Consider the following 111,524-nt stretch of genomic DNA (forward strand, 5'->3'; position numbering starts at 1 on the left):
TGTCTCTTCCATGTTATGCAACTACGCAGAGTGCTGGTATGGATCTTTATGCTGCATTGAATGACTCTGCTGTTTTAAATCCACTTGAGAGATTACTTGTTCCAACTGGAATTGTGATTGCAATACCAAACGGTTTTGAGGGGCAAATCCGCCCACGTTCTGGTCTTGCTGCAAAACATGGAATTACTGTCTTAAACTCTCCTGGCACTATAGACTCTGATTATCGAGGTGAGGTTAAAATTTGCCTGATTAATCTAAGTAATCAGTCGTATGAGATAAAAAGAGGAGATAGAATTGCACAAATCCTTATTTCTCCTGTATCTCAGGTAATTTGGGATGACAGAGAAGAATTCTGTACAGAAGAAACCGGTCGCAATGCAGGGGGCTTTGGCTCAAGTGGCAGGTAATTTGCGAAAAAGCTTGACTATGACAGTTCTTTTATACACAATTTACCATATTAATATTTTATTAAATGAGGTCGTTTATGCTAACTTTCAAAAATCATCGTGGTCAGTTCCACAAAACAAACACTGCACTTGTTGCACTTACCTCTTTGTATGCCATAGGCGCAGCAGTAGCACTTTCATCACCATATTGGGTGTCTTCAACTTCCATGCTAGCTCCACTTGCAGCTTTTGCAGCTACACCACGCTGTTGCACTGGTTAGTTTAGCAATATATTCCATCAGCAAAAACAATGAAATATCTGAGTTGAAAGCTTGGAAGATTGTTAGTTTCCGTGATACACAATCAGCATTACAAATAACAAAAGGAGAGCTTAAGTATATCGAAGAAAATAACAAAAATAAGGATAAAGACGGTAAGGATATAGATGGTGAGTATCGTGTATATTTCACTAACCAAAAAGGCGAAGAGGGCTATGTTGTTGCTACAAGCTTACTATTACCCATAAATCTAAAAGGAGAAAAAGCTGCTATCTTAGAGCCTGTCTTCAAACTCAAGAATGAGCTAATTTGTGAAGCATAATAGTGATCATATTAAAGAAGATGTTGTTTTTTGAAGTGAGAAGAGAATGCTCATAATCCTTACTCATACGTCTAAAATTGGAGAGCCAAGCAAAGGTTCTCTCAACAATCCAACGTTTGGGAATAACCTGAAATCCTGTATCAACTATTTTCTTGGTAATCGTCAATAAACATCCAGTTTCCAATAAGCAGAGGTTTTGCAATTTACCTGTGTATCCTTGATCAGCAAAAAACTTATGTAATGTTGGAGCTTTGCATTTGGCTTGAACAAAAAGATTTAGTGCACCATCACGATCCTGAATGCTTGCACTTTGTACTTCAGCAGCAATTACAAGACCTACAGTATCTACAACGATGTGGCGCTTTCTACCCTTTACTTTCTTGCCAGCATCATATCCTCTGGATCCCCTTTTTGAGTAGTTTTTACTGATTGGCTATCTATTATTCCCACTGATGGAGTTTCATTCTTACCAATTATCTCTCTTACTTTTTTAACTAGAAAATCATGAATCTCTTGCCATATTCCACTTTTTTTCAATCGCTAATTACAACTATACACTGTTTTCCATGGTGGAAAATCTTTAGGCAGTTGTCTCCATTGACATCCTGTTCTCATCATATAGCGGATTGCGTTAATAATTGTTCTAATACTATGTTTTCTTGGTCTACCGGTCTTTTTAGGTTCAAAATATAGCTCTATTATCTTCCATTCTTTGTCACTTATATCGCTTGGGTACATTTAAAATATATCTTATAACACACTTCTTAACTCCTTTCTACTTAGTTTGAAGACAGGCTCTTAGATGTTAATCTTGCTGCTATAATCCCTAATCCTTCGGTCTTTTTATGATTTTTATATGAAATATAACTCGTGTCCTGGATAGCTAAGATAGTTGAGTATTCTTTAGCTCTTTCAATATTTTTAATTATATGACTGTCTAATATCCTTCTTTCAGAAATGGCATCTTTTTGGAAAAATCTATAAGCTGCTTTACTTTGATGCCAATCTTCACAAGCTTGATTTATTGAACACTCAGGCGATTCAGCAAAACTATTAACTATTTTTAGAAGCCTTTTACTTAATCTTATATCACCAAAATTAACAATTCCAAATTCACTTTCTGCCCATTCGCCAGTTGAGGTATTTATAGTTCTTTTCATCATATATTCCATTTTTAGACCATAGATCTATTTATAATAGAAAGTTGAATTAGTAAGATAGCAGCTTTTTCTCCTTTTAGATTTATGGGTAATAGTAAGCGCTAACAAGCAGCGGGATGACGATTGTCGATAAATGTTAAGAAATTTACCAAGTAGAAAAAAAGGCAAAAGAAGCCCCATGGTTGGCTAATTACTTACATTATACTTTCAAGTATGGCGTTTTTTTATTCTAAACGTTTAATAACCGCGATTCAGCTGCTTTTAAGCCGCAACTAACCTAAATTATAAACATTAAGAAATTTACTAAACAGAAAAAAAGGCAAAAAAACCCTAGGGTAGCTAGTTATTCACTATCCATTTTTTAAATCGGCGTTTTTTGATGTTTTAAATGCTTTATAAGCGTATTTCAGCTTATGTTAGGTAAAAACCTAGAAATTTTATAAAGACATAAGGTGCACATAGTGCAAAAAATTAAATATGAGACGCCAGATACGTGAGTTTTTTTGTCATTTAACCTGTACAGAGAAGATAAATAAATAGCTTCAGTTTCATGATAAGGAGGCTGGCGAAGGGTGTCAAGTAGTTTTTTGTATTTTAACCTTAGATTTGAGAAATCTTATAGGCTTTTGTTCTCATGAAAATTATGTTCTCATGAGTAAATTAATGGTATCCTTTTTTTTCTGATCTAAAGTTTTTTATGTTCATACACTTACGTGTTCATAGTGTTTATTCGCTGCTTGAAAGCTCGGTTAAAATTGAGGAGCTGATAGGCCTTTGTTTGCGAAATAAAATGCCAGCGGTTGCAATTACTGATTCAGGCAACTTGTTTGGCTCGCTCGAATTTTCAGAATATGCAGCAAGTAGGGGAATACAGCTAATAATAGGGTGCAATATTATAGTTAAACATTCAGAACAAAATTTACCTATATTATTGCTTGCAAAAAATGAGCAAGGGTACACTAATTTAGTCACTTTGGTGAGTGAGTCTTTTAAAAAGCGCAAGAATAACAGCGATATTCCTTACGTTGATTTTGATGAGCTATTGAATTTAAGTATGGGTCTGATCGCTTTAACCGGTGGATGTTTGGCTCAACTATTGTTGGGGCAAGATAAAGAAACGGTTGAAAAACTGCTTTCAGCATTCGATGGTCATTTATATGTTGAATTGCAGCGTCATGGGCTGAATAAAGAGCTAGAGCTTGAAGAAGCTTTAATAGATTTTGCTTATCAGCGCAATGTACCACTGGTTGCAACGAACGATGTGTTTTTTCCAAATAGGTCTGATTATGAGGCTTATGACATATTAACGTGCATATCGGAGGGGAGTTATGCCCTGGAGAATAACAGAAAGAAGTTAACTACCGAGCATTACTTCAAATCTGTGGCAGAAATGGAGGAACTGTTCAGCGACATTCCCGAAGCAATTCATAACACTTTAGTGATAGCTAAGCGGTGCTCTTACATGCCAAGAAGCAGGCAGCCTATCTTGCCTAAATTTCCTTGTCGAGAAAATAAAACTGAGAATGAAGAACTGAGGGAGCAGGCAGTTGCAGGATTAGAATTCCGCATTGCGAATGAGACAGATATAGACCTTAAACAATACTACGATCGGCTGAATTACGAACTAAGCGTAATAACTTCGATGAACTACGCTGGCTACTTTTTGATAGTTTCTGATTTCATTCGTTGGAGCAAAGCAAATGGCATTCCAGTTGGTCCAGGAAGAGGCTCTGGTGCTGGATCAATTGTTGCTTGGGGCTTACAGATTACAGACCTTGACCCAATAAAGTTTGGCCTAATATTTGAAAGGTTTTTAAATCCCGATCGTGTATCAATGCCTGACTTTGATATCGATTTCTGCCAAGAGAAAAGGGACCTGGTTATTGATTATGTTCAGAAAAAGTACGGTTATGTTGCTCAAATAATCACTTTTGGAAAATTGCAAGCAAGGGCAGTATTACGTGATGTTGGTAGAGTATTGCAAATGCCTTACTCTCAAGTGGATAAAATATCTAAAATGGTTCCATTTAATCCAGTAAATCCTGTAACTTTATCACAAGCGATAGAGTTTGATCAAAACCTGCAGAAAGAACGAGATAGTGATGAGGTAATTGCAAAGCTTCTTGATATATCACTAAAGCTCGAAGGAATATATCGTCACGTTTCAACTCATGCTGCTGGAATTGTAATATGTGATCAAAAGTTGGAAAATTTTGTTCCTGTGTACTACGATCCAAATTCGGCTCTGCCAATCACTCAATACAGCATGAAATATGTAGAGAAAGCTGGGCTAATAAAATTTGATTTTCTTGGACTTGGTACGCTAACACTAATAGATCATGTATGTCGTTTAATTAATCATGATGAAAAAAAGATCGATATTTCTTCAGTTCCTTTGAATGATCAAAAAACCTATGAGATGCTCTCTAGCGGTGATTCAATTGGAGTGTTCCAGCTTGAAAGTTCGGGAATGAGAGAAGCTTTAATCAAATTAAAGCCAGATTGCATTGAAGATATTATCGCTTTAATTTCCCTTTATCGTCCAGGACCTATGGATAACATTCCAACTTATGTTGCAAGAAAGCATGGACTTGAAAAGCCAGATTATATTCATCCGTTACTTGAAGGAGTGTTAAAAGAAACATTTGGGGTAATAATCTACCAGGAGCAGGTGATGGAAATAGCCCGTATTCTTTCCGGGTATAGCTTAGCGGAAGCAGATCTGCTGAGACGTGCCATGGGTAAGAAAATTAAGGAAGAGATGGATAAACAACGTGAACTTTTCATCCAAGGGGCAACAAAGAATGGCGTTGATTATGACAGGGCAAGTTATATCTTTGACCTTGTTGCAAAATTTGCTGGTTATGGATTTAATAAATCTCACGCAGCTGCATATGCGGTTATATCTTATCAAACGGCTTACCTTAAAGCTAATTATCCATTAGAATTTTTTACAGCACTAATGAATCTAAATATTGATGATAGAGATAAACTGAATTTATTTTATCATGCAGCAAAGTTTAGTGGCGTTACCGTTCTTCCACCTGATATAAACAAGTCTCAAGCTGAATTCTCAATAGAGGGTGAGTGCATACGTTATGGTATTGCTGCCTTGAGGAATGTTGGTTTTTCTATAGCAGAAGGAATAGTGAACACACGTTCAAGCGCTTATAAGGACATATGGGAATTCATTCAAAATTCAGGTCATATAATAAATAAGAGAGCGCTAGAAAGCCTGATTAAATCCGGAGCATTCGATAGCGTGCATAAGAACAGGAAGCAGCTATATGAGTCAATGGACACACTGATTTACTTTGCAAATAAAAACAAACAGGATAGAGAATCAAGTCAAGCTGCTTTGTTTGGTAGTCTTGATGTCCTCAAACCGAAATTTGAGAATGTGGAAGATTTTGATGAAGAGGAAAAATTAGAGCATGAGTTATTTTCACTAGGATTTTATTTAACTAATCATCCACTTGAAAAATTTAGAACTCTTCTGGAAAAGTTAAATATTGGGTTTATCGGAGAAAATAGAACAGCAAAAACTGCTGGGGTAATATTAAATGCACGTATGAGAACTTCAGAGCGTGGAAGGTTTGTTATACTCACACTTTCTGATCCCCATAACGTTTCTGAAATAGCATTCTATAATAATGAAATAATAGAAGAAAAAAGAGATTTATTTTCACCAGGAACATTTGTGATAATCGATCTTGAAGCTTCGGAAAATACGACAAGATTAGCAGGCAAGGATATATCTGAGTTTACAAAAAGAATCACTTCTACAATAAAAGAATTAGTTCTCATCACTGAGTGCACGGATTCGCAAAAAGCCGCTATGGAATTAAACACAATATTGAAAGATGAAGGCAGAACCAAAATAATGCTAAAACTTCTTCTCGAAAAACATAAAGTGAGCATCTTATTACCAGGTGCATACTCAATTGCTCCTCAGGTTATTTATGAAATATCTAACTTAAGCTGGATTAGAGGCGTAGAAATTAATACAAATAACTTGCTTATATAAAAAAGCTTTATATAATGAAGTATTTAATCGGTATTAAAGGAAGATATAGTGAATCTTTATGAATTTACTTTTATAGCACAACAAGGATTGTTACAGCAAGAAGTAGAGGAGATGGTCCAAGAGCTAGCTGTTTCATTGAAAAATATTAAAGCGGATGTTATTTTCCAGAAGATCAAGAGTCTTATGGAAAGGCAAAATAGTACGCTTACAAAACAAGAGTTAGAAACGCGTGCTGAAAACATTAAAGAAGGTCTAGTTGCTTACTCTGATTTCTTGGAAGATCTTACAAAAATTTTATGGGTTGAATTGGAAGAAGATCTTTCAAATTTGAAAGAAGTGAAGTCAAAAATCGATAAAGAGTTGAAAGATGACCTAAAAGATTTAGGAATAACGCAAGATTTTATAAAATTTCTAGGAGGCAGTGAGCAAATTGCTAAAAGTGCGTTTATCCATAATGCAGTAAATGCTTTGAAGAGAAATATTTCAGAACATCTAATAAAGATTTTTCAAGATATTTTGAAAGATTTTAGAATAAACGGTCCAACTCAATCGAGCAAAGCATTGGAAATGCTTTTGGAAAACATTGAAGCATCAGGATTAATCAAGTATGAACATTGGGGTCTTTTGGATTTTGCATATCCAATAAATAAGATGAAGAGCGGTCATTATTGTATAATGTGCATAAGTTCTACTGCAAGCATTCTGGATGAATTTGTGCGTAGAATGAAACTTAATGAGAACGTTATTCGCCACTTGTCTGTGCAGGTTGATAAATTTTTTGAAGGTAAATCTTATATGATGAATAAACAAATTGAGGAGCAAAGCGCATAATGATGAAAAGACGAAATAGTTTTAATAATTCTTACGTATCTGTAAATAATAGGACTGGCTTTAGGCGTTCTAAAGTTTGCCCTCTTGCTGCGTCTAAAGATGAAGACATAGATTATAAGAATACAGATTTATTATCCAAGTTTACCTCTGACTATGGTAGGATATTACCTAGAAGATTAACAGGCGTATGTGCAAAAAAACAAAGGAAGTTACGCTTAGCGATCATAAGGGCACGTTTTTTGGCTCTTGCTCCTTACTGTACTAAAAAAGTTTAGGTAATTTATGTTGATAATTTTAAAGGAAAATATAAGGACTTTAGGTAAGCTTGGTGAAGTTGTCAAAGTTAAACCAGGTTATGCACGTAATTTTCTTTTTCCACAAAGAAAAGCGGTGAAGGCTACCAAGGAGAATTTAGCAAAACTAGAAGAACAACGTTTATTGCTGGAGGAAGAGAATACAAAAAGATTAAATGTAGCAAAAGAGCTTGCATTGTCACTACATGATAAGTTTGTGGTATTGATAAGGCAAGCTTCAGAGGATGGTAAAATTTTTGGTTCTGTAACAACACGTGAAATTGCGAAAGTTTTACTACAAGAAGGACATGCGATAGGTCACCGTAGTTTATCTTTTGGTGGAATAAGCATCAAAAACTTGGGCGAGTACCAAGTAAACATAGAGTTGCATAGTAAAGTAATAGTGCCAGTTACTATATACGTTGTGAAATCCGAAACAGATGCGCATGAATTAAGGCAAGTAAAGTTGCAAAATCAGAAGTCTGAGCAACAAGAAGGTGAAGCAGTGGAGCAAGAAGATACAAATAACAAATAGCAGTGAATAAAATATATCAACTATTCCTGTCATTCCAGTGCCTTTTTTTTCTGTCATCCCAGTGCGTGCCACTGGGATCTAGCATGTTCAAAGATAAGACGGGGGTCATTTAATGATCCCGCGCTATAGCCAAAAAGAAATGTCTTCCATTTGGGAGGAAAATAATAAATTTAATATATGGCTTAAAATAGAAAAATTAGCGTGTGAAGCTCAAGCAGAGTTAGGAGTGATTCCAAATAGTGTTGCTCAGAAGCTCTCTGGTGCTATTGAATTTGATATTGAACGTATCAACGAAATTGAATCCATTGTAAAACATGATGTTATAGCTTTTTTGACATATATTGCTGAAAAAGCGGGAGTTGATGTTCGTTATCTTCATTATGGAATGACAAGTTCTGATGTTTTGGATACATGCCTTGCGGTGCAGTTGAAAGAGTCATGTGATATTTTACTCAAGAATCTAAAAAATATACTTGCAGTATTGAAAAAAAAAGCTGAGGACTATAAAGATATTGTTTGTGTTGGGCGCAGTCATGGAATGCATGCAGAACCAACAACTCTTGGATTAAAATTTGCTAGATTTTATGCTGAATTTAAACGCAATTATCAGAGATTAATTAGCGCGCAAAAAGAGATCTCAATTTGTAAAATATCAGGTGCAGTAGGTAATTTTGCAAATGTTGATCCGTTTGTTGAAGAGTATGTAGCGAAAGAAATGGGACTCATACCTGAAACCATATCGTCTCAAGTCATTCCTCGTGATAGACATGCCATGTTCTTTTCGGTTTTGGGAGTGATTGCAAGCTCAATAGAAAATATTGCAATTGAAATTCGTCATTTGCAAAGAACTGAAATCGGCGAAATTTCTGAGCATTTTTCCATTGGGCAGAAGGGAAGCTCTGCTATGCCACACAAATGTAATCCTATTTTAAGTGAAAATCTGACGGGACTCTCACGTTTAATACGCAGTTATGTTTTTCCTGCGTTAGAAAATGTTGCATTGTGGCACGAACGTGATATATCACACTCGTCTGTGGAAAGATGCATTGCTCCTGATGCTTGTATAACAATGGATTTTGCTTTAGTGCGATTAACAGATTTGATAGATAAATTGGTAATCAATAAGGAAAACATTGAAAAGAACTTAAATTCTTCAAAAGGTTTAGTTTTCTCACAGCGTGTATTGCTTGAGTTAGTAAATAGTGGTTTGGCGAGGGAAGAGGCGTATAAAATTGTTCAGAGCAATGCAATGAAAGTGAAACAAAACAACAGTGATTTTCTGGCCGAATTGAAACAAGATAAACCTTTACTTAAGGTTATTAACTCGGAAAAACTTGAATCTTTGTTTGATTTGAAATATTATACAAAGCATGTAGGTCACATATATAGCAAGGTTTTCAATTAGGCTGAGTAGCTCAGTTGGTAGAGCAGGAGGATCATAATCTCTTGGTCGGGGGTTCAAGTCCCTCCTCAGCCACTCGAACTAAACTATGTTTAGCAAGATAGTGCTATTGGTGAAGTAGTGCGACCCAGTGTCAGCTACTTGGAATGGTTACGTTCAGTTGTATATCCACTTATAGCTAACCGAAGTAAGATTTCCCCGAGAGCTGAAAGACAAAATCAATAGCCGAATTAATATTGGGCCAAAAGCTTGGCAGCACTTTTCTTATGGCATGCTTAATGGCAAACCAGAACTTCTCAATCGGATTTAAATCCGGTGAGTATGGCGGCAAGAACAAAATTTTACACCCAACATTTTCTATCAAATTTTTCGTTCTTGCAGATTTATGAAAGCTTGCATTATCGAGAACAATAGTCTGTCCAGGTTTTAATATAGGAACAAGTATATTTTCTACATAAGCATCAAAAATCTCGCTGTTGCAGTAGCCCTCAATTACCCAGGAAGCTTTAACTTTTCCCTCATTTAGTGCTCCTATTATGCTTACCCTCTTTCTTTTAAACCCTGGTTTATCGGCAAATAACCTCTTGCCTTTTTGAGACCACCCATATTCATAAAATCTGTTGTCTTCTACTCCAGAGTCATCTATGAATATCAAGTTTTCTTTTTCTATTCCTTCTATTTTTTTTATGAACTCCTTGCGTTTCTCTTCATTCCTTTCCTGATAAAGAAAAGTTTTTTTTATATGTATAGTTTACTTTTTTAAGATAATTGTAGACTGTGTCTTTGCACATGTTGCCAAATTTTTCAATTATTTTTTCAACCGTAATATCTCGGTTTTCATCCAGAAATTTGACAAAGCCATCTAAGTATTTAATTTTATGACTATGTCCCTTTTGGTAGCCTGAAGACGGTTTTATACTTCCTGTTTCTTCTCTTCTTTTCCTCCACCAGTATATAGTTTTTCTATCAATTTTGAACATCTTGCTTACTTCTTCCATAGTCATTTTTTTCTCGTCAACCACTTTTAAAACTCGTTCCCTCAGGTCCTCACTATATGGCTTTGCCATCATTCTACCTTAATTAAAGCAGTATTATACCTTTTTACACTCCTTTGAGGAAACCTTATTTCGGTTAGCTATAACTGAGAAATTATATGCAATAGCTAAGGCATTGTCAGTGAAGGTAGAAGTTCTACTACCTGAGATAGAAGAAGGTTGTTGTGAAGGTGAGGATAGTAAGACAGAAAAAGAACTATCAAGTTTAATAAGAGAATATCAAAAGATTAAGGGCCAAGCAGCACGGGATAGATTCAATGTGTTAGCCGAATCTTTTTGCGAAGGCATGCAGGTTACCAAAGAAAAGGTTAACAAAGCAGAGAGGATCCAAGTTGCTAATAATCTACTTATATTGGGCGTTTCTATCGATGTTATCTCCCAAATAACTGGTTTATCAACTGATGAAATTGCATGACTCCAATCACAGAATAAACTAGTGAATTTTTTAAAAAGTATATAAAATTCAAGTGATTATTTTAAGTAAATAGCATGGCACTTAGACTCATTCCAGATAACCTCAATATCAAGTTTAGTAAATATAGGGATTTGACTGCATTAATTAGCATCATTTTTATCATCTTTTCAATGCTCATTGTTGTGTTACGTGGAGTGAACTTAGGCATAGACTTTGCAGGCGGAATTTTGATAGAGATAAAATCTTCAGATGAGAATCACTCTATTTTCGATGCATTAAAAGAAAATGGTTTTACAGTGCAGAGTTCAAAAGCGGGTGATAATTTAGTCATGCGTTTTAAAGATGAAGGAGATGAAGATAAAATCAAAAAGATAAAAAGCATACTAGAAGAAAAGCTGGGAAGCTCAATAAGCTATCGTAAAATAGACTATGTTGGCCCACAAATAAGCTCAACACAAATATTTGAAGGAATGTTATCCATGTTGATCGCGATTGTTGGAATATTTTTTTACGTTTGGTTTAGATTTAATTGGCAATGTGGATTCAGTGGAATAACAGCACTGATTCATGACGTGGCTTTAACTGTTGGTTTTATTAGCCTAACTGGCATTGAGTTTAATATTTCATCAGTTGCAGCTCTCCTCACTGTCATTGGTTATTCAATCAATAACTCAGTAATTATATACGATCGGATTCGAGAGTATCGCAAGAGTGGTAAAAGTGGGCGGATGAGTGAGATAGTAGATGCAAGTATCAACGCTACATTATTTCGCACTATATTAACCTCGAGTACAACCCTTCTTGCTGCTCTTCCTTTGGCATTAATCTGCACAGATGCAGTGAAAGACTTCAGCTTGATTATTTTTTTTGGTATTTTGATTGGCACTTGTTCTGCAATATTTATTTCTGCTCCTATATTAACCTACAAAGCTTTGATAAGTAGATTGTAGAAGTGTTTAGTCGCGGTATAATATCAACTTATTATCTCTTATAGTGAAATGAAAATACCTTAAAAAGCTCATTCCAAGTAGTGAATGAGACATAGAATGAGTGTTAACGCTTGCCTGTACATCATTAATCAAAAAATTTCCTATTTTAACTTGAGGTATTTGAACCACTCCAGCTTTTATTTTACCTTTCGCAGTTTCATATATTTTAAAATCCTGAACGTTTTGTAAGTTAATACCAACATGTAATGCGTCTTTTTGTGATAGAACAATATCGGTTGCTCCAGTATCAAGCAAAAACGTTATATTGCGATCATTGACTTGAGCCTGAATATAAAAGTGTCCATCGTATGATTTCGTAAATTCGATACTTCCACTATTCTGACCACTATTTTGAATTCTTCCTTTATATGGTAAAAAAGTACTGAGAAATCTGTCGCTTAGTTTGTCCCTTTGTGAATCAATAAGCATTGAAGTGGCGGCTATTATTAGTAACCAAATAACTAGATTTTTCACCGCGCTCATATTATTAAAATTCGAAGCTATTAAAATAAATTTTAAAGATTAGCGTTAAAAGTTATTATTAAAAATAAGTAAATTTCATTGTTTTAGTACAATATTTAGTATACACTTTAAGAAGATATGTTTGATTTAATTTCATGTCAGAAGCAAAAAGTTTAATTTTAGCAGCTATCCTTTCCATGTTGATCATGGTATCTTGGCGCATTATTTATGATAATTTTTTTAGTGCAAACCAAAACCAGCCATTGATTGAAAATATTGAACATATCGAATCTTTTAACGACCTTGCTCCTATAATACACCAAAATCGTTCTGAAATTATTAATTCCACTCGAGAACAGAGGGTTAGTTTAACCAATAACATGATTAAAGGATCAATTTCTTTGAAAGGTGCAAGGTTTGATGACTTAATCTTAACTAACTACCACTTAGAACCGAGTTCTTCTTCTCCACAAGTGGTGTTACTGTCACCTGCAGAATCAAAAGATGTATATTTCGCAGAATTTGGGTGGCTCGATCCGAATGAAAAGATTAAAGTTCCAGATTCTAAAACAGTCTGGCAAGCAGATAAACTCAATCAAAAAGAGGTCAATTTATTTTGGGATAATGAAAATGGCATTTTATTTAGAATGAAAATTAGCCTTGACGATAACTACATGTTTAAAGTTGAGCAAATTATTGAAAACAATACAAAAGATAACGTAGTTTTGGTTCCTTATGGTAGAATTAACCGTAAACGTGACAATATCAACGAATCTTATTGGATATCCCATGAAGGAGTACTGGGTGCATTTGATAATAAACTGGAGGAGTGGACATATAAGGATATTTCCAAAAAACATTTAATAAAAGCAAGCACGAGTGAAAAAAGTTGGTTTGGTTTTGCTGATAAATACTGGCTTACAGCCATCATACCTGAGAAATCCGATAAAATGAATGTAAGCATTAAACATACGAACGTTAATAATACTGATAAATTCCAAGTAGATTTTGTCAAACCTTACAAGAGCATACTTCCTGGCGCAAGTGTTTCTAATGTGAATTATTTTTTTGCTGGAGCAAAAAAGTTGAATTTACTGGATTCTTATAAGGATACTCTCAATATACCTTTGTTTGATAAAGCTGTAGATTTTGGTGTTCTTTATTTTATAACCAAGCCAGTGTTTTTACTGCTTGAATATTTTAACTTCGTTTTAAAAAATTTTGGCTTAGCAATATTATTGCTGACTTTAGTAATCAAACTTTTGATGCTTCCCTTATCTAATAGATCATATATTTCGATGTTCAAGGTGAAAAGCCTGCAGCCTGAATTAACTCGTATAAAAGAGTTGTATAAAAATGACAGCTTAAAGCAGCACAAAGAGACAATTGCGTTGTTCAAGAGAAACAATGTAAACCCAATGTCGAGCATTTTTCCCATGCTAATACAAATACCGGTATTTTTTGCTCTATATAAAGTATTATTTGTTACTATAGAGATGAGGCATGCTCCTTTTTTTTTATGGATTAAGGATCTTTCAGCTCCTGACCCAACGAACATCTTTACATTATTTGGGTTGTTTAATTATAACTTCCCTATTTCTATAGGCATTTTACCTATAATTTTCGGTGCCACCACGATAATTCAGCAGAAGCTAAGTGAGAAAGATCAAACCAGTAAAGATGATATTCAAGTAAATGTTATGAAGTTTTTACCTTACATTTCTGTCTTTATTTTTTCTTCTTTTCCTGCTGGCCTGGTAATATATTGGATATTTAGTAATATTATAACTCTAATTCAACAATCATTAATAAAGTTGCTTTTAACAAGAAAAGTGGGGATGAATGTCGAAAATACTAATAGTTAATTCAATTTACCACACTGAAATAGCGAACCCTTTGCTTGAAGGTGCAGTCGATAGATTAAAAGAAAGTCATGCAAGCTATGACATAATTGAAGTTCCTGGTGCATTTGAGATACCAGCTACAATTCTCTTTGCAGTCAAAAGCAAGAATGCTAATTATGACGGTTATTTAGCTCTTGGGTGCGTGATTCGCGGTGAAACTGATCATTATCAATACGTTTGTAAAGGGGTAATCGAAGGTTTAAATGAAGTTATTATGCATTATGCAATACCCCTTGGTATGGGCGTAATTACCGCTGACAGCAAAGATAAAGCACTAATTAGAGCTGACAAAGACAAAAAGAACGTTGGTGGCCATGCAGCCTCAACTGTTTTGCATATGATAGATTTACACAATAAATTAAAATAATGGAGGAAAAACCAGTAGATAAAAAGTGGCGCATAAAAAGAAGTACGGCAAGATTTCTTGCTGTACAAATTGCTTATTCAAATATTTTCGTAGGTTACAACAAAAGCACTTTTAAACTGGAAAATTGTGAGCTTAAGAACTACATAAGTAAGTTGAAAGATATATTTGAATGTGAAGAATTTGAACATCAGTTCTTAGAAAACTTGTTATATAAGGTTATAAAAAGCAGTGAAGAATATGATAAAATAATAGAGTCTTACTTACACCCAAGCTGGTCCCTTTCACGGTTAAATCTTATAAGCTTATCTATTTTGCGTGTTGCAATATGTGAGTTAGCTAATTGTGATACGCCAGTTCCAGTTGTTATCAATGAGTATACTAATATTGCATCTGATTTACTTGATAAACCAAGCGAAATTGGTTTTATTAATGGGTTATTGGATAAGGCAAAAGATGCAGTTAAATTAAATAAAAATCCTTAGCAGCTTCTCACAACTATATAAAAGTTAAGGTAATTCCCATAATGAATTTGAGTAACCGGCACTAAAAAATAAAGAGGCAGACTTAATCTACCTTTTTTATACTTAGCTGTCTAGTTTTTTGCTTTTTGTTCAGAAGCAACTTGTTCGACAACAGCTTTTTCCAAATAAGTGTTGAACACTTTAGCATCGTTTTCTTTAACGCCTATACCTAATATGTTCACTAGCTTACCGTGACCTATTGAAGTATATTTACCATTGTTGTCTTTTATTGCTTGTGACTTTATAGCTAAGAACGCGAATTCTGGATTAAGGAAGGAAGAAAGTACAGGAAATAGAAGGCTTTGTGGATTTGATGGAATAGGAAATGAGAGTAGAAAAGATATGAACCAAAAAATTAACAGGGGATCTATGGCGAGTGTGTTCAATTTCTAGTCTATTTTTTAGGTAACCAAAAACAGTCTCCTTTTTTCACGTTGGTAACAAGTTTCAAACCTCGGTCAAACAGCTTCTGAAAAAGCTCTTTTGCAATATAACCTTTGTCACCAAACAAAAGACCGATTAATTTTTCCGTCAGATTTGGCACAGGTATCCTATCATCAACATTGCCTTTTGTTAGCGTAAGTGCATGAATTTCAACATTTTCATTGATTACCATATGTAATTTGAAACCAAAAAACCAGCCGTAAGTGCTCTTGCTTAATTTTGCAATTCCAGCAAAAACTTTGTTTTTGGATATTCTTTTTGCATGACAAACTGCAATGGGAGTTGTGTCTATATATGAAATTCCAGTGTTTTCTGACTGTCCACAAAGCCAATGCAACAACATTGCTAAATGCCACAAAACCCTAGGCTTTAGAGCAACAAACCTGGTATATGAAGGTAACTTTGGAAACTCTGATTTGTAGAGCAACGTTAGGTAATGTAGATAGAAAGTTTTACACGGAGATTGTTGATATAGCAGGATTATTGTCATGATTTCGGAGTGCTCAATTTCCGTTGTTCTTGTGGGGTTTTTACCATTTGGCAGTAGTTTATCTGCAAAATTTTTCTCTATATCTCTGCAAAAATCATCGACCAAACAAAACAGTTTTGTTATATCTTCCATGGGTAACCTCATCTATTTTTTTATCACTGCTGAGTTTACCCTGTTTTCTTGCCTTTTCTATTCTCCTTTAATTCAGAATTCACGTTTATAGGTGGTGGAGTCTCAGGATAGTTTTTTGTCTTAAGCATTTTGGTATATAAAACCTTCCATTCGTCATCAGTCAGTATGACAGTGCAAGAAAGATTCGGATTTGTTCTAGCTACCAATGTGATAAAAAATATTCTCCATGCAATTATACTCATAATTGTAAGAAAGCGGATCAATCTATCTGCTGTTTGGAGCCTACATTCTTCAACTTTAAGACCGGATTTCAAAATTTTATGAAAAACCTCTATTCTCCATCTTAAGCAATACCATTGTATTTTTTCTACTGCTTCTTCAAAATTATTAATATTTATATTTGTTAACAAAATCCAGTTCATGGGCTCTTCGCCAAATGGGGGATATTTTTCTATAACATAGACAGCATTTAAATTTAAATTAGGAAGTTTTTGCGTTTTACGTCTAGCGTTGTTTTTTGATGCATTCATCACAAAGTTACTAAACTTTACTTCTAAAACTGTTGTTCTTTGAGGTTTGTTATCGCAAGCAGGAATACTCACTTGTATTTCTCCTTGGCAAGACATGCGATTCATCAAATCCCACAATCTTTCACCACCTTTTTCAGAATAAGTCGACTTCTTGTTTACTGTTCTGTTTTGATTTCCTCTTACTACAAAAAGAGATTGATTAGTGGAAGCAACTTCAAATAAATCATAAATATCTGCTTCTCTATCACAAACGGTAACTACCTTAACATCCTTTAATCCAGGATGTTTAGTAGAGTCTTTAAGTGATGCTATCCACCGTATGCTTTCTTTCTCTTCTATGGGAAGAGCAGTATTATGGCTTCTTCTTTTCAACTCCTTTAGGTCTTCAGCTAAGGGAGGTCTAGTACTAATTTTTTGATCCAATAATCCTATAGGTAGTCCTTCTGTTGTAACTGCAAACGTTGTATGCATCACTAATCCATGGGTTTTAAAATTAGTTGTTTTAGATGTTAATCTTGCTGCTATAATCCCTAATCCTTCGGTCTTTTTATGATTTTTATATGAAATATAACTCGTGTCCTGGATAGCTAAGATAGTTGAGTATTCTTTAGCTCTTTCAATATTTTTAATTATATGACTGTCTAATATCTTTCTTTCAGAAATGGCATCTTTTTGGAAAAATCTATAAGCTGCTTTACTTTGATGCCAATCTTCACAAGCTTGATTTATTGAACACTCAGGCGATTCAGCAAAACTATTAACTATTTTTAGAAGCCTTTTACTTAATCTTATATCACCAAAATTAACAATTCCAAATTCACTTTCTGCCCATTCGCCAGTTGAGGTATTTATAGTTCTTTTCATCATATATTCCATTTTTAGACCATAGATCTATTTATAATAGAAAGTTGAATTAGTAAGATAGCAGCTTTTTCTCCTTTTAGAGCCTGTCTTCAAACTAAGTAGAAAGGAGTTAAGAAGTGTGTTATAAGATATATTTTAAATGTACCCAAGCGATATAAGTGACAAAGAATGGAAGATAATAGAGCTATATTTTGAACCTAAAAAGACCGGTAGACCAAGAAAACATAGTATTAGAACAATTATTAACGCAATCCGCTATATGATGAGAACAGGATGTCAATGGAGACAACTGCCTAAAGATTTTCCACCATGGAAAACAGTGTATAGTTGTAATTAGCGATTGAAAAAAAGTGGAATATGGCAAGAGATTCATGATTTTCTAGTTAAAAAAGTAAGAGAGATAATTGGTAAGAATGAAACTCCATCAGTGGGAATAATAGATAGCCAATCAGTAAAAACTACTCAAAAAGGGGATCCAGAGGATATGATGCTGGCAAGAAAGTAAAGGGTAGAAAGCGCCACATCGTTGTAGATACTGTAGGTCTTGTAATTGCTGCTGAAGTACAAAGTGCAAGCATTCAGGATCGTGATGGTGCACTAAATCTTTTTGTTCAAGCCAAATGCAAAGCTCCAACATTACATAAGTTTTTTGCTGATCAAGGATACACAGGTAAATTGCAAAACCTCTGCTTATTGGAAACTGGATGTTTATTGACGATTACCAAGAAAATAGTTGATACAGGATTTCAGGTTATTCCCAAACGTTGGATTGTTGAGAGAACCTTTGCTTGGCTCTCCAATTTTAGACGTATGAGTAAGGATTATGAGCATTCTCCTCTCACTTCAAAAAATAACATCTTCTTTAATATGATCACTATTATGCTTCACAAATTAGCTCATTCTTGAGTTTGAAGACAGGCTCTCAGTAAACCCTAAAATATCGTTCAAAAAGTGGATCAGGATATTCTTATTTTTTTCCGTTCCAAAGATTTTTTTGAAACACAAATCATTGCGAGGATCGAGAAATTTTGAAAGAGCCATGGCAAAAATGCTTGAAAATATTAATAATTATACACTGTTATTAACAATTATTCAACCATATTTTTGAAGATAGCTAGTTTCTGTATTTATTTTAAATTGAAGAAAGCTCAAATGAAAGATCGTGTTTTTCACAGAATGCAGTCTGGTTACTATATAATTTTTTGATTTTCACTTTTTTTTTAACCTTGCAATGATATTTTCTTTGCCGATAAAAATTAATAATTTAGCGAGCTCTGGTCCTGTTTCTGTTCCTGTTAAAGCTGAACGCAACTGCATAAATAAGTCTTTTGCCTTTATATCCACTGTCTGTCGAATAGCTTTTACCCACTCTGATAATGTGTTTTCGTTACAATCGCCTTGAGGCAATGCATTAAACGCAATTTTTATAAGCTCCTTATCAAGAATCACAGGCTCTATATCAGATTTGCATATTTTCCACCACTTGGCCACCTCAGAAAACCTTTCTATATTGTTCCTTATAAAATACCAAAACTCTGAGGAGCCCACTCCAATTTGATTTAAACGTTCTTGTACAATTTCAAATGACATTTGTTGCAGCACTTTGCTATTTAGCTTGTATACTTCACTCAAGCTGAATTGTGCAGATGCTGAGCTAAATTTTTTAATATCAAATGAGTCAATTAAAGACTGTATGTCAACATGAGCTTCTATCGGATCAGATGTTCCAAGTTTTGCTAAATAGCTAGTTAGCGCCATTGGTTCAGTCTCATCTTCTCTTATGGACTTGATATCCAGCCCGCCTTTCCGTTTCGATATCTTGCTATCATCAAAATGTAGTAGAGAAAGGTGAGTAAATATAGGGATTTTCGCTTTTAATGCTTTAATCATTTGGATCTGAACTGCGGTATTAGTTACATGATCTTCCCCACGTACAACATGGGTTACATTAAAGTCAACGTCATCAATAACAGAAGGTAGCATGTATGTATAAATTCCATCTTCTCTTTTTACCACAGGATCGCTGATGTGACTTGTTGCAATATTTATTTCACCTTTAACTTCGTCATTCCATTTAACAACTTCATTTCTATCCAATCTAAACCTGAAATGTGGTCTTCGTCCTTCTTGCTCATAATGGATTTTCTCTTGCTCAGTTAGAAGCAATGCACTTCTGTTATAAACAGGAGGAAGTCCTTGTTTTAATTGCAACTTTCGTTTAATTTCTAACTCTTCTCTTGTTTCATAGCATGCATAAATATGCCCTTCTTTTATTAACTGCAAGAACACCTCGTTATAGCGCTCAAAGCGCTCTGATTGCTTAAAACTTGCATCCCAATCGATACCAATCCATTTTAGGTCTTCTATGATATTATTTATATATTTGACATCTGAACGCTGAAGGTCAGTATCATCAAAACGGAGTAGAAATTTTCCATTTTGATTACGTGTGTACATCCAACAAACCAAAGCAGTTCGTACGTTTCCTACGTGGAGATAGCCAGTTGGGCTTGGAGCGAATCTTGTTAGCATTTAAATAGCAATACTGTAAAATAATAACTTATTTACTCTAATTTATTTTAATTTTATATAAATATACGGCTAAAGCAAGTGAGATCTGCTAATACAATTGAGCAAGAGAAAAATAAGTATGGCTATAGCATTGTGGCACCTTTGATATTTGATGGATTAAGACCATATGATAAATTCAAGAAAATTCACAGCTTGACGACAAAGGCTAATGTAGCATTATATTGATATCATGACTAACTTAGAAAAGATGAGAGAAAAACTGCAAGATCAAATAAATTATCATAATGTTTTGTATCACCAAAAAAATAAGCCAGAAATAAGTGATGCTGAATATGATGGACTGAAGAAAAAGTTAGCTGAAATAGAGGCACAATTTCCAGAAATTTATGCAACACAAGATAGTGTTGGTGCTCCACCTGATGAGAGGTTTTCTAAGGTGGAACATCAAGAACCTATGCTTTCTCTTGAGAATGCCTATGATGAACAAGATGTAGAGAAATTTTTGTCTAAAATAAAGAGGTTTTTAATTGAGGACAAAATAGAGATATTATGTGAGCCAAAAATTGATGGGTTATCGTTTTCTGCAATTTATGAGGATGGGAGATTTGTTAAAGCTGCAACTCGAGGTGACGGTTTTTTAGGGGAAGATGTCACTCACAATGTTGCAACAATAAAAGGATTTCCTAAGTTTTTGCAAGGTGTGCAAGGTAGATTGGAAGTAAGAGGTGAAATATACATCAGTAACAGCGACTTTTTAAAGTTAAATGAAAACGATGAATTTGCCAATCCTCGAAATGCAGCTGCTGGTTCTCTAAAGCAATTGGATGCAAACATTACAGCAAGTAGACCACTTAGATATTTTGCTTATTCTTTGATTGGTGGAGCAGAGAAAAGTCAAAGTGAAATACTAAATAAGCTTGAGGCACTTGGTTTTTGCGTAAATGAGCATCAGTCCTTAACGAGTAGTTTGGATGGAATGCTGAAGTTCTATAACGAGGTCTATAATTGTCGCTATAACTTGGATTATGATATTGATGGAATAGTCTATAAAGTAAATGATTTGGTACTACAAAATCGTCTAGGGAATACTCACAAAGCACCGCGCTCAGCACTTGCATACAAGTTTTCTGCAGTTTATGCAAAAACAAAGTTAAATAAGATATTTATACAGGTGGGCAGAACAGGGGTTTTAACTCCAGTTGCAGATTTAGTGCCAGTCAATATTGGTGGGGTGCTAGTTAGTAGAGCAAGTCTGCATAACCAAGATGAGATAAAACGTAAAGACATAAGAGAGGGAGATATTGTAACAATCAAAAGGGCAGGAGATGTAATTCCCCAGATCATTGAAGTGAACAGAGATTCTCGTCTTCCAAATACACCTGAATTTGTGTTTCCTGGAGTATGCCCTGAATGTGGTAGTAAAGTACGTCAGGTTGAGGGAGAGGCGGCAGTAAGATGTCCTGAGGAATTTGCCTGTAAAGCTCAAATAATAGAAAAACTAAAGCATTTTGTATCGAAAGATGCATTTGACATTGTTGGCCTTGGTGATAAGCAGATAGAGTTTTTTTACGACCTTGATCTGATAAAACAAATCCATGATATTTTTACTTTAGAAGAAAAATTGGATGAATTTAATCTGGAAGGACAGTCTGGCTGGGGCGAGAAATCTATAGCTAATTTGTTAAATTCTATACAAAGCAGAAGGGTAATAACTCTAGATAGGTTTATATTTTCTTTAGGTATTAGATTTATTGGCCAAGTTGCAGCAGAATTGCTTGCAGATTATTATGTTTCTTATGATAATTGGTATAATTCGATGATTGAACTTTCATCAGATAATACTGAGCTAGTCGGTATAGACGGCATAGGAAAAAAAGGGGCTGAATCTTTGGAATCATTTTTTTCTAAGGAACATAACATCAAAATGTTAAATGATCTTACTGCTTGTCTTCAAATTCTTCCTGTGAGCTCCAACTCTAGTGACTCTGTTTTAAATAATAAAATTATAGTGTTTACTGGTAAGCTACTTGCTATGAGTAGAGGAGAGGCAAAAGTAAGAGCCAAAACTCTAGGAGCAAAGGTCAGCTCACATCTTTCTACTAAAACTGACTACCTAATTGCAGGAGAAAAACCAGGATCCAAATATAAAAAGGCAGTGGAATTAGGTGTAGAAATTTTAGATGAAGACCAGTGGCATAAAGTGATAAGTTCGGGAGTGTTCAAATGACACTTGGATTGTATATTAAATCAAAGTTGCAAGACTATAATGAGCAAGCTGTTAATTGGATTGATTGGATTACCACAAAAAAACTCCTTTCTTTCTCTCCATTTTTTCTGGGTAAGGTCATGGTGCTGGTACAGGTCCTATAGCTGACCCAAGCAACACGTCATACCGCGATTTATTCGCAGTATCTCAGCATAGATTCCGCTAACAAGTAGCGGAATGACGAATTTTTGTTTTTCAAATTATCGGTAAACCTAAGTCACTTTAGCTATAGCTATCTTCAAAAATATGGTTGAATAATTGTTAATAACAGTGTATAATTATTAATATTTTCAAGCATTTTTGCCATGGCTTTTTCGAAATTTCTAGATCCTAAATATGATTGTGTGCTGCAGCAACAAACAAAGTAATGTTTGTGAGAAGCTTTATTGAAGATGAAGGAAGGTCCTTCGAAATCGGCTTTCAGGAGCAGGTTTCAAACCACCTTAAGTGGCTCTATTTAAGAGATAGGGTCATAAGCGTTAAGGAAAAATCAGCATAAGAGCTGGAAGGTGTGGATCAGAAAGGCGAACGTAAGTGAACCACTGATGAACGTGTCGAAATTGGAAGTGAACATCGAAAGGGGGAGTGAATCGTTCTCCTCTTAAGAGCTTACAGGGAACCTGATTACTGTGTAGGCGGTGTTCGGCATAAAGGTGGCGTGAGTCTGATCTGGGCTTTGATAAGGAACTGCAGGAACCAGTCGATTTGATGAAAAGCGAGACAAGCAAGAGGCTAATCCTCAAGTTTTAGAGTAGCGATGCAAATCACTGGGGCGCGTAGTAGTGAAGAAGTGGTTGTAATGACTATGGAGCGAAGGGGTTGAGCTAGTCGACTTTAGTAAATCTTTCAACTTGAAGGAGGATGAAAATGATTGAACGAACAAAGCCTTTTGATATACCGAAATCTCTAGTATTTTCGGCTTATAAAAGAGTTAAAGAAAACAGAGGAGGGGCAGGTATTGATGATCTAACAATTGAAAAGTTTGATCAAGATTTAAGCAAGAACCTTTATAAGTTATGGAATAGGCTGTCATCTGGTAGTTATTTTCCACCTGCAGTAAAGGCTTGTGATATAATCAAGGCAGAAGGAGGGACAAGGACACTTGGAATACCTACTGTCTCCGATCGTATAGCACAGGAAGTTGTAAGAAGTGTTTTAGAACCAGAGCTTGAGAAGGTATTTGATGAAGATTCATATGGTTATAGGCCAAATAAATCGGCGTTAGATGCTATAGGACAAACTAGAAAGCGATGCTTCTACCAAAATTGGTTAATAGAGTTTGACGTCAAGGGAATGTTTGATAACATAGATCACAATCTACTGATGAAAGCAGTCAGAAAACACACTACAAACAAGTGGATTCTCTTATACATACAAAGATGGCTAAGTGCAGATATACAACTTGAAGATGGAACAAGGATAAAGCGTCTCAGCGGAGTACCGCAGGGAGGTGTAGTGAGTCCTATCTTAAGCAACCTATTTATGCACTATAGTTTTGATGTATGGATGAGGAGAGAATATCCAAGTATAAAGTGGGCAAGATATGCTGATGATGGTGTTATACATTGTGTAAGCGAGAACCAAGCACAACTAATTTTGAGTCAACTTGAACAGAGACTGAAGATTTGCAAATTGGAAATAAAACATACAAAGACCAAAATTATCTATTGTCAAGATGGAAAGCGGAAGGAGAATCATGAGAATGTATCATTCACATTCCTTGGGTATGAATTTCGAAAAAGGCTTGTACGGAATAGAAAAGATGGTAGCCTATTTGTAAGCTTTACTCCAATAGCAAGCAAAGAAAGTTTGAAGAAGATGAGAAAAGAAATTAGAGGCTGGAAATTTGCTCGTAGAACAAACTTGGAAATAGAAGATATATCACGGATATGTAATCCAATCCTGAGGGGGTGGTTTAATTATTACGGGAAGTATCATATAACTGCACTAGATAGCATAATAAGAATGTTTAATAGGAAACTCAGAAAGTGGTTTCAAGCAAAGTACAAAAAGCTGAGAGGACATAGAACCAAAGCAGCTAAGGTACTAGAGAGAACTGCAAAGAGTAAACCAAATCTGTTTGTACACCGGAAATTAAGTATAGGGTTAGGGCAATGACTAGTGGGAGCCTTATGAAGCGCGAGTTTCACGTAAGGTTCTGTGAGGGGCCAGGAAGGAAGTTTTCCTGGTCTACTCTCCTGCCCTTCAAACGAGTGTTCGGCACTGAAAAAAACAAGAATATTCTTATCCACTTTTTGAATGACATCTTAGAGCCTGTCTTCAAACTCAAGAATGAGCTAATTTGTGAAGCATAATAGTGATCATATTAAAGAAGATGTTATTTTTTGAAGTGAGAGGAGAATGCTCATAATCCTTACTCATACGTCTAAAATTGGAGAGCCAAGCAAAGGTTCTCTCAACAATCCAACGTTTGGGAATAACCTGAAATCCTGTATCAACTATTTTCTTGGTAATCGTCAATAAACATCCAGTTTCCAATAAGCAGAGGTTTTGCAATTTACCTGTGTATCCTTGATCAGCAAAAAACTTATGTAATGTTGGAGCTTTGCATTTGGCTTGAACAAAAAGATTTAGTGCACCATCAAGATCCTGAATGCTTGCACTTTGTACTTCAGCAGCAATTACAAGACCTACAGTATCTACAACGATGTGGCGCTTTCTACCCTTTACTTTCTTGCCAGCATCATATCCTCTGGATCCCCTTTTTGAGTAGTTTTTACTGATTGGCTATCTATTATTCCCACTGATGGAGTTTCATTCTTACCAATTATCTCTCTTACTTTTTTAACTAGAAAATCATGAATCTCTTGCCATATTCCACTTTTTTTCAATCGCTAATTACAACTATACACTGTTTTCCATGGTGGAAAATCTTTAGGCAGTTGTCTCCATTGACATCCTGTTCTCATCATATAGCGGATTGCGTTAATAATTGTTCTAATACTATGTTTTCTTGGTCTGCCGGTCTTTTTAGGTTCAAAATATAGCTCTATTATCTTCCATTCTTTGTCACTTATATCGCTTGGGTACATTTAAAATATATCTTATAACACACTTCTTAACTCCTTTCTACTTAGTTTGAAGACAGGCTCTAAAATCATTAATATCACCAATTGTTGCAACGAAGACAGCTGCAGAAATTGCACCAATGCCTTTAATGCTGATGAGATTATTAAATCCAGGAAGCTGTTTAGCAAAAGCTATAATTTCCTTTTCAAGTTTTTTGAGACTTTCTCGAATGACTTCCAGATTACTGCTAATCACTTCAATCTCAACCTTTTCCAAGTAACTCCAATCATGTTTACCAAGAGAGCGTTCAAGTCCCGCTTTGGTTGTCAGTACTTCCTTTTTAATCTTTATTCCGTGGTAATTAAAAAGGCCATGCGTTTTATTGATTAAAGATACCCTTGACTTTACTAACTGATCTCTTGTTTTTAGAAGAGAAGCTAATTGTTGGCATTTTCTGCTTTTAAGTTTTGCTTCAGGCAACATATCTTTACTAAGAAAAAAAGCAATAGCTCTTGCATCATGCTTATCTGTTTTGTTTACAGAACGACGAATACCTTCAAACTGCAAGGGAGCAACTATTACAACGCGCTTAACGTAAGGTGACACTTCATCATAGAAGAAACAGCTATTACCTGTTGCCTCAAAAGCTACTTCATCTGTTTCTCGAAGATCTTTAATAAAATTATCTAAATCCTGTAAGCGAAGTTTTTTAATATACTCTGGTTTTTCCTGTTCTATAGCTAACCGAAATAAGGTTTCCTCAAAGGAGTGTAAAAAGGTATAATACTGCTTTAATTAAGGTAGAATGATGGCAAAGCCATATAGTGAGGACCTGAGGGAACGAGTTTTAAAAGTGGTTGACGAGAAAAAAATGACTATGGAAGAAGTAAGCAAGATGTTCAAAATTGATAGAAAAACTATATACTGGTGGAGGAAAAGAAGAGAAGAAACAGGAAGTATAAAACCGTCTTCAGGCTACCAAAAGGGACATAGTCATAAAATTAAATACTTAGATGGCTTTGTCAAATTTCTGGATGAAAACCGAGATATTACGGTTGAAAAAATAATTGAAAAATTTGGCAACATGTGCAAAGGCACAGTCTACAATTATCTTAAAAAAGTAAACTATACATATAAAAAAAACTTTTCTTTATCAGGAAAGGAATGAAGAGAAACGCAAGGAGTTCATAAAAAAAATAGAAGGAATAGAAAAAGAAAACTTGATATTCATAACGTGAATTCTGGATTAAAGGAGAATAGAAAAGGCAAGAAAACAGGGTAAACTCAGCAGTGATAAAAAAATAGATGAGGTTACCCATGGAAGATATAACAAAACTGTTTTGTTTGGTCGATGATTTTTGCAGAGATATAGAGAAAAATTTTGCAGATAAACTACTGCCAAATGGTAAAAACCCCACAAGAACAACGGAAATTGAGCACTCCGAAATCATGACAATAATCCTGCTATATCAACAATCTCCGTGTAAAACTTTCTATCTACATTACCTAACGTTGCTCTACAAATCAGAGTTTCCAAAGTTACCTTCATATACCAGGTTTGTTGCTCTAAAGCCTAGGGTTTTGTGGCATTTAGCAATGTTGTTGCATTGGCTTTGTGGACAGTCAGAAAACACTGGAATTTCATATATAGACACAACTCCCATTGCAGTTTGTCATGCAAAAAGAATATCCAAAAACAAAGTTTTTGCTGGAATTGCAAAATTAAGCAAGAGCACTTACGGCTGGTTTTTTGGTTTCAAATTACATATGGTAATCAATGAAAATGTTGAAATTCATGCACTTACGCTAACAAAAGGCAATGTTGATGATAGGATACCTGTGCCAAATCTGACGGAAAAATTAATCGGTCTTTTGTTTGGTGACAAAGGTTATATTGCAAAAGAGCTTTTTCAGAAGCTGTTTGACCGAGGTTTGAAACTTGTTACCAAGGTGAAAAAAGGTATGAAAAATACATTGATTTCGTTAAATGAGAAGATTTTACTGAGAAAAAGGTCTATCATTGAGACTGTTTTTGGTTACCTAAAAAATAGACTAGAAATTGAACACACTCGCCATAGATCCCCTGTTAATTTTTTGGTTCATATCTTTTCTACTCTCATTTCCTATTCCATCAAATCCACAAAGCCTTCTATTTCCTATACTTTCTTCCTTCCTTAATCCAGAATTCGCGTTTGTACTTGTTTCTATCATTTTGATCCTAAATTATTTAGCTTACTCACTTTTTACATTTGTGGGTAAAAGTGAGCAGGTGAATATGTTGGAAGATAAAGCAAATGACAGCCAAAAGACTCTATTAATGACTTTGTTTTGGGAGTTTTATGGAATGTAGCATTATCCATAACTATGGTTGTATTACGCTGCAATTGTGGTTCGCTCTAACCATACATTAAATACATCTTTATTACACCCTCCTGTGAAGGTCATTGGTGCAATAAACTTCTTTTCAATCCATCCACCTATTATACTCACTCTTTCCCGCTTTTTTCCTGGAACATCAGCATATATTTTTTCTCCTCTTGGAGCTCATGCATATCCTCGGTATAGTCTATGATCAACTCCTGCTTCATCTATATATAAAATGCTACAGTGGTCTATTTTTGAGACTTTATCGATAAATTGCTGCCTATCTTCTTGATTGCGCTCTTGATAGAATGTGACTTTTTTTAAGGTTATTTTTAGCTGTTTTAACCTATACCAAATTGCACTTATTCCAAAGCCATTTTATACCTTTTTATCCCTTCTGAGGTAACCTTTTTTCAGTTAGCTATAGGTATAAAATAATGGAGTATGTCTCTCCATCATTCAACAGCAATCACAGTATGTTTTTACAAATTTGAAAATTAGTGTTAAATAAAAATATAAATGCAAAAGGAAAAGAAATGATTGAACTTAAAGGCCAAGAAATTTGTGCAGGCGGAAATAAGAAAAATTTGATTATTTTTTTACATGGTTGGGGCTCAAGTGGCGATAATTTCATTTACCTTGCTAAAGTTATGAGCAAGTTTTTACCCGAGTCATATTTTGTAGCACCCAATGCTCCGTTTGAAAGAGAAATAGGTGATGGTTATCAGTGGTTCAGCTTGGAAGATCGTAGTGAGGAAGCGCTATATAATGGAGTAAAAAATGCTACATCAATTGTAAATCATTTCATTGATACAAAATTAAAGGAGCTTAATTTAAAAGATGCGCAACTTTCTTTGGTTGGATTTTCTCAAGGAGCAATGCTTGCAATACATACAGCTCTCACCCGCTCTCAATCATGTGCATCAGTTGTTGCATACTCTGGTAGGTTTCTTTCACCTTCAAAAACTGCACCAGAGATCAAGTCAAAACCTAACATATGTGTTATCCATGGTGATGCTGACGACGTGGTACCTTTTTCGTCTCTCGACTTAGCGGTTAAAGCTCTGAAAGAAAATGGGGTAAATGTTGAAGGGCACCCAATTCATGGATTAGGGCATATTATTAATGAAGAGGGGATAAAATTAGGAGTAGAATTTATCAAGAAGAATTTTAAAAATTAATTTTCATGCACTTGTTTTGCTTTGGTTATGGATATGTGGCTAAATTTTTATCGAAAAAACTGCTGAACTTAGGTTGGAAAGTCAGTGGCACATCAAGAAGTAAAAATATACAAAATGTAATCCTCTTTAATTATGAGAAAGTTAGTCAAGATCTGCTTAAAAGCGCAACGCACGTTTTAATTTCTATTCCTCCAGATGGTGATGATGTTATGGAGAGATATGGTGATTGCCTGCAAAATGTTAAATGGTTTGGTTATTTGTCTGCAACTAGCGTTTATGGTGATTACTCTGGTAATTGGGTGAATGAGGAATCTGAAACAAAACCTATAGAAATCAGAGGAGAAAAGCGCCTTAGATCTGAAAAGAAGTGGCTGAATAGCAAACTGCCTGTACATATTTTTCGTTTAGCTGGAATATACGGTCCTGGTAGGAACGTGTTAATTGACTTGCAGCTTGGCAAAGCAAAAAATGTGAAAAAAGAAGGGCATTTTTTTTCTCGTATTTACGTTGAAGATATATCGAACATTCTATTTTCTTCCATGCGAAACATAAAACCTGGTGAAGTATACAATTGTGCAGATGATTTACCCACTACACAATCTGAAGTGATAATGTATGCAGCCAAACTTCTCAATGTTAGTCCTCCAGAGCCAATTGAGGTTTCTTCCTTACCAGATTATGCACAGAGTTTTTATTTAGGGTCAAAAAAAGTAAGTAATGTTAAAATTAAAAAAGATCTTAATGTCTCTCTAATTTATCCTAACTATAAGGTGGGATTAGAGAGTTTGCACGTAAAAAAACTGAAATCACATTAGAATGAAGTAGATAGACCTATTGTTTAGTTGTATCCGTTCAGCAAAGTGGCAAAATAGGTAGGCGAGATAAACCAAAAAGATAATCATCAAGAAAAAAGTAAGTTTACAACAAATGGTGTCATTCCAGTGCTTGACACTGGAATCCAGCCTTTCCATAATCATCAAAACATTGTACTTTAACGTAAAACAGCTATTTTTATGCTCACCAACTTAATAAAATTCCTGGATCCCAGTGTCTGGGCACTGGGATGAAAAAGGAGAGCAGTGTCAAGCACTGATCACTTTTGCTTCAATATTTGCACATTAGCCATACCTTGAATCAATACGTTTAGTTCTGTAATTGTGTCCGCTCAGACTAATGTTCTCTAGGTGAGATCGTGGAGTATTCGTTGCAGTATTTGGCTGTTCAATTACGCTAGTTGGTATAATACTTCTATTTCTTTCAAAATTTCCATCTCGTATAGCTTCCAGAACGCTTTTTCCTCCTAAAAGGGAATGTTCAAAAAAGTGTGTCAAACCGAAAAAAAAGTAATAAATTGATATAAAAAAATGGAGGTTTGACAATGAGTCAGAAAGTAGTAAACAGAACTAACGGATTGGTAGATTATAAAGAGTTGGAAACAAATATCCTGTCGTCTATACGAGAAGGAAGACCGTTGACAGGAAGGGAGGGAGCATTAACACCATTTATAAAAAAGCTGCTGGAGGCAAGTTTGGAAGGTGAAATAGAAAACCACTTATTAGCTGAAAGTGAAGAGAATAATCGAAGAAATGGGAGAAATGGAAAGACTTTACGGACAAGTGCCGGTTCATTTGAACTTTTGACGCCAAGGGATAGAGAAGGAAGTTTTGAGCCGCAAATAGTCAAAAAAAGGCAAACAAGCTTACATCCAGAGCTTGAAACGAAGATTTTGAGCACATTTGCCAGTGGTATGAGCTATAGAGATATAGCGTCACACGTTGAGGAAATTTATGATCACAAAATATCGGCGGCAGAGATATAAAGTATTACCGACAAATTACTGCCTATAATCAATGAATGGCGTAGTCGTCCACTGCAATCAGTATACCCGATAGTATTTATGGATGGGATGTTCTTTAAGGTCAAAGAGAATGGACATTGCGTAAGTAAATGTATGTACAATATATTGGGCATAGACCAAAATGGCAGAAAAGAAGTCCTGGGCTTTTATTTGGCTGAAAGTGAAGGAGCTAACTTTTGGTTGGGAGTGCTAAATGACCTCAAAGAAAGAGGAGTAGAAGATATTCTGATTGCATGTGTAGATGGGCTAAAAAGCTTTCCTGCAGCTATAAATAGTGCGTTTCCTAAAGCAGAAGTACAGCTATGTATAGTGCATCAGATAAGAAATTCACTAAAATATGTATCCAGCAAAGATGTGAAAGTTTTCATGAATGATTTGAAAAAAATATATCGTGCTACAAGTAAAGAAATTGCTGAAAATTACTTACTTGAGCTGGAAGAAAAATGGGGAGAAAAGTATCCTTTAGTTATAAAATCGTGGCAGAACAATTGGGAAAATTTATCTGGTTATTTCAAGTATTCTAGCCCAGTTAGAAGGCTAATTTACACCACAAATCCAATTGAGGGGCTGCACAGACAGATCAGAAAATTCACTAAAACCAAGGGCTCATTTACCAGCACAAATGCCTTGTATAAACAGGTATATTGTGCTATAAAGAAGGTAGAGCAAAAATGGACTATGGCTCTGCCTAATTGGGCTTTAACTATGTCTCAACTTGATATTTTCTTTCCAGATAGATTGAAAATTGAGTTGAACTAAAAATGCGGTTTGACACACTTTTTTGAACATTCCCGAGGTCTGCTGCCAATAAAGCCTAAACTTACCAAATACATTTCTGTAGATTCAGATCTACTTGACTTTGGTTTAAAATATTTTACTGTTTTAAACATTTTTTTTAGCTCGTGACAAAAATCTTTATCAGATTCTCCTTGGAAAATTTTTACTACAAACGTGCCACCATGACTCAAGAAATGCTTTGCAAAATTGAGCGCTGCCTCACATGAAAGCATAATTCTGATATGATCCAACGATTTTAAACCACAAGATTCGGGCGCCATGTCAGATAAAATTACATCAAATTTTTGATCCTTGAATTTTTCTCTTAAAGTTTCAAGCCCATTGATAATATCACATTGTATAAACTCTACTCCATTAATTGCGTTCATTGGTTTCATGTCAAGAGCAACTACATTTGCACCTTTCTGAGACGCGACTTGTGACCATCCACCAGGAGAAGCACCAAGATCAATAATTTTTTGCCCTTCTTGGAATAATTTAAATTTATTATCCATTTCTACCAGCTTATATGCTGAGCGTGACCTATAACCATCCTTGCTAGTTTTTCGCACATACTGATCATTCAAATGACGATGTAGCCACCTTGTTGAAGATAGTTTTCTGCCTCTAGCCGTCTTTACTCTAGTTTTTATTGCTAATACCCTACTTATTATTAATTATATCTTTGAGCTCTTTTTCAACTACTTCTTTTACCAGTGCATGTAGATATTTATTCAGCCATTCTGAGAGCTGAGGTTTTAAAAGAGATGTAACTAATTCTTCAACAGTAAGATTCGCTCTTTTTTGTTGTTTATGCTGCAATTCGTTTTGCATTTTTCCAAGCAGCGCTTTGATCTCTTCCATATTCTCTTTTAAAACTAGATGATCATTATTTTGCGCTTGTAAGCCGCTATTACTCGCTTTGTTATTACTCATTTGGATATTATCGTACAAATAAATATCTTTTTTTTCTTCTGAATTGTAGCTATGGCCATTAAATTGGTTATTGTTGCAAGCCATTTCCTCACTTTGGTCATCATTATCAATGTCCTCTTCTTTACCATTTTCTTTTTTGCCATCTTCTTCCATGTCTTCTGGATACTCTTCCTCAAGGTATAGCACATCATCATTTTCATCCTTTATTTCTGCTTTATCGTTACTTGCGTTTTTACCCGATATAGCTTTTTTTATATCTTCTAGAATATCTTTTACAGATTGATTGTCTTGTTCATCATGCATAGTGCTAATACCATTAAATTTAGAGATTTATACTATTTATTATAAAAAGCAAATTATAAACACTAATCACATAATTGCTTTTTGCTTCAACTAAGTCTGAACGTGCTTTAAATAATGCATCTTCAGTGTCCAAAAGGTCAGATGTACTCTTTAAACTTAAGTTTACCTCTTGCTCAACTCCTTCAAATGCTAAAGCTGCTGCTTTTTCCGCTTCTTGACTTGCTTTAATAATGGCTTTTGCTGTTAGCACATTATTCCAAGCATTTACAACTGCTTGTTCTATATTTTTTACCGTTTCATAATAATCGTAGGTAGATTTTTTTGCATCCATTTTAGCTCTACTGACACCAAAAGCATTCGCTCCTTTTTTAAAGATTGGAACATCAAGAGTAAAAACTATATGAACATTTTCTAATAGCTTGTCTAATTTTACACCATCCTTCCCAAAATTTTTGCTTGCGCTTAGATTTAAAGAAGGAAGCCACTTGGAGCTTTCAGCGATCACTTCCATTCCGGCTGCTCTTTTTTGATAAACTGCTGATTTTAGAGATAAATTATTGGTTTTTGCTAATTGTAAACATTCATTTAGCTCTGGGACAGAAGGTAGTTTATCATTAGCTTCAGAAAGGTCATCAGCATCTTCGCCAATCAAATGATAATAAGCAATATTTGCCAACTTTAATTTACCTTCAGCATCAACTCTTTCGGATATAGAAGACGAAAATTTTGCTTTTGCTAACGAAACTTCAGCATTGGTTACCTCTCCAAGGGAAAAGCGTTTTTTCATAGCTGACAAATGTTCCAAAGAAACGCGTTCTTTATGTTCTCTGAGCTTTAATATTTCTGTCTTTTGTAAAACACCAACATATGCTTTCACAGCATTAAGTGCAACCTCTTGTTTTAATTGCTGAAATCGCATTTTTTCTGCTTTGAGAAGATGACTTGATCGACTGAATGTGGCAAAGGTGCCGCCTCCATCTATTATCCTTTGGCTTAATATCAGGCGTTTTCCAGATAAATTAGATTGACTATAAGGATAAAGATTAAAACTACTATCGAAATTGTATTGCAAATTAATGTCAGGTAAAAACTCAGCTAACCCAGAAGACTTAAGCTGTTTTTCTGCGCTTTTATATTGGTAAAATTGAGACTTTATTTTTGAGCTATTTTTGATCGCTTTGCTTATAACTTCTCCCACATCGGTTGCATAGCAACTTATAGTACCAAAAATGATCGCAAGTGTAATAATCAATCGAAACATTCTACTTCCTGTGCATATTGGTTGCGCAGCTCAATTACTAACATAAATTACTTTAATAATCAATAACTAATATTGTTGACACTATTGAGAAATTAAGTATATAGTAGCTTACTATTGTTTAGTTAAATTACAATGAAAACTTTTTTCTTAAAAGAGAAACAAATCGACAAAAAATGGTTTGTCATAGATGCAGAAGGATTAGTGGTAGGAAGGCTTGCAGCATTTGTAGCGACGCTATTGCGTGGAAAGCATAAACCTGAGTATACACCTCATATGGATTGTGGCGATAATGTAATTATTATCAACGCAGAAAAGGTGCATTTTACCGGGAAGAAGCTTAAAGATAAAATTTACTATAAGCATACAGGGTATTCTGGTGGTTTGAAGAAAACTACTCCAGATAATATTTTAAATGGCAAATTTCCTGAGCGTGTAATAAAAATGGCAGTGAAAAGGATGCTTGATGATGGCCCTATGGCGCGTAGACGCTTTGAAAATTTGTATGTTTATTCTGGTTCAGAGCATAAGCATCAAGGGCAGCAACCTGAAAAGATAGATTTTGCCTCTTTGAATCGTAAAAATAAAAAGTAATGGAGTAAAAATGAAGAGTTCTACAATAAATAATAATGATTGGTCAGAAAAGACAATTAAATCAGCAGTTGATTCGCTTGGTCGTTTATATGCTACAGGCCGAAGAAAAGAATCTGCAGCAAGAGTATGGATAAAGCCGGGAAGTGGAAAATTTAGTGTTAACAAAAAAGGCGATCTAATTTCTTATTTTAAAAGAGAGTCAGTGTGCCAAATAGTGAAAATGCCATTTGTAGCAACTTCTACGTTAGACAAATATGATGTATTTGCAACTGTAAAAGGTGGAGGGCTATCTGGTCAAGCAGGTGCTCTAGCTCATGGAATAAGCAGAGCTTTAAGTAGTGTAAGCCAAGATTTGCATTCTATATTACGTAATGGTGAGTTCTTAACTAGAGATTCGCGTGTTGTTGAACGTAAGAAATATGGTCAACATAAAGCTCGGAAAAAGTGTCAATTTTCTAAGAGATAGTTATTTCATAGTGGTGTTTTTTTGTAAGTATTATACAAATATTTGCAAAAGTGTATGATATCCTCTATTTTTGTGATGAATTTAGTTGACTATCGGTGTCAACATAATATGCTATTTGTGTGATTTTTTCAATATTAAGGTAATTTATGAGTAAAGAAGATATAATAAAAAAATTAAAGGAAGATTGTTCTGGTCAGAATATAGATATAACAAAATCTGATTTGAGCAAGATTCATGATGCGTTTATTAAAATAATAAAGGATGAGCTGCATGGGAAAGGTGAAATACGTTTGCATGGAATAGGAACATTTTCTACTGCTATAAGTCAGGAGAAACAATGTCGTAACCCCCAAAATGGTGAGATCATGACTGTTCCTGAAAAGACAAGGGTAAAATTTAAAGCAAGCCAAACTCTTTTAAGTATTTTAAATGAGAAGGAAAAAGCAGCAGTTAGTTAGACATTATCATTTTCATTGTTTTTACTACGCTGTGTAAGCCATAAAATACAGCTTCGCTAATTAAATAGTGGCCTATGTTGAGAGCTGAGATGTGAGGTATTCTTGTCATCTTCTTAGCGTGTTTATAAGTTATGCCATGTCCTGCGTGGCATTCTATTCCTAATTTATTGACGTACTCTGCAGCATTAGTAATTAACTGTAACTTTTTCTCTGATGGATTATCACAGCAATCCCCTGTGTGAATTTCTATTATGTCAGGTTTTATCTCTAGCTTCTCAAGATATTTTAGTTGATTAGTATTTGGATCGATAAACAGTGAGACTTTTATGCTAGAGCTATGCATTTCCTCTATTATATTAGAAAGTTTACTGTGCATATTCACGATATCCAGGCCACCTTCGGTTGTTAATTCTTCTCTTTTTTCTGGTACTATACTAATCGAATAGGGTTTTACCTTTTTTGCTATTTCAAGCATTTCTTCCGTGGCTGCAATTTCAAGATTTAGCTCAGTGCTAATGCTTTTTTTTAGGTTAAATACATCTTCATCTCTAATATGCCTTCTATCTTCTCGTAAGTGTACAGTAATAAAGTCTGCTCCAGCGTCAATGGCTATTTCTGCTGCTTTCAATGGATCTGGGTAGGAAGTTCCGCGTGCGTTGCGGAGGGTTGCAACGTGATCAATATTAACACCTAGTTTCACAATCTACCTCAAAAATTATTTATGGATTATACATGTTATTAGGTCTTTTGCATAGTCATTGTTTGATTAGCAATACCATAGCCGAGAGAAGGGGCTGGCGAAATTTGTCAAGATGGCCTAGCATCACGCGCTGGAATGACATTTGGGAGTATGTTATCCGTTTGTCACTTCTAAATGATAAGAGCCTCAATGAATTTATTAGTTTATTACATGTCTCTTTTCATGTATAAATCTATAGAAAGTTTTATACGGAAGTTGTTTTATGAGCAAAATTATAGAAATCAGAGCGCCAAAAACTCTTGGTGGTGAGTCAGTTACGGAAGGTATAGTAAAAATAAAGAAAAATATTGGAGAAGCAGTAAAAGTAGATGACTTGATCTTTGAAATTGAGACTGACAAAACAGCACTCGAATTAACTGCAGAAGCTTCAGGGCAAATAACTGAATTTCTTGTAAAGGAAGATGATGTGATAAGTCCTGATCAATTGTTAGCGAAGCTTTCTGTGGGAGAAGTAAAAGAGGAAGCGAGAAAAGAAGATAAAAGCGAAAGTTCTGCTAAAAAAGATGCTCCATCAGCTCGCAAAATTATGGAAGAAAATGCAATTAATGCAGAAAGTGTCAAAGGAACTGGCATGGGAGATAGAATAACAAAAGCAGATGTGATAGGCCATATAAACAAAGCAGAACAGCCTGCAATAAAACAATATGAATTGCCAAAAAGTGTAGTAAGTGGAGAGCAAAGAGAGGAACGAGTAAAAATGAGCAAAATAAGACAAGTAATTGCTGCTCGTTTGAAGGCATCGCAAAATACTGCTGCAATACTGACCACATTCAATGAAATTGACATGAAAAATGTCATGGATCTAAGAGCAAAATATAAGGACACTTTTGAAAAAAAATATGGAATAAAACTTGGTTTGATGTCGTCTTTTATAAAGGCAGCGGTGCAAGCACTGAAAGAGATCCCTGAAATTAACGCTGAAATCTCAGGCGATGAGATCATATATAAACATTACTATGACATAGGTGTTGCTGTTGGCACCGATAAAGGTCTTGTTGTACCAGTTGTTCGGAATGCTGATCAGATGTCATTCGCCGAAATTGAGTTGACTTTAGTTGCTCTTGGCAAAAAAGCTCGCGAAGGTAAATTACAAGTATCAGAAATGGAAGGTGCAACATTTACCATCTCAAACGGTGGAGTATACGGCTCGCTCCTTTCCACTCCGATAATAAATCCTCCACAATCTGGAATACTTGGAATGCATTCAATACAAAATAGACCAGTTGCCGTGGGCAATTCAATTGAGATCAGACCTATGATGTACATTGCCCTCTCTTACGACCACAGAATAGTTGATGGCAAAGGAGCAGTAACTTTCCTTGTTAAAATAAAAAATTATATAGAAGATCCAAATAGGTTAGTTTTGGAAGTGTGATTCAAGTGAGTGATTATTAATCTAGTATTGCTAAAAGCCTAAATATCATCTAGCTCTGCCAGCAGTTTAGCAACTTTAGAATGATCAGGGCCATAATGCTTCTCAAAAATAGGTAAAGCCCGTTCAAGCAACTCCCTTTTTTTCTCGTGGTCATCTAAAGCACCATAAGCAATACCTAATTCTATAGCTAACCGAAGTAAGATTTCCCCGAGAGCTGAAAGACAAAATCAATAGCCGAATTAATATTGGGCCAAAAGCTTGGCAGCACTTTTCTTATGGCATGCTTAATGGCAAACCAGAACTTCTCAATCGGATTTAAATCCGGTGAGTATGGCGGCAAGAACAAAATTTTACACCCAACATTTTCTATCAAATTTTTCGTTCTTGCAGATTTATGAAAGCTTGCATTATCGAGAACAATAGTCTGTCCAGGTTTTAATATAGGAACAAGTATATTTTCTACATAAGCATCAAAAATCTCGCTGTTGCAGTAGCCCTCAATTACCCAGGAAGCTTTAACTTTTCCCTCATTTAGTGCTCCTATTATGCTTACCCTCTTTCTTTTAAACCCTGGTTTATCGGCAAATAACCTCTTGCCTTTTTGAGACCACCCATATTCATAAAATCTGTTGTCTTCTACTCCAGAGTCATCTATGAATATCAAGTTTTCTTTTTCTATTCCTTCTATTTTTTTTATGAACTCCTTGCGTTTCTCTTCATTCCTTTCCTGATAAAGAAAAGTTTTTTTTATATGTATAGTTTACTTTTTTAAGATAATTGTAGACTGTGTCTTTGCACATGTTGCCAAATTTTTCAATTATTTTTTCAACCGTAATATCTCGGTTTTCATCCAGAAATTTGACAAAGCCATCTATAGCTAACCGAAATAAGGTTTCCTCAAAGGAGTGTAAAAAGGTATAATACTGCTTTAATTAAGGTAGAATGATGGCAAGCCATATAGTGAGGACCTGAGGGAACGAGTTTTAAAAGTGGTTGACGAGAAAAAAATGACTATGGAAGAAGTAAGCAAGATGTTCAAAATTGATAGAAAAACTATATACTGGTGGAGGAAAAGAAGAGAAGAAACAGGAAGTATAAAACCGTCTTCAGGCTACCAAAAGGGACATAGTCATAAAATTAAATACTTAGATGGCTTTGTCAAATTTCTGGATGAAAACCGAGATATTACGGTTGAAAAAATAATTGAAAAATTTGGCAACATGTGCAAAGACACAGTCTACAATTATCTTAAAAAAGTAAACTATACATATAAAAAAAACTTTTCTTTATCAGGAAAGGAATGAAGAGAAACGCAAGGAGTTCATAAAAAAAATAGAAGGAATAGAAAAAGAAAACTTGATATTCATAGATGACTCTGGAGTAGAAGACAACAGATTTTATGAATATGGGTGGTCTCAAAAAGGCAAGAGGTTATTTGCCGATAAACCAGGGTTTAAAAGAAAGAGGGTAAGCATAATAGGAGCACTAAATGAGGGAAAAGTTAAAGCTTCCTGGGTAATTGAGGGCTACTGCAACAGCGAGATTTTTGATGCTTATGTAGAAAATATACTTGTTCCTATATTAAAACCTGGACAGACTATTGTTCTCGATAATGCAAGCTTTCATAAATCTGCAAGAACGAAAAATTTGATAGAAAATGTTGGGTGTAAAATTTTGTTCTTGCCGCCATACTCACCGGATTTAAATCCGATTGAGAAGTTCTGGTTTGCCATTAAGCATGCCATAAGAAAAGTGCTGCCAAGCTTTTGGCCCAATATTAATTCGGCTATTGATTTTGTCTTTCAGCTCTCGGGGAAATCTTACTTCGGTTAGCTATAGCGTTGTTTTTTGATGCATTCATCACAAAGTTACTAAACTTTACTTCTAAAACTGTTGTTCTTTGAGGTTTGTTATCGCAAGCAGGAATACTCACTTGTATTTCTCCTTGGCAAGACATGCGATTCATCAAATCCCACAATCTTTCACCACCTTTTTCAGAATAAGTCGACTTCTTGTTTACTGTTCTGTTTTGATTTCCTCTTACTACAAAAAGAGATTGATTAGTGGAAGCAACTTCAAATAAATCATAAATATCTGCTTCTCTATCACAAACGGTAACTACCTTAACATCCTTTAATCCAGGATGTTTAGTAGAGTCTTTAAGTGATGCTATCCACCGTATGCTTTCTTTCTCTTCTATGGGAAGAGCAGTATTATGGCTTCTTCTTTTCAACTCCTTTAGAGCCTGTCTTCAAACTCAAGAATGAGCTAATTTGTGAAGCATAATAGTGATCATATTAAAGAAGATGTTGTTTTTTGAAGTGAGAGGAGAATGCTAATAATCCTTAGAGCCTGTCTTCAAACTAAGTAGAAAGGAGTTAAGAAGTGTGTTATAAGATATATTTTAAATGTACCCAAGCGATATAAGTGACAAAGAATGGAAGATAATAGAGCTATATTTTGAACCTAAAAAGACCGGTAGACCAAGAAAACATAGTATTAGAACAATTATTAACGCAATCCGCTATATGATGAGAACAGGATGTCAATGGAGACAACTGCCTAAAGATTTTCCACCATGGAAAACAGTGTATAGTTGTAATTAGCGATTGAAAAAAAGTGGAATATGGCAAGAGATTCATGATTTTCTAGTTAAAAAAGTAAGAGAGATAATTGGTAAGAATGAAACTCCATCAGTGGGAATAATAGATAGCCAATCAGTAAAAACTACTCAAAAAGGGGATCCAGAGGATATGATGCTGGCAAGAAAGTAAAGGGTAGAAAGCGCCACATCGTTGTAGATACTGTAGGTCTTGTAATTGCTGCTGAAGTACAAAGTGCAAGCATTCAGGATCTTGATGGTGCACTAAATCTTTTTGTTCAAGCCAAATGCAAAGCTCCAACATTACATAAGTTTTTTGCTGATCAAGGATACACAGGTAAATTGCAAAACCTCTGCTTATTGGAAACTGGATGTTTATTGACGATTACCAAGAAAATAGTTGATACAGGATTTCAGGTTATTCCCAAACGTTGGATTGTTGAGAGAACCTTTGCTTGGCTCTCCAATTTTAGACGTATGAGTAAGGATTATGAGCATTCTCCTCTCACTTCAAAAAATAACATCTTCTTTAATATGATCACTATTATGCTTCACAAATTAGCTCATTCTTGAGTTTGAAGACAGGCTCTAAGAGATTTTGATAATATTTAACCCACTCGCTTTTCTATTTTCCATATCGCGATGAGCTTGAATTATTTCATCAAATTTATATTTTTTATTGATCCGTACAGTTAAAAGTTTTTTTCTTATCATCTCGAAGATTTCCATTGTGGTAAGCACTAATGTGAATCTATCATGCTTATAATGGTATATTGAGGTTCCAGTTGCAAATAACGAACGTGAACTAAGTAAAGAAAAACTAATAGGAGCGTTACCTGATATCTGCCCATAGGAAACGTGTATGCCGAACCTGCCTAAAGATTCAAAAGAAAGCTTGCTTGTAGCGTAACCTATAGGGTCATACACTGCACCTACTCCTCTGTTTTGCGTAATCTCCATAACTTTAGAAACGAAGTCTTTATCATTGTAGTTTATTGCGTATGTGCAGCCACTTTGTAAAGCTATCTTCATTTTTTCATCAGAGCTTACAGAACCTATCACTACACCTTTTTTATCCTTTGCCCATTGGCATATTATTTGTCCTAAACCACCATTAGCCCCATGAACTAGCACGAAAGCACCAGGCCTAACTTTATAAGATTGATTAACTAAATAGTGAGCTGTCATACCTTTAAACAGCACTGCAGCAGCAACTTCGTCAGATATGTCATCTGGAATTTTTATCAGATATTTCTGGTGTATAATGCGCTTTTCACAACATGCCCCTGGAGGAGCTGTGCAATATCCAACTCTGTCTCCAACTTTGAATCCATCACTGATTTTTTTACCAAGTTTTTCAATAACCCCAACTGCTTCCACTCCAAGCACCGATGGTAAATTTTTAATTTTGCGTGTACCTTTTCTGTGCTCTAAATCATAACGATTTAAGCCGATAGTTGTATGACGTATTAAGACTTCCTCGCCTTTTGGCTCACCTATATTCTTATCTACAAATTCTAATACTTCTGGTCCCCCAGTTTTTTTTATTTGTATAGCTCTAACCATGATGAATGTGAGATAAAAACTTTAATTATGTTATCTAACAATTAATATTTTGCAAAGTTATTGTTTTCACAATCAATAGACTTCTTGCATTACCTCCTGTCATTCCAGCGCGTGACGCTGGAATCCAGATTTTTTTATATAATCAAGTCATAAGATGGCAAAAAGTCAACCTTATCTGTATGAGCTATACATTTTTTCTGGATCCCAGTGTCAGCTACTCGGATGACACCCTATTGATTACTTGAAATGACATGGTTTGCAAACCATACGCGTCAAGTTAAGGGAAAGTAGCATAAGGAAAAAGAAAAGTGGTAAAGATTATTTTAGATATTAAGTAATAAAGCTAGTAATTTATAGACTCTTCTAAAAGAATTATCTTATTTTAGATCAAAATTTCCCAAAAAATAAATGTAACAAACAAGATACCCACTTTAAATGGTGCTATATTGGGCCTTAACTTGACGCGTATGGTTTGCAAACATTCTGTTACTTAAGCTTAAAAAACGTGTATGATAGCGTTATTTCACTTAAATCTTTTGTATTACTATCAAGCATTATCTCAGGATCTATATAGAAAGATACGGGCATAGCTGCTTTTTGTTTTGGTAGCAACATTTGTTCTTCAAAACAAAAGCATGCAACTTTATTAAAATACTTACCTGCTTTGAAAGGCGTAACGTTATATACTGCCATACCAAATGAAGGATGATCAGATAGATTTTTTGCGTAATAAAATGCTAAACTTTGTTCTCCTATGTTTACGTCAACGTAGTTAGTTTCTGATTTAAATTCCCAAGGTAGATCGGACATTATATCAGCATTGAAGTGGACCCTGATTTTTTGGCCAGTTGCACTTATTGTTGCATTAGTTACTTTTCTTGTTGTGCCACCATATCCGGTAGCTTTACAAAAAATACTGTATAGTGGCACAGATGCATATGTAAGACATATCATCGACACAACTAAAGATACTAAAAAGAAAACTATAGAATTCTTGTTATTCTTCCTTAAAAAGGAGAACATTTAGTCCCTGTTATTAAGTAACCTGAGTAGATTGAGAAATATGTTAATAAAGTTAAAATAAAGATCAGTTGCACCCAGTATTGCCAATTTAGTAGTAGCGACTTCTGATCCGTCGTTATATTTATAATAAACGTCCTTGATTCTTTGAGCATCATACGCAGTCATTAAGGTAAAGACTATTACTGATATGAACGATATTGCAAAGTAGAGAGGACTACTTCCAAGGAATAAATTTACTATGGATGCTATAATTATCCCCAAGACTCCCATAATCAAGAAAGAGCCCATACTTGTAAGATCTCTTTTTGTGGTATTACCATATAAAGCCATAGAGCCAAACATAATTGATGTAATGAAAAACGCTCTTGCTATATTTTCTGCAGTATAAACTATAAAAATATAAGATAAGGAAAGCCCCATTAACACTGAGAACGAGGAAAATATAGTAACGGCAGACTGAGCACTTAGGTGTTGAATTCTATACCGCATATAGATCACCAATGCAGCTGGAGAGAATATTATCACAAGCGACAGAACAGGATTAGAATGAATTACCTGAAAAAGACCAGAAAATACCGTTAGAAACGCAACAAGCCCTGTAACGCCTAAAGCTAAAGCCATGTAGTTATATACTTTAGTTAGGTAACTTCTGAGTCCAGCGCTATAATAAACGCCCTGAGAGCGGATATCCTGTTCATTTCTCATGTAAGACATAAATATAACTCCTTTTGTCCATTATTTAACGCATTATAATATAAAACCACATTTTTATCAAGTATTTTTATTATAAACAGCTATGCGCTGGCATTTGTTTTAATATAAATAGAATATAGGCCTATTGCTGCTGCATTTGAAACATTTAAACTGTTAATTGCATTTGACATTGGTATTTTTAAAAGATAATCACAATTTTCTTTAACTAACCTCCGCATTCCTTTCTCTTCAGAACCAAAAATAATTACTCTTTTTTTCTCAAAGCTCTTTATTTCATCTATATTTTCTTTAGCATTGCAATTAAACCCGTAACACCAGTAGCCGACCTTTTTTAAATACTGCATAGTTTTTACTATATTTGTAACGTACATTAGCGGAACAATATCCAATGCTCCACTTGCTGCTTTTGCAATAGATGCATTTTCGCCAGGTGAATGATTATGTGGTAAAACCAATGCGTTGACATTAAAACAAGCTGAAGTTCTTAAAATTGATCCAATATTGTGCGTGTCAGTGACTTGATCTAAAATGACTATAGTAGAGCTGTCGTTTGAGCTTTCAGCTACTTCTTCGATGCTTAAGTTATAAAGAATAGGGGCAACATTTAAAGCAATTCCTTGATGGTTAGCACCTTTAGATAAAACGTCATTAAGTATTTTGTTTTCTACTAATCGAACTTTAATGCCCTTACTATTTACACATTGCCTAATTTCTTTTTCATGTTCTCTATAGAAATTTTCTGTTACTAACAGTTCTATACACCGCCTATTTTTATTCTTCAGTGCTGACATGCAGGTGTGCTTTCCATACAGCCAAAAATTCTCATTAGTTTTTGACGATTTCATCGTATTATCGAAAATCGGGTTTTTATAGAATAAGCAACATTTTACTATGTTTGGATATTGTTGTAAAATTATACAATTCGATTAATGCGTTTATGTCAGACGATGAGTTGGATTGGCAAAAAAATGTTAAGCCAATAGAATGTGGAAAAGTTACTTTGAAAGTTGATCATAAAGTAAATATAAAGTCTATGGTTGATAAAGGTACCTCCGACTTACAAAGGAATTTTCTTAATACCAATAATGGTAACTCATCATTTTGTCTTGACCAAAACACAAAATTAAAAGTTGATAGGGGTAAATATTTTATAAGCGATAAGCTCGATTTGCACGGCTATAGTATAGAGGATGCTTACTGTAAATTGATAGATTTTATTATCAAAAATTATCGAGCAGGAAATAGATGTTTATTGGTAATTACGGGATACGGCAGTGCAACAAATAAAACAGACACTATAAAGAATAACTTAAATAAGTGGTTAAATGATACTAAAATCCAGCATATGGTTCTATACTACCAGCAAGCTACGAAAAAACATGGTGGTAAAGGGGCTTTTTATGTTTTATTAAAAAGGCTTAGGCCCTATTAGCTGCTTAAGTTTCCTTTTAAGCCTTAATTTTTCTTATATAGCCATATAAAAACCAGTGTTCGGCAGCGCGTTACGCACAATTGTACAAACATTGTAGCCGTTATTCAAGTAGCCCGCAGAAACGAAAAAACTTGCTTGACAAACTCCGCCAGCCCCCTTATCATGCTTACTATTACCCACAAGTATAGAATGAATGAGCAAGTCTCCATCCTTCTGCTAAATCAAAGAGACGTTTCCATCCCTTCCACAAAGCTATAGGGCCTGGTTCTAAGTCATTTTTGCGAGCTAAAAACCCTCCTAACTTGGCCACCCACCTCACAATTTCTCTTATAGGTGGTGGAGTCTCAGGATAGTTTTTTGTCTTAAGCATTTTGGTATATAAAACCTTCCATTCGTCATCAGTCAGTATGACAGTGCAAGAAAGATTCGGATTTGTTCTAGCTACCAATGTGATAAAAAATATTCTCCATGCAATTATACTCATAATTGTAAGAAAGCGGATCAATCTATCTGCTGTTTGGAGCCTACATTCTTCAACTTTAAGACCGGATTTCAAAATTTTATGAAAAACCTCTATTCTCCATCTTAAGCAATACCATTGTATTTTTTCTACTGCTTCTTCAAAATTATTAATATTTATATTTGTTAACAAAATCCAGTTCATGGGCTCTTCGCCAAATGGGGGATATTTTTCTATAACATAGACAGCATTTAAATTTAAATTAGGAAGTTTTTGCGTTTTACGTCTAGCGTTGTTTTTTGATGCATTCATCACAAAGTTACTAAACTTTACTTCTAAAACTGTTGTTCTTTGAGGTTTGTTATCGCAAGCAGGAATACTCACTTGTATTTCTCCTTGGCAAGACATGCGATTCATCAAATCCCACAATCTTTCACCACCTTTTTCAGAATAAGTCGACTTCTTGTTTACTGTTCTGTTTTGATTTCCTCTTACTACAAAAAGAGATTGATTAGTGGAAGCAACTTCAAATAAATCATAAATATCTGCTTCTCTATCACAAACGGTAACTACCTTAACATCCTTTAATCCAGGATGTTTAGTAGAGTCTTTAAGTGATGCTATCCACCGTATGCTTTCTTTCTCTTCTATGGGAAGAGCAGTATTATGGCTTCTTCTTTTCAACTCCTTTAGGTCTTCAGCTAAGGGAGGTCTAGTACTAATTTTTTGATCCAATAATCCTATAGGTAGTCCTTCTGTTGTAACTGCAAACGTTGTATGCATCACTAATCCATGGGTTTTAAAATTAGTTGTTTTAGATGTTAATCTTGCTGCTATAATCCCTAATCCTTCGGTCTTTTTATGATTTTTATATGAAATATAACTCGTGTCCTGGATAGCTAAGATAGTTGAGTATTCTTTAGCTCTTTCAATATTTTTAATTATATGACTGTCTAATATCTTTCTTTCAGAAATGGCATCTTTTTGGAAAAATCTATAAGCTGCTTTACTTTGATGCCAATCTTCACAAGCTTGATTTATTGAACACTCAGGCGATTCAGCAAAACTATTAACTATTTTTAGAAGCCTTTTACTTAATCTTATATCACCAAAATTAACAATTCCAAATTCACTTTCTGCCCATTCGCCAGTTGAGGTATTTATAACGCGAATTCTGGATTAAGGGAGGAAGAAAGTATAGGAAATAGAAGGCTTTATGGATTTGATGGAATAGGAAATGAGAGTAGAAAAGATATGAACCAAAAAATTAACAGGGGATCTATGGCGAGTGTGTTCAATTTCTAGTCTATTTTTTAGAGCCTGTCTTCAAACTCAAGAATGAGCTAATTTGTGAAGCATAATAGTGATCATATTAAAGAAGATGTTATTTTTTGAAGTGAGAGGAGAATGCTCATAATCCTTACTCATACGTCTAAAATTGGAGAGCCAAGCAAAGGTTCTCTCAACAATCCAACGTTTGGGAATAACCTGAAATCCTGTATCAACTATTTTCTTGGTAATCGTCAATAAACATCCAGTTTCCAATAAGCAGAGGTTTTGCAATTTACCTGTGTATCCTTGATCAGCAAAAAACTTATGTAATGTTGGAGCTTTGCATTTGGCTTGAACAAAAAGATTTAGTGCACCATCAAGATCCTGAATGCTTGCACTTTGTACTTCAGCAGCAATTACAAGACCTACAGTATCTACAACGATGTGGCGCTTTCTACCCTTTACTTTCTTGCCAGCATCATATCCTCTGGATCCCCTTTTTGAGTAGTTTTTACTGATTGGCTATCTATTATTCCCACTGATGGAGTTTCATTCTTACCAATTATCTCTCTTACTTTTTTAACTAGAAAATCATGAATCTCTTGCCATATTCCACTTTTTTTCAATCGCTAATTACAACTATACACTGTTTTCCATGGTGGAAAATCTTTAGGCAGTTGTCTCCATTGACATCCTGTTCTCATCATATAGCGGATTGCGTTAATAATTGTTCTAATACTATGTTTTCTTGGTCTACCGGTCTTTTTAGGTTCAAAATATAGCTCTATTATCTTCCATTCTTTGTCACTTATATCGCTTGGGTACATTTAAAATATATCTTATAACACACTTCTTAACTCCTTTCTACTTAGTTTGAAGACAGGCTCTAAGAAAATTTCTGTATAATAATTCTAGAACAGTATTTGAGAGGTTATTATGGTGGCAATTTTAAATGTAACAAAAGGCAAGAATAAAGTTATTACATCTGGGTTAGCTGGAGCTTTATCAGCTTTAATATTTTTAACAGCAATTCACATTGCCGCAAAGATAGCCATTATCATTTCTGCTGCTGTGGTTACTTACTTATTACTTTCGCTGATTCATAAAATAAGAACTAAAAAAGAACAGCCTGATGAAATTACTGGTGTTTCAGAAGATAAAGTTTCAGAAGATTAAAGGGTATAGCAGTGTTGATGAAGGAAAAGATAAAGAAATATCTGCAAAAGAACCAGAAAGAACTGAAGCTGAGCTAGAAGAAGAATTAAAAAATAAAAGAGCACAAGAAGAAATAAAAATGGATTACCTAAACATATGGACCTTGACGATAACTCACTTGCTGGGGCTGATGATACAAGTCAGACTAAATACGCAACGAACTATATGGATTTAATGCGATCCCCTCCTATGCATATGAATGGATGTTACCAAGAAATCAAAGAACCTACCAAGGCTCCGAGGACTTTTTTCAGTGATAACTCAATGAGAATGCCAGAGCGGCTAACTATGGAAGATATTGTTAACCAACGTGGTTAGAGTTTATATCAAACTCTCCATCTCATATTGAGAATCAGATGCAATGCCATACACTCTATTTGGCGGAGCAATTTTGTTCTCTATACCAAAAACTATACCTTCAATTATTGCTGTGAGTACTTTTTCAAGGTTACAGTCTGCTCCAGGAACACGGTGCTCTAGGCGGCATCTTTTGGAATCGTTGCCAAAATAGGGAATTCTTATCGCAGCAGTTCTGTTATTTACTCCCCAACTAATTGTAGTTGGAGTATGAATATCCGGGTACTGAAATCTTAAATATGAATCATCATTTGGAGCAAAGAACAACATATGTTTTTTCATCATTGCACATAATCCACCAATACTATGAATCAAATAATCACTATACTTTTGCTCATTGATATAAAATAAGTTATCGTTATTTGAATTCACTAAATTAACATGCACATTTAATGCACTGCCTGCTCTATCCAAATAGGGCTTTGCTTTAAAAGAAACATTCCCGCCTAGTTTTTGTACTGTTTCAGTAAGTAATTGTTTCGCTAACTCAAAATGCTTAATTAAATTGTCGGAGTTCGTATAACAACCACTTTTTATCTCATATTGATGTGTAGAATTCTCCTTCTCGCAAGAAAATTCAAGAGATGCTATTTTATTTTTGATGCTACTCAGAAATAAATATTCTTTTTCTATTCCTTCAATGTAAAACTCTAGTTCAATACCGAATACAGCATGACAACTCAAATTACTTAATATAATCATAAATTTGCTTCAGTAAATCTATATTAGGTTAGCTATATTTATATGAATACTTTACTTATTTGCCAGTAAATTTAACATCTTATTTATACATAATGTATTACTATTTTTAATAGCATGCTTCTAATCCTCGATACAAGCGACATTTACAAATTTTTCATTTTTTTGAAATAAAAATGATCAATTTTAGTGTTTTTATACCCTTTACAACCCATCAAAAAATCACCATAATTTTTAGTATGTATTAAGTAGTATTAGCTTTTCATTTTGCAGTAAGCTATTGATTATCTTATATTTTTCTAATTGTTGCTTTTTTCTTGGTGTGGTATATGAACTTAACTAGCCCTAAGGTTTCTACTATGTTTTTTGATCAGATTATTACAGTAAAGGATCACAATGTTACTTGGGAAAAAATCCAAAATTGTCTTTATAATCTTTATGGAGAAGCAACATATAACAGCTGGCTGAGTTCGCTAAAATTTGTCAGTAGCAGAAATGGGGAAGTTCTTTTATCCGTGTCAACAAGGTTTATAAAAGAGTGGATTACAGTTCATTACATGAAAAAAATATTATCATTATGGCAAAGCGAAGATAAAAGCATACGTTCTATTGATATTCAAGTAATTGAGGAAAGGAATTCAAATTTTAATGTTATACTAAAAAACAGAGAGGAAAGTAATCATAATCTTGGTTCGCCGCTGGATCCAAGGTTCACCTTTGATAATTTTGTAGTGGGAAAGCCAAATGAATTAGCATTTACGGCGGCAAAGCGTGTGGCAGAATCTATAGATCCAATATTAGGCAGCAATCCTTTGTTTCTATATGGTGGAGTGGGACTTGGTAAAACACATCTAATGCATGCTATAGCTTGGCACATAGTCAATTCCCCATCAGAAAAAAGAAAAGTAGTATATTTATCAGCAGAGAAATTCATGTACCAATATATTACAGCGCTGCGAAGCAAAGATATTATGTTATTTAAAGAGCAATTTAGATCAGTAGATGTATTGATGGTAGATGATGTGCAATTTATCAGTGGTAAAGATAGTACACAAGAAGAATTTTTTCACACTTTCAATGCATTGATAGACCAAAATAAGCAATTGGTTATATCAGCTGATAGGTCTCCTAGTGATCTTGATGGAGTAGAAGAAAGAATAAGATCACGACTCGGTTGGGGGTTGGTGGCAGATATTAATAAAACAACTTTTGAATTAAGGCTTGGTATATTGCAGGCAAAAGTGGAGCAGATGAATATGTATGTTCCGAAAGATGTCCTAGAGTTTTTAGCAAGGAACATAAAATCTAATATAAGAGAATTAGAAGGAGCATTAAATAAGGTTACCCATACCTCATTAATTGGAAGAAGTATGACGGTAGAATCAGCTAGTGAAACCCTAATCGATCTTCTTAGGTCAAATCATAGGTCAATCACAATAGAAGAAATACAAAAAAAAGTAGCTGAATTTTTCAATATAAAGGTTGCAGATATGCAATCCAATAGAAGGCTTCGCAGTCTTGCAAGGCCAAGACAAATAGCTATGTATTTTGCCAAAAAATTTACGCAAAAAAGCCTACCAGATATTGGGAGAAACTTTGGTGGCAGAGACCATGCTACCGTTATACATGCAGTAAAACAAGTAGAAAATTTTATAAAGACCGACTCAAAATTTGCTGATGAAATCAATCGATTAAAAAAAATGTTTAAGTAGCGTTGTTAAAATAGCTAATAACAAGTCCTAAAATGAATCGACTATGGTTTTAATCCGTTTAAGTTTAAAATCTTCTGTTAGCTTCGCAGAATACATTTCCTTATTGTGTTGATTATAGAAGGTAAATTTGTGATCATCTAAGTTTAGTATTGCAAAGCCAAAACCGAAAAAGTTTCTAACCTCGTGTGCTAAGTAGTTTCTACCATTTGAATAGTCAAATTCTACATTTTGATAAACAGGCTCTTGATCTTGAGCGTGTAATAATGCACCACCGTTTCCAACTATAATCTGGTCTGGAACATTATCCATTAATAAAATCTGGGCTGTATGAATGTGGCCAGAAACTATGGTAGTGACATTGCTTGGAAATTTATCTCCAAAAGCTTCAATTTGTGTAAGATTACTATGGCTTTTTAATGTCAAAAATTCTTTTTTTGGAGATCTCCAAAGCGGTTTATGAGTTAAAAACCACGTGGGCTTATCTTGTATCAATTTATCAAATTGCCTTTCAAAAGCATCAATTGTGCTTTGGGTTGTAAAAATATCCTCACCGGATGAAGAGTCGAAGATAAAAAATTTCATCGGTCCAGCATCTAAGGACCAACTAGAAACGAAGTTTCCACATTTTTCAGACGAAAAGGGGTATGAATCTAGATACCTGAACCATCCTTCATAAGCTCTATTACAACTCTCATGGTTTCCACGAACAAAAAGGAAAGGGGATTGTAATGAAATATCCTTTGCAGGCTCAAACCAATCAGCGTACCAAGCTTTTTTATTATATCCATAAATATCGCCACACTTTTTTGTATTTCTACATTTTGTTTGTCTATAATGATAATCACCAACATGGATAATTAAATCTGGTTTATGAAGGGCGATTGAATCTAAATTTTTTTTTAAAGGCCAGCTATCTACCGAATTACATTCCTGCTGAAATAACATATTTATTCTACAACCCGTGTCACCAATAAAAGCAATTTTATTAACCTTTTCTGGTAATATAGGAACTCGTAGATCCTCAATACTAATGTTTTTGGCACTTGTTTGTACTGTCAGTTCACAAACTGTTTCGTTATGATCACCATTGTTAATTGAGCTGCGATTCAGCATTTCTATTTCCTCGCCATCGACATAAACAATGGGACACATGTCATTGTCTGTAATTGCACGTATGCTTAATTTATTTTCTGGAATAACTTGAGACCATGTGTATAATATTTGTGCATGGACAGAATGAAAGCTGGTTATAAGAGATAGAGCTAAAAAAATAAAGATATTAGCTACATTCATTTGTATAAAAACCTAAGTTAAAAATTAGTAGTAAGGTTGTCTTAAATGATTAAAATTTATAATCACAAAATTCATAATCAAATCATACAAGTAATTTCTAAATTATTCTAGTATCAGATTGACACTCTAGATGAAAAATTCTAAAATGATTAAATAATTTAAAATAATTATATAAGAACTAGAATATAGTGCGGCCGTGGTGGAATTGGTAGACACGCAGCGTTGAGGTCGCTGTGGCTCATAAGGCCTTGGAAGTTCAAGTCTTCTCGGCCGCACCAGTTTTTTCATAGCTGCTTAATATGGGTAAAAATGTTTATAGGAAATCAGAGTAGCAATAAGGTAGAAAGAGCTATCAGCGAAATCAGGCGCGGCCGGCCAATTGTAATATATGATAAAAGTAATTACCTATTGTTTGCTGCTGCTGAGGCTTTAGAAAGAGATTTATTTAATCAATACAAGCTTATATCAAGTAATGTATATGTTACTTTAACTTCAAGTAAGGTAAAATACATATCTCAGAATAAAGAACATAACAGCAAACGTCTGTTGGTGAATAATTTTGATGAACTGCTCCATTTAATAAACTGTTCAAAGGAAGATCGCATAAGAGAGTTGCAATGCTCAAAGACAATAGATGAATGTGCTATTGCCTTGCTTAAGTTCTCAGAATTATTGCCATACGCGTTAGTGGCTGATATGACTTTTGAGAATAACCATGAAATGCGAAATTGGTGCGAGAAAAATGACGTTATTGCACTGGACACGTCATTCATAAATAATTTTCAAGAAAATCAGGATGTATATGAAGTGTGCAAAACATCATTATTTTTAAAACAGACTCAAGAAGTAAATATCATATCTTATAGAACAGAAAGTGGTGGAAGAGAACATCATGCAATTATCATTGGCAATCCAGATAAAGATGGCGAACCATTAGTAAGAATTCATTCTTCGTGCTATACGGGTGACTTGTTAGATAGCTTATCATGCGATTGCAGAAGTCAGTTACATCAAGCAATTCAAATGATAGCTGACTCTGGAAGTGGTATTATATTGTATTTGATGCAAGATGGAAGAGGCATTGGTTTAACTAATAAGTTAAGAGCGTACAGTGTGCAAAGAGGACATAATCTTGATACTGTTGATGCAAACAGAATATTAGGTTTTGAAGATGATGAAAGGAGTTTTGCTGTTGCAGCTAAAATGCTTAAGAAATTGAACATTAACAAAATCCAATTACTTACAAACAATGATAGGAAATTGTCAGAATTGGAAAGTAGTGGTATAGGAGTTACAAAGTGTCTACCACTTATTGTGGAACGTAATAAATATAACGATTCATATATGGAGACAAAGTTTGGTAAACTAGGCCATAGATTAAGAGTTTTTTAGCTTTTTTGTTGTAACTACTTTGTTAATTTGCTATGTTTATTAACATAAGTTAAGATTTTTAGGAATACTAAAATGCTAAGGTTTTTTAAGCGAGGAAAAAATACTGAATCCTTAGATAAGGATATAGATTGGAATTCAAACCGCTACAGCACAGTTATTGCTCAAAGGAATATTCTACTTTTATTTGCATTAATATTATTAGCAACGATCTCTATCAGCATATTAGTCATATTTAAAATTAGCACAAGCAGCACTATTGAGCCATTTGTTATAGAAATTGACAAGAAATCAGGAATAGTGCAATTGGTTGATCCTGTCACAGTAAAACAATATTCTGCAAATGAAGCGCTAAACGATTATTTTATTTCAGAGTATATAAAAGCAAGGGAGGTTTTTGATCCATATCATTATAATTATAACTATTATACAAAGGTGAGGTTGTTTTCCTCACCTAATGTGTATAATGAATTTAGAAATTATGTAGGATCACAGAATATGGATGATCTTTTTAATTTGTACTCAGATACCAAAAGTGAATTTAAAATTCGCTCAATTCAAAAATTGGGTAACGATGCTCTTCAGGTGAGGTTTTTTGTGGAATTTATACGGAAAGATGGAAGTTCCACAAGAAAAAATAAGATAGTTATTATGTCATATAGATATGCATCGCTTGAAATGGATGATCAGCAAAGATATATTAACCCATTAGGATTTCAAGTTATTTCATATAGAGTAGATGATGAATATGTATAGGATATTATTAGTTTTAGCTTTACTTGTAAGTGGCAATTTAAACGCATCCATTAATTATAATGAGCCTATTTCTGTAGATAGTAGAATAAAGACTTTTGTGTATAGCCCTAATGAAGTATTTACGGTGGTTTTTAGTCAGGGTTACTATTCTTATATTGAATTTGCGGAAGGAGAAAAAGTTAAAAATATCGCTGTTGGTGATGCATCAAGTTGGAAAATTAATCCTTATGACAATAAATTGCTTATCATGCCATTTGAAGTTAGTAGTCGCACTAACATGATTATTACAACAACTAAAAAAAGAAATTACATTTTTGATTTAATCTCAAGGCCAAACTACGATAAATACCCAGATACTGATGCTAAGAAAGTGGGTCACGATTATTCTGCTGAAAAGGATATATCTTACGTAGTACGTTTTTATTATCCTCAAGAAGAAGGTGAATTTGATGTTGATTTAGATGAGGTTTCTTTACCTACTCAGATGCAATATACTACAGACAAGCCAGAAAAAATAATACAAGAAAATGATACGAAGTACAATTATACATATATTGATGAAGGTGGTAATGCGGATATAGTTCCGATTGAGCTATTTGATGATGGTTATTTAACCTATTTAAAATTTAGAAATAATAATAAAATACCTCAGATTTTTGTAGAAGAGGAGGATAAACCTTGTAAAAGGCTGTTATTTGATGATTATGTTATAATAAAAGGAGTACATAAAAAGCTATTTATGCGTTATGAAGATGGTGAAGTTGAAATTATAAATAGGTCACTTTAGCTGTGGTATATGCAATATGAATAAAGAAAGGCGTAACAATTCAGAAGATGAATCAGAAATAGAGAACAAGGTAGTAACAGTTGGCTCTAATCAAGGTCATAGGGCATTGATGGTCATTATTTTAGTGCTTCTGGTTGGTGGAGTGTATTATCTCTATTTTAGTCCTTCTCATAAAGAGGGTTCAGAAGTTATTAAAAAAGAGGAAACAAAGCAAAATGTTCAAGAATTGAAGGGAAAGTTGGAACAAGTTCCAGATAATGTAATGGTTCCTGAAAGAATAATAACTGATCCCTTACCACCCTTACCTCCTCTTCCTACACCACCAATCATACCAGAAATAAAACAAATTAGAAAAGAAGAAGAGAAACCAAAAGAAACTCCTGTGTCAAATATACCTATTTTGCCAAAGCAAAATTTTCCTTCTAGTAATGTTATGGGCAATTTACCTACCTCGTTTCCTACAATAGGGGGTGGCGGTTATCCTAGAGACAGACGTAGTGCACAAATGTTAACAATTTCAGGTGATGGTGGAGAGAATAAGGCTGCTGATGCTATTTTATCTGACACTTCAGCACAATCGAGCAAAGCTACCAGAGTAGGAAAGCTTGGTTTAATGGTTACTCAAGGTAAAATTATTGATGCTGTTCTTGAAACTGCAATAAACTCTGATCTGCAAGGAATGCTGCGTGCTATGGTGAGTAGAGATGTTTATGCAGAAACTGGTGATACAGTTTTAATACCTAAAGGCTCAAGATTGATAGGCAGTTATTCATTTGACTCGAATGTCGCAAGAGCTCGTGTAAATATAAACTGGAGTAGGGTCATTCTTCCTCATGGAATAGATATTGCTATCTCATCACTTAGTACTGACGAGCTTGGTAGAGCAGGGATAGCAGGAATAGTTGATAATAAAATAGTAAGTGCATTATTCTCTTCAGTGGCACTTGCTGGTGTTTCAATTGGTTCAGCTGTTGTAGGACAAAAGGCCTCTAATCTTATCGATGCGCTAACTGCCATGGATGCAGTGAAGTCTATTACTGCAACTGAAATAGATATTTCTTCTCTCAAAGGGGCTATTGTTGAGAGATTGGAGGATGCTATAAAAACTGAAGTTGGGAAGGTAGGAGACGAAAAATGGAAATTGGGTCTTAGGGCTATTGAAAAAATTCGGAATGCTAAAAGTGATCAGGATTTACTGAGAATAATAAAGGAAGAAATAGTAAGTGTGATAAAAAGTTCTGGAGCTAGTGGAGTTGATGCAATTACTAGTGACAATATCGGTATAACTTTAGACGATGTACGTCAACTGTTGAGGCAAACTCAGAAAAGAAGCAAATCTGTTTATGATGAAGCAATCGGGAAGTCAATCAATGATTTTTCTAAAGACATGCGAGATATAGTGGGCAGATATACAGATAAAAAACCAACTATTTATGTCGATCAAGGCACCGCATTGAAAGTATTTGTTAACCAAGATATAGTATTTCCTTCACAGGCAATATTAAATCAATGAAATGAATTATGCTGCACTTGATACATATTTGGAGCCATTACAAGGCATATTTCAAGAAGAAGGCGTAAATGAAGTATCAATAAATAAGCCAAAGGAAGTATGGATTGAAAATCGCGGTGAAATAAGGTGTGAAAAATTAGAAGTATTCGATCTTAACCATTTGAAATCTCTTGGCAGACTGATTGCTCAAGCTACAGAACAAAAACTTAGCGAAGAAGCACCGTTACTTTCGGCAACATTACCAAATGGTTATCGTATACAGATAGTATTTCCACCAGCATGTGAACCTGATAAAGTAGTCATGTCGATTCGTAAGCCTTCTAGCATGCAATTAGCACTCGATGATTACGAAAAAATGGGGGCTTTTTCTGAAACTGTTACAGAAGCAGCTGATAATCCAGTTGACCGTCATTTGGATTTACTGTTAAGGCAAAAAAAAATAAAAGAGTTTTTAGAATACGCTGTAATAAATAAGAAAAATATTATAATTAGCGGTGGAACTTCCACTGGTAAGACTACTTTTACTAATGCTACTTTGCGTGCTATTCCAGATGAGGAAAGAATTATTACTGTTGAGGATGCAAGGGAAATCGTTTTGAACGATCATCCAAATAGAGTGCATCTGATTGCCTCCAAAGGAGGGCAGGGCAGAGCAAAAGTAACCACTCAAGATTTGATAGAGGCGTGCTTACGTTTAAGGCCAGACAGAATAATAGTTGGTGAGCTCCGTGGAGCGGAAGCTTTTAGTTTTCTTAGGGCGATAAATACTGGTCACCCTGGATCAATATCAACCCTTCATGCGGATAGTCCAACAATGGCCCTTGAGCAAATAAAATTGATGGTTATGCAGGCAAATCTTGGCATTCCTCCAGACCAAATTATACCATACATTAGAAATGTGATTGATATTGTTATTCAGCTAAAAAGAACCGGGGGGGGTAAAAGAAGCATTTCTGAGATATTATTTACTAGATCTGCAAGCGAAAATGCTTAAATTTATACATAAGTTAAAAAAGAGTAGTTTATGAGTAATGGAAATCACCTACGTAATATTCTCATAGGAGGTGTAGTAGCTTTTAGCGTACTTGAGTTTTGCTTCTATCTATCTGGTATATTGTTCTTTCTATTAGTTGACGGTCCGGATGCTGTGGATTTTAAGGCAATTAATCCTAGTTTGACGCCTTTCCCTCAAGCTCTTTGGCCAACGATTTTTGATCATATACAATATTGTTGGCACCACCCAGAGTTATATAGCCTTGAGCTCAAATTTAAATTAATTCTATCTTCTACAATGCCTATTGTTGTTTTAATGATTATCTTATGGAATTTAAGAGAAAGGATAATTGAGTGGCGACCATTTAAAAAGAAAGAATCACTTCATGGAGACTCGCAGTGGGCATCAGAGAAAGACATACGAAAAGCAGGATTAAGAAGCAAAAGGGGATTATTGCTTGGTAAAGATAAAAGAGGATACTTTATTGCTGATGGGTTTCAGCATGCATTGTTATTTGCACCTACAGGTTCTGGTAAGGGTGTTGGCTTTGTAATTCCTAATTTATTATTTTGGACTGACTCGGTAATTGTACACGACATAAAATTAGAAAACTATGAAATAACAAGTGGTTGGCGAGAACGACAAGGACAGGAAGTATACGTATGGAATCCAGCGCAGCCAGATGGAATAAGTCACTGTTACAATCCATTACAATGGATTAGTAAAAAACCTGGGCAGATGGTTGACGATGTGCAGAAAATAGCTAACCTAATCATGCCTGAACAAGACTTTTGGCAAAATGAAGCAAGAAGCTTATTTGTTGGAGTGGTATTATACTTACTTGCTGCACCAGAGAAAGTTAAATCTTTTGGTGAAGTTGTGCGTACGATGCGTAGTGATGACGTAGTTTATAATCTTGCTGTTGCTCTTGATACAATGGGTAAAATAATACACCCTGTAGCATATATGAATATTGCAGCTTTTTTACAAAAAGCTGATAAAGAAAGGTCGGGTGTTGTATCAACTATGAACTCATCGCTTGAATTATGGGCAAACCCATTGATTGATACTGCAACTGCGTCAAGTGATTTTAATATTTTAGATTTTAAAAAGAAGAAAACTACAGTTTATGTTGGTTTAACTCCTGACAATTTGACTAGGCTCAGGCCTTTAATGCAAGTTTTTTACCAACAGGCAACTGAGTTTTTATGTAGAAAATTGCCATCGGATGACGAGCCTTATGGCGTATTGTTTTTAATGGATGAGTTTCCTACACTTGGAAAAATGGAGCAATTTCAAACAGGTATTGCATATTTTCGTGGTTATCGAGTTAGGTTATTCTTAATTGTTCAAGATACTGAGCAGCTCAAAGGAATATACGAAGAAGCAGGAATGAACTCCTTTTTGTCAAACTCGACTTACAGAATAACTTTTGCAGCCAATAATATTGAAACAGCTAATTTAATATCGCAACTTATAGGAAACAAAACTGTACAACAAGAATCGTTGAATAAGCCTAAATTTTTAGATTTAAATCCTGCTTCAAGGTCATTACATATCTCTGAAACACAGAGAGCATTGCTATTGCCTCAAGAAGTTATTATGTTGCCACGCGACGATCAGATAATTTTAATAGAGTCGACTTACCCAATTAAATCAAAGAAAATTTTGTACTATAGTGATAGCACCTTCACAAAAAGACTGCTCAAGCAAACTCGTGTGCCTACACAAGAACCATATGACCCAAACAAAGTTCTTTCTGCTGCTGCGAGCAAAGATAAGGTTAATAACGAGGGGAATAATGCTCTTGAGGGGCCTAATTCAGTTGATTATCCTGCTGAAGCTAAAACAGAGGATGCAGTGTATGATGAATCAGATGAATTTGCAGACGAAGATATTGATGATGAAGATATTGACGATAAGTTTGAAGATGATGATGACGGGTTTGATGATGAGAGGAGCGATGATGGGTTTGATGACGAAGAAGAGGAGGATGAATTTGAAGATGAGGATATTGACGATAAATTAAAAAATGATCAAAAATAAAGGTTAACTTTGCCTATTTTTAGCTCAGAAAAGTGCAAGTTATGCAAATCATTAGGTTTTTCATATTAAGCCATTTTTAATTAATTAGTATTAGATTAGCTATTTTAACTAGGGGAGTAGTAATGATTAGTAAAAAAACATTAGCGGTTACAGCGCTTGCTTTGCTGTTGTCACAACAATCTTTTGCAAGTGAAACAGAAGGGTTTTACTTTGGCAGTGGGTATTACGGTCAATATTTAAATTACATGGGTGAGTTGAAAGCAAAAATTGGAGATACTGCTGCTACAGCTGCCAATCGGGTATCTGTAAATGACAGGAGTGCTCAGAACACAGAAGGTCAGTCACTAAGTAAGTATAAAGGAGATTATAATCCACCTTTTGCTGCAAATGTAGCATTGGGTTATAAAGGGGAATTGAATGGCAATAGCTACAGAGCTGAATTGGAAGGAATGTATTCTTCTGTAAAAGTGGATAATATTGGTTTAACAAGCGGCCAGATGACAATATCCTACACAAGGGATGAAGCTAACCCAGAAGAGAGCTATGGAGCAATAGTCAATCATGACCAAATTGAGAACATATCTGTAATGGCAAATGTTTATCATCATTGGAAAAGTGACCGTTTCTCTTTTTCTCCTTATGTTGGGGTTGGAGTCGGTGCAACAAGAATGACAATGTTTGAAAAATCGTCAATAAGACCTGCAGGTCAATTAAAAGCTGGCTTTGATTATCGCATAAACGAAGATGTAAATATGCATATTGGATATAGAGGTTTTGGTGCTATTGGTAGCAGTGAGTTCAAATTAGAAACCTTAAAGTGGGATCCCAATTTTGATAATGGCGCAGGTAAGCCAAAAGGTAGAATGGCTAAACAAACAGTTGCTAGTCCAGTATCTACTACCATACAGAACAGCTTTTTTCATACACACGGCATAGAGGCTGGCCTTACTTTCCACTTTGCCAGCAAAGCCTAAATATATTGCCCTTTTAAAAAATGCATGGCTAACCAAAACCGTTCCTGTCATCCTATGGCTTGACCATAGGATCTAGTTAAATATAGATCCCAGTGTCACGCACTGGGATGACGAGGTAGAGGGTACTGGGATGACATAGGATAATATGGGATGAAGGAGATAATACAAGAAAACATTAGCTATGTTTTTTGCATAACAATGCACCTCTTCATTCCCGCTAAATCATGTACATATTCCTGAAAAGCTAATTCGTATGAGGGGATTATTTTGTCAATATCATTTTGATCTTCACCTATCTCCAATATCGCAAACCCATTTTTTTTAAGACACCTCCTTAATATTGAAAAAATACTCAAGTAACAGCTCAGACCATCAATACCACCATCAAGAGCAATTCTTGGCTCTTTTTGCACTTCGGCTTGCAAGTCTTTCAATTTGCTTCTTTTAATATATGGAGGGTTGCTAATTATCAGATCAAATAAATCGCTGCATTCTGTCCACGAACTTGGAAATATTTTAGCTCTGCTGAGAAGATCATGTTTCTTTGTATTCTGATAGGCAACTTTGTATGCTTCCAAGCTTTTTTCAAAACCGATACCAACGGCATATTCATAATCACTAAGTACGGATATCAATAAACAACCTGTGCCTGTACCAAAATCTGCAATTTTTAGTCTCTGCTTTTTATTTGGGTAATATTTTAACACCGTTGAGATTAGTGTTTCACTATCTGGTCTTGGATCCAAAACATGCTGGTTAACTATAAAATTTTTACTCCAGAATTCACGATTACCTATTATTTGCGATATTGGATATCTTTCCGCTCTTTTTTTTGTTAATTTCCAAAATAAAAGTTCTTTCTCCATCGGCACTTGATCAGCATGGTTCATAATTATGAATGATCTTTCCACTCCAAGTACGTGCTGCATGATGATTTCACAATCTAAATGTGGTGATTCAACTTTATGTGACGATAATAACTCCGATCCTTCTTGAATTAAAGTGCTGATTGTTTTCATTATTCTAAAAATGTGTTCCTTTCAGCCATAAACGATGAGTATATATAGCTAACTTAAATAAGGCTTACCTTCTCTGTCATCCTATGGCTTGACCATAAGATCTAGTTAAAAAAAATTCTAGATTCCAGTGTCAGCTACTTGCATGACACCATTTGCTATGCGGATTACCTTAGCCTAGAATAACTGCATCAGATCCCAGCGTCAAGCACTGGGATGACACCCTACTTAACCGTCATACCGCCGCAGCGCTAACAAGTAGCGGGATGACGATTGTCAAGGTGTCATCCGAGTAGCTTGACTACTTGGATCCAGAAAACTTAACTTTAAATAAGTGGCTGCGTAATAAAGACTAGATTCCAGCGTCACGCGCTGGAATGAAACCATTTTCGGTCTCTTAAATTGCTTTAGCTACAAACATTAAGAAATTTACCAAACGAAAAAAAAGGCAAAAGAAGCCCCGTAGTGCGAGTTTTGACTCTATATTACTGTAAGTGGCGCTGTAATAATGTGCTAACGCTTAAAATAAGTGCGATTTGGCTGAGTGTAGAAAAAACAAAAAAGACATGCAGCCGCTATAATTTTATGTAATCCGCTAATAAATACCCTGAGTTTTTTACTGAATTTTGTCATTGAGCCTGCAGGTCAAAAACAATGAGTCATAAATACCCTTAGCACTACAATAAGGGGCCTGGCAGAGTTTGTCAAGTAAGTTTTTTCTTTTCTATTCCCAATAAAAGTTTGTATGCAATAACACAGAAACATATGCTGCTATTCCTTCATTTCTTCCAATAGAACCTAATTTTTCTGCAGTGGTTGCTTTGATATTTACAAATTCATCATCAATTTCTAATGCTTTTGATATGAATTTCTTCATTTCTACTTTGTAAGGCGATATTTTAGGCTCCTCACAAACTATAGTAATATCTAAATTAGACACGCTGTACCCTTTTTCCTTTGCTTTTTTAGCAGCAAAGTCAAGAAAGTGAGATGAATTGCAATCTTTCCATTCAGAGGAACTAGGAGGAAAGTGCTCTCCTATGTCGCCACATCCCAGTGCTCCGAGTATTGCATCAACGATTGCATGTATTGCAACATCACCATCAGAGTGCGCTTCTATTGCCATGTTGTGTTCAATTTTCACACCACAAATTTTTATAAAGCTCTCAGCACCATTTTGAACTTTAATGAACTTATGTATATCATAACCAGTTCCGACACGAAATTTTGGCTCTTCAAAGAGAAGCTTTGCCATATTGATATCCTCTTTTGTGGTTAACTTAAAATTGCTTTTCTCACCTTTAATAATCGCAACATGTTTTTTGTGCTCTACCATTAGTGATGAATCGTCAGTAAATTCTTTGTCTGATTGATGGCACGATAATAATTCTTTGAAATTAAAAATTTGAGGAGTTTGTATGGCTCTGAGTTTTCCTCTTGAAATCGTAGATTCAACGAAATTATTACCCACCAATGACATAGTGTCTTCGACTTCTATTGCTGGTACTACTCCTGTATATTGATCATTAATCATGGACTGAGCCAAGTTATCTATCAGAACATCTGACACAAAAGGCCTACAAGCATCGTGTATAACTACAAAATCTGGATTAACTTTTTGTAAGCTTTTAAGCCCTAGTTTAACTGAATTTTGCCTGTTTTCTCCTCCGTATACAGGGCTTAGTAATTTAGTGTCTGTAATTAGTGATATAGCTTTCTCATAGAAATTTTCATGGTCTCTATTAATTGCTATTCTTATGTAATCTATATATTGGTTAGCCAGAAATCTTTTAATTGCATGAAATAAAACAGATTTACCTGCAAGTTTTGTATACTGCTTAGGAATTGTGTTACTGCATCTACTGCCTACTCCTGCTGCAACTATTAATGCTGCTATTTTGTATTTCTTAAGTCTGTTAGTGTGCATATTTATCATTTTCAGCGTAAGTGTATAGTAACAAGTTATTTACAGTTTGAAAAAAGAGTGTATCATCTTAATAAGATATAATACGATGCTAGAATGCACATTACTAAGTGCAATAAAGAAAATGAGATACACCTTATATTCTTTCATGGAATAGGGGATAACTATAAAAGTGCTCACAATTATGTACAAGGTTTAAATGGATCAAATAATAACCATGCACATAAATATCCAAGCGCATTTCAGAACTACATAACTTATGCTGCAGTTAGCTTTTTGTTCCTCGTGGCATCTGTATCAGCACCCATTGCAATATTACTACTTATAAGCCCCATAACAGCTGGAGTAGTTGGTTTAGCAAGCTTAGCTGCTCTAACTTGCATTTTTTTATCCGTAATGCTTATTATTATTCCCTTTATAAATAGAGATCAAAGTTTGCTTAAGCCCTCGATAGAAGAAATCAATGAATTAATGGACAAGGGTGTGAGGCCTGAAAACATTATACTTTTTGGCCATTCCTTTGGAGGAGCAGTTGCATCGGCAGTTTTGAAGCACTTTGCAGACAAAAACGTTAAACTTGGAGGTGTTATTTTTACTAGCACTTTCAGCTCTTTTCATACAGCAATAGGGCATTTTCCGATCCCTCAAGCAAAAATTTTAAGTATGTTGCCCTCATCCATTTTTAAAAAATTGCTAAAGGCTTTAGATCTAGATTTTGATTTAGTGAACGATATACGAAAGTTGCGAGATGAGGGAAAATTGAATATGCCAGTAATAGTTATTAATAGCAAAGGAGATCACTTAATACCACAACCTGCACAATTGGCGCACGCAATAGAAAATGATAAATTGATATGTGAAAAATTGATCAAGACTGTTAATTCGAAAAGGTATGAAGATGATCCACATAACGGAGTTTTATCTAGTTGGGAATTGGGTGAAAATTTGATTGACCTAATACTTAATAAAATTGATAAAACAATGAATAGATAGTATTTACAATAAACTGTATATTTTTCAGTAAATTGACTATGCTAAACGCATGCAAAAACGTCATATAACTATTTGTTTTATACTGCTTTTTATAATAGGGATGTTGTTCCTGATGCGTCCTATGGTTTTTCCATGTTTAATGTCTATTGTTATTGCATATTTGTTTAATCCGCTAGTAGTCAAGTTTGAAAAGTATAGAATACCGCGTTCATGTTCTGTAATTTTTATAATACTTGTTTTATTAATAGCTTTTATACTAGTTATAACATTTGTTTTACCTATTATATATGTTCAAATTACTTCAATATTAAATTTCTTAGTGAGTAAAGTGCCTTCATTAAAACTTAAAGTAATCCCCTCTGTATTAGAATTTCTTAATATAAAAATCGAGGATAGCTTATTTGATCACTTATCTAAAAATCTAGCAGAAAATTACAGCGACTATGTATCTTATTTCATAAATGCTCTTGATATTGCTAGTAACTTTATAATCCAAGTGTTAAGTTCAAGCTTTAGCTTGATTCACACGGTATCATTAATGGTGATTACTCCTGTAGTGTTTTTCTATATATTACGTGATTGGCCTTTAATTATAGAAAAAGCTAATAAATTAATTCCTGTTTCTTATAGAGAAAAAGTTGCAAATTATTTTTCCAAAGTGGATTTCATCATATCTAATTATCTAAAGGGGCAGGTAAATGTATGTATTGTCATGATGGTCTTTTACTCTGTGAGCCTGAGCATAATCGGATTGAAACACTCTATTGTTATTGGAATTTTATCAGGAATATTAACGTTCATACCTTACGTAGGACCATTATTATATACCATTATTGGGTTTTTGAGCGCTATTACTCAATTTAGTGAATGGTTTGAAAGTGCTGCCGTTTTGCTATTATTTGGTGTTGGACAATTAATAGATTCAAACATATTAGTTCCTTTATTAATAGGAAAAAAAGTGCATATACATCCAACTGTAATTATTCTGGGAATTACTATATGCGCTTCATATTTTGGATTTACAGGTATATTACTTTTTATTCCAATAATAGCAATGTTCAATGTATCAGTAGAATATGCAATCAATAAATATTTTAAAAGTGAGCTTTATAAAAACGGCTAACAGACCTTTTGCATAATCAATTTATGGTAAGGGGAGAAATGAGCCCAGAATACCTGAGATATTTGAGGAGCATAAGTAAATTTCTGCGCAAAAATTACTACCAGAAAGAGGTTACGTAAGAGGTTTAATGTGCAATTAAATTTATTTAACAACAATCAAGCTGATTATAGTCGGCAAAATTACATCATCTTAGATGAAAATAAGCACATATATAATTCAGTAATTGATGATTTATCTTGGAAATGTCTGATTCTTTTTGGACCTAAAAGCTCCGGTAAAACTCATCTTGCTCATATTTGGCAATCAATAAACGATGCAATTTTTATCAATGTGAATAACTTCGTAAGCGAGATTAGATATAGCGATGCTTTTATTTTAGAAGACGTACAAAACATTAAAGATGAAGCAATGTTATTACATTGTTACAACTACATGAAAGAAAGTGACAAGAGGCTGCTAATCACTTCTTCAATTTCACCAAAAAAACTTAACTTCAAACTAAGAGATTTAAGTTCTCGAATATTATCAACTATCAGCGTAAAAATTTTGCCTGCAAGCGAAGAATTATTAAGAATCATGCTAATAAAACGATTTTCAGATAAACAGTTAAAAATTGATTTAAAAGTGATTAATTATATTTTAGCAAGAATAGAACGTTCTTTCTATAGCATTGATAAAATTATAGAGAAGATAGATAATGAATCTATAGGGTCAAATGTGACCGTTCCTTTTATTAGCACTTTATTTAAAAAAGATGCCATTTGATTTCTTCTTTTGTAAAGTACTCATTGTATATATTAAAAATTTATTAACACCCATAACACTAACGTAATTGAAATCTCTATCTGTCTATGTTAGAATTATAATAAATGTTATGTTATAATAAATATGGATAGATACAGCTAAGAAGTATTCTATATTTATAGTAGAGCTCACTTTATAAGGTGTTTTTTATAGATTTGACGTTATAATTTAACTATGATAAGAGTAAGATTAAATTTAAAAAAAAGGTTAAAGCAAAGGTTTATGATGTTCACTCTATTGGTAAATGCCTTATTTGTCTCATATTTTCTCATAAGACACATAGGAAACACTTCCAATCAAATTATAGCCAAAGAAATAAATATAGGAGCTGATAATGAAAAATAAACAGTCGCAAAATAAAAAAGAAAGTCTTTACATAACATATTACATAGATGCTTTGGCTTCAGAGAGGTCCGCTACACAAAATACTCTGGAAAGTTATCGTTCGGATTTACACCAGTTTGAAGAATTTTTATTAGAAAGCGGCACTACCTTGGTTGGCGTAAACAAAACCAATATTAAAGATTATGTGAAATATCTATGTACACAAAAAAAATATAAAAGTAGCTCTATATCAAGAAAAATATCCGCTATGAAAAATTTCTATAAGTGTCTATTTAATGACGGAATAATAGATTTTAATCCAGCACCGGCTAATGATGCTGAATTAAAGAATCCAAAAGTTTCTCGTCCTTTGCCTAAGTATTTAAGTGTCGAAGAAATATTTTTGCTAATGGACGCAGTGAGAAAATCAGCAAGCGAATCGAATAAAGAGATAAGCAGTAAAAGGCTATGTGCGATTTTAGATATCCTTTACTCTTCTGGAATGCGTGTTTCTGAACTAATTGATATGAAGTTATGTGAAGTGTCACATTTAGTAAACAGTAATAACAAAGAATGCTATATAATAATAAAAGGAAAAAGTGGTAGAGAGAGGCAAATTCTTTTGAATGAACAAGCATTGCAGAGCCTTAGAAATTATTTATCAGTTCGTGATAATCTGATCCCTAACGAAAAGAAATCCGATTGGCTATTCCCAGGTGATAAACCTAATAAACCAATTACAAGGCAGAGGGTCGGTCAATTAATGAAGGAGTTAGCAAGAAAATGCAATATTGATGAAAATAAGATCTCTCCACACGTGATTAGGCATTCTTTTGCTACCCATCTACTGGATAGCGGAGCAAATATTGTGTTGATACAGAAAGTTCTTGGCCATACTAACCTTTCTACAACACAAATATATACTCATATTGCTAACGAAAAGTTAAAGGACAAATTAGCTGATTCGCATCCTATTACTCAGATGATCAATAATTAAACTTATTGTTTTTAATTTGTAGTAAAGTTAAATTCAAATAAGTTTATGTGAGTTTGTGATTTCAAGTTTATTGTTTAATTTCTTCCTTATATTATGGGAAGTATTCTATACTTTAATTGCTCTCCCTGTAATTTTCTTTCCTGAGTATGTAATAACCATTTTCCTCGTCTGTTCGGTTAGAGTTGTATTATTCATGCTGCGTTTATTATGTGGCATTAAATATGAAGTGAGGGGAATGGAAAACATTCCTAAGCAACCTTTTATCATTGCATCTAAACACCAATCTCCATTTGAAACATTTATTTTTATACTACTATTTAGAAAAGCGGTTTTTATTTTAAAACGTGAATTGAAATGGATTCCATTCATTGGTTTACATCTTATAGCGCTGAAAATGATTTTTATTAACCGTTCAGATGGTATCAGTTCTATACGCCATATAATTAAACTAGCAAAAATGCGTATAAAAGAAAATAGAAACATAATAATATTTCCTGAAGGTACAAGAACGACTATAAACCAAAATATAAAATATCAACCAGGTATTGCTGCTTTATATAGCGTATTATCTGTTCCTGTGTTACCGGTTGCTTTAAACACTGGTTTGTTTTGGCCAAAAAGCATACTTTCTCTGAGAAAGAATCCTGGAAAGGCAATAATAGAAATATTGCCCCCAATATATCCTGGGTTAAACAAAAATGAATTCTTGCAAAGTTTAGAAAAAATTATTGAAGAGAGAAGCAGTAGATTAACCATAGAAAAAACTGATATTGCAAATTAACAAAAAAACTTTATAATTAAAAAAAAGTACAGTATTTTAGGTATTAATATATGGCAAATCATAAGAGTGCTAAAAAAATGATAAAGGTAATAGCAAAGCGCACTTTAATAAATAAGATGCGGAAAAGTAAAACTCGCACCGCTATTAGAAAATTGGTTGATATAATCAAGTCTGGCGACAAAGAAAATGTTGTTCTGGCATTTCGGAATGCTGAATCTAATTTACACAAGTGTGTGAATAAAGGTGTTATTCATAGGAATACTGCTGCGCGTAAAATAAGTCGCTTAAATGCAAAAGTAAAAGCATTGATGACCGCTTAATACGGTTAATGTAAAGTTAACTGTATTAATATATACTCTTCAGTTTGTATATTCTGTATAAAATTTAAGTAGCTTAAGTGATGGATAAAAAAGTGCTATTAGAACTAAGTAATGGATTAAAAATTGAGCTACCCATATTAAGTGGAACAATAGGTCCTGACGTGTTAAATATCAAGGATTTATATAAGACGACAGGATTATTCACTTATGATCCGGGGTTTGTTTCCACAGCTTCATGTTCTTCTTCGATTACATTTATTGATGGAGATGAAGGAGTTCTTAAATATAGGGGATATGATATAGCTGATTTGGCAGAGAATAATAGTTTTACTGCTGTGATTTATTTATTACTCTATGGTGAACTACCCAGTTCAGAGCAACACAAAAAATTTCTTCTCAAAATACAAGAATCATCCAAAGTATCAGAGCAAGTTACAAATGTAATCAAAGCATTTCCAAAAACTGCTCACCCTATGTCGATTTTAGTTGCATGTTTTGCAAATTTGTCAGCATCTTACCATGAAACACATGGCAACAATGTCAATGGTGAAGATTTAGATTTTGGAATTTCTGCAATAGCACAAGTTCCTGCAATTGTTGCAATGATTTATAGGCATATCAACAATCAGGAATTCATAAATGCTAACAATGAATTAAGTTACAGTGAAAATTTCTTAAAGATGATATTTGGCGATGCTGTTGATAATGATAAAAGCGCCCTTTTTGCAAAAGCTCTGGATAAAATATTTACTCTCCATGCTGATCATGAACAGAATGCTTCTACGGCGGCTGTCAGATTGGTGGGATCGGCTGGCTCTAATCTGTTTGCAAGCCTCTCTGCAGGAGTTGCTACACTTTGGGGACCAGCACATGGTGGAGCTAATGAAGCAGTTATAAATATGCTAAAAGAGATAGAGCAAAGTGAAGATATAGATAAATTCATCGAAAAAGCTAAAGATGATAAAGATCCATTTAAATTGATGGGATTTGGACATCGTGTTTATAAAAATTATGATCCGCGCGCGCGGATATTGAAAGACGCTTGTCATGAGGTTCTAAGTAAACTAGAACAAAATAATGAATTGCTCAAAATTGCAAAAAAACTTGAAGAAATAGCTTTAAAGGATGAATATTTTATCGTGCGTAAGTTATATCCAAATGTTGATTTTTACTCAGGTATAATAATGAATGCTATCGATATTCCCTCAAATATGTTCACGCCTATTTTTGCACTTGCAAGAACCACTGGTTGGGTTACTCAGTGGTATGAAATGATAAATGATAAAGAAACTAAGGTCTGTAGACCAAGGCAACTCTATTTTGGTAAATAAATTTATTTTCACTTCATTCACAATTTTTCTTTGAGCAATTTAACTTCTAAGAGCCTGTCTTCAAACTAAGTAGAAAGGAGTTAAGAAGTGTGTTATAAGATATATTTTAAATGTACCCAAGCGATATAAGTGACAAAGAATGGAAGATGATAGAGCTATATTTTGAACCTAAAAAGACCGGCAGACCAAGAAAACATAGTATTATAGCTAACCGAAATAAGGTTTCCTCAAAGGAGTGTAAAAAGGTATAATACTGCTTTAATTAAGGTAGAATGATGGCAAGCCATATAGTGAGGACCTGAGGGAACGAGTTTTAAAAGTGGTTGACGAGAAAAAAATGACTATGGAAGAAGTAAGCAAGATGTTCAAAATTGATAGAAAAACTATATACTGGTGGAGGAAAAGAAGAGAAGAAACAGGAAGTATAAAACCGTCTTCAGGCTACCAAAAGGGACATAGTCATAAAATTAAATACTTAGATGGCTTTGTCAAATTTCTGGATGAAAACCGAGATATTACGGTTGAAAAAATAATTGAAAAATTTGGCAACATGTGCAAAGACACAGTCTACAATTATCTTAAAAAAGTAAACTATACATATAAAAAAAACTTTTCTTTATCAGGAAAGGAATGAAGAGAAACGCAAGGAGTTCATAAAAAAAATAGAAGGAATAGAAAAAGAAAACTTGATATTCATAGATGACTCTGGAGTAGAAGACAACAGATTTTATGAATATGGGTGGTCTCAAAAAGGCAAGAGGTTATTTGCCGATAAACCAGGGTTTAAAAGAAAGAAGGTAAGCATAATAGGAGCACTAAATGAGGGAAAAGTTAAAGCTTCCTGGGTAATTGAGGGCTACTGCAACAGCGAGATTTTTGATGCTTATGTAGAAAATATACTTGTTCCTATATTAAAACCTGGACAGACTATTGTTCTCGATAATGCAAGCTTTCATAAATCTGCAAGAACGAAAAATTTGATAGAAAATGTTGGGTGTAAAATTTTGTTCTTGCCGCCATACTCACCGGATTTAAATCCGATTGAGAAGTTCTGGTTTGCCATTAAGCATGCCATAAGAAAAGTGCTGCCAAGCTTTTGGCCCAATATTAATTCGGCTATTGATTTTGTCTTTCAGCTCTCGAGGAAATCTTACTTCGGTTAGCTATAGAATGGTTGACCGTAGTTTTACTGGAGGGAATGTTCAAAAAAGTGTGTCAAACCGCATTTTTAGTTCAACTCAATTTTCAATCTATCTGGAAAGAAAATATCAAGTTGAGACATAGTTAAAGCCCAATTAGGCAGAGCCATAGTCCATTTTTGCTCTACCTTCTTTATAGCACAATATACCTGTTTATACAAGGCATTTGTGCTGGTAAATGAGCCCTTGGTTTTAGTGAATTTTCTGATCTGTCTGTGCAGCCCCTCAATTGGATTTGTGGTGTAAATTAGCCTTCTAACTGGGCTAGAATACTTGAAATAACCAGATAAATTTTCCCAATTGTTCTGCCACGATTTTATAACTAAAGGATACTTTTCTCCCCATTTTTCTTCCAGCTCAAGTAAGTAATTTTCAGCAATTTCTTTACTTGTAGCACGATATATTTTTTTCAAATCATTCATGAAAACTTTCACATCTTTGCTGGATACATATTTTAGTGAATTTCTTATCTGATGCACTATACATAGCTGTACTTCTGCTTTAGGAAACGCACTATTTATAGCTGCAGGAAAGCTTTTTAGCCCATCTACACATGCAATCAGAATATCTTCTACTCCTCTTTCTTTGAGGTCATTTAGCACTCCCAACCAAAAGTTAGCTCCTTCACTTTCAGCCAAATAAAAGCCCAGGACTTCTTTTCTGCCATTTTGGTCTATGCCCAATATATTGTACATACATTTACTTACGCAATGTCCATTCTCTTTGACCTTAAAGAACATCCCATCCATAAATACTATCGGGTATACTGATTGCAGTGGACGACTACGCCATTCATTGATTATAGGCAGTAATTTGTCGGTAATACTTTATATCTCTGCCGCCGATATTTTGTGATCATAAATTTCCTCAACGTGTGACGCTATATCTCTATAGCTCATACCACTGGCAAATGTGCTCAAAATCTTCGTTTCAAGCTCTGGATGTAAGCTTGTTTGCCTTTTTTTGACTATTTGCGGCTCAAAACTTCCTTCTCTATCCCTTGGCGTCAAAAGTTCAAATGAACCGGCACTTGTCCGTAAAGTCTTTCCATTTCTCCCATTTCTTCGATTATTCTCTTCACTTTCAGCTAATAAGTGGTTTTCTATTTCACCTTCCAAACTTGCCTCCAGCAGCTTTTTTATAAATGGTGTTAATGCTCCCTCCCTTCCTGTCAACGGTCTTCCTTCTCGTATAGACGACAGGATATTTGTTTCCAACTCTTTATAATCTACCAATCCGTTAGTTCTGTTTACTACTTTCTGACTCATTGTCAAACCTCCATTTTTTTATATCAATTTATTACTTTTTTTTCGGTTTGACACACTTTTTTGAACATTCCCTTTAAATGCTGTCTATGTTATAGAAAAATATCCCCCATTTGGCGAAGAGCCCATGAACTGGATTTTGTTAACAAATATAAATATTAATAATTTTGAAGAAGCAGTAGAAAAAATACAATGGTATTGCTTAAGATGGAGAATAGAGGTTTTTCATAAAATTTTGAAATCCGGTCTTAAAGTTGAAGAATGTAGGCTCCAAACAGCAGATAGATTGATCCGCTTTCTTACAATTATGAGTATAATTGCATGGAGAATATTTTTTATCACATTGGTAGCTAGAACAAATCCGAATCTTTCTTGCACTGTCATACTGACTGATGACGAATGGAAGGTTTTATATACCAAAATGCTTAAGACAAAAAACTATCCTGAGACTCCACCACCTATAAACGTGAATTCTGAATTAAAGGAGAATAGAAAAGGCAAGAAAACAGGGTAAACTCAGCAGTGATAAAAAAATAGATGAGGTTACCCATGGAAGATATAACAAAACTGTTTTGTTTGGTCGATGATTTTTGCAGAGATATAGAGAAAAATTTTGCAGATAAACTACTGCCAAATGGTAAAAACCCCACAAGAACAACGGAAATTGAGCACTCCGAAATCATGACAATAATCCTGCTATATCAACAATCTCCGTGTAAAACTTTCTATCTACATTACCTAACGTTGCTCTACAAATCAGAGTTTCCAAAGTTACCTTCATATACCAGGTTTGTTGCTCTAAAGCCTAGGGTTTTGTGGCATTTAGCAATGTTGTTGCATTGGCTTTGTGGACAGTCAGAAAACACTGGAATTTCATATATAGACACAACTCCCATTGCAGTTTGTCATGCAAAAAGAATATCCAAAAACAAAGTTTTTGCTGGAATTGCAAAATTAAGCAAGAGCACTTACGGCTGGTTTTTTGGTTTCAAATTACATATGGTAATCAATGAAAATGTTGAAATTCATGCACTTACGCTAACAAAAGGCAATGTTGATGATAGGATACCTGTGCCAAATCTGACGGAAAAATTAATCGGCCTTTTGTTTGGTGACAAAGGTTATATTGCAAAAGAGCTTTTTCAGAAGCTGTTTGACCGAGGTTTGAAACTTGTTACCAAGGTGAAAAAAGGTATGAAAAATACATTGATTTCGTTAAATGAGAAGATTTTACTGAGAAAAAGGTCTATCATTGAGACTGTTTTTGGTTACCTAAAAAATAGACTAGAAATTGAACACACTCGCCATAGATCCCCTGTTAATTTTTTGGTTCATATCTTTTCTACTCTCATTTCCTACTCCATCAAATCCACAAAGCCTTCTATTTCCTATACTTTCTTCCTTCCTTAATCCAGAATTCGCGTTAGTAAGGTTCTGCGAGAGGCTGGCGGGGAAGGTCCGCTGGTCTACTCTCCTAATCGGGAATCAAGTAGAAGAAGAAAATAAAAAAGATATAGATAGTGGACAGACAAAAGAATATAAAACTGAAGAATATGGAAATCCAGCTCATAACGATGCATTAGAGCTTAGAAAAAGCGATGAAGATGATAAAAGAGAAGTGCAAAAAGAAACCGCTAAGCTAGATGACAACACAGAAGAAAGTCAATCTACACAAACGAGTGAACCTGGTGTATTTTCATCTATTGCATCTATTTTTAGAAGTTTTATATCATGGATATGGGACACAGAAGAAGAAAGTGAATCTATCGAATTATCACAGAGTTCATTGTATTCTGATCCATTAAGTGACGAAAGTCATTATTCACAGTCAGATACTAATGATATACTATAACTTTTTTTTATAGGTAGTTTAACCCTTGCGTGTAACCCAAAAAACACGCAAGGGAAAATTGTATTGCATTGGTGCTGTAATAAACAACTTCATTTGCACCAACTGCAAGTATAATGACAAAATTACGATTGTACTTTAACTCTAACAATTAACAATAATAAATGTATATTGAAATACAACAATAATTACGTTAGTTTAAAAGGAATAGTTTGATTAAAGGATAATTGTGCAAAAAAGTGAGAAACTGACTAAAGATAAAAAACTAGCTTCTGATATTCTAAAAGAGGTTGCAGATACCAATAACAATGATAGCGATAAAGTAACTTTGTTTGACATTAAAACAGCTTTGCATGAGCGCGGTTTTGGTATTTTAATAATCATCTTCTCCTTGCCGCTATCGGTGCCTATACCGGTTCCACCTGGTTATACAACTATTCTTTCTATACCTTTAATCTTATTCTCACTGCAGCTTCTATTTGGATTTGATTCTCCTTGGATGCCCAATTGGCTAGAAAGAAGGTCTTTTCAGCGTTCAACACTAGCTCTTGTGGTAGAAAAAACTTCCCCTGTATTAGAAAAAATAGAAAAATTCATGAAGCCAAGAATGTCTTTCATTTTCTATGGGCCTGGTGAGAAGATTTTGGCTTTTATGATGTTGCTTTGTGCAATAATAATAGCTCTTCCATTACCTTTTACTCACTTCCTTCCTGCAATTGGCACAACTCTTATTTCACTTGGTATTATGAGTAAAGACGGGTTTCTATCCATATTGGGAGTTTTAGTGTCATTGTGTGCGTTGTTGCTTACTCTTGTTGTAATAGTCAAAGGACCACAACTTATAACCGGAGCACTTTCTCTTCTTAAAAGCTTTACAACACTTTAACAAAAGAATGAAGTACTAGCGCGAAATGAGTAATGCATATTGAAATAAAACAATAATTGTGTTAAGAATTATTTTTATCAAGGGTTTTTCGTGTCAAAAAATGATAAGTTGACTAAAAGTGATAAACTAGCTTCTGATATTCTAAAAGAGGTTGCAGATACCAATAACAATGATAGCGATAAAGTAACTTTGTTTGACATTAAAACAGCTTTGCATGAGCGCGGTTTTGGTATTTTAATAATCATCTTCTCCTTGCCACTATCGGTGCCTATACCGGTTCCACCTGGTTATACAACTATTCTTTCTATACCTTTAATCTTATTCTCACTGCAGCTTCTATTTGGATTTGATTCTCCTTGGATGCCCAGTTGGCTAGAAAGAAGATCTTTTCAGCGTTCAACACTAGCTCTTGTGGTGGAGAAAACTTCTCCAGCATTAAGAAAAATAGAAAAATTCATGAAGCCAAGAATGTCTTTTATTTTCTATGGTCCTGGCGAAAAAATTTTAGCTTTTGTAATGTTGCTTTGTGCATTATCAATAGCTCTTCCATTACCTCTTACCAACTTTATTCCTGCAATTGGTACGACTCTTATTTCACTTGGTATTATGAGTAAAGATGGGTTTCTATCCATATTGGGAGTTTTAATATCATTGTGTGGACTATTGCTTACTCTTGTTGTAGTAGTCAAAGGGCCACAACTTATCATTGGGGCATTTTCTTTTCTCAAAAGCTTCGTATATGGTTAGGCTTTACAACACCTTAACAAAAAAAAAGGAACTTTTTACACCAATCGATAAAGATCATGTGAAAATGTATGTTTGCGGACCAACAGTATATGACACAGCACATATAGGCAATGCACGGTCTGTTGTTGTGTATGATGTGTTATTTCAGCTACTTAAGTTTTGTTATGGCAAAGTTACCTATGTGCGTAACATAACCGACATTGATGATAAGATAATCAATGCAGCAAGTGAGAAAAATAGCAACATAGAAAGTATAACCACATATTACATTAAAGCTTTTCATGATGATATGGAAAGCATAAATTGTAAAGAGCCAACACACGAACCAAAAGCAACGGAAAACGTAGATTATATTATAGAATTAATTGAACATTTACTGCAATCAGGCCACGCTTACGAGTCTGACAAACACGTGTATTTTAATATAGAATCTTACCATGAATATGGTGCTTTATCAGGAAAAAAAACTGATGAATTGGTTCCAGGTAGCAGAGTTGAAGTTAATGAAAATAAAAAGCACCCTGGAGATTTTGTACTGTGGAAGCCTGCAAGTGATATTGACTACAAACTTTCAAGTTATTGGAATAGCCCATGGGGAGAGGGCAGGCCTGGATGGCATATAGAATGCTCAGCAATGTCATATGCTTATCTTGGCAAAGATTTTGATATTCATGGTGGCGGCATAGATTTACAATTTCCTCACCATGAAAATGAAATTGCACAGAGTAAGTCTGCATTTGCTGGATCAATGTTTGCAAAATACTGGATACATAACGGCTTTCTTACAGTAAGTGAAGAAAAAATGAGCAAGTCCTTATTTAATATAGTCAAAGTAAGAGATTTGCTAGATAGTGGAATAAAGGGTGAAGTAATACGCTATGCACTGCTCAAAACTCACTACAGAAAACCACTTGATTGGACAGAAAACGTTATTTCTGATGCACAGGAAACCTTAAATAAATTTTATCGGTTATTACGTGGCTTAGATACAACGAATATTGATGAAAGTAACGCAGAGATTTCTAAAGATTTTATAGACGCTTTAAAAAACGACTTAAACATTCCTGAAGCTCTAGCTATATTACATGAAATGGCTGCAAAAATCAACAAAATGAGTAATGAAAGTGAAAAGCTTAAATTAACTGAGAGTTTTGTTAAAAGTGCCAGATTTATTGGTCTTCTTGAGTCAAGTTATCAAGAGTGGTTTACTGCTGGTGTGAGTCATCAAGAAATAGAAAGGTTGATAGACTTAAGAAAAATTGCAAAAAAAAATAAAAATTACGATACTGCAGACAAAATAAGGGATCAGTTGAAACAAAAGGGGATTACAATTTCTGACAATGAAGATGGTACAACAACTTGGTAAACTTATATGGAAGATTACTTTCTGCTGTTTAAAGACAGCCTATTATCATCGTTAATCTTGCCTATACACCAAGGCTTTATGTTTGAAGCTATGCTGTACTTTAGATCACATCACAATCTACTACTGATGTTGTTTTTTGGAGTACTAGGATCAAGCCTTGGTGGAATAGTTAACTGGTACTTAGGTAGAATAACAATCTTAATGCGAGAATTATACCACAAGCTAGAAAACAAACGTACAACGCCAAAAGCCACAAAAAACTTGTTAATCTTTGCGACTTTATTACTTTCGTGGGTGCCAGCACTTGGAAGTGTGATTCAAATTTTATCAGGTTATTTTAAGTTAAACCTTTATATCCTTGCCCCTTTAATCATTCTATCTAATTTCTTCTATTTGTTATATCTAATACTTACTTTTGGAGTATAACAGCTATAGTATTACAGCTATTAAAGCCCACTTCTGTCATTCTATGCCCTGATAACGTGAATTCTGGATTAAAGGAGAATAGAAAAGGCAAGAAAACAGGGTAAACTCAGCAGTGATAAAAAAATAGATGAGGTTACCCATGGAAGATATAACAAAACTGTTTTGTTTGGTCGATGATTTTTGCAGAGATATAGAGAAAAATTTTGCAGATAAACTACTGCCAAATGGTAAAAACCCCACAAGAACAACGGAAATTGAGCACTCCGAAATCATGACAATAATCCTGCTATATCAACAATCTCCGTGTAAAACTTTCTATCTACATTACCTAACGTTGCTCTACAAATCAGAGTTTCCAAAGTTACCTTCATATACCAGGTTTGTTGCTCTAAAGCCTAGGGTTTTGTGGCATTTAGCAATGTTGTTGCATTGGCTTTGTGGACAGTCAGAAAACACTGGAATTTCATATATAGACACAACTCCCATTGCAGTTTGTCATGCAAAAAGAATATCCAAAAACAAAGTTTTTGCTGGAATTGCAAAATTAAGCAAGAGCACTTACGGCTGGTTTTTTGGTTTCAAATTACATATGGTAATCAATGAAAATGTTGAAATTCATGCACTTACGCTAACAAAAGGCAATGTTGATGATAGGATACCTGTGCCAAATCTGACGGAAAAATTAATCGGTCTTTTGTTTGGTGACAAAGGTTATATTGCAAAAGAGCTTTTTCAGAAGCTGTTTGACCGAGGTTTGAAACTTGTTACCAAGGTGAAAAAAGGTATGAAAAATACATTGATTTCGCTAAATGAGAAGATTTTACTGAGAAAAAGGTCTATCATTGAGACTGTTTTTGGTTACCTAAAAAATAGACTAGAAATTGAACACACTCGCCATAGATCCCCTGTTAATTTTTTGGTTCATATCTTTTCTACTCTCATTTCCTATTCCATCAAATCCACAAAGCCTTCTATTTCCTATACTTTCTTCCTTCCTTAATCCAGAATTCGCGTTCATAGATGTTTCCTACAGTTGTACGAACATTGCAATATGGTACATAGTAAACGATGTCACTATATAACGTTCGTTTTTTTGTGTCAAGCACTTTTTTTTATCTGCTTCAATTAGTAAGGGATTTCAATATTAATTCTGCACTACTTGCAGTTTTTGTAATGGGTCTGCCAATGACGATATAATCAGCTCCTAAATTTATTGCTTCTCTTGGTGTTGCTGTTCTTTTTTGGTCGTCATGACCTGGATCTATACGAATTCCTGGAGTAATAATTTTCAAGTCTTCACCGCATTCTTGGCGCACTTCTTGAGCTTCCAATGCAGAACAGACTATTCCATGGAGTCCAATCTTTTTTGCAAGCTTTGCAAGCAAAATTACCTGTGATTTTACCTCTCTTGCTACTCCAAGCTCGTTTAAATCCTCATTGCTCATACTAGTTAGCATTGTTACTCCAATCAGCTTTATTTTTGTGCCTTGCACCACACTTAGCGCTTCTTCAAGCATTTTTGTTCCACCGCTAATGTGCAGAGTTAACATTTCAATGCTCAGAACTTTTATTACTTCAACTGTTTTAGCTACAGTGTTTGGAATGTCATGCAATTTCAGATCTAAAAAAATTGGTACATTGCATTTTGCAACTTCTTGCACTCCAGAGAGACCATGAGCAGCAAAAAATTCTAATCCCAGCTTTACCATGCCAACTTTACCACGCAGAGTATTAGCTAGAGAAATAGCCTTATTTAAGTCTTGTGTATCCAGTGCGCATATTATTGGGTTCATTATCTTGCATGATTTATTTTATAATAAGACTCATTGTTGTGTTTTGCAAATACTTTCACTCTGATTGAACTGACTACGTTCATAAGATTCTGTCAATAGTGAATTTGGCAATTTGATCAGAGTGGATGAGCGACTTACATATCCAAGATCCTCCAGTGAAAGATCAAACGTTTCCTCTGATGGTGATTCACATCTAGAATCTTCACCTGGCGTGAATTGCATAATTTCCTTCAATATAAACTTTATTTTTTGAGTCTCCTGTAATATTATTTTTCTACTATGATCTCCGATCGCTTCATTAGCGTTTACCAATTTTTCTACCTCGTCTACCACAGGTTCTAACATTTCCAGTAAATAACCCTTTTTCTCTTCTGCATTTCTCAGAGCCTGTCTTCAAACTAAGTAGAAAGGAGTTAAGAAGTGTGTTATAAGATATATTTTAAATGTACCCAAGCGATATAAGTGACAAAGAATGGAAGATAATAGAGCTATATTTTGAACCTAAAAAGACCGGTAGACCAAGAAAACATAGTATTAGAACAATTATTAACGCAATCCGCTATATGATGAGAACAGGATGTCAATGGAGACAACTGCCTAAAGATTTTCCACCATGGAAAACAGTGTATAGTTGTAATTAGCGATTGAAAAAAAGTGGAATATGGCAAGAGATTCATGATTTTCTAGTTAAAAAAGTAAGAGAGATAATTGGTAAGAATGAAACTCCATCAGTGGGAATAATAGATAGCCAATCAGTAAAAACTACTCAAAAAGGGGATCCAGAGGATATGATGCTGGCAAGAAAGTAAAGGGTAGAAAGCGCCACATCGTTGTAGATACTGTAGGTCTTGTAATTGCTGCTGAAGTACAAAGTGCAAGCATTCAGGATCTTGATGGTGCACTAAATCTTTTTGTTCAAGCCAAATGCAAAGCTCCAACATTACATAAGTTTTTTGCTGATCAAGGATACACAGGTAAATTGCAAAACCGCTGCTTATTGGAAACTGGATGTTTATTGACGATTACCAAGAAAATAGTTGATACAGGATTTCAGGTTATTCCCAAACGTTGGATTGTTGAGAGAACCTTTGCTTGGCTCTCCAATTTTAGACGTATGAGTAAGGATTATGAGCATTCTCCTCTCACTTCAAAAAACAACATCTTCTTTAATATGATCACTATTATGCTTCACAAATTAGCTCATTCTTGAGTTTGAAGACAGGCTCTCAATGATAGACCTTTTTCTCAGTAAAATCTTCTCATTTAGCGAAATCAATGTATTTTTCATACCTTTTTTCACCTTGGTAACAAGTTTCAAACCTCGGTCAAACAGCTTCTGAAAAAGCTCTTTTGCAATATAACCTTTGTCACCAAACAAAAGACCGATTAATTTTTCCGTCAGATTTGGCACAGGTATCCTATCATCAACATTGCCTTTTGTTAGCGTAAGTGCATGAATTTCAACATTTTCATTGATTACCATATGTAATTTGAAACCAAAAAACCAGCCGTAAGTGCTCTTGCTTAATTTTGCAATTCCAGCAAAAACTTTGTTTTTGGATATTCTTTTTGCATGACAAACTGCAATGGGAGTTGTGTCTATATATGAAATTCCAGTGTTTTCTGACTGTCCACAAAGCCAATGCAACAACATTGCTAAATGCCACAAAACCCTAGGCTTTAGAGCAACAAACCTGGTATATGAAGGTAACTTTGGAAACTCTGATTTGTAGAGCAACGTTAGGTAATGTAGATAGAAAGTTTTACACGGAGATTGTTGATATAGCAGGATTATTGTCATGATTTCGGAGTGCTCAATTTCCGTTGTTCTTGTGGGGTTTTTACCATTTGGCAGTAGTTTATCTGCAAAATTTTTCTCTATATCTCTGCAAAAATCATCGACCAAACAAAACAGTTTTGTTATATCTTCCATGGGTAACCTCATCTATTTTTTTATCACTGCTGAGTTTACCCTGTTTTCTTGCCTTTTCTATTCTCCTTTAATCCGGAATTCACGTTGTAAGCGAAGTTTTTTAATATACTCTGGTTTTTCCTGTTCTAAATAACAAACAGTAAAACTATTAGTATGTAAATCAACACCTATATAACGCGTAAAATTTTCCTCTTATTGAATACTCTAACATATCAGAGTACCGGTTGGTCCATTCTCCTATACGCGGTCACTAAATTTTATAGGCCGCACGATGGTTTTCGGTGGCAGGGGCGATTAATCTCCTTTACGAGGTCTTTTTCCTATACTGCAAAAAGCAGAAAGGGCCTCACAAAAATTTTCAATCTGCCACCTATCCACTCTGAGAAGGTATTATCTTCTCATGCTTCCAACCAAGCAATAACTATTCATACCTCCTCCTTCTTCTGGTGTGAGAAAACGCCCCCTTTTATCCTTCATCCAACTTGACATCATTGTGAAAAGGGCATTGAAAACGTAGCCATTATCACCAAAGTATTTGAACCTTCTGGCCAAGTCATCATTTATCTCATTTCTGATTAACTTTTCTAGCTCAACATCATTGGGCAAATTCACTACAAACACTAGTTCATTTAAAAAGCCTCTTATTTCTTCATCGCTTACTTCCTTACCTCCAGCACTCATCCTTTGCTTTAAGTATTGAGCAATATTATTACGTAAGTCTCTAAGCTTATATTTTGCACTATCGCCTATATTCAGAAACTCATCCTGTGTTTCTATTTTTTCGACTGTAATTCCCTTGCTTGCTAGACTTTCATAGTCAAAATTAACATTTATAACAATAAAAAAATCCTTTATTTTATCCTTGAATTCTTCATTACCTTGAATTTCTAAAAAGGCAGCAAAATGTTTTACTAAGTTAAGTTCACCACTTTTTGTCAATAAGTCGCCTACACAGATCTTCTTGCTGTCGTCTTGTTTATGTTTAACTTGTATAAGCATACATACTGTTGTCCCATTTTGCTCATACCGGAAAACAATATCGTCAAAACCTGCAGCCGCACTCATTTTCGTGGCTAAGCGGAAAAAGTACTTTCTATTCACTGCACGTCTAAAAAACAGCATTAGCCACAATTTTTGATAGTCAATACCATGAATAAAGTTTTTCGCCCCTCCAGTAGGATAAGTTTCAGGCATACTCAACATCACATAATTTTACAAATAGTACCCACAAATGGTAAAAAACATATATGTCATAATATACATACACCGTAGCGTAGATTTAATACGAGATGTGCTGTTATGTAAATAAAAAAATGTGACTAATTACTTAATCTCTCACTCAAAATTAAATTCACTACATCAGGGCTGGCTTTTCCCTTGGTAAGTTTCATTACTTCGCCGACAAAGAATCCGTATAATCTTGTTTTACCGCTTTTGTATTCTTGAACTTTATCTTGGTTGCTATTGATGATTTTGTCGATTATTTCTGATATTTGACCTCTATCGGTTATTTGTTTTAGGTCCTGCTCTTCTATGATGAGAGATGCCGGTTTGCCAGTTTCAAACATAATATCAAAAACTTGCTTGCCGAGCTTAGCAGAGATCGTTCCATCAACGATAAAATCCAAGAGTTCGGACAAGGCATTTACTTTGATTGGGGAGCTTACAATATCAATGCTTGCTTTATTTAAACGACCGAAAAGCTCTACAGTTAACCAGGTAACTGCGAGCTTTGAATCATGTTTTTTTATCAATTCCTCAAAGTAATCAGCAATCGCCTTATCGGAAGTAATGACGTTTGCATCGTATTCATTGATACCTAATTCCTCAATGTATCGCAGCTTTTTTTGATCTGGCAACTCGGGCAAAGATGATTGAATTAAATCAATTTTCTCCTGGCTTACCTCAACAGGTAATAAATCAGGCTCAGGGAAGTATCTATAGTCGCTTGCATCCTCTTTGTTTCGCATCACTTTTGTTTTTCCCAAAGCGACATCAAACAATAAGGTATCTTGACTTATTTCTTCTCCACTTTCTAAAATTTCAATTTGCCTTTGTATTTCATAGTCTATAGCTTGCACAATATAACGTATCGAGTTCAGATTTTTTATTTCACAACGAGTGCCAAGTGTGCTACTGCCTTTTAGGCGGACAGAAACATTTGCATCACAACGAAGTGATCCCTTTTCCATATCACCATCACATGAACCAATGTAACGCAAAATCTGCCTCAATTTTTTCATGCATTCTGCAGCTTCTGCAGATGACCTAAGATCTGGCTCTGAAACAATTTCCATTAAAGCAACTCCTGCACGATTTAAATCCACATAAGTTTTGCTTTCCTCATGAACGCTCTTTCCTGCGTCTTGCTCTAAATGAATTCTCGCGATTCTTATTTCCTTTTCATTGTCATTGATAAATACTCTACCATTTTTAACTATTGGCTCAAAAAACTGAGTTATCTGGTAACCTTGCGGTAAATCAGGATAAAAATAATTTTTCCGATCAAAGTAAGAACACTTATTAATTTCTGCAGAAAGTGCAAGACCGGTGCGTATTGCTTGCTCTATGCAGTAATAATTTAGTATTGGCAGCGTACCTGGCATTGCCGCATCAACTAGAGAAACTTGAGTGTTATGCTCAGCACCAAACTCCGTTGATGAGCTAGAAAATAGCTTCGTATTAGAAGAAACTTGAGCGTGCACCTCAAGCCCAATTACCGCTTCCCAATCCTCTTTCGTCATGTATTTTATTTAAATGATAATCTTAATATTCTGCAAAATTAACACAAAAAGTCAAAACAAAACCCACATTTTTATTTTTTGTCTTAACTTTTTAACCTATAGTAATTAAAATATGACCTTACCCAGAAAAAGTGAAGAGAAAGAAAAGGCGTTTTTTTATAATAAAAATGTTTTTTCAAAAGGAGTAGTAATGACAAAAAGAAGAGAATATACAGTTGAGTTTTAATTAGAAGCTGTGTATTAAACAGCGTAGACATTCTGCTATTAATTATTGCATTCCTGAGCAATTTGATTCATTATTCTTTTTGTAAAAAATTTTCTTGACTTTCTCTCTACTTTTTCTGGGTAAGGTCACTTTAAAGGAAGTCTAATAGATGCTACATAGAAATCCAGATGAGTTTCTAAAGTCTATTCCAAAAGATAAGCGCATAATGTGCCTTGACATGGGAGAAAAGCAAATAGGCATAGCATTTAGCGATAAAACACAGCTTATAGCCACAGCTCATAGTGTATATTATAGGAAAAATATGAGCAAAGATTTAGGTTATCTGCATAGAATATTCAAAGAAAATGAAGCTGGATCAATGGTAATAGGACTACCATTAAAAATGGACGAGCAAGAAACTAAATGGTGTAAAACCATAACCCAATTCGCAAATAAAATAATAAAAAAATATAAAGTACATATATACTTACAAGACGAAAGCTTCTCAACATCTATCGCAACTCATACACTAAAAATCACTGGAATATCAATCACAAAATCAAAAAAAATAGATGATAAAATCTCCGCATGTATTATTTTGCAACGAACGTTAGACAAGATAAATACAATCAAATAGTTTTTTCAGATCTGGAAATCTTCAAACTGAATCTCATATAAAAGTTACTCAACAAAACAAGAACCTTTCGTATAAGCATGACAAATTGCTACAGCAAGAGCATCAGCAGCATGGTGACATTTTATACTCAAATTTTTAACTATTTGCTTCACCATAAATATAATCTGATCCTTATCAGCATGGCCATTTCCGGTAATGCTTTTTTTTACATAGTTTGCATCATATTCATTCATAGTTAGCTTTGTTATTTTTAACGCTAAAATTACAACCCCTCTTGCATATCCTAAAGTTAGTGAAGATTTAGGATTTTTATTAACAAAAATTTTTTCTACTGCAGCTTCATTCGGAGAATATTGAAATATTACTTTCTTTAATTGTTCAAAAATTATATGTAAGCGTTCACCTGTACCCAATTTACCATCAGTTGATATGGTACCGCCGCCCAAAAATTCAATATTATTTTTCTCGTTCAGGCTGATAATGGCCCAACCAGTCTTGCTTATCCCTGGATCTAGACCTATTATTTTAACCACTTAATAAACGCTTAACCAATAGACAAACAAAAATAAAAACATCCAGACTACATCTACAAAGTGCCAATACCAGGAGGCAAACTCAAAGCACAAATGGTCCTGAGGTGTAAACTGGCCTTTCCGCGCTCTAAATAAACACACTGATAAAAATATTATTCCTATTATAACGTGTGCGCAGTGAAAACCGGTAATCATATAAAAATTGGATGTATAAATAAGCTTTTCTCCTGTTTCTTGTAGAGAAAAACTCGCTTCATGATACTCTATTGCTTGCACTATTATAAAAAAAACCCCAAGCAATATAGTTATGGACAGCATTTTAATCATGCTCTTTTTATCATTTTCAAGTAAAGAGTGATTTGCCCAAGTAATTGTTGTACCAGAAAGCAATAATATTAATGTATTCATGAATGGTAGTGACCACGGATCAGGTGGCAAAATTCCCTCAGGGGGCCATTCAACTTTTTTTGCAGGAGAAAACGCCTCAAATAAAAAAACTGGATCAAGCCAGGCTTTAAAGAATGAACAAAAGAACACTATAAAAAATACGACCTCCGAGAGAATAAATAAGTACATTGCAAATTTGAGTCCATGTTTTACAATGGTAGTGTGACATTTGTCATAAATGGCCTCCCTTATTACATCTCTCCACCAATAGAACAGCACCCCTGATACTGCGGAGATTCCCAGAACTAAACAAAACATTCCGAAAATTTGTTTATGAAGCGCGCCAACTAATCCAAGTGCAAGAATAAGAATTGCTGCTGATATAGCAATTGGCCAAGGACTTGGGTCCACTAAATGAAAATCATGTTCTTTACTTTTCATAGCATTTTAAAAAATACTTACTAAGGATACAAATTAGCTTAAAATTGTCAATATTCCTTAAAATCTTGATTGAATTGTGAAAAATTATATGCACCATTCAAAAAATCTAACATGAATTGGGCGCTTATTCTAAATAACTTAAGCATCCTGCTCTTTTCATTTTCTCTTGCCCTGCTGCAATATTCATCAACAATATTTTCCAAAATAATGCATCCAGATTCTATAAAACTACCGCTATAACAATCAAACCAATCCTTATATCTATTATTTTTCTTGAATCTATTTTTCATACTATCAACGATAGTCTTGTATATAAACATATAAGAATACAAAACTGTTATGGCTTCATAAACGCGAATTCTGGATTAAGGAAGGAAGAAAGTATAGGAAATAGAAGGCTTTGTGGATTTGATGGAATAGAAAATGAGAGTAGAAAAGATATGAACCAAAAAATTAACAGGGGATCTATGGCGAGTGTGTTCAATTTCTAGTCTATTTTTTAGGTAAACAAAAACAGTCTCAATGATAGACCTTTTTCTCAGTAAAATCTTCTCATTTAAGAGCCTGTCTTCAAACTCAAGAATGAGCTAATTTGTGAAGCATAATAGTGATCATATTAAAGAAGATGTTATTTTTTGAAGTGAGAGGAGAATGCTCATAATCCTTACTCATACGTCTAAAATTGGAGAGCCAAGCAAAGGTTCTCTCAACAATCCAACGTTTGGGAATAACCTGAAATCCTGTATCAACTATTTTCTTGGTAATCGTCAATAAACATCCAGTTTCCAATAAGCAGCGGTTTTGCAATTTACCTGTGTATCCTTGATCAGCAAAAAACTTATGTAATGTTGGAGCTTTGCATTTGGCTTGAACAAAAAGATTTAGTGCACCATCAAGATCCTGAATGCTTGCACTTTGTACTTCAGCAGCAATTACAAGACCTACAGTATCTACAACGATGTGGCGCTTTCTACCCTTTACTTTCTTGCCAGCATCATATCCTCTGGATCCCCTTTTTGAGTAGTTTTTACTGATTGGCTATCTATTATTCCCACTGATGGAGTTTCATTCTTACCAATTATCTCTCTTACTTTTTTAACTAGAAAATCATGAATCTCTTGCCATATTCCACTTTTTTTCAATCGCTAATTACAACTATACACTGTTTTCCATGGTGGAAAATCTTTAGGCAGTTGTCTCCATTGACATCCTGTTCTCATCATATAGCGGATTGCGTTAATAATTGTTCTAATACTATGTTTTCTTGGTCTACCGGTCTTTTTAGGTTCAAAATATAGCTCTATTATCTTCCATTCTTTGTCACTTATATCGCTTGGGTACATTTAAAATATATCTTATAACACACTTCTTAACTCCTTTCTACTTAGTTTGAAGACAGGCTCTTATAACACACTTCTTAACTCCTTTCTACTTAGTTTGAAGACAGGCTCTGAGAATCTAAAGTCAAGTAATATCTTTATCATAGCATAGAAAATTTATGTTCGTAAGCAAAAAATTTTGGCGTAAAATTGCCGTAATTGTGCTAACTTAGAGCTTAAAACTTAAGAAATATTTATGTTAAAAGAAAAATACAGCTTTCAAGAAATCGAGAAGAAATACAACATATTATGGGAAGGCAGTAAAGTTTATAAGTGGAACGGTGAAAAGGATAACACTTTCACTATAGACACGCCTCCACCGACAATATCGGGAAAACTGCATATCGGCCATATATTTAGCTATTGCCATACAGACTTTATTGCAAGGTTTCAGCGCATGCTGGGAAAAGATGTGTTTTATCCAATTGGGTTTGATGATAACGGGCTTCCTACCGAAAGATTGGTTGAGCAGACCTATAAAACCCGTGCAAAAGAAGTTGGCAGAGAAAAATTTATAGAGATGTGCCATGAAGTTATTGAAAAATCAAAGCAAGAATTCAAGGAATTATTTAAATCAGTTGGCATTAGTTATGACTGGAGTTTGGAATATCATACAATCAGCAAGGAAACTGTGACGCTTTCACAAATGTCATTCATTGATCTATATAATAAGGGATATGCGTATAGAAAAATGCAGCCCATCCTTTGGGATCCGGTTGATAAAACCGCAATTGCGCAAGCAGAAATAGAAGATAAAGTTTTTGAGTCATCCTTAAACACGATAGTTTTCTCTACTGAAGAAAATGAGCAGATCAATATTGCAACTACGCGACCTGAGTTACTTCCCGCATGCGTTGCAGTTTTTTGTCATCCAGAGGATGCGCGCTACACCCATCTGATTGGCAAAACAGCCGTGGTGCCGATCACAGAGACAAAAGTTCCAATAATAGCTGATGATAAGGTTAAAATAGATAAAGGCACTGGGCTTGTTATGTGTTGTACATTCGGTGATGAACTCGACATATATTGGCAGCAAAAGCATAATCTACCGATGAAAATTATCATCGATCAGGATGGGAGGATGAATCTGCAAGGTATTCACTCCAGTGCCATTCCAACATACAATAAGGAAATAGAAGAATGGATCCCAGTGTCAGCTACTCGGATGACAGGAGAAAAGGCTACTCAGATGACAAAAGAAGACGTCATTTCACCACACCCAGGCGTCATTCCAGCGCGTGACGCTGGAATCTACAATGAAATCAATGGATTGAAAGTTACAGCAGCAAGAAAGAGGATGATTGAAATCTTGAGTGGAAAAGGACTTTTGATAGAAAGCACTAGCATTTTTCATTCTGTCAAATGCGCAGAAAGGTCTGGTGCATCACTTGAGATATTGCCTACTTATCAATGGTTTATCAAGACCTTAGAGCAAAAAGCTCAAGTATTAGATAAAGTAAAAGAATGTAATTGGCATCCAAGCAATATGCGTAAACGCATGGAAGTGTGGATAGAAGGGCTAAATTGGGACTGGTGCATTTCAAGGCAGCGCTATTTTGGTGTGCCATTTCCAGCGTGGTATTCCAAACGTAAGGGAGAAGAAGGTAAAATTATTCTAGCTGAGATAAAGGACCTACCTATAGATCCACTCAAAGATTTGCCAAAAGGGTATAGCAAAGAAGAGGTTATCCCAGATCAAGATGTAATGGATACCTGGGCCACAAGTTCAATTACTCCTCAACTAAGTGCACTGGCAGTAAACAGTGAGTTTAGCTTACCAAATCATCGCTATAATACAATATTTCCTGCAGATCTGCGCAGCCAGAGCCATGAGATAATAAGAACTTGGGCTTTTTATACGATTTTGAAAGCACATTATCATGCAGATTCTTTACCTTGGAAAAACATTATGATCAGCGGTTGGTGTTTAGCCGATGATAAGAAAAAGATGAGTAAATCAAAAGGTAACATCATCACTCCTCATGTAATACTTGAAACTTATGGAGCTGATGTAGTACGCTATTGGGCAGCGAACTCAAGGCTTGGAGTTGATACAGTCTACTCTGAAAATATATTTAAAATTGGCAAGCGCCTAGTTACAAAACTTTGGAACGCTAGCAAGTTTGTTTCCATGTTCATGGAAAAGCATCAAGTGATGAGCATAAATTCTGCTCACGAGACAATAGATAAGTGGATATTGTCTAAGTTATACAAAGTTATAGAAAGAGCAACGAATAACCTATTACAGTTTGAATACTGCGAAGCTTTGGGCGTAATAGAGGAATTTTTTTGGAAGGATTTTTGTGATAACTACTTGGAATTAGTAAAAAAACGCGCGTACGGAAGCAGTGAAGCAACCTTAAGTGCAAAACAAAGCTTGGCGTATGTGTTAAATGTTATTTTGCGGTTATTTGCACCTTTTTTGCCTTACATTACAGAAGAGATATACCACCAGTTGTATAGTTATAATTCTGTACACAATCAAAGTAATTGGCCGAGCAAAGAAGAGCTTATCTACGATAAATATTCAGAGGAAATGGGAGACAATTGCGTGCAGATATTAAACATTATCAGAAAGATAAAAGCAGATAATAATGTATCAGTTAAGCATTTGATAAAGAAATTAGTGATAAAAGCAGATCTACGAGAGGACAAATTGAATCAATCCGCGCAGAATGACCTACAAGCAGTTTGCAATGCGGAAATGATAGAGTGGATGCAGTCTGAGCTTGAAACTGAAGACGGGAAATACATAGTGAATATAGACTTATACTGATTTTTATAGCTTTACTTCCTTTGATATCCATGCTATCTATTATAATCATTATTAGTTGTGAGGATGAGGGATTTGTATAGTAAAACCAATCCATATCTTATAGCTGGTGCTTTTGCTACTTTGGTATTGCTTGCATCTGGGACACTTGCTGTTGCTCCTTATGTTGCATTCTTATCTACAATTGCAGCCTTTAATGTAGCTCTTCCTGTTGCCTTGAGTCTATCTATACTATCTACTTTGATACTCGCACTTTCATGCAAGATGATTAGTAATAATAAGAAAATAGAGGTTGAGAAAAATAAATTTGCTGAAAAAGAGCAAGAGTTAGAAAGCGTAAAACAACAATTTAAGAGTAAGGTACAAGAGTTAGAAAATAAAATAGCTTTAGGAAAAGAAGCTGCAAGCAAAGAAGTGGAGGAATTGAATAATCAACTAAATAGATTAACTCGAGAAAAGCAGGGTTTAGACGAGAGAGTAAAAGAATTAAATAAGAAAGTAAGTCAGCTAGAATGTGAAAAGAAAAATTCTCTTCATTATACTAAAGAGTTACGTGATGAAAATGCAAGATTGAATGAAAGAGTAGGTTCTTTAATGGAGGAGTTATCTCAACCTCAAAAAGAAGTAGATTCCTTAGAAAGGCAGTTACATGAATTAAAATATGAAGGAACTTTAGCTCTTTTATTAGAAGAAAGAATAACAGAATTGGAAACATGTTTAGAAAAGAAAAGGAAAAAAGTAGGAGAATTAGTAGTGCAGTTAAGAAAAGAAAAAGGCGAAACTTCTTCTCTACAAACTGAATTAAAGAGTGCAAAGGAAAAGGAAGAAGAAATACTATCGACAAAAAAGTTAAGTGAACTAACAAAAAAAATGCACCAACTAGCTGTAGATTTAGAACAAAAAGAAAAACTATGCAAGGAATTAGAAGAGGAAAAAACTAAAGATCTTAATAAGATCGGAGAGTTAAATAAACTTTTGGATCAAGAAAGAAAAGAAAATGAAAAATTGCGCGATAATAACAGTAAGTTGAAAAGTAGCGAAAAAGATTTTGATGACGAATGCAGTAAATTAAGAAAACGTAATTCTGATTTGGAAAGAGAAGTTAAACGTCTGCAAGCAGTAATTGGGCAGGAAGACAAGCCAAGTCATTCCATTTCTTCAGATGTAAGCAGTGAACATTCATCAGAATTTGAAGGAACAGGTGAAAATAAGCTCGCTAATGGACTAACTTTCCCGAAACCACTTTCTCCTCGCACATCCACACCAAGAAGATATACTAGAAAATCTCTATCTCCTAAAAAGGAAGATGAGGATGAGAATAAAGAAAATTCAGAGCAACTAAATCACGAAAATCCTAATACAAGTACCGGCAGCCCTAATTTATCGCTTTTTAGAGATGCAACAAATAATTCCTATCACACCTTAACGATGTAAGTGCAGGGACCTCCACAGATAAGAGAATTTTAATAAATATATACAAGACTGCTGAAGTTTTGTTCATGAGGGGAGGGGAGTAATGAGCAATTTGTTTAACAAAGCTAACACATTTTATTTTGTAGCTAGTTCCTTAGCTACTCTTAACGTGAATTCCGGATTAAAGGAGAATAGAAAAGGCAAGAAAACAGGGTAAACTCAGCAGTGATAAAAAAATAGATGAGGTTACCCATGGAAGATATAACAAAACTGTTTTGTTTGGTCGATGATTTTTGCAGAGATATAGAGAAAAATTTTGCAGATAAACTACTGCCAAATGGTAAAAACCCCACAAGAACAACGGAAATTGAGCACTCCGAAATCATGACAATAATCCTGCTATATCAACAATCTCCGTGTAAAACTTTCTATCTACATTACCTAACGTTGCTCTACAAATCAGAGTTTCCAAAGTTACCTTCATATACCAGGTTTGTTGCTCTAAAGCCTAGGGTTTTGTGGCATTTAGCAATGTTGTTGCATTGGCTTTGTGGACAGTCAGAAAACACTGGAATTTCATATATAGACACAACTCCCATTGCAGTTTGTCATGCAAAAAGAATATCCAAAAACAAAGTTTTTGCTGGAATTGCAAAATTAAGCAAGAGCACTTACGGCTGGTTTTTTGGTTTCAAATTACATATGGTAATCAATGAAAATGTTGAAATTCATGCACTTACGCTAACAAAAGGCAATGTTGATGATAGGATACCTGTGCCAAATCTGACGGAAAAATTAATCGGTCTTTTGTTTGGTGACAAAGGTTATATTGCAAAAGAGCTTTTTCAGAAGCTGTTTGACCGAGGTTTGAAACTTGTTACCAAGGTGAAAAAAGGTATGAAAAATACATTGATTTCGTTAAATGAGAAGATTTTACTGAGAAAAAGGTCTATCATTGAGACTGTTTTTGGTTACCTAAAAAATAGACTAGAAATTGAACACACTCGCCATAGATCCCCTGTTAATTTTTTGGTTCATATCTTTTCTACTCTCATTTCCTATTCCATCAAATCCACAAAGCCTTCTATTTCCTATACTTTCTTCCTTCCTTAATCCAGAATTCGCGTTTTTCGTAATTTTTCATCATTAGAGCCTGTCTTCAAACTCAAGAATGAGCTAATTTGTGAAGCATAATAGTGATCATATTAAAGAAGATGTTGTTTTTTGAAGTGAGAGGAGAATGCTCATAATCCTTACTCATACGTCTAAAATTGGAGAGCCAAGCAAAGGTTCTCTCAACAATCCAACGTTTGGGAATAACCTGAAATCCTGTATCAACTATTTTCTTGGTAATCGTCAATAAACATCCAGTTTCCAATAAGCAGAGGTTTTGCAATTTACCTGTGTATCCTTGATCAGCAAAAAACTTATGTAATGTTGGAGCTTTGCATTTGGCTTGAACAAAAAGATTTAGTGCACCATCAAGATCCTGAATGCTTGCACTTTGTACTTCAGCAGCAATTACAAGACCTACAGTATCTACAACGATGTGGCGCTTTCTACCCTTTACTTTCTTGCCAGCATCATATCCTCTGGATCCCCTTTTTGAGTAGTTTTTACTGATTGGCTATCTATTATTCCCACTGATGGAGTTTCATTCTTACCAATTATCTCTCTTACTTTTTTAACTAGAAAATCATGAATCTCTTGCCATATTCCACTTTTTTTCAATCGCTAATTACAACTATACACTGTTTTCCATGGTGGAAAATCTTTAGGCAGTTGTCTCCATTGACATCCTGTTCTCATCATATAGCGGATTGCGTTAATAATTGTTCTAATACTATGTTTTCTTGGTCTACCGGTCTTTTTAGGTTCAAAATATAGCTCTATTATCTTCCATTCTTTGTCACTTATATCGCTTGGGTACATTTAAAATATATCTTATAACACACTTCTTAACTCCTTTCTACTTAGTTTGAAGACAGGCTCTTAGGTGTTCTTTTTTTTATATTATACTATATAAATAAGTACGTCATGCCGTGCAAACTGTATGAACGTTGTCATCCCAGCTCCTACTTGTGTCATCCCAGTGCGTGACACTGGGATCTCATTTCGTGATTTCATAATATAAATTATACCAATTTGGGTTTTTTCTTGCAACTAAATCGACTTTCCATTCTCTTTTCCAACTTTTTAAAAGTTTTTCTCTATTAAGAGCCGAATCTACATCTTGAAATTCCTCGAAATAAACTAATTTATGCACATTATATTTCGATGTAAACAGGGAATAACCTTGTTCTTATGCTCCCAAATTCGTTTAATTAAATTCAACGTAACACCTATATATAGAGCCTTATTGTGTCTACTTGCAAGTATATAAATATAATAGTTTTTCATAAAATTTAGATCCCAGTGTCACGCACTGGGATGACATCAGCGGTTAATATTTTATATACATTTTATAACTAAACTAGACATTCGTACAGTTGTGTGCGGTATGACGTCGTTACTTATAGCTATACACACAAAAATCATATAGAATTGTAAACACAGTTCTTTTATTCTGATGCTTTTCAATTCTATAGCTCTGGTTGTTTCTCTATTACTATTTTTCTACATTATTGTAAAAAAACTGAGCGAAAAGAAAGCAAACCTTGAGGGTAATTTATGTAAATTAGAGCAAGAACTTCAAGAGACAAAACAAAGTTTGCTTACGAAGAATGAAGAAATAGTTGATTTAAGGGTCAAAAGAGCAGAACTTGAAGTAACTCTGCAAAAAGAACGTGAGGAAAAGAAAAAGGAAATAGAATTACTAACAAAAGCAGAGGAGAGATTAACAAACACTTTTAAAGCGCTCTCTCTTGATGCCTTGCAAGTGAACAATAACAATTTTCTGAACTTAGCAAAGGAAGTAATTGATAGTAAATTAAAAGAAACAGAAAGCGATTTCAAAAAAAGACAAGCAACGATTAACGAAGTTGTAACTCCGATAAAAGAAAAATTAGAAAAATTCGATAACGAAATACGTGAGCTAGAAAAGGAGAGGGTAGGGGCCTATGAAGGTTTAAAGGAGCAAATTGGAGCGCTGATGAACCAAACTTCTAGCCTTGCTAATGCCTTGAGAAAGCCCCACATCAGAGGAAAGTGGGGTGAAATGCAGTTAAAGAGAGTGGTAGAAATGGCGGGAATGATTGAGTATTGCGATTTTTTTACTCAGCCGTCAGTGGTTGATAAAAACGAGGATAATTTATTGCGTCCTGATTTAATAATCAAAATGCCATCTGGAAAGCAAATAATAATAGATGCTAAAGTGCCGCTTGATTCTTACATGGATGCTATATCACAAAATGATTTGCAAATACAAAAGGAGAAATTAAAGAATCATTCCCTGGCAATAAAAAAACACATAAATGACTTGGGTAAAAAAGAGTATTGGAATCAATTTGAAAATACGCCAGAACTTGTGGTGCTTTTCTTAACAGGGGAGGGGGTTTTTAGCGCAGCACTGGAATATGAGCCTGCTTTGATAGAGATTGGAGTGGAAAAAAAAGTGATCATTGCAACACCGATCACTCTAATTGCGTTGCTGAGAGCAATAGCATATGGATGGAAGCAAGAGATGATAGCTGAAAATGCAAAGAAAATCAGTGAACTAGGTCATATTTTGTATGAGCGCATTTGCACAATGGGCGAAAACTTTGATAATTTGCGCAGGAGCTTAAAAAGTGCTGTCGATCATTATAATAAAACTGCTGGTTCGCTTGAAGCAAGGGTGTTTCCTGCTGCCCGAGAATTCAATAAGCTTGGTATACATGCAAAAAATAAAAGTTTAAGTGCTGCAAAGGAATTAGAGTCCTTACCGCGCAGTTTACATACTGGGGAATTGAAAGTAGATTAGACTTCTTATATAACCATTCAAGAGCCAGACCATAGGCGTTTTAGATCTAGCTTTAGCATTTGTGATTAACACAAGCAAGATTCACGTTTTTTTAATATTTATATATAGCTTATCTGCTTGCTGCCGCTTTTTCTTTTATTAACATATTAAGGAAAAAATTGACTTTTTGTCTAAAATAATATAAAATAATAGTTGGTGAGGTAAAAATGTTAGTATCAAAAGAGCGTAAGGAATATTTACTAGAAAAGTTTAAATATGCTGCCAAAGAATTTGGCAAATCTGGTACAAAGTCCAATCATAAAACAGTACCAAAAGAACAGCAACTCTCTATTGATTTAGGTAACAAAAAAGTTTTTGGTATTATAAACAGAATTTTACACTGGATAGAAAGTAAATTTACATATTTTTTTCTACGCTATAATTTATTTCCAGAAGTTGGAGTTAAAGAAAGAAAAATCCCTGGAACTAATACAAAGGTTAAGTATTTTACTCCAGATGATCAAATAGAACATACTAAAATTACTTATAAAGGAAAATTATACATAGGCTTAATGCCAGAAATAGAAGGTAATAAGTTAAAAGGCTTTAAAGGCAAATTATATGATACAACTGATAAAATTAGTAAGGGAGAAAAAGGTTGTGTAGCTTATGTGATCACGCTTGATGGAAAGCTAGTCACTCATGAACATATTAATGTTAATAAAAGCGAATGGGCTTATCGTCATTCAACTCTTGCAGGTGGTAGGCCAGTTTTATGTTCTGGTTTAATAAAAGTGGTAAATGGTAAAATAACTTATATAGACAATAATAGTGGGCATTGTAAACCAGAATCAGCAAATTTATACAATGCAGTGAAAAAGTTATAGTTAACCAAAGTAAGATTTCCCCGAGAGCTGAAAGACAAAATCAATAGCCGAATTAATATTGGGCCAAAAGCTTGGCAGCACTTTTCTTATGGCATGCTTAATGGCAAACCAGAACTTCTCAATCGGATTTAAATCCGGTGAGTATGGCGGCAAGAACAAAATTTTACACCCAACATTTTCTATCAAATTTTTCGTTCTTGCAGATTTATGAAAGCTTGCATTATCGAGAACAATAGTCTGTCCAGGTTTTAATATAGGAACAAGTATATTTTCTACATAAGCATCAAAAATCTCGCTGTTGCAGTAGCCCTCAATTACCCAGGAAGCTTTAACTTTTCCCTCATTTAGTGCTCCTATTATGCTTACCCTCTTTCTTTTAAACCCTGGTTTATCGGCAAATAACCTCTTGCCTTTTTGAGACCACCCATATTCATAAAATCTGTTGTCTTCTACTCCAGAGTCATCTATGAATATCAAGTTTTCTTTTTCTATTCCTTCTATTTTTTTTATGAACTCCTTGCGTTTCTCTTCATTCCTTTCCTGATAAAGAAAAGTTTTTTTTATATGTATAGTTTACTTTTCTAAGAGCCTGTCTTCAAACTCAAGAATGAGCTAATTTGTGAAGCATAATAGTGATCATATTAAAGAAGATGTTATTTTTTGAAGTGAGAGGAGAATGCTCATAATCCTTACTCATACGTCTAAAATTGGAGAGCCAAGCAAAGGTTCTCTCAACAATCCAACGTTTGGGAATAACCTGAAATCCTGTATCAACTATTTTCTTGGTAATCGTCAATAAACATCCAGTTTCCAATAAGCAGAGGTTTTGCAATTTACCTGTGTATCCTTGATCAGCAAAAAACTTATGTAATGTTGGAGCTTTGCATTTGGCTTGAACAAAAAGATTTAGTGCACCATCAAGATCCTGAATGCTTGCACTTTGTACTTCAGCAGCAATTACAAGACCTACAGTATCTACAACGATGTGGCGCTTTCTACCCTTTACTTTCTTGCCAGCATCATATCCTCTGGATCCCCTTTTTGAGTAGTTTTTACTGATTGGCTATCTATTATTCCCACTGATGGAGTTTCATTCTTACCAATTATCTCTCTTACTTTTTTAACTAGAAAATCATGAATCTCTTGCCATATTCCACTTTTTTTCAATCGCTAATTACAACTATACACTGTTTTCCATGGTGGAAAATCTTTAGGCAGTTGTCTCCATTGACATCCTGTTCTCATCATATAGCGGATTGCGTTAATAATTGTTCTAATACTATGTTTTCTTGGTCTACCGGTCTTTTTAGGTTCAAAATATAGCTCTATTATCTTCCATTCTTTGTCACTTATATCGCTTGGGTACATTTAAAATATATCTTATAACACACTTCTTAACTCCTTTCTACTTAGTTTGAAGACAGGCTCTAAGATAATTGTAGACTGTGTCTTTGCACATGTTGCCAAATTTTTCAATTATTTTTTCAACCGTAATATCTCGGTTTTCATCCAGAAATTTGACAAAGCCATCTAAGTATTTAATTTTATGACTATGTCCCTTTTGGTAGCCTGAAGACGGTTTTATACTTCCTGTTTCTTCTCTTCTTTTCCTCCACCAGTATATAGTTTTTCTATCAATTTTGAACATCTTGCTTACTTCTTCCATAGTCATTTTTTTCTCGTCAACCACTTTAAAACTCGTTCCCTCAGGTCCTCACTATATGGCTTTGCCATCATTCTACCTTAATTAAAGCAGTATTATACCTTTTTACACTCCTTTGAGGAAACCTTATTTCGGTTAGCTATATAATTGCACATCTCATCTGAAGGACAAAGAAATTGATGAGCTTCTTAAATATACATATGACGAAAAAGATAGAGCCACTATAGAAAAATTAATGCCCAATAAACATACAGTTTTTATGAGTACAGACCAGGCTGATAAGTTTATAAAGGACGCTTTACAAATTGAAATTGATAGCGTTGAACAATTAGGTATCCGTTTAGTGGAGCGTTAAAACAGATAAACAAAGCTAGTCAAGCTACTTTGATGACAGAAATTTAATGATCCAGGATATACTCCTTTGTTAAGGGAGATTGAGCATCTTCGAATATTTCTTGAGTGCTTCCAGACTCAACAATTCTGCCATTATGAAAGAAAATTACACTATCAGATAACTTTTTAGCTTGCTTCATTGAATGAGTTACCATAATTATAGTAAACCTTAATTTCAGCTCTTGTATAAGATTTTCGATTGCATTGGTTGCCATTGGATCAAGAGCGGAGCACGGTTCATCCATTAATAAAATAGTTGGCTTCACTGCAATTGCGCGAGCGATGCATAGCCTCTGTTGTTGGCCACCGGATAAATCGAGTGCACTATCTTGCAATCTGTCTTTTAATTCTTCCCATAAGCCAACTTTAGTTAAACTATTTTCCACCCTCTCATTCAATTTTTGCTTATCCTTCACCATACCATGCAGTTTTGGCCCATAAGCAACATTGTCATATATTGATTTTGGAAAAGGATTTGGCTTTTGAAATACCATGCCAACTTTTGCTCTGAGTAGCACAACATCCATATCGCGTGAATATATATCACCCAGCCCATCGATATCTAATTCACCAACAGTTTTGCATCCAGGTACATAGTCATTCATACGATTAAAACAACGCAAAAATGTTGATTTACCGCACCCGGATGGTCCGATAAAAGTAGTAACTTTTCTTTTATAAATATTCAAATTTATATCGAATAAAACTTGCTTAGAGCCATAACAGAGATTTAAATCTTTAACAGAGGCACGTGTATTGCTCATATCACATCCTGCATTGAATAGAGCCCCGGAATTTCTCTTTTATTTTCATATAGCCATACTGCTGCTTGAACAGCTCCTCTAGCAAATGTTGTGCGATCAATTGCTTTGTGGTTTAGTTCTATCCGTTCATCAGAATTAACAAACATCACGCTGTGATCTCCTATTACTCCACCTCCACGAGATACTGCAAAACCTATTCCCCCCTTTTTTCTTATGTTTGAACCACTATGTAAATATTGATTGGACTGAAAATCCACTTTTGAAGCGTTAGCAATTGTTTTGCCAAGTTCTATAGCTGTTCCAGATGGTGAATCCTTTTTTAAGTTATGATGCATTTCCCAAATCTCAACGTCATATTCATTACCTAAAAGCTCAGCAGCTTTTTTTACCAATTTCAGCAACACATTAACCCCAACACTCATATTTGCTGACCATAATATTGGAACTTCAGCAGCATACTCTTTTAAATCGACACCTTCTATTCCAGTTGTGCCACTAACTAGAGGTATTTTAAATTTTACAGCTGCTTTAAGGCAGTCTAACATACATTCTTTAGTTGTAAAATCTATTACAACGTCAGATGACTCAAATATGCCACTAATAGAACTTGTAACTTCAATTCCTAGATTGGAACCGCAGCCTATAATTGGTCCAATATCTAAGCCTATGTACTTACCGCCTGAACGGGCAACAGCACCTGCTATTTCCACTTCGGCATTTGTAATTAATTCATTGAGTATTTTCTTGCCCATTCTGCCTAAGCAGCCTATTACTCCAACTCTGATTTTCATAAAGCTTTTTGTGTTATATTAGGCCTTTTTTTAAGCTCTGTCACTTCTGATCTATATTCTATAGCTGACCCAAGCAACACGTCATGCCGTTGCGGATAGATTCCGCTAACTAGTAACGTGAATTCTGGATTAAAGGAGAATAGAAAAGGCAAGAAAACAGGGTAAACTCAGCAGTGATAAAAAAATAGATGAGGTTACCCATGGAAGATATAACAAAACTGTTTTGTTTGGTCGATGATTTTTGCAGAGATATAGAGAAAAATTTTGCAGATAAACTACTGCCAAATGGTAAAAACCCCACAAGAACAACGGAAATTGAGCACTCCGAAATCATGACAATAATCCTGCTATATCAACAATCTCCGTGTAAAACTTTCTATCTACATTACCTAACGTTGCTCTACAAATCAGAGTTTCCAAAGTTACCTTCATATACCAGGTTTGTTGCTCTAAAGCCTAGGGTTTTGTGGCATTTAGCAATGTTGTTGCATTGGCTTTGTGGACAGTCAGAAAACACTGGAATTTCATATATAGACACAACTCCCATTGCAGTTTGTCATGCAAAAAGAATATCCAAAAACAAAGTTTTTGCTGGAATTGCAAAATTAAGCAAGAGCACTTACGGCTGGTTTTTTGGTTTCAAATTACATATGGTAATCAATGAAAATGTTGAAATTCATGCACTTACGCTAACAAAAGGCAATGTTGATGATAGGATACCTGTGCCAAATCTGACGGAAAAATTAATCGGCCTTTTGTTTGGTGACAAAGGTTATATTGCAAAAGAGCTTTTTCAGAAGCTGTTTGACCGAGGTTTGAAACTTGTTACCAACGTGAAAAAAGGAGACTGTTTTTGGTTACCTAAAAAATAGACTAGAAATTGAACACACTCGCCATAGATCCCCTGTTAATTTTTTGGTTCATATCTTTTCTACTCTCATTTCCTATTCCATCAAATCCACAAAGCCTTCTATTTCCTGTACTTTCTTCCTTCCTTAATCCAGAATTCGCGTTTTAACTGCTTTATTCCTTGAAATTTAGCATTGCAAGTTGACCATAGTTGACGATCTACACCCGCTGTGTTTTTTCCTCGGTTTTCAGTTACTCTCTTAACAGCCAAAGCTTTTCCGCTAAAAGAGCGTGTGAGAAGATGTTGTAAAGCTTTTACCTTACCCCATCTTCCTTCTTGGACAGCCTTAACAATACGTCTTTGTAGCCTCACAATAACTTTCTGGCATTTCTTCCATGGCAATTGCTTCCATGCTTTCGGTAGATGCACTTACAGGTTTACTTGTAATCATCTGCTTTCCTACCTTAAGTGGTTAACAAAGTTTCTTGTCACGAGGGACCAAATGGAAGTCTGCTCGTTTTCACGCGAATTAATGTTACAAATTCTATCCATTTCGTTACAAAATGGCATTCGCTTTCTCCATTCTCCTTTACCTGCACTTCCATCAGCATTCCTTGCGGTTTGCTTGCCATGTAGGCGAAAATACAGGCTTACCCTGTTCCTTCTGTCATACAACAGTGGGTTAGGTGACTTCTCTATACCGGTGGAGTTATTATTTGCGTACATCTAGAAATGAAAAATGTAACTTATCCACATTACCTTTTTGGTTAGAGCTTATCAGCATCTTTAGCTCTTTCATAATTACGATACTTTGAAGTTTCACTTACGTTCACCATACCACTAGCCTAGCTCTCCAACCACATGATGCTTGTAGTTTATGCTCCTCTCACGATTGAGCATCTTCTTTTTCAAGAGGAGGTTCATTGTCCGCATCGCTTGGCACCAACCGGTTGCCCGATTCGCACTAATGAGTAGACTCAGATGGCAAAACATCTGGTTTAATAAGTTTTAGAATCCTTTCAGTTTCTTTCTGGAGGAATTCCTCTCCTTTTAAACAATATGACCGAAGACTTTCAGGTCGCACCATTTCTGCTATATATCTATTTCCGTGAGAATCCTTGTAGAGAACATCAACAATACTTTGTTTATCAGAAGCAATCTCAGGATCCATAATAGTGCTAAGAAACTCAACTTCTTGTATTGCATTTATCTCAGTAAACCCTAAAATATCGTTCAAAAAGTGGATCAGGATATTCTTATTTTTTTCCGTTCCAAAGATTTTTTTGAAACACAAATCATTGCGAGGATCGAGAAATTTTGAAAGAGCCATGGCAAAAATGCTTGAAAATATTAATAATTATACACTGTTATTAACAATTATTCAACCATATTTTTGAAGATAGCTAGTTTCTGTATTTATTTTAAATTGAAGAAAGCTCAAATGAAAGATCGTGTTTTTCACAGAATGCAGTCTGGTTACACCTTATCTTTGTTAGCTATAGCAAGTAATTGTATTTGTAATATGACAAATCACCTGCTGAAAAATCATTTTATGATCTAAATCAGTTTTTTTACAGGTAACTTCTAAGCTTATCAATTCTTCCAAAATCTTTTCAAGTTCTGAAAGTTGCAAACTTTTCAAATGAGATTTAAAGCTCTGCAATTGTTTAAAAAACAATGGAGGGCTTAGCTGATCAATCGCAGCCTGCTCACTCATTCCACCTTGCACTGACAGCAAAACGTTTTCAAGGCGTAGGAAATAATTTGATATAATGCGAATTAGTGCTATCGGTGAAAAATTTTCTTGCGATATCAATGCATCAGAAATTCTAATGAAGCGCGACATATCTTTACTTGCTATGGCAGAGCATAGATCATCAAGTGTAGCATAGTCGTTGCCGGAAGTTGAAAAGCATAATTCTATATCAGTAAGTTTTAGGTCTTTTCTCTCCCCTAAGTACAAAACTAACTTCTCAAGTTCTGAACATATAGGCAGCTTGCTATGATTAAAGTAAGATTGCAAATGGTAGATTATTTCATTTGTACATTTTATATCATTTTGTTTTAAGTAACTTGATATAATGTCATAAAGATTGCTGTTGCTGTCCTTATAGCAAGCAATCACACCAAAAATTTTTGAACTCTCCATATAACTTTTAGTCGCAGAATTATATGGAAGATCACTTGCTACCATCATTACATAGTGGCCACTTGCGTTATAATCCAATACGTTTTTTAACTCTTTGGATATACCTCCACTCACATTTATCAGCTTAATTAATTTTTTGCTGGTAAACATCGAAATGTTTGCCAATTCAGAAAACAGTAAACCGGGTGACTTATTCACTATTGCAAAATCCATCACCTGAACTGAATACTCATCCAAATTGGCAATTATTTCTTGTACATAAAAACCAACCCTACTGTTATCACTTCCATGAATTAACACACCACTTAAAGCATCAGGTTTCTCTAGGAATTTTTTAACTTTGGATGGTATGACCCTCATGCCATCTATATGATATCATTCTCATTTGATTGTACATGAGTATCCAAAGACTCTGAGTTTTCTTGCACAATATTGTGCACATCATCTGCCGTACTCTGCACATTATCCGACTCTTCTGTTTTTCCTGTAATATAATTATAAAATTTTTTCACAGGTTGAGATATATATTTGGAAAAAAATCCTTCTTCGCTCATATTGCTTACTCCATAAAATTAACAGCTTATCATTACCACATAAACAATAATATAGCAAAGACTGTTTTGTGCTAAGATGGTGATGTTTTATAATGAGTATATTACAAAATTATTAACATTCGAGACTAAAATCAAGCCAACCTGCTTAATACTAACCTTATAAAATAAGCGATAATTAAATATACGGCTGCAACAAGTATAATTGCAGGTCCAGTTAACAAATCAAAACTTGCAGATAACATCAGACCTGATATCCCAGAAATCACAGAAAAAACTGTTGCAATAATAATCATCTGCATTGGAGTTTTCGAAATGAGCCTTGCAGATGCTGCTGGTATTAGCAAAAATGCAGCAATGAGTAATATTCCTATTAATTGGGCAGCAATTGCTATAAATATAGCAAGAGTGATTAAAAATTCTAGTCTAACAAAATTAATATTAATCTTCTCAACTACTGCTAAATCTTGATTAATTGAAATCATTAACCAATAACGCCATCTAAATATTAATATCAAAGTAACTATTACAGAGATTAAAAAAATCAATATTATATCACTTTGATCGAGCGTTAATATATCACCAAACAGTGAGCTAATAATACTATTATTGCCCGATGGAAGAAAAGACATAAGTATTAAACTCGATGATAAAACTACATTGGTAACAATGTTCAATATCGTATCAGCAGAATATAATCTGTTAAAATTAAGAGAAAGTAGTATAGCAAATGTAATTGCAATGAGTATTATGCTAAGCGATGGGCTAATCTTAAAGATTAAAGCAAGTGCAACACCAAGCAACGAAGAATGGGACAAACTATCACCAAGATAAGATAACCTTTGCCATATCATAAACGATCCTAAAGCGCCTGTTACTAGGCTAATTACGACTACTGCAACTAGACTATTGATGAAAAAGTCCTGGGTAAACATTTCAAGCATGCTATATGGCTATTAGATAACTGACAACAAATCTATCTTCGGATATTAAAACGTTATGGGTTCTGCATGCTGCACCGGTTGTCATAAATTCAAAATTTAAACCTTTTTGTTCCATAAGATAGGACTTCACTGAAGAACTTGGTATATTGCGTGTTTTACCAGTACCTATTATCAAAATTTCTATTTCCTCTGTTAAAAAAGATTTAAAATGTTCCTTGCTATTTATATCACTTTCTTTCAATTTAATCACCTTTTCAGGAAAAACTATAATTGAGCCGCAATATTCTCTATTATTCACCAAAAATTTTCCTTCCCTGTAACCATTTATAAGATTTTTATTCTCGGAAATTAAGGAAGTTATATCCATAAAGTCAAACTATTAATTGAGTGTCACATACCCACCATTCTGGTTGCTTTTCTCTGATATTAACTGCAGCAGCTTTTGCATTTTCCTCACTATCGAATATTCCAAAGCATGATACACCACTGCCTGACATGCGAGAAAGTATAGAGCCTTCTTGTGACTCAAGTGTTGATATCACATCCTGAATTTCAGGTACAAGACTTACTGCTATCTCTTGAAGATCGTTTCTCGTCTCTTTAAGAAACTTCAACAAATCCTTTTCAGCGTCATCGCTCCATTTAATTGGCTCAGAAAATTCTCCTTCATGTTTGGAAAATACCTCTAGTGTGCTCAAAAACTTTTTTTTCGGCTTCACCAGTACTACATTTGTGGGTAGAGAGAATTTTTTTATGGGATACAACTCTTCACCAATACCTCTAACAAAAACTGGCTTGCTATCTATACTCGCAGGAACATCAGCACCAACGCTTAAAGCTATTTCATTTAAAATCGTCCTATCAATCTTCCACAGCTTCCCTAGCGTACGTACCACAGCTCCAGCATCTGAGGAGCCACTGCCCAAACCCGCAGCAATTGGTATATTTTTCACAACCTTTACAGTGACTTTAGTTCGCGCAGGAGCATATCTAAGCAATAGATTAACTGCTCTCATTACGGTGTTGTACCTGTTATTAATTCTAAGTTCGGAATTTACAAATTCAACTGTAGAGTTATCGTATCTAGAATACTTCTCACCTACTTTTATTTCCAAAAAATTAGAAAGATTAGCAAAGACAAATAAACCTTCAATCAAGTGATATCCTGTTTCCTTCTTATTTACAACATGCAAAAAAAGATTGATTTTTGCAGGCGCCTTTACACAAAAACTTTTCATTATATATCTTCACTAAGATTATTTTTACATTATATGTATAATGCTATTTTAGTCAACTTCTATAAGGTTTTCGCACTTCTGATGAGAAAAAATGCCATAAATCCTAATTTCTCTGTATGGGTAAATGCGTCCGCTGGTACAGGCAAAACAAAAATCTTAATAGACAGAGTATTGAGACTTTTATTAGAAAACAAAAGAAATATTCTCTGCTTAACGTTCACCAATGCTGCAGCAAACGAGATGGAGAATCGTATTCACAGCATACTCAGTAAGTGGGCAATATGCTCAGAGAGTGTGTTGATAGCAGATTTAGAACAATTAGATTTCTTTCCGATGTACCCCTATTTGTCATCCCAGTGCTCGACCAGAGAAAATAAAGATTATTTAACAAAAGCAAGAAGGCTTTTCTCTGAATTGGAAAATCTTGGTCTAACTATACAAACCATACACGCTTTCTGTTACAAATTAATTTCCAACTTTCCCATAGAAGCTGGCATCGCTCCAAATTGTACACTGAGTGAATGTAAAGAATTACATTCTATCGTATTTGATAAAGCGCTCCATAATGAGGCTGTGCAAGATAGTATAAACTTCATTGCAACTGAAATTGATGAAAATAAACTACGCGATTTGCTTTATACTTTATGTATAAAAAGATCGATATCAGAAAATGATTCAGAATATGTCAAAGATAAACTCAGTGCTCCAGATGAGATTCATGACTTACAGAGTGAAACGACTGAGCACATAAAAAGATTAGCCGAGATATTAAGTGAAGGCAGTAAAAGAGATCAGAGTTATAGTGCAATGCTCTATGATTGGTGTGACAGCACAAAGCCATCTGTCATCCCAACATCACTCCCCGTCATCCAAGTAGCTGACACTGGGATCCAGAAGAAAAGAAGTGTAGATTCCAGCGTCACGCGCTGGAATGACACTAAAGTAGAAAACCTAGTCAAGGTCTTTTTAAAATCGGAATCAAACGAAAAAAAGAGCATATCATCCATTGCAACAAAAAGTACTTTGGAAAAATTTAGAGATGCAGAGCAAATAATAGAGAGCGTTCAGAATGTAGTGTTTACTCATATAAAAGACATGAACTCTTATCAAATATTCAAGAGAACCAGTAGCTTACTTGGTATATTTAAAGTATATGTTGATCTATACAGTAGCGAAAAATCAAAAAACGCACTGCTTGACTACAATGATATAATTGGCTTAGCAACAAATCTTCTCAGCAATCCAAACTACAAAGATTGGATATTGTTTAACTTGGATCAAAAAATAGATCACATCCTTGTTGACGAGGCACAAGACAATAGCATCAGCCAGTGGAAAATTATAACAAATCTCTGCGATGAATTTTTTGCCGGTAATAATGAAAAGCGAACCTTATTTGTAGTTGGTGACGTAAAACAATCCATATACAGATTTCAAGGAGCAAATCCCTATCTATTCAACTACATGCAACAATACTTTCATACGAAAACTGGTGGCAGAGATTGGATATCATGCCAACTTGAAAAGTCATTTCGTTCAACTCCAGAAGTTTTAATGCTTGTAGATAGAATATTTAACAACTTCCGCGCAGAAATATCTTTTGTTGATAATGAAATAAAACATGTTCCACATAGAGAAAATGATCAAGGATATATTGAAATTTGGCCAGCGTTACCAAAGTGTAAAGAGAAAGAACAGCGAGCTTTACAAATTCCTCTGACATGCAGGGAAGATTATATAATAACAGACCGATTACTTGCTCAAACAATAGCCAACAGAATTCACAATTGGTTAAACGAAGGGCGGATTTTAGTCGCTAAAGATCGCCATATAGAGCCAAGGGACATTGTGATTCTGGTACGGCAACGAAACGTGTTAGTTGATTACATAATAAGCGAACTTAAAAAAGCAAACGTGCCAGTTGTAGGCCGAGATTATTTTAGAATTATGGACTATATAGCCGTGCAGGACTTAATAGCTTTGGCCGAATTTTTACTCCTCCAGGCAAATGATCTAGCTCTTGCAAATGCTTTAAAATCACCGTTATTCAATTTTACCGAGGATGATTTATTTAACATTGCATATGACCGTAAAGAGCATTCACTATGGGAAAGAATTCAGGATTATTCTGTGGTTATCTATAGTGAATTAAACTATCTCATTAACTTATCTCGCATAGAGTCTCCTCTTGCACTATTTACACATATATTGCGTACAGGTAAGAAGAAATTTGCTGCAAGGCTAGGTCTTGAGTGCTTCGAGGTTCTAGACGAATTTATGAACCTTGTGTTGCAATTTGAAAACCCATCTCTTCAAGCATTTGTTCAGTGGATCAAGGAGAATAACCCGGAGATTAAGAATGATATGCAATCAGAACGCAATGCTGTGCGAATAATGACAATTCACAAATCAAAAGGTCTGCAAGCTCCCATAGTATTTTTGGTTGATACAAACACAGTGCCAAGAAACAGTGAAAGCATTATCTTTGATGGAACAGAAGTGCCATTTTGGTGTGGAAAAAACAACAACGCTTATTGTGATCAAGTAAAAAGAGAGAAAAAACTAGAGGATTATAATGAATATTTGCGTTTATTATACGTAGCACTCACACGTGCTGAAGATGAGTTATACATCTTAAGTAAAGAGCCAGTGCAAAAGGGCTCTTGGTATGATCTAATCACAAGATATGGAGAACCATATGAAAAGAAACAACCATACTTACAGCCAATATTTAAAGAAAAAGTTGAAGTGCTATGTGTGAATGCAAACTACCCTTACATTTATAAAAAACGTGATTATTTTGACGTTCCAGTCATTTCCCTTCCGCCAAACCTATCAATGTCATTCCAGTGCTTGACACTGGAATCCAGTAAAAAAGAAGGAGAACCAGTATCAGCTACTTGGATGACAGATGGTTATGCAAGAGGCCTGATCATTCACAGCATATTGCAGTATATGCCCAAGATAGAAAAAGAAAGGAGAAAAAACTGGATCAGAAAATATCTTGACAATATAAACACCAGTGAAGATAAGGATGAAATTTACAGTAAAATATTGGCCTTTAATGAAAAATATGGCTATTTGTTTGACTTAGAAGGCAAATCAGAGATTACACTGAGTGGAATAATCGATGGCGAACCAGTATTAGTACGACTAGATAGGCTATGCATAACGCAAGATAAAGCGATCATAATTGACTACAAATCACACCGTAACGTTTCTGTTTCCTTATTAAATGAAATAAAAAAGCAAATGCTGACCTATAAAACCTTAGTACAAGAAATATATCCAAACAAGCAAGTAGAGTGTGTGGTTATTTGGGTGGAAGATTTAACCATTCAATCTGACCTTTAACGAAACTTGATTACAAGAGTGCAATAAAAAGGATTTCAAAATCTACAAGCTTTCACAACAACCTATTTTCCTTGAAACTAAAATAGCTACTGAATGTAATAATAATGTGGTCTATTAATTCTATTCCTATACTTTGGCAAGCTTCTGCTAGTTGTCTAGTGAGAGATATATCGCTATTTGAAGGTTGTGTATCTCCGCTTGGATGATTGTGAGATATTACAATGGATGTTGAACCAATCAAAAGTGCGCGCTTGATGATCTCTCTGACATAAAGAGGAGTTTGATCTACTGTACCAACGTTTTGCAGGTCTTCCGCTATTAACGCGAATTCTGGATTAAGGAAGGAAGAAAGTATAGGAAATAGAAGGCTTTGTGGATTTGATGGAATAGGAAATGAGAGTAGAAAAGATATGAACCAAAAAATTAACAGGGGATCTATGGCGAGTGTGTTCAATTTCTAGTCTATTTTTTAGGTAACCAAAAACAGTCTCAATGATAGACCTTTTTCTCAGAGCCTGTCTTCAAACTCAAGAATGAGCTAATTTGTGAAGCATAATAGTGATCATATTAAAGAAGATGTTGTTTTTTGAAGTGAGAGGAGAATGCTCATAATCCTTACTCATACGTCTAAAATTGGAGAGCCAAGCAAAGGTTCTCTCAACAATCCAACGTTTGGGAATAACCTGAAATCCTGTATCAACTATTTTCTTGGTAATCGTCAATAAACATCCAGTTTCCAATAAGCAGAGGTTTTGCAATTTACCTGTGTATCCTTGATCAGCAAAAAACTTATGTAATGTTGGAGCTTTGCATTTGGCTTGAACAAAAAGATTTAGTGCACCATCAAGATCCTGAATGCTTGCACTTTGTACTTCAGCAGCAATTACAAGACCTACAGTATCTACAACGATGTGGCGCTTTCTACCCTTTACTTTCTTGCCAGCATCATATCCTCTGGATCCCCTTTTTGAGTAGTTTTTACTGATTGGCTATCTATTATTCCCACTGATGGAGTTTCATTCTTACCAATTATCTCTCTTACTTTTTTAACTAGAAAATCATGAATCTCTTGCCATATTCCACTTTTTTTCAATCGCTAATTACAACTATACACTGTTTTCCATGGTGGAAAATCTTTAGGCAGTTGTCTCCATTGACATCCTGTTCTCATCACATAGCGAATTGCGTTAATAATTGTTCTAATACTATGTTTTCTTGGTCTGCCGGTCTTTTTAGGTTCAAAATATAGCTCTATTATCTTCCATTCTTTGTCACTTATATCGCTTGGGTACATTTAAAATATATCTTATAACACACTTCTTAACTCCTTTCTACTTAGTTTGAAGACAGGCTCTAAGGAATCCAGTTTTTATGCAATCTCATCAAGAACGTTGTGTTTTAACGTAAGGTTGGCTACTTTTACACTCACTAACTTAGCTAGATCCCAGTGTCTGGGCACTGGGATGACGAGAAAGGAGCACTGGAATGACACCTTCCTGCCCAGTTCATGTTAGCTATAAATACTAAGAAATTTACCAAACGAAAAAAAAGGCAAAAGAAGCCCCGTGGTTATTATCCGCTTTAAAATATTGGCGTTTTTTATGTTTTAAACGCTTGACAAGCGAAATTCAGCTGCTTTTAATTGCAACTAACCTACGCTGCAAATGTTTAAGAAATTTACTAAGCAGAAAAAAAGACAAAGAATCCCCGAGTTAGCTAGTCTTTATGCTATCTCTGTCGAGTATTGGCATTTTTTGATGTCTTGTAACGCTTTATAAGCGCGTTCAGCTTATTTAGATAAAAACCTAGATGTAGATGAAGTTTTGTAAAGACATACAGTATCTATATACTGCAAAAAATTAAACATAAGACGCCGATACATTAAGTAATCCTTACCTTTTAATCTGCAGATTGGCGAAAGCAAATACAATAGCTTCACTGTCATGATAAGGGGGCTGGCAAAGCTTGTCAAGGAATTTTTATGCAAGAGATCTATTGAAATGCCCCTGTAAAATTATACTATTAATTAGTGCACTGTAAATTTAAAATTATAGATATGTTAAGCAGATTGGTAATTTTGCTATTAGTTTTTATACTTCCTT

The 111,524-nt window shown here is 34.7% G+C and carries 130 protein-coding genes, 2 tRNA genes and 16 pseudogenes (2 of these 148 only partly in view); 75 read left to right on the forward strand and 73 right to left on the reverse strand.

All coding sequences use genetic code 11. From position 1 onward, the window contains the following. Together dut and ACFELZ_RS03690 are read left to right on the forward strand one after the other, a co-directional pair. Positions 1 to 407 carry the 3' portion of a dUTP diphosphatase gene (gene dut / locus ACFELZ_RS03685; RefSeq protein ID WP_264688252.1) on the forward strand. 55 nt of this gene lie to the left of the window's left edge, so only the last 407 of its 462 coding nucleotides appear in the window; its start codon lies beyond the left edge, outside the window; its stop codon occupies positions 405 to 407. A gap of 228 nt (positions 408 to 635) precedes the next feature. After that, a complete protein-coding gene (locus ACFELZ_RS03690) occupies positions 636 to 986 on the forward strand; it encodes a hypothetical protein (RefSeq protein WP_375316533.1) in 351 nt (116 codons plus the stop codon). On the opposite strand, the gene ACFELZ_RS03695 is transcribed toward ACFELZ_RS03690, so the two are convergent. From ACFELZ_RS03695 to ACFELZ_RS03710, 4 genes and pseudogenes are all read right to left on the reverse strand, one after another. Further along, on the reverse strand, positions 958 to 1,416 hold the full coding sequence (locus tag ACFELZ_RS03695; RefSeq protein WP_375316651.1) for a transposase: 459 nt from the start codon (positions 1,414 to 1,416) through the stop codon (positions 958 to 960). The two genes, ACFELZ_RS03690 and ACFELZ_RS03695, sit on opposite strands and share 29 nt — an antisense overlap. After that, a complete protein-coding gene (locus tag ACFELZ_RS03700) occupies positions 1,359 to 1,523 on the reverse strand; it encodes a hypothetical protein (protein WP_375315781.1) in 165 nt (54 codons plus the stop codon). Before ACFELZ_RS03700 ends, ACFELZ_RS03695 begins: the two co-directional genes overlap by 58 nt. A gap of 3 nt (positions 1,524 to 1,526) precedes the next feature. Further along, positions 1,527 to 1,724, reverse strand: a complete 198-nt coding sequence (locus ACFELZ_RS03705; RefSeq protein ID WP_375315805.1) for a transposase — start codon at positions 1,722 to 1,724, stop codon at positions 1,527 to 1,529. 56 nt (positions 1,725 to 1,780) lie between these two features. Beyond that, a pseudogene (locus ACFELZ_RS03710) lies at positions 1,781 to 2,149 on the reverse strand (transposase DNA-binding-containing protein); the annotation flags it as partial. A 694-nt stretch (positions 2,150 to 2,843) separates the two neighbouring features. On the opposite strand from ACFELZ_RS03710, the gene dnaE reads away from it, so the two are divergent. The 6 genes from dnaE to ACFELZ_RS03740 all read left to right on the forward strand — a co-directional run bounded on the left by dnaE (position 2,844) and on the right by ACFELZ_RS03740 (position 9,309). Then, positions 2,844 to 6,173, forward strand: a complete 3,330-nt coding sequence (dnaE, locus tag ACFELZ_RS03715; protein WP_375316534.1) for a DNA polymerase III subunit alpha — start codon at positions 2,844 to 2,846, stop codon at positions 6,171 to 6,173. 48 nt (positions 6,174 to 6,221) lie between these two features. Next, positions 6,222 to 7,004: a 30S ribosomal protein S6 gene (gene rpsF / locus ACFELZ_RS03720; RefSeq protein ID WP_375316535.1), complete on the forward strand. Its 783-nt coding sequence runs from the start codon at positions 6,222 to 6,224 to the stop codon at positions 7,002 to 7,004. Next, complete coding sequence (gene rpsR / locus ACFELZ_RS03725) at positions 7,004 to 7,279, forward strand: 30S ribosomal protein S18 (RefSeq protein WP_375316536.1); 276 nt, start codon at positions 7,004 to 7,006, stop codon at positions 7,277 to 7,279. Before rpsF ends, rpsR begins: the two co-directional genes overlap by 1 nt. Before the next feature lie 7 nt (positions 7,280 to 7,286). Beyond that, on the forward strand, positions 7,287 to 7,832 hold the full coding sequence (rplI, locus tag ACFELZ_RS03730; RefSeq protein WP_375316537.1) for a 50S ribosomal protein L9: 546 nt from the start codon (positions 7,287 to 7,289) through the stop codon (positions 7,830 to 7,832). A 112-nt stretch (positions 7,833 to 7,944) separates the two neighbouring features. Further along, entirely contained in the window at positions 7,945 to 9,237 is a 1,293-nt protein-coding gene (gene purB, locus ACFELZ_RS03735) for an adenylosuccinate lyase (RefSeq protein WP_375316538.1), read from the forward strand. Beyond that, positions 9,237 to 9,309 (forward strand) — tRNA-Met (locus ACFELZ_RS03740). The genes purB and ACFELZ_RS03740 overlap by 1 nt, the downstream gene beginning before the upstream one ends. Positions 9,310 to 9,412: 103 nt before the next feature. On the opposite strand, the gene ACFELZ_RS03745 is transcribed toward ACFELZ_RS03740, so the two are convergent. Both ACFELZ_RS03745 and ACFELZ_RS03750 read right to left on the reverse strand, forming a co-directional pair. Continuing rightward, positions 9,413 to 9,982: an IS630 family transposase gene (locus ACFELZ_RS03745; RefSeq protein WP_375316618.1), complete on the reverse strand. Its 570-nt coding sequence runs from the start codon at positions 9,980 to 9,982 to the stop codon at positions 9,413 to 9,415. Beyond that, positions 9,942 to 10,304 (reverse strand): helix-turn-helix domain-containing protein, encoded by a 363-nt coding sequence (locus ACFELZ_RS03750; protein WP_375315839.1) that lies wholly within the window; start codon positions 10,302 to 10,304, stop codon positions 9,942 to 9,944. The genes ACFELZ_RS03745 and ACFELZ_RS03750 overlap by 41 nt, the downstream gene beginning before the upstream one ends. A 106-nt stretch (positions 10,305 to 10,410) precedes the next feature. Here ACFELZ_RS03750 and ACFELZ_RS03755 point away from each other — a divergent pair, with 106 nt between their 5' ends. Both ACFELZ_RS03755 and secF read left to right on the forward strand, forming a co-directional pair. Then, a complete protein-coding gene (locus ACFELZ_RS03755; protein ID WP_375316539.1) occupies positions 10,411 to 10,704 on the forward strand; it encodes a hypothetical protein in 294 nt (97 codons plus the stop codon). 74 nt (positions 10,705 to 10,778) lie between these two features. Continuing rightward, positions 10,779 to 11,654 (forward strand): protein translocase subunit SecF, encoded by an 876-nt coding sequence (secF, locus tag ACFELZ_RS03760; protein ID WP_375316540.1) that lies wholly within the window; start codon positions 10,779 to 10,781, stop codon positions 11,652 to 11,654. 6 nt (positions 11,655 to 11,660) lie between these two features. Here the strand turns inward: secF and ACFELZ_RS03765 are convergent, their stop codons facing one another. Next, a complete protein-coding gene (locus ACFELZ_RS03765) occupies positions 11,661 to 12,176 on the reverse strand; it encodes a TIGR02281 family clan AA aspartic protease (RefSeq protein ID WP_375316541.1) in 516 nt (171 codons plus the stop codon). Between the two features lie 134 nt (positions 12,177 to 12,310). Here ACFELZ_RS03765 and yidC point away from each other — a divergent pair, with 134 nt between their 5' ends. From yidC to nusB, 3 genes are read left to right on the forward strand one after another with little or no spacing between them, the layout of a single operon-like run. Beyond that, positions 12,311 to 14,020 (forward strand): membrane protein insertase YidC, encoded by a 1,710-nt coding sequence (gene yidC, locus ACFELZ_RS03770; RefSeq protein WP_375316542.1) that lies wholly within the window; start codon positions 12,311 to 12,313, stop codon positions 14,018 to 14,020. Beyond that, entirely contained in the window at positions 13,998 to 14,426 is a 429-nt protein-coding gene (locus ACFELZ_RS03775; RefSeq protein ID WP_375316543.1) for a 6,7-dimethyl-8-ribityllumazine synthase, read from the forward strand. The genes yidC and ACFELZ_RS03775 overlap by 23 nt, the downstream gene beginning before the upstream one ends. Next, positions 14,426 to 14,908 (forward strand): transcription antitermination factor NusB, encoded by a 483-nt coding sequence (gene nusB, locus ACFELZ_RS03780; RefSeq protein WP_264688254.1) that lies wholly within the window; start codon positions 14,426 to 14,428, stop codon positions 14,906 to 14,908. Before ACFELZ_RS03775 ends, nusB begins: the two co-directional genes overlap by 1 nt. 306 nt (positions 14,909 to 15,214) lie before the next feature. Here nusB and ACFELZ_RS03785 read toward each other — a convergent pair. Beyond that, a pseudogene (locus ACFELZ_RS03785) lies at positions 15,215 to 16,013 on the reverse strand (IS982 family transposase). Between the two features lie 86 nt (positions 16,014 to 16,099). Beyond that, positions 16,100 to 17,410 (reverse strand): annotated as a pseudogene (locus ACFELZ_RS03790) (IS4 family transposase); the annotation flags it as partial. A gap of 136 nt (positions 17,411 to 17,546) precedes the next feature. On the opposite strand from ACFELZ_RS03790, the gene ACFELZ_RS03795 reads away from it, so the two are divergent. The 3 genes from ACFELZ_RS03795 to ACFELZ_RS03805 are packed head-to-tail and all read left to right on the forward strand — an operon-like array spanning position 17,547 to position 18,313. Further along, positions 17,547 to 17,744 carry a transposase gene (locus ACFELZ_RS03795; RefSeq protein WP_375315805.1) on the forward strand — a complete coding sequence of 66 codons (198 nt, stop codon included), beginning with the start codon at positions 17,547 to 17,549 and terminating at the stop codon, positions 17,742 to 17,744. 3 nt (positions 17,745 to 17,747) lie between these two features. Then, entirely contained in the window at positions 17,748 to 17,912 is a 165-nt protein-coding gene (locus tag ACFELZ_RS03800; RefSeq protein WP_375315781.1) for a hypothetical protein, read from the forward strand. Between the two features lie 17 nt (positions 17,913 to 17,929). Beyond that, the gene (locus ACFELZ_RS03805; protein WP_375316619.1) at positions 17,930 to 18,313 is read left to right on the forward strand and encodes a transposase; all 384 of its coding nucleotides are present in this window, start codon (positions 17,930 to 17,932) and stop codon (positions 18,311 to 18,313) included. A 15-nt stretch (positions 18,314 to 18,328) separates the two neighbouring features. Here ACFELZ_RS03805 and ACFELZ_RS03810 read toward each other — a convergent pair. Further along, positions 18,329 to 18,448: pseudogene (locus ACFELZ_RS03810) on the reverse strand (PD-(D/E)XK nuclease family transposase); the annotation flags it as partial. Between the two features lie 168 nt (positions 18,449 to 18,616). Further along, a complete protein-coding gene (gene gltX / locus ACFELZ_RS03815; RefSeq protein WP_375316544.1) occupies positions 18,617 to 19,939 on the reverse strand; it encodes a glutamate--tRNA ligase in 1,323 nt (440 codons plus the stop codon). Positions 19,940 to 20,168: 229 nt separating this feature from the next. On the opposite strand from gltX, the gene ligA reads away from it, so the two are divergent. The 3 genes and pseudogenes from ligA to ACFELZ_RS03830 form a co-directional block, all read left to right on the forward strand. After that, entirely contained in the window at positions 20,169 to 22,166 is a 1,998-nt protein-coding gene (gene ligA / locus ACFELZ_RS03820; protein ID WP_375316545.1) for an NAD-dependent DNA ligase LigA, read from the forward strand. 906 nt (positions 22,167 to 23,072) lie between these two features. Next, positions 23,073 to 24,323 carry a group II intron reverse transcriptase/maturase gene (gene ltrA, locus ACFELZ_RS03825; RefSeq protein WP_375316546.1) on the forward strand — a complete coding sequence of 417 codons (1,251 nt, stop codon included), beginning with the start codon at positions 23,073 to 23,075 and terminating at the stop codon, positions 24,321 to 24,323. 80 nt (positions 24,324 to 24,403) lie between these two features. Then, positions 24,404 to 24,475: pseudogene (locus tag ACFELZ_RS03830) on the forward strand (PD-(D/E)XK nuclease family transposase); the annotation flags it as partial. Between the two features lie 16 nt (positions 24,476 to 24,491). On the opposite strand, the gene ACFELZ_RS03835 reads toward ACFELZ_RS03830, so the two are convergent. The 4 genes and pseudogenes from ACFELZ_RS03835 to ACFELZ_RS03850 form a co-directional block, all read right to left on the reverse strand. Beyond that, positions 24,492 to 24,950 carry a transposase gene (locus tag ACFELZ_RS03835; RefSeq protein ID WP_375316627.1) on the reverse strand — a complete coding sequence of 153 codons (459 nt, stop codon included), beginning with the start codon at positions 24,948 to 24,950 and terminating at the stop codon, positions 24,492 to 24,494. Continuing rightward, the gene (locus tag ACFELZ_RS03840; RefSeq protein ID WP_375315781.1) at positions 24,893 to 25,057 is read right to left on the reverse strand and encodes a hypothetical protein; all 165 of its coding nucleotides are present in this window, start codon (positions 25,055 to 25,057) and stop codon (positions 24,893 to 24,895) included. Before ACFELZ_RS03840 ends, ACFELZ_RS03835 begins: the two co-directional genes overlap by 58 nt. Positions 25,058 to 25,060: 3 nt before the next feature. Continuing rightward, positions 25,061 to 25,258, reverse strand: coding sequence for a transposase (locus tag ACFELZ_RS03845; protein WP_375315805.1), 198 nt, complete (start codon positions 25,256 to 25,258; stop codon positions 25,061 to 25,063). Between the two features lie 61 nt (positions 25,259 to 25,319). Then, positions 25,320 to 25,973: pseudogene (locus ACFELZ_RS03850) on the reverse strand (IS110 family transposase); the annotation flags it as partial. Between the two features lie 67 nt (positions 25,974 to 26,040). On the opposite strand from ACFELZ_RS03850, the gene ACFELZ_RS03855 reads away from it, so the two are divergent. Both ACFELZ_RS03855 and ACFELZ_RS03860 read left to right on the forward strand, forming a co-directional pair. Then, the gene (locus ACFELZ_RS03855) at positions 26,041 to 26,403 is read left to right on the forward strand and encodes a helix-turn-helix domain-containing protein (protein ID WP_375315796.1); all 363 of its coding nucleotides are present in this window, start codon (positions 26,041 to 26,043) and stop codon (positions 26,401 to 26,403) included. 149 nt (positions 26,404 to 26,552) lie between these two features. Beyond that, positions 26,553 to 27,413 (forward strand): IS982 family transposase, encoded by an 861-nt coding sequence (locus ACFELZ_RS03860; RefSeq protein ID WP_375315786.1) that lies wholly within the window; start codon positions 26,553 to 26,555, stop codon positions 27,411 to 27,413. 65 nt (positions 27,414 to 27,478) lie between these two features. Here ACFELZ_RS03860 and ACFELZ_RS03865 read toward each other — a convergent pair whose 3' ends face one another. Beyond that, positions 27,479 to 27,595 carry a transposase gene (locus ACFELZ_RS03865; protein WP_375316648.1) on the reverse strand — a complete coding sequence of 39 codons (117 nt, stop codon included), beginning with the start codon at positions 27,593 to 27,595 and terminating at the stop codon, positions 27,479 to 27,481. A gap of 540 nt (positions 27,596 to 28,135) precedes the next feature. Between ACFELZ_RS03865 and ACFELZ_RS03870 the strand changes: the two genes are divergently transcribed. The 3 genes and pseudogenes from ACFELZ_RS03870 (at position 28,136) to ACFELZ_RS03880 (ending at position 31,397) form a co-directional block, all read left to right on the forward strand. Further along, positions 28,136 to 28,780, forward strand: coding sequence for an alpha/beta hydrolase (locus tag ACFELZ_RS03870; protein WP_375316652.1), 645 nt, complete (start codon positions 28,136 to 28,138; stop codon positions 28,778 to 28,780). 5 nt (positions 28,781 to 28,785) lie between these two features. Next, positions 28,786 to 29,595 (forward strand): SDR family oxidoreductase, encoded by an 810-nt coding sequence (locus tag ACFELZ_RS03875; protein WP_375316547.1) that lies wholly within the window; start codon positions 28,786 to 28,788, stop codon positions 29,593 to 29,595. A gap of 563 nt (positions 29,596 to 30,158) precedes the next feature. Further along, positions 30,159 to 31,397, forward strand: a pseudogene (locus ACFELZ_RS03880) (IS256 family transposase). On the opposite strand, the gene ACFELZ_RS03885 reads toward ACFELZ_RS03880, so the two are convergent. From ACFELZ_RS03885 to ACFELZ_RS03895, 3 genes are all read right to left on the reverse strand, one after another. Beyond that, complete coding sequence (locus tag ACFELZ_RS03885; RefSeq protein WP_375316548.1) at positions 31,394 to 32,002, reverse strand: RlmE family RNA methyltransferase; 609 nt, start codon at positions 32,000 to 32,002, stop codon at positions 31,394 to 31,396. The pseudogene ACFELZ_RS03880 and the gene ACFELZ_RS03885 overlap by 4 nt on opposite strands. A gap of 76 nt (positions 32,003 to 32,078) precedes the next feature. Beyond that, entirely contained in the window at positions 32,079 to 32,654 is a 576-nt protein-coding gene (locus ACFELZ_RS03890) for a PopZ family protein (protein WP_375316549.1), read from the reverse strand. 19 nt (positions 32,655 to 32,673) lie between these two features. Continuing rightward, on the reverse strand, positions 32,674 to 33,915 hold the full coding sequence (locus ACFELZ_RS03895; protein ID WP_375316550.1) for a TolC family protein: 1,242 nt from the start codon (positions 33,913 to 33,915) through the stop codon (positions 32,674 to 32,676). Positions 33,916 to 34,047: 132 nt separating this feature from the next. On the opposite strand from ACFELZ_RS03895, the gene rplM reads away from it, so the two are divergent. From rplM to ACFELZ_RS03910, 3 genes are all read left to right on the forward strand, one after another. Continuing rightward, positions 34,048 to 34,506: a 50S ribosomal protein L13 gene (gene rplM / locus ACFELZ_RS03900; RefSeq protein WP_253309391.1), complete on the forward strand. Its 459-nt coding sequence runs from the start codon at positions 34,048 to 34,050 to the stop codon at positions 34,504 to 34,506. 10 nt (positions 34,507 to 34,516) lie between these two features. Beyond that, the gene (rpsI, locus tag ACFELZ_RS03905) at positions 34,517 to 34,972 is read left to right on the forward strand and encodes a 30S ribosomal protein S9 (RefSeq protein WP_264732271.1); all 456 of its coding nucleotides are present in this window, start codon (positions 34,517 to 34,519) and stop codon (positions 34,970 to 34,972) included. A 146-nt stretch (positions 34,973 to 35,118) separates the two neighbouring features. Continuing rightward, positions 35,119 to 35,430, forward strand: coding sequence for an HU family DNA-binding protein (locus ACFELZ_RS03910; RefSeq protein ID WP_375316551.1), 312 nt, complete (start codon positions 35,119 to 35,121; stop codon positions 35,428 to 35,430). Here ACFELZ_RS03910 and ACFELZ_RS03915 read toward each other — a convergent pair. Then, entirely contained in the window at positions 35,423 to 36,130 is a 708-nt protein-coding gene (locus tag ACFELZ_RS03915) for a pyridoxine 5'-phosphate synthase (RefSeq protein WP_375316552.1), read from the reverse strand. The genes ACFELZ_RS03910 and ACFELZ_RS03915 overlap by 8 nt on opposite strands. Before the next feature lie 262 nt (positions 36,131 to 36,392). On the opposite strand from ACFELZ_RS03915, the gene odhB reads away from it, so the two are divergent. Beyond that, positions 36,393 to 37,565 carry a 2-oxoglutarate dehydrogenase complex dihydrolipoyllysine-residue succinyltransferase gene (gene odhB / locus ACFELZ_RS03920; RefSeq protein WP_375316553.1) on the forward strand — a complete coding sequence of 391 codons (1,173 nt, stop codon included), beginning with the start codon at positions 36,393 to 36,395 and terminating at the stop codon, positions 37,563 to 37,565. Between the two features lie 38 nt (positions 37,566 to 37,603). Here odhB and ACFELZ_RS03925 read toward each other — a convergent pair whose 3' ends face one another. Both ACFELZ_RS03925 and ACFELZ_RS03930 read right to left on the reverse strand, forming a co-directional pair. Beyond that, positions 37,604 to 37,768 carry a tetratricopeptide repeat protein gene (locus ACFELZ_RS03925; protein WP_375316653.1) on the reverse strand — a complete coding sequence of 55 codons (165 nt, stop codon included), beginning with the start codon at positions 37,766 to 37,768 and terminating at the stop codon, positions 37,604 to 37,606. Beyond that, positions 37,753 to 38,322 carry an IS630 family transposase gene (locus ACFELZ_RS03930; protein ID WP_375316618.1) on the reverse strand — a complete coding sequence of 190 codons (570 nt, stop codon included), beginning with the start codon at positions 38,320 to 38,322 and terminating at the stop codon, positions 37,753 to 37,755. Before ACFELZ_RS03930 ends, ACFELZ_RS03925 begins: the two co-directional genes overlap by 16 nt. 232 nt (positions 38,323 to 38,554) lie before the next feature. On the opposite strand from ACFELZ_RS03930, the gene ACFELZ_RS03935 reads away from it, so the two are divergent. After that, positions 38,555 to 38,869 carry an IS630 transposase-related protein gene (locus ACFELZ_RS03935; RefSeq protein ID WP_375316331.1) on the forward strand — a complete coding sequence of 105 codons (315 nt, stop codon included), beginning with the start codon at positions 38,555 to 38,557 and terminating at the stop codon, positions 38,867 to 38,869. A 19-nt stretch (positions 38,870 to 38,888) separates the two neighbouring features. Beyond that, positions 38,889 to 39,398 carry an IS630 family transposase gene (locus ACFELZ_RS03940; RefSeq protein ID WP_375316654.1) on the forward strand — a complete coding sequence of 170 codons (510 nt, stop codon included), beginning with the start codon at positions 38,889 to 38,891 and terminating at the stop codon, positions 39,396 to 39,398. Positions 39,399 to 39,405: 7 nt separating this feature from the next. Here ACFELZ_RS03940 and ACFELZ_RS03945 read toward each other — a convergent pair. After that, positions 39,406 to 39,813: pseudogene (locus ACFELZ_RS03945) on the reverse strand (IS4 family transposase); the annotation flags it as partial. 160 nt (positions 39,814 to 39,973) lie between these two features. Between ACFELZ_RS03945 and ACFELZ_RS03950 the strand changes: the two are divergent. Genes ACFELZ_RS03950 through ACFELZ_RS03960 form a run of 3 tightly spaced genes read left to right on the forward strand, consistent with a single transcriptional unit; the run spans position 39,974 to position 40,740 of the window. Further along, positions 39,974 to 40,171, forward strand: coding sequence for a transposase (locus ACFELZ_RS03950; protein ID WP_375315805.1), 198 nt, complete (start codon positions 39,974 to 39,976; stop codon positions 40,169 to 40,171). Positions 40,172 to 40,174: 3 nt separating this feature from the next. Beyond that, entirely contained in the window at positions 40,175 to 40,339 is a 165-nt protein-coding gene (locus ACFELZ_RS03955; protein WP_375315781.1) for a hypothetical protein, read from the forward strand. Positions 40,340 to 40,356: 17 nt separating this feature from the next. Continuing rightward, on the forward strand, positions 40,357 to 40,740 hold the full coding sequence (locus ACFELZ_RS03960; protein ID WP_375316621.1) for a transposase: 384 nt from the start codon (positions 40,357 to 40,359) through the stop codon (positions 40,738 to 40,740). Between the two features lie 15 nt (positions 40,741 to 40,755). Here the strand turns inward: ACFELZ_RS03960 and ACFELZ_RS03965 are convergent, their stop codons facing one another. The 4 genes from ACFELZ_RS03965 to rlmB all read right to left on the reverse strand — a co-directional run bounded on the left by ACFELZ_RS03965 (position 40,756) and on the right by rlmB (position 44,315). Next, complete coding sequence (locus ACFELZ_RS03965) at positions 40,756 to 41,733, reverse strand: quinone oxidoreductase family protein (RefSeq protein ID WP_375316412.1); 978 nt, start codon at positions 41,731 to 41,733, stop codon at positions 40,756 to 40,758. Between the two features lie 486 nt (positions 41,734 to 42,219). Next, positions 42,220 to 42,756 carry a cytochrome c oxidase assembly protein gene (locus ACFELZ_RS03970; protein WP_375316411.1) on the reverse strand — a complete coding sequence of 179 codons (537 nt, stop codon included), beginning with the start codon at positions 42,754 to 42,756 and terminating at the stop codon, positions 42,220 to 42,222. Next, positions 42,757 to 43,470 (reverse strand): Bax inhibitor-1/YccA family protein, encoded by a 714-nt coding sequence (locus tag ACFELZ_RS03975; protein ID WP_375316410.1) that lies wholly within the window; start codon positions 43,468 to 43,470, stop codon positions 42,757 to 42,759. Between the two features lie 80 nt (positions 43,471 to 43,550). Further along, complete coding sequence (rlmB, locus tag ACFELZ_RS03980; protein ID WP_375316409.1) at positions 43,551 to 44,315, reverse strand: 23S rRNA (guanosine(2251)-2'-O)-methyltransferase RlmB; 765 nt, start codon at positions 44,313 to 44,315, stop codon at positions 43,551 to 43,553. Positions 44,316 to 44,407: 92 nt separating this feature from the next. On the opposite strand from rlmB, the gene ACFELZ_RS03985 reads away from it, so the two are divergent. Continuing rightward, positions 44,408 to 44,902, forward strand: coding sequence for a Smr/MutS family protein (locus tag ACFELZ_RS03985; RefSeq protein ID WP_375316630.1), 495 nt, complete (start codon positions 44,408 to 44,410; stop codon positions 44,900 to 44,902). A 172-nt stretch (positions 44,903 to 45,074) separates the two neighbouring features. Here ACFELZ_RS03985 and ACFELZ_RS03990 read toward each other — a convergent pair whose 3' ends face one another. The 5 genes and pseudogenes from ACFELZ_RS03990 to ACFELZ_RS04010 all read right to left on the reverse strand — a co-directional run bounded on the left by ACFELZ_RS03990 (position 45,075) and on the right by ACFELZ_RS04010 (position 47,461). After that, positions 45,075 to 46,535 carry an IS4 family transposase gene (locus ACFELZ_RS03990; RefSeq protein ID WP_375316629.1) on the reverse strand — a complete coding sequence of 487 codons (1,461 nt, stop codon included), beginning with the start codon at positions 46,533 to 46,535 and terminating at the stop codon, positions 45,075 to 45,077. A 6-nt stretch (positions 46,536 to 46,541) separates the two neighbouring features. Next, positions 46,542 to 46,682: pseudogene (locus ACFELZ_RS03995) on the reverse strand (IS982 family transposase); the annotation flags it as partial. Between the two features lie 12 nt (positions 46,683 to 46,694). Next, positions 46,695 to 47,153, reverse strand: a complete 459-nt coding sequence (locus ACFELZ_RS04000) for a transposase (protein ID WP_375316627.1) — start codon at positions 47,151 to 47,153, stop codon at positions 46,695 to 46,697. Continuing rightward, entirely contained in the window at positions 47,096 to 47,260 is a 165-nt protein-coding gene (locus ACFELZ_RS04005) for a hypothetical protein (protein ID WP_375315781.1), read from the reverse strand. Before ACFELZ_RS04005 ends, ACFELZ_RS04000 begins: the two co-directional genes overlap by 58 nt. Before the next feature lie 3 nt (positions 47,261 to 47,263). Then, the gene (locus tag ACFELZ_RS04010) at positions 47,264 to 47,461 is read right to left on the reverse strand and encodes a transposase (RefSeq protein WP_375315805.1); all 198 of its coding nucleotides are present in this window, start codon (positions 47,459 to 47,461) and stop codon (positions 47,264 to 47,266) included. A 109-nt stretch (positions 47,462 to 47,570) separates the two neighbouring features. Between ACFELZ_RS04010 and ACFELZ_RS04015 the strand changes: the two genes are divergently transcribed. Then, on the forward strand, positions 47,571 to 47,810 hold the full coding sequence (locus tag ACFELZ_RS04015) for a hypothetical protein (RefSeq protein ID WP_375316554.1): 240 nt from the start codon (positions 47,571 to 47,573) through the stop codon (positions 47,808 to 47,810). Further along, complete coding sequence (locus tag ACFELZ_RS04020) at positions 47,779 to 48,024, forward strand: hypothetical protein (RefSeq protein WP_375316555.1); 246 nt, start codon at positions 47,779 to 47,781, stop codon at positions 48,022 to 48,024. The genes ACFELZ_RS04015 and ACFELZ_RS04020 overlap by 32 nt, the downstream gene beginning before the upstream one ends. A 146-nt stretch (positions 48,025 to 48,170) precedes the next feature. Here the strand turns inward: ACFELZ_RS04020 and ACFELZ_RS04025 are convergent, their stop codons facing one another. Next, complete coding sequence (locus ACFELZ_RS04025) at positions 48,171 to 48,908, reverse strand: glutamine synthetase (protein WP_375316556.1); 738 nt, start codon at positions 48,906 to 48,908, stop codon at positions 48,171 to 48,173. 326 nt (positions 48,909 to 49,234) lie between these two features. Here ACFELZ_RS04025 and dnaA point away from each other — a divergent pair, with 326 nt between their 5' ends. Continuing rightward, complete coding sequence (gene dnaA, locus ACFELZ_RS04030) at positions 49,235 to 50,617, forward strand: chromosomal replication initiator protein DnaA (protein ID WP_375316655.1); 1,383 nt, start codon at positions 49,235 to 49,237, stop codon at positions 50,615 to 50,617. A 27-nt stretch (positions 50,618 to 50,644) separates the two neighbouring features. Here the strand turns inward: dnaA and ACFELZ_RS04035 are convergent, their stop codons facing one another. After that, positions 50,645 to 51,910: a metallophosphoesterase family protein gene (locus ACFELZ_RS04035; protein WP_375316557.1), complete on the reverse strand. Its 1,266-nt coding sequence runs from the start codon at positions 51,908 to 51,910 to the stop codon at positions 50,645 to 50,647. Positions 51,911 to 52,100: 190 nt separating this feature from the next. On the opposite strand from ACFELZ_RS04035, the gene ACFELZ_RS04040 reads away from it, so the two are divergent. From ACFELZ_RS04040 to ACFELZ_RS04075, 8 genes are all read left to right on the forward strand, one after another. Next, positions 52,101 to 52,188: transfer RNA gene (locus tag ACFELZ_RS04040), tRNA-Leu, on the forward strand. A gap of 31 nt (positions 52,189 to 52,219) precedes the next feature. Beyond that, positions 52,220 to 53,302, forward strand: a complete 1,083-nt coding sequence (locus tag ACFELZ_RS04045; RefSeq protein ID WP_375316558.1) for a GTP cyclohydrolase II — start codon at positions 52,220 to 52,222, stop codon at positions 53,300 to 53,302. A gap of 72 nt (positions 53,303 to 53,374) precedes the next feature. Beyond that, entirely contained in the window at positions 53,375 to 54,055 is a 681-nt protein-coding gene (locus ACFELZ_RS04050) for a virB8 family protein (protein ID WP_375316559.1), read from the forward strand. Next, a complete protein-coding gene (gene virB9 / locus ACFELZ_RS04055; RefSeq protein ID WP_250295789.1) occupies positions 54,042 to 54,842 on the forward strand; it encodes a P-type conjugative transfer protein VirB9 in 801 nt (266 codons plus the stop codon). Before ACFELZ_RS04050 ends, virB9 begins: the two co-directional genes overlap by 14 nt. Before the next feature lie 16 nt (positions 54,843 to 54,858). Further along, on the forward strand, positions 54,859 to 56,355 hold the full coding sequence (locus ACFELZ_RS04060) for a TrbI/VirB10 family protein (protein WP_375316560.1): 1,497 nt from the start codon (positions 54,859 to 54,861) through the stop codon (positions 56,353 to 56,355). Between the two features lies 1 nt (position 56,356). After that, positions 56,357 to 57,349 carry a P-type DNA transfer ATPase VirB11 gene (gene virB11, locus ACFELZ_RS04065; RefSeq protein WP_375316561.1) on the forward strand — a complete coding sequence of 331 codons (993 nt, stop codon included), beginning with the start codon at positions 56,357 to 56,359 and terminating at the stop codon, positions 57,347 to 57,349. Positions 57,350 to 57,379: 30 nt separating this feature from the next. Further along, the gene (locus ACFELZ_RS04070; protein ID WP_375316562.1) at positions 57,380 to 59,395 is read left to right on the forward strand and encodes a type IV secretory system conjugative DNA transfer family protein; all 2,016 of its coding nucleotides are present in this window, start codon (positions 57,380 to 57,382) and stop codon (positions 59,393 to 59,395) included. Between the two features lie 122 nt (positions 59,396 to 59,517). Next, a complete protein-coding gene (locus ACFELZ_RS04075) occupies positions 59,518 to 60,369 on the forward strand; it encodes a P44/Msp2 family outer membrane protein (protein ID WP_375316563.1) in 852 nt (283 codons plus the stop codon). A 179-nt stretch (positions 60,370 to 60,548) separates the two neighbouring features. On the opposite strand, the gene prmC is transcribed toward ACFELZ_RS04075, so the two are convergent. Both prmC and ispD read right to left on the reverse strand, forming a co-directional pair. Then, the gene (gene prmC / locus ACFELZ_RS04080; RefSeq protein ID WP_375316564.1) at positions 60,549 to 61,388 is read right to left on the reverse strand and encodes a peptide chain release factor N(5)-glutamine methyltransferase; all 840 of its coding nucleotides are present in this window, start codon (positions 61,386 to 61,388) and stop codon (positions 60,549 to 60,551) included. Positions 61,389 to 62,109: 721 nt separating this feature from the next. After that, positions 62,110 to 63,321, reverse strand: a complete 1,212-nt coding sequence (gene ispD, locus ACFELZ_RS04085) for a 2-C-methyl-D-erythritol 4-phosphate cytidylyltransferase (RefSeq protein WP_264328838.1) — start codon at positions 63,319 to 63,321, stop codon at positions 62,110 to 62,112. A gap of 273 nt (positions 63,322 to 63,594) precedes the next feature. Here ispD and ACFELZ_RS04090 point away from each other — a divergent pair, with 273 nt between their 5' ends. The 10 genes from ACFELZ_RS04090 to ACFELZ_RS04135 all read left to right on the forward strand — a co-directional run bounded on the left by ACFELZ_RS04090 (position 63,595) and on the right by ACFELZ_RS04135 (position 71,145). Beyond that, positions 63,595 to 64,302, forward strand: a complete 708-nt coding sequence (locus tag ACFELZ_RS04090) for an alpha/beta hydrolase (RefSeq protein WP_375316565.1) — start codon at positions 63,595 to 63,597, stop codon at positions 64,300 to 64,302. A gap of 49 nt (positions 64,303 to 64,351) precedes the next feature. Beyond that, positions 64,352 to 65,425, forward strand: coding sequence for an AI-2E family transporter (locus ACFELZ_RS04095; RefSeq protein WP_375316566.1), 1,074 nt, complete (start codon positions 64,352 to 64,354; stop codon positions 65,423 to 65,425). 129 nt (positions 65,426 to 65,554) lie between these two features. Beyond that, positions 65,555 to 66,190, forward strand: coding sequence for a DnaA ATPase domain-containing protein (locus ACFELZ_RS04100; protein WP_265032815.1), 636 nt, complete (start codon positions 65,555 to 65,557; stop codon positions 66,188 to 66,190). A 373-nt stretch (positions 66,191 to 66,563) separates the two neighbouring features. Further along, positions 66,564 to 67,550 carry a tyrosine recombinase gene (locus ACFELZ_RS04105; protein ID WP_375316567.1) on the forward strand — a complete coding sequence of 329 codons (987 nt, stop codon included), beginning with the start codon at positions 66,564 to 66,566 and terminating at the stop codon, positions 67,548 to 67,550. A gap of 55 nt (positions 67,551 to 67,605) precedes the next feature. Beyond that, positions 67,606 to 68,331: a lysophospholipid acyltransferase family protein gene (locus ACFELZ_RS04110; protein ID WP_375316568.1), complete on the forward strand. Its 726-nt coding sequence runs from the start codon at positions 67,606 to 67,608 to the stop codon at positions 68,329 to 68,331. 50 nt (positions 68,332 to 68,381) lie between these two features. Beyond that, on the forward strand, positions 68,382 to 68,651 hold the full coding sequence (rpsT, locus tag ACFELZ_RS04115; RefSeq protein ID WP_006279236.1) for a 30S ribosomal protein S20: 270 nt from the start codon (positions 68,382 to 68,384) through the stop codon (positions 68,649 to 68,651). An 80-nt stretch (positions 68,652 to 68,731) separates the two neighbouring features. Next, positions 68,732 to 69,982, forward strand: a complete 1,251-nt coding sequence (locus ACFELZ_RS04120) for a citrate synthase (RefSeq protein WP_375316569.1) — start codon at positions 68,732 to 68,734, stop codon at positions 69,980 to 69,982. Positions 69,983 to 70,092: 110 nt separating this feature from the next. Further along, positions 70,093 to 70,233 (forward strand): hypothetical protein, encoded by a 141-nt coding sequence (locus tag ACFELZ_RS04125; protein ID WP_375316570.1) that lies wholly within the window; start codon positions 70,093 to 70,095, stop codon positions 70,231 to 70,233. Positions 70,234 to 70,301: 68 nt separating this feature from the next. Further along, complete coding sequence (locus ACFELZ_RS04130; protein WP_375316331.1) at positions 70,302 to 70,616, forward strand: IS630 transposase-related protein; 315 nt, start codon at positions 70,302 to 70,304, stop codon at positions 70,614 to 70,616. 19 nt (positions 70,617 to 70,635) lie between these two features. Then, positions 70,636 to 71,145 carry an IS630 family transposase gene (locus tag ACFELZ_RS04135; RefSeq protein WP_375316656.1) on the forward strand — a complete coding sequence of 170 codons (510 nt, stop codon included), beginning with the start codon at positions 70,636 to 70,638 and terminating at the stop codon, positions 71,143 to 71,145. A 65-nt stretch (positions 71,146 to 71,210) separates the two neighbouring features. Here ACFELZ_RS04135 and ACFELZ_RS04140 read toward each other — a convergent pair. Further along, positions 71,211 to 72,449, reverse strand: a pseudogene (locus ACFELZ_RS04140) (IS256 family transposase). 73 nt (positions 72,450 to 72,522) lie between these two features. Between ACFELZ_RS04140 and ACFELZ_RS04145 the strand changes: the two are divergent. From ACFELZ_RS04145 to ACFELZ_RS04180, 8 genes and pseudogenes are all read left to right on the forward strand, one after another. Beyond that, positions 72,523 to 72,909: pseudogene (locus tag ACFELZ_RS04145) on the forward strand (IS4 family transposase); the annotation flags it as partial. 86 nt (positions 72,910 to 72,995) lie between these two features. Beyond that, positions 72,996 to 73,856 (forward strand): IS982 family transposase, encoded by an 861-nt coding sequence (locus tag ACFELZ_RS04150; RefSeq protein WP_375315786.1) that lies wholly within the window; start codon positions 72,996 to 72,998, stop codon positions 73,854 to 73,856. Positions 73,857 to 74,064: 208 nt separating this feature from the next. Next, a complete protein-coding gene (locus ACFELZ_RS04155; protein ID WP_375316571.1) occupies positions 74,065 to 74,298 on the forward strand; it encodes a hypothetical protein in 234 nt (77 codons plus the stop codon). Between the two features lie 226 nt (positions 74,299 to 74,524). Further along, positions 74,525 to 75,181 carry an exopolysaccharide biosynthesis protein gene (locus ACFELZ_RS04160; protein ID WP_375316572.1) on the forward strand — a complete coding sequence of 219 codons (657 nt, stop codon included), beginning with the start codon at positions 74,525 to 74,527 and terminating at the stop codon, positions 75,179 to 75,181. Positions 75,182 to 75,271: 90 nt separating this feature from the next. Next, positions 75,272 to 75,928 carry an exopolysaccharide biosynthesis protein gene (locus tag ACFELZ_RS04165; protein ID WP_375316573.1) on the forward strand — a complete coding sequence of 219 codons (657 nt, stop codon included), beginning with the start codon at positions 75,272 to 75,274 and terminating at the stop codon, positions 75,926 to 75,928. Further along, entirely contained in the window at positions 75,921 to 77,294 is a 1,374-nt protein-coding gene (gene cysS / locus ACFELZ_RS04170; protein ID WP_375316574.1) for a cysteine--tRNA ligase, read from the forward strand. The genes ACFELZ_RS04165 and cysS overlap by 8 nt, the downstream gene beginning before the upstream one ends. Positions 77,295 to 77,300: 6 nt before the next feature. After that, on the forward strand, positions 77,301 to 77,720 hold the full coding sequence (locus ACFELZ_RS04175) for a DedA family protein (protein ID WP_375316575.1): 420 nt from the start codon (positions 77,301 to 77,303) through the stop codon (positions 77,718 to 77,720). Between the two features lie 139 nt (positions 77,721 to 77,859). Further along, complete coding sequence (locus ACFELZ_RS04180; RefSeq protein ID WP_375315786.1) at positions 77,860 to 78,720, forward strand: IS982 family transposase; 861 nt, start codon at positions 77,860 to 77,862, stop codon at positions 78,718 to 78,720. A gap of 121 nt (positions 78,721 to 78,841) precedes the next feature. On the opposite strand, the gene pyrF is transcribed toward ACFELZ_RS04180, so the two are convergent. Beyond that, complete coding sequence (pyrF, locus tag ACFELZ_RS04185; protein ID WP_375316576.1) at positions 78,842 to 79,513, reverse strand: orotidine-5'-phosphate decarboxylase; 672 nt, start codon at positions 79,511 to 79,513, stop codon at positions 78,842 to 78,844. 30 nt (positions 79,514 to 79,543) lie between these two features. Next, positions 79,544 to 79,846 carry a hypothetical protein gene (locus tag ACFELZ_RS04190; RefSeq protein ID WP_375316577.1) on the reverse strand — a complete coding sequence of 101 codons (303 nt, stop codon included), beginning with the start codon at positions 79,844 to 79,846 and terminating at the stop codon, positions 79,544 to 79,546. Positions 79,847 to 79,956: 110 nt separating this feature from the next. Between ACFELZ_RS04190 and ACFELZ_RS04195 the strand changes: the two genes are divergently transcribed. Genes ACFELZ_RS04195 through ACFELZ_RS04205 form a run of 3 tightly spaced genes read left to right on the forward strand, consistent with a single transcriptional unit; the run spans position 79,957 to position 80,723 of the window. Next, the gene (locus ACFELZ_RS04195) at positions 79,957 to 80,154 is read left to right on the forward strand and encodes a transposase (protein WP_375315805.1); all 198 of its coding nucleotides are present in this window, start codon (positions 79,957 to 79,959) and stop codon (positions 80,152 to 80,154) included. A gap of 3 nt (positions 80,155 to 80,157) precedes the next feature. Continuing rightward, entirely contained in the window at positions 80,158 to 80,322 is a 165-nt protein-coding gene (locus ACFELZ_RS04200) for a hypothetical protein (protein WP_375315781.1), read from the forward strand. Between the two features lie 17 nt (positions 80,323 to 80,339). Further along, a complete protein-coding gene (locus tag ACFELZ_RS04205; protein ID WP_375316657.1) occupies positions 80,340 to 80,723 on the forward strand; it encodes a transposase in 384 nt (127 codons plus the stop codon). Here ACFELZ_RS04205 and ACFELZ_RS04210 read toward each other — a convergent pair. The 3 genes from ACFELZ_RS04210 to gatB form a co-directional block, all read right to left on the reverse strand. Continuing rightward, on the reverse strand, positions 80,709 to 81,446 hold the full coding sequence (locus ACFELZ_RS04210) for an IS982 family transposase (RefSeq protein ID WP_375316578.1): 738 nt from the start codon (positions 81,444 to 81,446) through the stop codon (positions 80,709 to 80,711). The two genes, ACFELZ_RS04205 and ACFELZ_RS04210, sit on opposite strands and share 15 nt — an antisense overlap. A gap of 390 nt (positions 81,447 to 81,836) precedes the next feature. Continuing rightward, a complete protein-coding gene (locus ACFELZ_RS04215) occupies positions 81,837 to 82,649 on the reverse strand; it encodes a hypothetical protein (RefSeq protein WP_375316579.1) in 813 nt (270 codons plus the stop codon). Positions 82,650 to 82,765: 116 nt separating this feature from the next. Further along, the gene (gene gatB / locus ACFELZ_RS04220) at positions 82,766 to 84,190 is read right to left on the reverse strand and encodes an Asp-tRNA(Asn)/Glu-tRNA(Gln) amidotransferase subunit GatB (RefSeq protein WP_375316580.1); all 1,425 of its coding nucleotides are present in this window, start codon (positions 84,188 to 84,190) and stop codon (positions 82,766 to 82,768) included. A gap of 374 nt (positions 84,191 to 84,564) precedes the next feature. Here gatB and ruvX point away from each other — a divergent pair, with 374 nt between their 5' ends. Beyond that, positions 84,565 to 85,032: a Holliday junction resolvase RuvX gene (gene ruvX / locus ACFELZ_RS04225; RefSeq protein ID WP_375316581.1), complete on the forward strand. Its 468-nt coding sequence runs from the start codon at positions 84,565 to 84,567 to the stop codon at positions 85,030 to 85,032. Positions 85,033 to 85,076: 44 nt separating this feature from the next. On the opposite strand, the gene ruvC is transcribed toward ruvX, so the two are convergent. The 7 genes and pseudogenes from ruvC to ACFELZ_RS04260 all read right to left on the reverse strand — a co-directional run bounded on the left by ruvC (position 85,077) and on the right by ACFELZ_RS04260 (position 87,736). After that, complete coding sequence (gene ruvC, locus ACFELZ_RS04230; protein WP_253309367.1) at positions 85,077 to 85,565, reverse strand: crossover junction endodeoxyribonuclease RuvC; 489 nt, start codon at positions 85,563 to 85,565, stop codon at positions 85,077 to 85,079. Beyond that, positions 85,566 to 86,393: a cytochrome c oxidase subunit 3 gene (locus ACFELZ_RS04235; protein WP_341822789.1), complete on the reverse strand. Its 828-nt coding sequence runs from the start codon at positions 86,391 to 86,393 to the stop codon at positions 85,566 to 85,568. A 47-nt stretch (positions 86,394 to 86,440) separates the two neighbouring features. Further along, a complete protein-coding gene (locus ACFELZ_RS04240) occupies positions 86,441 to 86,683 on the reverse strand; it encodes a hypothetical protein (RefSeq protein WP_375316582.1) in 243 nt (80 codons plus the stop codon). Positions 86,684 to 86,758: 75 nt separating this feature from the next. After that, positions 86,759 to 86,953, reverse strand: a pseudogene (locus ACFELZ_RS04245) (transposase); the annotation flags it as partial. 16 nt (positions 86,954 to 86,969) lie between these two features. Beyond that, positions 86,970 to 87,428 (reverse strand): transposase, encoded by a 459-nt coding sequence (locus tag ACFELZ_RS04250; protein WP_375316633.1) that lies wholly within the window; start codon positions 87,426 to 87,428, stop codon positions 86,970 to 86,972. Beyond that, on the reverse strand, positions 87,371 to 87,535 hold the full coding sequence (locus ACFELZ_RS04255) for a hypothetical protein (RefSeq protein ID WP_375315781.1): 165 nt from the start codon (positions 87,533 to 87,535) through the stop codon (positions 87,371 to 87,373). Before ACFELZ_RS04255 ends, ACFELZ_RS04250 begins: the two co-directional genes overlap by 58 nt. A 3-nt stretch (positions 87,536 to 87,538) precedes the next feature. After that, a complete protein-coding gene (locus ACFELZ_RS04260) occupies positions 87,539 to 87,736 on the reverse strand; it encodes a transposase (RefSeq protein ID WP_375315805.1) in 198 nt (65 codons plus the stop codon). A gap of 232 nt (positions 87,737 to 87,968) precedes the next feature. On the opposite strand from ACFELZ_RS04260, the gene ACFELZ_RS04265 reads away from it, so the two are divergent. The 3 genes from ACFELZ_RS04265 (at position 87,969) to ACFELZ_RS04275 (ending at position 93,071) form a co-directional block, all read left to right on the forward strand. Further along, positions 87,969 to 90,548, forward strand: coding sequence for a valine--tRNA ligase (locus tag ACFELZ_RS04265; protein ID WP_375316583.1), 2,580 nt, complete (start codon positions 87,969 to 87,971; stop codon positions 90,546 to 90,548). A gap of 72 nt (positions 90,549 to 90,620) precedes the next feature. Beyond that, positions 90,621 to 91,979, forward strand: coding sequence for a hypothetical protein (locus ACFELZ_RS04270; RefSeq protein WP_375316584.1), 1,359 nt, complete (start codon positions 90,621 to 90,623; stop codon positions 91,977 to 91,979). 231 nt (positions 91,980 to 92,210) lie between these two features. After that, the gene (locus ACFELZ_RS04275; protein ID WP_375315786.1) at positions 92,211 to 93,071 is read left to right on the forward strand and encodes an IS982 family transposase; all 861 of its coding nucleotides are present in this window, start codon (positions 92,211 to 92,213) and stop codon (positions 93,069 to 93,071) included. Positions 93,072 to 93,123: 52 nt separating this feature from the next. On the opposite strand, the gene ACFELZ_RS04280 is transcribed toward ACFELZ_RS04275, so the two are convergent. The 4 genes from ACFELZ_RS04280 to ACFELZ_RS04295 form a co-directional block, all read right to left on the reverse strand. After that, positions 93,124 to 93,582: a transposase gene (locus ACFELZ_RS04280; RefSeq protein ID WP_375316627.1), complete on the reverse strand. Its 459-nt coding sequence runs from the start codon at positions 93,580 to 93,582 to the stop codon at positions 93,124 to 93,126. Next, entirely contained in the window at positions 93,525 to 93,689 is a 165-nt protein-coding gene (locus ACFELZ_RS04285) for a hypothetical protein (protein ID WP_375315781.1), read from the reverse strand. Before ACFELZ_RS04285 ends, ACFELZ_RS04280 begins: the two co-directional genes overlap by 58 nt. A 3-nt stretch (positions 93,690 to 93,692) precedes the next feature. Beyond that, complete coding sequence (locus ACFELZ_RS04290) at positions 93,693 to 93,890, reverse strand: transposase (RefSeq protein WP_375315805.1); 198 nt, start codon at positions 93,888 to 93,890, stop codon at positions 93,693 to 93,695. Between the two features lie 321 nt (positions 93,891 to 94,211). After that, positions 94,212 to 94,358 carry a GIY-YIG nuclease family protein gene (locus ACFELZ_RS04295; protein ID WP_375316585.1) on the reverse strand — a complete coding sequence of 49 codons (147 nt, stop codon included), beginning with the start codon at positions 94,356 to 94,358 and terminating at the stop codon, positions 94,212 to 94,214. A gap of 169 nt (positions 94,359 to 94,527) precedes the next feature. On the opposite strand from ACFELZ_RS04295, the gene rmuC reads away from it, so the two are divergent. Together rmuC and ACFELZ_RS04305 are read left to right on the forward strand one after the other, a co-directional pair. Further along, positions 94,528 to 95,859 carry a DNA recombination protein RmuC gene (gene rmuC / locus ACFELZ_RS04300; protein ID WP_375316586.1) on the forward strand — a complete coding sequence of 444 codons (1,332 nt, stop codon included), beginning with the start codon at positions 94,528 to 94,530 and terminating at the stop codon, positions 95,857 to 95,859. A gap of 206 nt (positions 95,860 to 96,065) precedes the next feature. Next, a pseudogene (locus ACFELZ_RS04305) lies at positions 96,066 to 96,722 on the forward strand (hypothetical protein); the annotation flags it as partial. A 3-nt stretch (positions 96,723 to 96,725) separates the two neighbouring features. Here ACFELZ_RS04305 and ACFELZ_RS04310 read toward each other — a convergent pair. From ACFELZ_RS04310 to ACFELZ_RS04345, 8 genes are all read right to left on the reverse strand, one after another. After that, the gene (locus ACFELZ_RS04310) at positions 96,726 to 97,295 is read right to left on the reverse strand and encodes an IS630 family transposase (RefSeq protein WP_375316618.1); all 570 of its coding nucleotides are present in this window, start codon (positions 97,293 to 97,295) and stop codon (positions 96,726 to 96,728) included. A gap of 31 nt (positions 97,296 to 97,326) precedes the next feature. Then, complete coding sequence (locus tag ACFELZ_RS04315) at positions 97,327 to 97,785, reverse strand: transposase (protein ID WP_375316627.1); 459 nt, start codon at positions 97,783 to 97,785, stop codon at positions 97,327 to 97,329. Then, positions 97,728 to 97,892 carry a hypothetical protein gene (locus tag ACFELZ_RS04320; RefSeq protein WP_375315781.1) on the reverse strand — a complete coding sequence of 55 codons (165 nt, stop codon included), beginning with the start codon at positions 97,890 to 97,892 and terminating at the stop codon, positions 97,728 to 97,730. Before ACFELZ_RS04320 ends, ACFELZ_RS04315 begins: the two co-directional genes overlap by 58 nt. Positions 97,893 to 97,895: 3 nt before the next feature. Next, entirely contained in the window at positions 97,896 to 98,093 is a 198-nt protein-coding gene (locus ACFELZ_RS04325; RefSeq protein WP_375315805.1) for a transposase, read from the reverse strand. Between the two features lie 37 nt (positions 98,094 to 98,130). Beyond that, positions 98,131 to 98,415, reverse strand: coding sequence for an IS630 transposase-related protein (locus ACFELZ_RS04330; RefSeq protein ID WP_375316587.1), 285 nt, complete (start codon positions 98,413 to 98,415; stop codon positions 98,131 to 98,133). A 371-nt stretch (positions 98,416 to 98,786) separates the two neighbouring features. Further along, complete coding sequence (gene pstB, locus ACFELZ_RS04335) at positions 98,787 to 99,545, reverse strand: phosphate ABC transporter ATP-binding protein PstB (RefSeq protein ID WP_375316588.1); 759 nt, start codon at positions 99,543 to 99,545, stop codon at positions 98,787 to 98,789. Continuing rightward, complete coding sequence (gene dapB, locus ACFELZ_RS04340) at positions 99,542 to 100,336, reverse strand: 4-hydroxy-tetrahydrodipicolinate reductase (protein ID WP_375316589.1); 795 nt, start codon at positions 100,334 to 100,336, stop codon at positions 99,542 to 99,544. Before dapB ends, pstB begins: the two co-directional genes overlap by 4 nt. Continuing rightward, positions 100,333 to 100,488, reverse strand: a complete 156-nt coding sequence (locus tag ACFELZ_RS04345; RefSeq protein WP_375316590.1) for a hypothetical protein — start codon at positions 100,486 to 100,488, stop codon at positions 100,333 to 100,335. Before ACFELZ_RS04345 ends, dapB begins: the two co-directional genes overlap by 4 nt. 48 nt (positions 100,489 to 100,536) lie before the next feature. Between ACFELZ_RS04345 and ACFELZ_RS04350 the strand changes: the two are divergent. Continuing rightward, positions 100,537 to 101,335, forward strand: a pseudogene (locus tag ACFELZ_RS04350) (IS982 family transposase). Here ACFELZ_RS04350 and ACFELZ_RS04355 read toward each other — a convergent pair. The 7 genes and pseudogenes from ACFELZ_RS04355 to ACFELZ_RS04385 form a co-directional block, all read right to left on the reverse strand. Then, on the reverse strand, positions 101,307 to 101,615 hold the full coding sequence (locus ACFELZ_RS04355) for a reverse transcriptase N-terminal domain-containing protein (protein ID WP_375316018.1): 309 nt from the start codon (positions 101,613 to 101,615) through the stop codon (positions 101,307 to 101,309). The pseudogene ACFELZ_RS04350 and the gene ACFELZ_RS04355 overlap by 29 nt on opposite strands. A gap of 655 nt (positions 101,616 to 102,270) precedes the next feature. After that, positions 102,271 to 102,516 (reverse strand): annotated as a pseudogene (locus tag ACFELZ_RS04360) (PD-(D/E)XK nuclease family transposase); the annotation flags it as partial. Positions 102,517 to 102,678: 162 nt separating this feature from the next. Continuing rightward, positions 102,679 to 103,695: a DNA polymerase III subunit delta gene (gene holA, locus ACFELZ_RS04365; protein ID WP_375316591.1), complete on the reverse strand. Its 1,017-nt coding sequence runs from the start codon at positions 103,693 to 103,695 to the stop codon at positions 102,679 to 102,681. Positions 103,696 to 103,700: 5 nt separating this feature from the next. Next, positions 103,701 to 103,889 carry a hypothetical protein gene (locus tag ACFELZ_RS04370; protein ID WP_341822513.1) on the reverse strand — a complete coding sequence of 63 codons (189 nt, stop codon included), beginning with the start codon at positions 103,887 to 103,889 and terminating at the stop codon, positions 103,701 to 103,703. Between the two features lie 131 nt (positions 103,890 to 104,020). Further along, positions 104,021 to 104,830 carry a metal ABC transporter permease gene (locus tag ACFELZ_RS04375; RefSeq protein ID WP_375316592.1) on the reverse strand — a complete coding sequence of 270 codons (810 nt, stop codon included), beginning with the start codon at positions 104,828 to 104,830 and terminating at the stop codon, positions 104,021 to 104,023. A 1-nt stretch (position 104,831) separates the two neighbouring features. Continuing rightward, complete coding sequence (locus ACFELZ_RS04380) at positions 104,832 to 105,197, reverse strand: Mth938-like domain-containing protein (RefSeq protein ID WP_375316593.1); 366 nt, start codon at positions 105,195 to 105,197, stop codon at positions 104,832 to 104,834. Between the two features lie 4 nt (positions 105,198 to 105,201). Further along, positions 105,202 to 106,068: a 4-(cytidine 5'-diphospho)-2-C-methyl-D-erythritol kinase gene (locus ACFELZ_RS04385; RefSeq protein ID WP_375316594.1), complete on the reverse strand. Its 867-nt coding sequence runs from the start codon at positions 106,066 to 106,068 to the stop codon at positions 105,202 to 105,204. Between the two features lie 81 nt (positions 106,069 to 106,149). Here ACFELZ_RS04385 and ACFELZ_RS04390 point away from each other — a divergent pair, with 81 nt between their 5' ends. Beyond that, entirely contained in the window at positions 106,150 to 109,422 is a 3,273-nt protein-coding gene (locus tag ACFELZ_RS04390; RefSeq protein WP_375316658.1) for a UvrD-helicase domain-containing protein, read from the forward strand. A 52-nt stretch (positions 109,423 to 109,474) separates the two neighbouring features. Here the strand turns inward: ACFELZ_RS04390 and ACFELZ_RS04395 are convergent, their stop codons facing one another. The 5 genes and pseudogenes from ACFELZ_RS04395 to ACFELZ_RS04415 all read right to left on the reverse strand — a co-directional run bounded on the left by ACFELZ_RS04395 (position 109,475) and on the right by ACFELZ_RS04415 (position 110,716). Then, a complete protein-coding gene (locus ACFELZ_RS04395) occupies positions 109,475 to 109,834 on the reverse strand; it encodes a RadC family protein (RefSeq protein WP_375316659.1) in 360 nt (119 codons plus the stop codon). Next, positions 109,758 to 109,934 (reverse strand): annotated as a pseudogene (locus tag ACFELZ_RS04400) (transposase); the annotation flags it as partial. The gene ACFELZ_RS04395 and the pseudogene ACFELZ_RS04400, both read right to left, overlap by 77 nt. 15 nt (positions 109,935 to 109,949) lie before the next feature. Further along, on the reverse strand, positions 109,950 to 110,408 hold the full coding sequence (locus ACFELZ_RS04405) for a transposase (RefSeq protein ID WP_375316627.1): 459 nt from the start codon (positions 110,406 to 110,408) through the stop codon (positions 109,950 to 109,952). Then, positions 110,351 to 110,515 (reverse strand): hypothetical protein, encoded by a 165-nt coding sequence (locus ACFELZ_RS04410; protein WP_375315781.1) that lies wholly within the window; start codon positions 110,513 to 110,515, stop codon positions 110,351 to 110,353. The genes ACFELZ_RS04405 and ACFELZ_RS04410 overlap by 58 nt, the downstream gene beginning before the upstream one ends. Positions 110,516 to 110,518: 3 nt before the next feature. After that, positions 110,519 to 110,716 (reverse strand): transposase, encoded by a 198-nt coding sequence (locus ACFELZ_RS04415; RefSeq protein ID WP_375315797.1) that lies wholly within the window; start codon positions 110,714 to 110,716, stop codon positions 110,519 to 110,521. Between the two features lie 762 nt (positions 110,717 to 111,478). On the opposite strand from ACFELZ_RS04415, the gene ACFELZ_RS04420 reads away from it, so the two are divergent. Beyond that, positions 111,479 to 111,524, forward strand: partial view of a D-alanyl-D-alanine carboxypeptidase family protein gene (locus ACFELZ_RS04420; protein WP_375316595.1) — the 5' end (the start) only. It continues 1,061 nt past the right edge of the window; 46 of the gene's 1,107 nt are visible here — the first part of the coding sequence; its start codon is at positions 111,479 to 111,481; its stop codon lies beyond the right edge, outside the window.

It is taken from the genome of Wolbachia endosymbiont (group A) of Colletes cunicularius (genome assembly GCF_964264715.1).
In the GTDB taxonomy this organism is placed as follows: Bacteria; Pseudomonadota; Alphaproteobacteria; order Rickettsiales; family Anaplasmataceae; genus Wolbachia.

What these genes read in the sequence shown, in the direction of transcription:
- ACFELZ_RS03705 (WP_375315805.1), bottom strand. Translation starts at nt 1,724, where the DNA reads ATGTACCCAAGCGATATAAGTGACAAAGAATGGAAGATAATAGAGCTA.
- dnaE (WP_375316534.1), top strand. Translation starts at nt 2,844, where the DNA reads ATGTTCATACACTTACGTGTTCATAGTGTTTATTCGCTGCTTGAAAGC.
- rpsR (WP_375316536.1), top strand. Translation starts at nt 7,004, where the DNA reads ATGATGAAAAGACGAAATAGTTTTAATAATTCTTACGTATCTGTAAAT.
- rplI (WP_375316537.1), top strand. Translation starts at nt 7,287, where the DNA reads ATGTTGATAATTTTAAAGGAAAATATAAGGACTTTAGGTAAGCTTGGT.
- purB (WP_375316538.1), top strand. Translation starts at nt 7,945, where the DNA reads ATGATCCCGCGCTATAGCCAAAAAGAAATGTCTTCCATTTGGGAGGAA.
- ACFELZ_RS03750 (WP_375315839.1), bottom strand. Translation starts at nt 10,304, where the DNA reads ATGATGGCAAAGCCATATAGTGAGGACCTGAGGGAACGAGTTTTAAAA.
- secF (WP_375316540.1), top strand. Translation starts at nt 10,779, where the DNA reads ATGGCACTTAGACTCATTCCAGATAACCTCAATATCAAGTTTAGTAAA.
- ACFELZ_RS03765 (WP_375316541.1), bottom strand. Translation starts at nt 12,176, where the DNA reads ATGAGCGCGGTGAAAAATCTAGTTATTTGGTTACTAATAATAGCCGCC.
- yidC (WP_375316542.1), top strand. Translation starts at nt 12,311, where the DNA reads ATGTCAGAAGCAAAAAGTTTAATTTTAGCAGCTATCCTTTCCATGTTG.
- ACFELZ_RS03775 (WP_375316543.1), top strand. Translation starts at nt 13,998, where the DNA reads ATGTCGAAAATACTAATAGTTAATTCAATTTACCACACTGAAATAGCG.
- nusB (WP_264688254.1), top strand. Translation starts at nt 14,426, where the DNA reads ATGGAGGAAAAACCAGTAGATAAAAAGTGGCGCATAAAAAGAAGTACG.
- ACFELZ_RS03795 (WP_375315805.1), top strand. Translation starts at nt 17,547, where the DNA reads ATGTACCCAAGCGATATAAGTGACAAAGAATGGAAGATAATAGAGCTA.
- gltX (WP_375316544.1), bottom strand. Translation starts at nt 19,939, where the DNA reads ATGCTAACAAGATTCGCTCCAAGCCCAACTGGCTATCTCCACGTAGGA.
- ligA (WP_375316545.1), top strand. Translation starts at nt 20,169, where the DNA reads ATGACTAACTTAGAAAAGATGAGAGAAAAACTGCAAGATCAAATAAAT.
- ltrA (WP_375316546.1), top strand. Translation starts at nt 23,073, where the DNA reads ATGATTGAACGAACAAAGCCTTTTGATATACCGAAATCTCTAGTATTT.
- ACFELZ_RS03845 (WP_375315805.1), bottom strand. Translation starts at nt 25,258, where the DNA reads ATGTACCCAAGCGATATAAGTGACAAAGAATGGAAGATAATAGAGCTA.
- ACFELZ_RS03855 (WP_375315796.1), top strand. Translation starts at nt 26,041, where the DNA reads ATGATGGCAAAGCCATATAGTGAGGACCTGAGGGAACGAGTTTTAAAA.
- ACFELZ_RS03860 (WP_375315786.1), top strand. Translation starts at nt 26,553, where the DNA reads ATGGAAGATATAACAAAACTGTTTTGTTTGGTCGATGATTTTTGCAGA.
- ACFELZ_RS03865 (WP_375316648.1), bottom strand. Translation starts at nt 27,595, where the DNA reads ATGGATAATGCTACATTCCATAAAACTCCCAAAACAAAGTCATTAATA.
- ACFELZ_RS03870 (WP_375316652.1), top strand. Translation starts at nt 28,136, where the DNA reads ATGATTGAACTTAAAGGCCAAGAAATTTGTGCAGGCGGAAATAAGAAA.
- ACFELZ_RS03875 (WP_375316547.1), top strand. Translation starts at nt 28,786, where the DNA reads ATGCACTTGTTTTGCTTTGGTTATGGATATGTGGCTAAATTTTTATCG.
- ACFELZ_RS03890 (WP_375316549.1), bottom strand. Translation starts at nt 32,654, where the DNA reads ATGCATGATGAACAAGACAATCAATCTGTAAAAGATATTCTAGAAGAT.
- ACFELZ_RS03895 (WP_375316550.1), bottom strand. Translation starts at nt 33,915, where the DNA reads ATGTTTCGATTGATTATTACACTTGCGATCATTTTTGGTACTATAAGT.
- rplM (WP_253309391.1), top strand. Translation starts at nt 34,048, where the DNA reads ATGAAAACTTTTTTCTTAAAAGAGAAACAAATCGACAAAAAATGGTTT.
- rpsI (WP_264732271.1), top strand. Translation starts at nt 34,517, where the DNA reads ATGAAGAGTTCTACAATAAATAATAATGATTGGTCAGAAAAGACAATT.
- ACFELZ_RS03910 (WP_375316551.1), top strand. Translation starts at nt 35,119, where the DNA reads ATGAGTAAAGAAGATATAATAAAAAAATTAAAGGAAGATTGTTCTGGT.
- odhB (WP_375316553.1), top strand. Translation starts at nt 36,393, where the DNA reads ATGAGCAAAATTATAGAAATCAGAGCGCCAAAAACTCTTGGTGGTGAG.
- ACFELZ_RS03950 (WP_375315805.1), top strand. Translation starts at nt 39,974, where the DNA reads ATGTACCCAAGCGATATAAGTGACAAAGAATGGAAGATAATAGAGCTA.
- ACFELZ_RS03965 (WP_375316412.1), bottom strand. Translation starts at nt 41,733, where the DNA reads ATGGTTAGAGCTATACAAATAAAAAAAACTGGGGGACCAGAAGTATTA.
- ACFELZ_RS03970 (WP_375316411.1), bottom strand. Translation starts at nt 42,756, where the DNA reads ATGTTCTCCTTTTTAAGGAAGAATAACAAGAATTCTATAGTTTTCTTT.
- ACFELZ_RS03975 (WP_375316410.1), bottom strand. Translation starts at nt 43,470, where the DNA reads ATGTCTTACATGAGAAATGAACAGGATATCCGCTCTCAGGGCGTTTAT.
- rlmB (WP_375316409.1), bottom strand. Translation starts at nt 44,315, where the DNA reads ATGAAATCGTCAAAAACTAATGAGAATTTTTGGCTGTATGGAAAGCAC.
- ACFELZ_RS03985 (WP_375316630.1), top strand. Translation starts at nt 44,408, where the DNA reads ATGTCAGACGATGAGTTGGATTGGCAAAAAAATGTTAAGCCAATAGAA.
- ACFELZ_RS04010 (WP_375315805.1), bottom strand. Translation starts at nt 47,461, where the DNA reads ATGTACCCAAGCGATATAAGTGACAAAGAATGGAAGATAATAGAGCTA.
- ACFELZ_RS04015 (WP_375316554.1), top strand. Translation starts at nt 47,571, where the DNA reads ATGGTGGCAATTTTAAATGTAACAAAAGGCAAGAATAAAGTTATTACA.
- ACFELZ_RS04025 (WP_375316556.1), bottom strand. Translation starts at nt 48,908, where the DNA reads ATGATTATATTAAGTAATTTGAGTTGTCATGCTGTATTCGGTATTGAA.
- dnaA (WP_375316655.1), top strand. Translation starts at nt 49,235, where the DNA reads ATGAACTTAACTAGCCCTAAGGTTTCTACTATGTTTTTTGATCAGATT.
- ACFELZ_RS04035 (WP_375316557.1), bottom strand. Translation starts at nt 51,910, where the DNA reads ATGAATGTAGCTAATATCTTTATTTTTTTAGCTCTATCTCTTATAACC.
- ACFELZ_RS04045 (WP_375316558.1), top strand. Translation starts at nt 52,220, where the DNA reads ATGTTTATAGGAAATCAGAGTAGCAATAAGGTAGAAAGAGCTATCAGC.
- ACFELZ_RS04050 (WP_375316559.1), top strand. Translation starts at nt 53,375, where the DNA reads ATGCTAAGGTTTTTTAAGCGAGGAAAAAATACTGAATCCTTAGATAAG.
- virB9 (WP_250295789.1), top strand. Translation starts at nt 54,042, where the DNA reads ATGAATATGTATAGGATATTATTAGTTTTAGCTTTACTTGTAAGTGGC.
- ACFELZ_RS04060 (WP_375316560.1), top strand. Translation starts at nt 54,859, where the DNA reads ATGAATAAAGAAAGGCGTAACAATTCAGAAGATGAATCAGAAATAGAG.
- virB11 (WP_375316561.1), top strand. Translation starts at nt 56,357, where the DNA reads ATGAATTATGCTGCACTTGATACATATTTGGAGCCATTACAAGGCATA.
- ACFELZ_RS04070 (WP_375316562.1), top strand. Translation starts at nt 57,380, where the DNA reads ATGAGTAATGGAAATCACCTACGTAATATTCTCATAGGAGGTGTAGTA.
- ACFELZ_RS04075 (WP_375316563.1), top strand. Translation starts at nt 59,518, where the DNA reads ATGATTAGTAAAAAAACATTAGCGGTTACAGCGCTTGCTTTGCTGTTG.
- prmC (WP_375316564.1), bottom strand. Translation starts at nt 61,388, where the DNA reads ATGAAAACAATCAGCACTTTAATTCAAGAAGGATCGGAGTTATTATCG.
- ispD (WP_264328838.1), bottom strand. Translation starts at nt 63,321, where the DNA reads ATGATAAATATGCACACTAACAGACTTAAGAAATACAAAATAGCAGCA.
- ACFELZ_RS04095 (WP_375316566.1), top strand. Translation starts at nt 64,352, where the DNA reads ATGCAAAAACGTCATATAACTATTTGTTTTATACTGCTTTTTATAATA.
- ACFELZ_RS04105 (WP_375316567.1), top strand. Translation starts at nt 66,564, where the DNA reads ATGAAAAATAAACAGTCGCAAAATAAAAAAGAAAGTCTTTACATAACA.
- rpsT (WP_006279236.1), top strand. Translation starts at nt 68,382, where the DNA reads ATGGCAAATCATAAGAGTGCTAAAAAAATGATAAAGGTAATAGCAAAG.
- ACFELZ_RS04120 (WP_375316569.1), top strand. Translation starts at nt 68,732, where the DNA reads ATGGATAAAAAAGTGCTATTAGAACTAAGTAATGGATTAAAAATTGAG.
- ACFELZ_RS04125 (WP_375316570.1), top strand. Translation starts at nt 70,093, where the DNA reads ATGTACCCAAGCGATATAAGTGACAAAGAATGGAAGATGATAGAGCTA.
- ACFELZ_RS04150 (WP_375315786.1), top strand. Translation starts at nt 72,996, where the DNA reads ATGGAAGATATAACAAAACTGTTTTGTTTGGTCGATGATTTTTGCAGA.
- cysS (WP_375316574.1), top strand. Translation starts at nt 75,921, where the DNA reads ATGGTTAGGCTTTACAACACCTTAACAAAAAAAAAGGAACTTTTTACA.
- ACFELZ_RS04175 (WP_375316575.1), top strand. Translation starts at nt 77,301, where the DNA reads ATGGAAGATTACTTTCTGCTGTTTAAAGACAGCCTATTATCATCGTTA.
- ACFELZ_RS04180 (WP_375315786.1), top strand. Translation starts at nt 77,860, where the DNA reads ATGGAAGATATAACAAAACTGTTTTGTTTGGTCGATGATTTTTGCAGA.
- pyrF (WP_375316576.1), bottom strand. Translation starts at nt 79,513, where the DNA reads ATGAACCCAATAATATGCGCACTGGATACACAAGACTTAAATAAGGCT.
- ACFELZ_RS04195 (WP_375315805.1), top strand. Translation starts at nt 79,957, where the DNA reads ATGTACCCAAGCGATATAAGTGACAAAGAATGGAAGATAATAGAGCTA.
- ACFELZ_RS04210 (WP_375316578.1), bottom strand. Translation starts at nt 81,446, where the DNA reads ATGGAAGATATAACAAAACTGTTTTGTTTGGTCGATGATTTTTGCAGA.
- ACFELZ_RS04215 (WP_375316579.1), bottom strand. Translation starts at nt 82,649, where the DNA reads ATGTTGAGTATGCCTGAAACTTATCCTACTGGAGGGGCGAAAAACTTT.
- gatB (WP_375316580.1), bottom strand. Translation starts at nt 84,190, where the DNA reads ATGACGAAAGAGGATTGGGAAGCGGTAATTGGGCTTGAGGTGCACGCT.
- ruvX (WP_375316581.1), top strand. Translation starts at nt 84,565, where the DNA reads ATGCTACATAGAAATCCAGATGAGTTTCTAAAGTCTATTCCAAAAGAT.
- ACFELZ_RS04235 (WP_341822789.1), bottom strand. Translation starts at nt 86,393, where the DNA reads ATGAAAAGTAAAGAACATGATTTTCATTTAGTGGACCCAAGTCCTTGG.
- ACFELZ_RS04240 (WP_375316582.1), bottom strand. Translation starts at nt 86,683, where the DNA reads ATGAAAAATAGATTCAAGAAAAATAATAGATATAAGGATTGGTTTGAT.
- ACFELZ_RS04260 (WP_375315805.1), bottom strand. Translation starts at nt 87,736, where the DNA reads ATGTACCCAAGCGATATAAGTGACAAAGAATGGAAGATAATAGAGCTA.
- ACFELZ_RS04265 (WP_375316583.1), top strand. Translation starts at nt 87,969, where the DNA reads ATGTTAAAAGAAAAATACAGCTTTCAAGAAATCGAGAAGAAATACAAC.
- ACFELZ_RS04275 (WP_375315786.1), top strand. Translation starts at nt 92,211, where the DNA reads ATGGAAGATATAACAAAACTGTTTTGTTTGGTCGATGATTTTTGCAGA.
- ACFELZ_RS04290 (WP_375315805.1), bottom strand. Translation starts at nt 93,890, where the DNA reads ATGTACCCAAGCGATATAAGTGACAAAGAATGGAAGATAATAGAGCTA.
- ACFELZ_RS04295 (WP_375316585.1), bottom strand. Translation starts at nt 94,358, where the DNA reads ATGAAAAACTATTATATTTATATACTTGCAAGTAGACACAATAAGGCT.
- rmuC (WP_375316586.1), top strand. Translation starts at nt 94,528, where the DNA reads ATGCTTTTCAATTCTATAGCTCTGGTTGTTTCTCTATTACTATTTTTC.
- ACFELZ_RS04325 (WP_375315805.1), bottom strand. Translation starts at nt 98,093, where the DNA reads ATGTACCCAAGCGATATAAGTGACAAAGAATGGAAGATAATAGAGCTA.
- pstB (WP_375316588.1), bottom strand. Translation starts at nt 99,545, where the DNA reads ATGAGCAATACACGTGCCTCTGTTAAAGATTTAAATCTCTGTTATGGC.
- dapB (WP_375316589.1), bottom strand. Translation starts at nt 100,336, where the DNA reads ATGAAAATCAGAGTTGGAGTAATAGGCTGCTTAGGCAGAATGGGCAAG.
- holA (WP_375316591.1), bottom strand. Translation starts at nt 103,695, where the DNA reads ATGAGGGTCATACCATCCAAAGTTAAAAAATTCCTAGAGAAACCTGAT.
- ACFELZ_RS04370 (WP_341822513.1), bottom strand. Translation starts at nt 103,889, where the DNA reads ATGAGCGAAGAAGGATTTTTTTCCAAATATATATCTCAACCTGTGAAA.
- ACFELZ_RS04375 (WP_375316592.1), bottom strand. Translation starts at nt 104,830, where the DNA reads ATGCTTGAAATGTTTACCCAGGACTTTTTCATCAATAGTCTAGTTGCA.
- ACFELZ_RS04380 (WP_375316593.1), bottom strand. Translation starts at nt 105,197, where the DNA reads ATGGATATAACTTCCTTAATTTCCGAGAATAAAAATCTTATAAATGGT.
- ACFELZ_RS04385 (WP_375316594.1), bottom strand. Translation starts at nt 106,068, where the DNA reads ATGAAAAGTTTTTGTGTAAAGGCGCCTGCAAAAATCAATCTTTTTTTG.
- ACFELZ_RS04390 (WP_375316658.1), top strand. Translation starts at nt 106,150, where the DNA reads ATGAGAAAAAATGCCATAAATCCTAATTTCTCTGTATGGGTAAATGCG.
- ACFELZ_RS04415 (WP_375315797.1), bottom strand. Translation starts at nt 110,716, where the DNA reads ATGTACCCAAGCGATATAAGTGACAAAGAATGGAAGATAATAGAGCTA.